The organism is Aeromonas sp. s7(2024) (assembly GCF_040907825.1).
Lineage (GTDB): Bacteria > Pseudomonadota > Gammaproteobacteria > Enterobacterales > Aeromonadaceae > Aeromonas > Aeromonas veronii.
On sequence record NZ_JBFOCM010000031.1, the window covers coordinates 1 to 111,924 of the forward strand.

General features: G+C 59.1%; 90 protein-coding genes and 1 tRNA gene. 57 read left to right on the top strand and 34 right to left on the bottom strand.

Annotated features, from left to right (window positions below):
- Window positions 1–297 precede the first annotated feature (297 nt).
- Both AB5Y73_RS13425 and sstT read right to left on the bottom strand, forming a co-directional pair.
- Window positions 298–1,290, bottom strand: a complete 993-nt coding sequence (locus AB5Y73_RS13425) for a hypothetical protein (protein ID WP_021230165.1) — start codon at window positions 1,288–1,290, stop codon at window positions 298–300.
- 207 nt (window positions 1,291–1,497) lie between these two features.
- A complete protein-coding gene (gene sstT / locus AB5Y73_RS13430) occupies window positions 1,498–2,748 on the bottom strand; it encodes a serine/threonine transporter SstT (RefSeq protein WP_005360370.1) in 1,251 nt (416 codons plus the stop codon).
- A gap of 355 nt (window positions 2,749–3,103) precedes the next feature.
- Here sstT and AB5Y73_RS13435 point away from each other — a divergent pair, with 355 nt between their 5' ends.
- From AB5Y73_RS13435 to AB5Y73_RS13450, 4 genes are all read left to right on the top strand, one after another.
- On the top strand, window positions 3,104–5,017 hold the full coding sequence (locus tag AB5Y73_RS13435; RefSeq protein ID WP_107682924.1) for an ATP-dependent DNA helicase RecQ: 1,914 nt from the start codon (window positions 3,104–3,106) through the stop codon (window positions 5,015–5,017).
- A 594-nt stretch (window positions 5,018–5,611) separates the two neighbouring features.
- Window positions 5,612–7,534, top strand: a complete 1,923-nt coding sequence (locus AB5Y73_RS13440) for a PrkA family serine protein kinase (protein WP_005333223.1) — start codon at window positions 5,612–5,614, stop codon at window positions 7,532–7,534.
- Window positions 7,535–7,557: 23 nt separating this feature from the next.
- The gene (locus AB5Y73_RS13445; RefSeq protein WP_107682923.1) at window positions 7,558–8,829 is read left to right on the top strand and encodes a YeaH/YhbH family protein; all 1,272 of its coding nucleotides are present in this window, start codon (window positions 7,558–7,560) and stop codon (window positions 8,827–8,829) included.
- 9 nt (window positions 8,830–8,838) lie between these two features.
- Window positions 8,839–10,359, top strand: a complete 1,521-nt coding sequence (locus tag AB5Y73_RS13450; protein ID WP_005333227.1) for a SpoVR family protein — start codon at window positions 8,839–8,841, stop codon at window positions 10,357–10,359.
- Window positions 10,360–10,527: 168 nt separating this feature from the next.
- On the opposite strand, the gene fadJ is transcribed toward AB5Y73_RS13450, so the two are convergent.
- Both fadJ and fadI read right to left on the bottom strand, forming a co-directional pair.
- Entirely contained in the window at window positions 10,528–12,675 is a 2,148-nt protein-coding gene (gene fadJ / locus AB5Y73_RS13455; RefSeq protein WP_107683129.1) for a fatty acid oxidation complex subunit alpha FadJ, read from the bottom strand.
- The gene (fadI, locus tag AB5Y73_RS13460; RefSeq protein ID WP_019445115.1) at window positions 12,675–13,985 is read right to left on the bottom strand and encodes an acetyl-CoA C-acyltransferase FadI; all 1,311 of its coding nucleotides are present in this window, start codon (window positions 13,983–13,985) and stop codon (window positions 12,675–12,677) included. Before fadI ends, fadJ begins: the two co-directional genes overlap by 1 nt.
- Before the next feature lie 182 nt (window positions 13,986–14,167).
- On the opposite strand from fadI, the gene AB5Y73_RS13465 reads away from it, so the two are divergent.
- From AB5Y73_RS13465 to AB5Y73_RS13515, 11 genes are all read left to right on the top strand, one after another.
- Window positions 14,168–15,118, top strand: coding sequence for a MoxR family ATPase (locus tag AB5Y73_RS13465; RefSeq protein WP_107682922.1), 951 nt, complete (start codon window positions 14,168–14,170; stop codon window positions 15,116–15,118).
- On the top strand, window positions 15,109–16,011 hold the full coding sequence (locus AB5Y73_RS13470) for a DUF58 domain-containing protein (RefSeq protein WP_107682921.1): 903 nt from the start codon (window positions 15,109–15,111) through the stop codon (window positions 16,009–16,011). The genes AB5Y73_RS13465 and AB5Y73_RS13470 overlap by 10 nt, the downstream gene beginning before the upstream one ends.
- A complete protein-coding gene (locus tag AB5Y73_RS13475) occupies window positions 15,996–16,535 on the top strand; it encodes a DUF4381 family protein (RefSeq protein ID WP_107682920.1) in 540 nt (179 codons plus the stop codon). Before AB5Y73_RS13470 ends, AB5Y73_RS13475 begins: the two co-directional genes overlap by 16 nt.
- Window positions 16,532–17,524, top strand: coding sequence for a VWA domain-containing protein (locus AB5Y73_RS13480; RefSeq protein WP_279499604.1), 993 nt, complete (start codon window positions 16,532–16,534; stop codon window positions 17,522–17,524). The genes AB5Y73_RS13475 and AB5Y73_RS13480 overlap by 4 nt, the downstream gene beginning before the upstream one ends.
- Window positions 17,515–18,966 carry a VWA domain-containing protein gene (locus AB5Y73_RS13485; RefSeq protein ID WP_107682918.1) on the top strand — a complete coding sequence of 484 codons (1,452 nt, stop codon included), beginning with the start codon at window positions 17,515–17,517 and terminating at the stop codon, window positions 18,964–18,966. Before AB5Y73_RS13480 ends, AB5Y73_RS13485 begins: the two co-directional genes overlap by 10 nt.
- Before the next feature lie 20 nt (window positions 18,967–18,986).
- Window positions 18,987–20,498, top strand: a complete 1,512-nt coding sequence (locus AB5Y73_RS13490; RefSeq protein WP_107682917.1) for a BatD family protein — start codon at window positions 18,987–18,989, stop codon at window positions 20,496–20,498.
- Window positions 20,499–20,511: 13 nt separating this feature from the next.
- Complete coding sequence (locus tag AB5Y73_RS13495) at window positions 20,512–21,111, top strand: sigma-70 family RNA polymerase sigma factor (RefSeq protein ID WP_005333245.1); 600 nt, start codon at window positions 20,512–20,514, stop codon at window positions 21,109–21,111.
- Window positions 21,104–21,883, top strand: coding sequence for a DUF3379 domain-containing protein (locus tag AB5Y73_RS13500; RefSeq protein ID WP_107682916.1), 780 nt, complete (start codon window positions 21,104–21,106; stop codon window positions 21,881–21,883). The genes AB5Y73_RS13495 and AB5Y73_RS13500 overlap by 8 nt, the downstream gene beginning before the upstream one ends.
- Window positions 21,884–22,285: 402 nt before the next feature.
- Window positions 22,286–23,572: an outer membrane protein transport protein gene (locus AB5Y73_RS13505; RefSeq protein ID WP_107682915.1), complete on the top strand. Its 1,287-nt coding sequence runs from the start codon at window positions 22,286–22,288 to the stop codon at window positions 23,570–23,572.
- A gap of 252 nt (window positions 23,573–23,824) precedes the next feature.
- Window positions 23,825–25,093, top strand: coding sequence for an OmpP1/FadL family transporter (locus AB5Y73_RS13510; RefSeq protein WP_118853798.1), 1,269 nt, complete (start codon window positions 23,825–23,827; stop codon window positions 25,091–25,093).
- A 115-nt stretch (window positions 25,094–25,208) separates the two neighbouring features.
- Window positions 25,209–26,432 carry an EAL and HDOD domain-containing protein gene (locus AB5Y73_RS13515; RefSeq protein WP_005333249.1) on the top strand — a complete coding sequence of 408 codons (1,224 nt, stop codon included), beginning with the start codon at window positions 25,209–25,211 and terminating at the stop codon, window positions 26,430–26,432.
- Here AB5Y73_RS13515 and AB5Y73_RS13520 read toward each other — a convergent pair.
- Entirely contained in the window at window positions 26,429–27,604 is a 1,176-nt protein-coding gene (locus tag AB5Y73_RS13520) for a thiolase family protein (protein ID WP_107682913.1), read from the bottom strand. The two genes, AB5Y73_RS13515 and AB5Y73_RS13520, sit on opposite strands and share 4 nt — an antisense overlap.
- A 122-nt stretch (window positions 27,605–27,726) precedes the next feature.
- Here AB5Y73_RS13520 and AB5Y73_RS13525 point away from each other — a divergent pair, with 122 nt between their 5' ends.
- A complete protein-coding gene (locus AB5Y73_RS13525; RefSeq protein ID WP_107682912.1) occupies window positions 27,727–28,119 on the top strand; it encodes a MerR family DNA-binding transcriptional regulator in 393 nt (130 codons plus the stop codon).
- Window positions 28,120–28,225: 106 nt separating this feature from the next.
- Here the strand turns inward: AB5Y73_RS13525 and rplY are convergent, their stop codons facing one another.
- From rplY to AB5Y73_RS13550, 5 genes are all read right to left on the bottom strand, one after another.
- On the bottom strand, window positions 28,226–28,513 hold the full coding sequence (gene rplY, locus AB5Y73_RS13530) for a 50S ribosomal protein L25 (RefSeq protein WP_005333252.1): 288 nt from the start codon (window positions 28,511–28,513) through the stop codon (window positions 28,226–28,228).
- A 116-nt stretch (window positions 28,514–28,629) separates the two neighbouring features.
- Complete coding sequence (locus tag AB5Y73_RS13535; RefSeq protein WP_107682911.1) at window positions 28,630–29,517, bottom strand: hypothetical protein; 888 nt, start codon at window positions 29,515–29,517, stop codon at window positions 28,630–28,632.
- Between the two features lie 95 nt (window positions 29,518–29,612).
- Window positions 29,613–33,527: an ATP-dependent RNA helicase HrpA gene (gene hrpA, locus AB5Y73_RS13540; protein ID WP_118853797.1), complete on the bottom strand. Its 3,915-nt coding sequence runs from the start codon at window positions 33,525–33,527 to the stop codon at window positions 29,613–29,615.
- A 241-nt stretch (window positions 33,528–33,768) separates the two neighbouring features.
- Complete coding sequence (locus tag AB5Y73_RS13545; RefSeq protein ID WP_005333273.1) at window positions 33,769–34,191, bottom strand: CBS domain-containing protein; 423 nt, start codon at window positions 34,189–34,191, stop codon at window positions 33,769–33,771.
- A 120-nt stretch (window positions 34,192–34,311) separates the two neighbouring features.
- A complete protein-coding gene (locus tag AB5Y73_RS13550) occupies window positions 34,312–35,589 on the bottom strand; it encodes an HD-GYP domain-containing protein (protein ID WP_107682909.1) in 1,278 nt (425 codons plus the stop codon).
- A gap of 817 nt (window positions 35,590–36,406) precedes the next feature.
- Here AB5Y73_RS13550 and AB5Y73_RS13555 point away from each other — a divergent pair.
- The 3 genes from AB5Y73_RS13555 to AB5Y73_RS13565 all read left to right on the top strand — a co-directional run bounded on the left by AB5Y73_RS13555 (window position 36,407) and on the right by AB5Y73_RS13565 (window position 38,930).
- Window positions 36,407–36,667: a hypothetical protein gene (locus tag AB5Y73_RS13555; RefSeq protein WP_234829651.1), complete on the top strand. Its 261-nt coding sequence runs from the start codon at window positions 36,407–36,409 to the stop codon at window positions 36,665–36,667.
- Window positions 36,668–36,846: 179 nt separating this feature from the next.
- Window positions 36,847–38,274: an exodeoxyribonuclease I gene (gene sbcB, locus AB5Y73_RS13560; RefSeq protein WP_107683128.1), complete on the top strand. Its 1,428-nt coding sequence runs from the start codon at window positions 36,847–36,849 to the stop codon at window positions 38,272–38,274.
- Window positions 38,275–38,429: 155 nt separating this feature from the next.
- On the top strand, window positions 38,430–38,930 hold the full coding sequence (locus AB5Y73_RS13565) for a hypothetical protein (protein ID WP_107683127.1): 501 nt from the start codon (window positions 38,430–38,432) through the stop codon (window positions 38,928–38,930).
- Between the two features lie 78 nt (window positions 38,931–39,008).
- Here AB5Y73_RS13565 and AB5Y73_RS13570 read toward each other — a convergent pair whose 3' ends face one another.
- Window positions 39,009–40,718: an alpha-galactosidase gene (locus AB5Y73_RS13570; RefSeq protein ID WP_107682908.1), complete on the bottom strand. Its 1,710-nt coding sequence runs from the start codon at window positions 40,716–40,718 to the stop codon at window positions 39,009–39,011.
- 165 nt (window positions 40,719–40,883) lie between these two features.
- Between AB5Y73_RS13570 and AB5Y73_RS13575 the strand changes: the two genes are divergently transcribed.
- The 3 genes from AB5Y73_RS13575 (at window position 40,884) to cdd (ending at window position 43,005) form a co-directional block, all read left to right on the top strand.
- Complete coding sequence (locus AB5Y73_RS13575) at window positions 40,884–41,240, top strand: CidA/LrgA family protein (RefSeq protein WP_005333279.1); 357 nt, start codon at window positions 40,884–40,886, stop codon at window positions 41,238–41,240.
- Window positions 41,237–41,923: an LrgB family protein gene (locus AB5Y73_RS13580; protein WP_005333281.1), complete on the top strand. Its 687-nt coding sequence runs from the start codon at window positions 41,237–41,239 to the stop codon at window positions 41,921–41,923. The genes AB5Y73_RS13575 and AB5Y73_RS13580 overlap by 4 nt, the downstream gene beginning before the upstream one ends.
- 197 nt (window positions 41,924–42,120) lie before the next feature.
- Window positions 42,121–43,005 carry a cytidine deaminase gene (gene cdd, locus AB5Y73_RS13585; protein WP_043819876.1) on the top strand — a complete coding sequence of 295 codons (885 nt, stop codon included), beginning with the start codon at window positions 42,121–42,123 and terminating at the stop codon, window positions 43,003–43,005.
- 135 nt (window positions 43,006–43,140) lie between these two features.
- Here the strand turns inward: cdd and AB5Y73_RS13590 are convergent, their stop codons facing one another.
- A complete protein-coding gene (locus AB5Y73_RS13590) occupies window positions 43,141–44,526 on the bottom strand; it encodes a tryptophanase (protein WP_118853795.1) in 1,386 nt (461 codons plus the stop codon).
- Window positions 44,527–44,986: 460 nt separating this feature from the next.
- Between AB5Y73_RS13590 and AB5Y73_RS13595 the strand changes: the two genes are divergently transcribed.
- The 4 genes from AB5Y73_RS13595 (at window position 44,987) to asd (ending at window position 49,595) form a co-directional block, all read left to right on the top strand.
- Window positions 44,987–45,151: a DUF2256 domain-containing protein gene (locus tag AB5Y73_RS13595; protein ID WP_118853794.1), complete on the top strand. Its 165-nt coding sequence runs from the start codon at window positions 44,987–44,989 to the stop codon at window positions 45,149–45,151.
- Window positions 45,151–46,671: a cryptochrome/photolyase family protein gene (locus tag AB5Y73_RS13600; protein WP_118853793.1), complete on the top strand. Its 1,521-nt coding sequence runs from the start codon at window positions 45,151–45,153 to the stop codon at window positions 46,669–46,671. Before AB5Y73_RS13595 ends, AB5Y73_RS13600 begins: the two co-directional genes overlap by 1 nt.
- Before the next feature lie 142 nt (window positions 46,672–46,813).
- Entirely contained in the window at window positions 46,814–48,121 is a 1,308-nt protein-coding gene (locus AB5Y73_RS13605; protein WP_323670585.1) for a D-amino acid dehydrogenase, read from the top strand.
- A 361-nt stretch (window positions 48,122–48,482) separates the two neighbouring features.
- Entirely contained in the window at window positions 48,483–49,595 is a 1,113-nt protein-coding gene (gene asd, locus AB5Y73_RS13610) for an aspartate-semialdehyde dehydrogenase (protein ID WP_005345266.1), read from the top strand.
- 103 nt (window positions 49,596–49,698) lie between these two features.
- Here the strand turns inward: asd and fdhD are convergent, their stop codons facing one another.
- The 5 genes from fdhD to AB5Y73_RS13635 all read right to left on the bottom strand — a co-directional run bounded on the left by fdhD (window position 49,699) and on the right by AB5Y73_RS13635 (window position 56,383).
- Complete coding sequence (gene fdhD / locus AB5Y73_RS13615; RefSeq protein ID WP_162895345.1) at window positions 49,699–50,550, bottom strand: formate dehydrogenase accessory sulfurtransferase FdhD; 852 nt, start codon at window positions 50,548–50,550, stop codon at window positions 49,699–49,701.
- Window positions 50,547–52,679, bottom strand: a complete 2,133-nt coding sequence (locus AB5Y73_RS13620) for a sigma 54-interacting transcriptional regulator (protein WP_181497295.1) — start codon at window positions 52,677–52,679, stop codon at window positions 50,547–50,549. Before AB5Y73_RS13620 ends, fdhD begins: the two co-directional genes overlap by 4 nt.
- 417 nt (window positions 52,680–53,096) lie before the next feature.
- Window positions 53,097–53,396, bottom strand: a complete 300-nt coding sequence (locus AB5Y73_RS13625) for a hypothetical protein (protein WP_279499602.1) — start codon at window positions 53,394–53,396, stop codon at window positions 53,097–53,099.
- 196 nt (window positions 53,397–53,592) lie between these two features.
- On the bottom strand, window positions 53,593–55,737 hold the full coding sequence (gene fdhF / locus AB5Y73_RS13630) for a formate dehydrogenase subunit alpha (protein WP_279499601.1): 2,145 nt from the start codon (window positions 55,735–55,737) through the stop codon (window positions 53,593–53,595).
- A gap of 46 nt (window positions 55,738–55,783) precedes the next feature.
- Window positions 55,784–56,383 carry a 4Fe-4S dicluster domain-containing protein gene (locus AB5Y73_RS13635; protein WP_100653847.1) on the bottom strand — a complete coding sequence of 200 codons (600 nt, stop codon included), beginning with the start codon at window positions 56,381–56,383 and terminating at the stop codon, window positions 55,784–55,786.
- A gap of 157 nt (window positions 56,384–56,540) precedes the next feature.
- On the opposite strand from AB5Y73_RS13635, the gene AB5Y73_RS13640 reads away from it, so the two are divergent.
- The 20 genes from AB5Y73_RS13640 (at window position 56,541) to hypA (ending at window position 79,861) form a co-directional block, all read left to right on the top strand.
- Window positions 56,541–56,873 carry a hypothetical protein gene (locus AB5Y73_RS13640; RefSeq protein WP_279499600.1) on the top strand — a complete coding sequence of 111 codons (333 nt, stop codon included), beginning with the start codon at window positions 56,541–56,543 and terminating at the stop codon, window positions 56,871–56,873.
- Window positions 56,874–57,064: 191 nt separating this feature from the next.
- Window positions 57,065–59,533: a hypothetical protein gene (locus AB5Y73_RS13645; RefSeq protein WP_368147927.1), complete on the top strand. Its 2,469-nt coding sequence runs from the start codon at window positions 57,065–57,067 to the stop codon at window positions 59,531–59,533.
- Window positions 59,534–59,654: 121 nt separating this feature from the next.
- Window positions 59,655–60,077: a GNAT family N-acetyltransferase gene (locus tag AB5Y73_RS13650; protein WP_279499597.1), complete on the top strand. Its 423-nt coding sequence runs from the start codon at window positions 59,655–59,657 to the stop codon at window positions 60,075–60,077.
- 531 nt (window positions 60,078–60,608) lie between these two features.
- Window positions 60,609–62,477: a low affinity potassium transporter Kup gene (gene kup / locus AB5Y73_RS13655; protein ID WP_100645943.1), complete on the top strand. Its 1,869-nt coding sequence runs from the start codon at window positions 60,609–60,611 to the stop codon at window positions 62,475–62,477.
- A gap of 606 nt (window positions 62,478–63,083) precedes the next feature.
- Entirely contained in the window at window positions 63,084–63,749 is a 666-nt protein-coding gene (locus AB5Y73_RS13660; RefSeq protein WP_005333313.1) for a 4Fe-4S dicluster domain-containing protein, read from the top strand.
- Complete coding sequence (gene hyfB / locus AB5Y73_RS13665; RefSeq protein ID WP_279499596.1) at window positions 63,749–65,632, top strand: hydrogenase 4 subunit B; 1,884 nt, start codon at window positions 63,749–63,751, stop codon at window positions 65,630–65,632. The genes AB5Y73_RS13660 and hyfB overlap by 1 nt, the downstream gene beginning before the upstream one ends.
- Before the next feature lies 1 nt (window position 65,633).
- Window positions 65,634–66,587: a respiratory chain complex I subunit 1 family protein gene (locus tag AB5Y73_RS13670; RefSeq protein WP_043170824.1), complete on the top strand. Its 954-nt coding sequence runs from the start codon at window positions 65,634–65,636 to the stop codon at window positions 66,585–66,587.
- 80 nt (window positions 66,588–66,667) lie between these two features.
- Window positions 66,668–68,386 carry a hydrogenase large subunit gene (locus AB5Y73_RS13675; RefSeq protein WP_279499595.1) on the top strand — a complete coding sequence of 573 codons (1,719 nt, stop codon included), beginning with the start codon at window positions 66,668–66,670 and terminating at the stop codon, window positions 68,384–68,386.
- A 9-nt stretch (window positions 68,387–68,395) separates the two neighbouring features.
- On the top strand, window positions 68,396–68,953 hold the full coding sequence (locus tag AB5Y73_RS13680; protein WP_005351513.1) for a formate hydrogenlyase complex iron-sulfur subunit: 558 nt from the start codon (window positions 68,396–68,398) through the stop codon (window positions 68,951–68,953).
- Window positions 68,953–69,768, top strand: coding sequence for an NADH-quinone oxidoreductase subunit B family protein (locus AB5Y73_RS13685; RefSeq protein WP_005301886.1), 816 nt, complete (start codon window positions 68,953–68,955; stop codon window positions 69,766–69,768). The genes AB5Y73_RS13680 and AB5Y73_RS13685 overlap by 1 nt, the downstream gene beginning before the upstream one ends.
- Window positions 69,761–70,174, top strand: a complete 414-nt coding sequence (locus tag AB5Y73_RS13690) for a formate hydrogenlyase maturation HycH family protein (protein WP_181497289.1) — start codon at window positions 69,761–69,763, stop codon at window positions 70,172–70,174. Before AB5Y73_RS13685 ends, AB5Y73_RS13690 begins: the two co-directional genes overlap by 8 nt.
- Window positions 70,174–70,665, top strand: coding sequence for a hydrogenase maturation peptidase HycI (gene hycI / locus AB5Y73_RS13695; protein ID WP_181497288.1), 492 nt, complete (start codon window positions 70,174–70,176; stop codon window positions 70,663–70,665). Before AB5Y73_RS13690 ends, hycI begins: the two co-directional genes overlap by 1 nt.
- A 213-nt stretch (window positions 70,666–70,878) precedes the next feature.
- Window positions 70,879–70,970: transfer RNA gene (locus tag AB5Y73_RS13700), tRNA-Sec, on the top strand.
- A 314-nt stretch (window positions 70,971–71,284) separates the two neighbouring features.
- Window positions 71,285–72,763 carry an L-seryl-tRNA(Sec) selenium transferase gene (gene selA / locus AB5Y73_RS13705; RefSeq protein ID WP_181497287.1) on the top strand — a complete coding sequence of 493 codons (1,479 nt, stop codon included), beginning with the start codon at window positions 71,285–71,287 and terminating at the stop codon, window positions 72,761–72,763.
- A 4-nt stretch (window positions 72,764–72,767) separates the two neighbouring features.
- Window positions 72,768–74,663, top strand: a complete 1,896-nt coding sequence (gene selB / locus AB5Y73_RS13710; RefSeq protein WP_118853784.1) for a selenocysteine-specific translation elongation factor — start codon at window positions 72,768–72,770, stop codon at window positions 74,661–74,663.
- On the top strand, window positions 74,660–77,086 hold the full coding sequence (hypF, locus tag AB5Y73_RS13715) for a carbamoyltransferase HypF (protein ID WP_181497286.1): 2,427 nt from the start codon (window positions 74,660–74,662) through the stop codon (window positions 77,084–77,086). The genes selB and hypF overlap by 4 nt, the downstream gene beginning before the upstream one ends.
- Before the next feature lie 5 nt (window positions 77,087–77,091).
- On the top strand, window positions 77,092–77,343 hold the full coding sequence (locus AB5Y73_RS13720) for a HypC/HybG/HupF family hydrogenase formation chaperone (protein ID WP_043819819.1): 252 nt from the start codon (window positions 77,092–77,094) through the stop codon (window positions 77,341–77,343).
- Window positions 77,337–78,449, top strand: a complete 1,113-nt coding sequence (gene hypD, locus AB5Y73_RS13725; RefSeq protein ID WP_118853783.1) for a hydrogenase formation protein HypD — start codon at window positions 77,337–77,339, stop codon at window positions 78,447–78,449. The genes AB5Y73_RS13720 and hypD overlap by 7 nt, the downstream gene beginning before the upstream one ends.
- Entirely contained in the window at window positions 78,446–79,450 is a 1,005-nt protein-coding gene (gene hypE / locus AB5Y73_RS13730) for a hydrogenase expression/formation protein HypE (RefSeq protein ID WP_181497285.1), read from the top strand. The genes hypD and hypE overlap by 4 nt, the downstream gene beginning before the upstream one ends.
- A 69-nt stretch (window positions 79,451–79,519) precedes the next feature.
- On the top strand, window positions 79,520–79,861 hold the full coding sequence (hypA, locus tag AB5Y73_RS13735) for a hydrogenase maturation nickel metallochaperone HypA (protein WP_118853782.1): 342 nt from the start codon (window positions 79,520–79,522) through the stop codon (window positions 79,859–79,861).
- On the opposite strand, the gene AB5Y73_RS13740 is transcribed toward hypA, so the two are convergent.
- Entirely contained in the window at window positions 79,839–80,195 is a 357-nt protein-coding gene (locus AB5Y73_RS13740) for a hypothetical protein (protein ID WP_234829649.1), read from the bottom strand. The genes hypA and AB5Y73_RS13740 overlap by 23 nt on opposite strands.
- Between AB5Y73_RS13740 and hypB the strand changes: the two genes are divergently transcribed.
- Window positions 80,082–80,954: a hydrogenase nickel incorporation protein HypB gene (gene hypB, locus AB5Y73_RS13745; protein ID WP_205422051.1), complete on the top strand. Its 873-nt coding sequence runs from the start codon at window positions 80,082–80,084 to the stop codon at window positions 80,952–80,954. The genes AB5Y73_RS13740 and hypB overlap by 114 nt on opposite strands.
- A 353-nt stretch (window positions 80,955–81,307) precedes the next feature.
- Here hypB and AB5Y73_RS13750 read toward each other — a convergent pair whose 3' ends face one another.
- From AB5Y73_RS13750 to hybO, 11 genes are all read right to left on the bottom strand, one after another.
- Window positions 81,308–81,949 (bottom strand): ATP-binding cassette domain-containing protein, encoded by a 642-nt coding sequence (locus AB5Y73_RS13750; RefSeq protein WP_118853780.1) that lies wholly within the window; start codon window positions 81,947–81,949, stop codon window positions 81,308–81,310.
- Window positions 81,949–82,737 (bottom strand): ATP-binding cassette domain-containing protein, encoded by a 789-nt coding sequence (locus tag AB5Y73_RS13755; RefSeq protein WP_118853779.1) that lies wholly within the window; start codon window positions 82,735–82,737, stop codon window positions 81,949–81,951. Before AB5Y73_RS13755 ends, AB5Y73_RS13750 begins: the two co-directional genes overlap by 1 nt.
- A complete protein-coding gene (locus AB5Y73_RS13760; protein WP_118853778.1) occupies window positions 82,731–83,546 on the bottom strand; it encodes an ABC transporter permease in 816 nt (271 codons plus the stop codon). The genes AB5Y73_RS13755 and AB5Y73_RS13760 overlap by 7 nt, the downstream gene beginning before the upstream one ends.
- On the bottom strand, window positions 83,536–84,546 hold the full coding sequence (locus AB5Y73_RS13765; protein WP_118853777.1) for an ABC transporter permease: 1,011 nt from the start codon (window positions 84,544–84,546) through the stop codon (window positions 83,536–83,538). Before AB5Y73_RS13765 ends, AB5Y73_RS13760 begins: the two co-directional genes overlap by 11 nt.
- A complete protein-coding gene (locus AB5Y73_RS13770) occupies window positions 84,531–86,141 on the bottom strand; it encodes an ABC transporter substrate-binding protein (RefSeq protein ID WP_279499591.1) in 1,611 nt (536 codons plus the stop codon). The genes AB5Y73_RS13765 and AB5Y73_RS13770 overlap by 16 nt, the downstream gene beginning before the upstream one ends.
- Before the next feature lie 130 nt (window positions 86,142–86,271).
- The gene (gene hybE, locus AB5Y73_RS13775; protein ID WP_159143602.1) at window positions 86,272–86,811 is read right to left on the bottom strand and encodes a hydrogenase-2 assembly chaperone; all 540 of its coding nucleotides are present in this window, start codon (window positions 86,809–86,811) and stop codon (window positions 86,272–86,274) included.
- Complete coding sequence (locus AB5Y73_RS13780) at window positions 86,793–87,323, bottom strand: HyaD/HybD family hydrogenase maturation endopeptidase (protein WP_279499590.1); 531 nt, start codon at window positions 87,321–87,323, stop codon at window positions 86,793–86,795. The genes hybE and AB5Y73_RS13780 overlap by 19 nt, the downstream gene beginning before the upstream one ends.
- Window positions 87,323–89,026 carry a hydrogenase 2 large subunit gene (hybC, locus tag AB5Y73_RS13785; protein ID WP_279499589.1) on the bottom strand — a complete coding sequence of 568 codons (1,704 nt, stop codon included), beginning with the start codon at window positions 89,024–89,026 and terminating at the stop codon, window positions 87,323–87,325. Before hybC ends, AB5Y73_RS13780 begins: the two co-directional genes overlap by 1 nt.
- Window positions 89,023–90,210: a Ni/Fe-hydrogenase cytochrome b subunit gene (gene hybB / locus AB5Y73_RS13790; protein WP_279499588.1), complete on the bottom strand. Its 1,188-nt coding sequence runs from the start codon at window positions 90,208–90,210 to the stop codon at window positions 89,023–89,025. The genes hybC and hybB overlap by 4 nt, the downstream gene beginning before the upstream one ends.
- Window positions 90,203–91,249, bottom strand: a complete 1,047-nt coding sequence (gene hybA, locus AB5Y73_RS13795) for a hydrogenase 2 operon protein HybA (protein ID WP_107682879.1) — start codon at window positions 91,247–91,249, stop codon at window positions 90,203–90,205. The genes hybB and hybA overlap by 8 nt, the downstream gene beginning before the upstream one ends.
- A 2-nt stretch (window positions 91,250–91,251) precedes the next feature.
- Window positions 91,252–92,385, bottom strand: coding sequence for a hydrogenase 2 small subunit (gene hybO, locus AB5Y73_RS13800; RefSeq protein ID WP_005345182.1), 1,134 nt, complete (start codon window positions 92,383–92,385; stop codon window positions 91,252–91,254).
- Between the two features lie 1,264 nt (window positions 92,386–93,649).
- Here hybO and AB5Y73_RS13805 point away from each other — a divergent pair.
- Window positions 93,650–94,681 (top strand): diguanylate cyclase, encoded by a 1,032-nt coding sequence (locus AB5Y73_RS13805; RefSeq protein ID WP_107682877.1) that lies wholly within the window; start codon window positions 93,650–93,652, stop codon window positions 94,679–94,681.
- Window positions 94,682–94,740: 59 nt separating this feature from the next.
- On the opposite strand, the gene AB5Y73_RS13810 is transcribed toward AB5Y73_RS13805, so the two are convergent.
- From AB5Y73_RS13810 to AB5Y73_RS13825, 4 genes are read right to left on the bottom strand one after another with little or no spacing between them, the layout of a single operon-like run.
- Window positions 94,741–95,877, bottom strand: coding sequence for a glycosyltransferase family 4 protein (locus AB5Y73_RS13810; RefSeq protein WP_279499587.1), 1,137 nt, complete (start codon window positions 95,875–95,877; stop codon window positions 94,741–94,743).
- Entirely contained in the window at window positions 95,874–97,148 is a 1,275-nt protein-coding gene (locus AB5Y73_RS13815) for a glycosyltransferase family 4 protein (RefSeq protein ID WP_368147947.1), read from the bottom strand. The genes AB5Y73_RS13810 and AB5Y73_RS13815 overlap by 4 nt, the downstream gene beginning before the upstream one ends.
- The gene (locus tag AB5Y73_RS13820) at window positions 97,145–98,551 is read right to left on the bottom strand and encodes an O-antigen ligase family protein (protein WP_279499585.1); all 1,407 of its coding nucleotides are present in this window, start codon (window positions 98,549–98,551) and stop codon (window positions 97,145–97,147) included. Before AB5Y73_RS13820 ends, AB5Y73_RS13815 begins: the two co-directional genes overlap by 4 nt.
- Window positions 98,539–99,858, bottom strand: a complete 1,320-nt coding sequence (locus AB5Y73_RS13825; protein WP_279499584.1) for a lipopolysaccharide biosynthesis protein — start codon at window positions 99,856–99,858, stop codon at window positions 98,539–98,541. The genes AB5Y73_RS13820 and AB5Y73_RS13825 overlap by 13 nt, the downstream gene beginning before the upstream one ends.
- A gap of 299 nt (window positions 99,859–100,157) precedes the next feature.
- Here AB5Y73_RS13825 and AB5Y73_RS13830 point away from each other — a divergent pair, with 299 nt between their 5' ends.
- The 5 genes from AB5Y73_RS13830 (at window position 100,158) to AB5Y73_RS13850 (ending at window position 106,514) form a co-directional block, all read left to right on the top strand.
- Window positions 100,158–100,913 carry an acyltransferase gene (locus tag AB5Y73_RS13830; protein ID WP_279499583.1) on the top strand — a complete coding sequence of 252 codons (756 nt, stop codon included), beginning with the start codon at window positions 100,158–100,160 and terminating at the stop codon, window positions 100,911–100,913.
- Window positions 100,910–102,109: a glycosyltransferase gene (locus tag AB5Y73_RS13835; RefSeq protein ID WP_279499582.1), complete on the top strand. Its 1,200-nt coding sequence runs from the start codon at window positions 100,910–100,912 to the stop codon at window positions 102,107–102,109. Before AB5Y73_RS13830 ends, AB5Y73_RS13835 begins: the two co-directional genes overlap by 4 nt.
- Window positions 102,106–103,992: a hypothetical protein gene (locus AB5Y73_RS13840; RefSeq protein WP_234829648.1), complete on the top strand. Its 1,887-nt coding sequence runs from the start codon at window positions 102,106–102,108 to the stop codon at window positions 103,990–103,992. Before AB5Y73_RS13835 ends, AB5Y73_RS13840 begins: the two co-directional genes overlap by 4 nt.
- Window positions 103,993–104,187: 195 nt before the next feature.
- Window positions 104,188–104,679, top strand: a complete 492-nt coding sequence (locus AB5Y73_RS13845; protein WP_005351410.1) for a molybdopterin-dependent oxidoreductase — start codon at window positions 104,188–104,190, stop codon at window positions 104,677–104,679.
- 8 nt (window positions 104,680–104,687) lie between these two features.
- On the top strand, window positions 104,688–106,514 hold the full coding sequence (locus AB5Y73_RS13850; RefSeq protein WP_107682871.1) for an ATP-binding protein: 1,827 nt from the start codon (window positions 104,688–104,690) through the stop codon (window positions 106,512–106,514).
- A 215-nt stretch (window positions 106,515–106,729) separates the two neighbouring features.
- Here AB5Y73_RS13850 and AB5Y73_RS13855 read toward each other — a convergent pair whose 3' ends face one another.
- Complete coding sequence (locus AB5Y73_RS13855; protein WP_107683126.1) at window positions 106,730–107,614, bottom strand: LysR family transcriptional regulator; 885 nt, start codon at window positions 107,612–107,614, stop codon at window positions 106,730–106,732.
- 209 nt (window positions 107,615–107,823) lie between these two features.
- Here AB5Y73_RS13855 and AB5Y73_RS13860 point away from each other — a divergent pair, with 209 nt between their 5' ends.
- The 4 genes from AB5Y73_RS13860 to AB5Y73_RS13875 all read left to right on the top strand — a co-directional run bounded on the left by AB5Y73_RS13860 (window position 107,824) and on the right by AB5Y73_RS13875 (window position 111,779).
- The gene (locus AB5Y73_RS13860) at window positions 107,824–108,960 is read left to right on the top strand and encodes an alpha/beta hydrolase (RefSeq protein WP_181497282.1); all 1,137 of its coding nucleotides are present in this window, start codon (window positions 107,824–107,826) and stop codon (window positions 108,958–108,960) included.
- Window positions 108,961–109,042: 82 nt separating this feature from the next.
- On the top strand, window positions 109,043–109,492 hold the full coding sequence (locus AB5Y73_RS13865) for a cyclophilin-like fold protein (protein WP_235655508.1): 450 nt from the start codon (window positions 109,043–109,045) through the stop codon (window positions 109,490–109,492).
- 96 nt (window positions 109,493–109,588) lie between these two features.
- The gene (locus AB5Y73_RS13870; RefSeq protein WP_235655507.1) at window positions 109,589–110,713 is read left to right on the top strand and encodes an MFS transporter; all 1,125 of its coding nucleotides are present in this window, start codon (window positions 109,589–109,591) and stop codon (window positions 110,711–110,713) included.
- 85 nt (window positions 110,714–110,798) lie between these two features.
- Window positions 110,799–111,779 carry an IS5-like element IS5 family transposase gene (locus tag AB5Y73_RS13875; RefSeq protein WP_026141915.1) on the top strand — a complete coding sequence of 327 codons (981 nt, stop codon included), beginning with the start codon at window positions 110,799–110,801 and terminating at the stop codon, window positions 111,777–111,779.
- Window positions 111,780–111,924: the final 145 nt, after the last annotated feature.

Consider the following 111,924-nt stretch of genomic DNA (forward strand, 5'->3'; position numbering starts at 1 on the left):
TATCAGTCATTACATGAACGGTACGGGGTGAAATGCTCGATGACGGATGGGTATGACTGTTACCAGAATGCGTTGGCGGAGCGGGTGAACGGGATGTCCCGTCCTGAATAGTCTTGCCACTCATCACGCAGTTATTGCAGCCACAGCACCTGAACTCACACAACAACCAAGGAAACAACCCTTATCCGGCAACCACATCATGATGTTTCAGGGCTTCGCACCGAACCTCGACCAACAAAAATGCCAGTCGGGTAAGCGACTGGCATCTCTTGATAAACACGCACTATCTCTGGCTGATTAGAGTGGTTGCGCTTCCAACAGGAACGGCGTGATACCGGTGATTTCCGGAATACCGAGCACCAGGGTGTCTTTCTGACCATTGCTACCCGGTTTCATGGTCAGATATGCAGTGACACTGGCGTTGCGATCGGCAAATTCGCGCATCCTTTTTTCCCAGAGCCCCTCATAAATTTTTCCCTCTTTGATATCAGCAGGCCCTGTCAAGGTATTGAAACTGCATGACCGATTGTTCCAACCAGTCAACGTCAGCTTGTTCAAACCTTGAGTGTTGGCCTCTGTCTCACCGCTTACAGAACACCCTTCTTTAAACAGGATGGTCAGCTTGATCCCCAAACCATTGTTGCTGCGCTCGGTTTTGAAATCTTGAAACAGTGCACTCTCCCCAAGGTTGTACCAGGAGTCCGCGTTGATAGGCGCAGTGACCATCGGCTGCAATGCCACTTGGCCGCCCCAATTCTGAATAGTGAGTGCAGAATCGATTTTGGCTTTGACGGGTCGATAATCGAGTACCCAGAGTGACTGGCTGCTTCCCGCCGTATCTGGTACAGACGCCACCTTGACCAACCCATCGACATTGGTATTGGACTTTTGCTCAGCCGAGTCGAAGGTACTGGGTTGGCTTTTGTTCACCAGCAACGACAACGTCAGTGGGTAACCCTCACCTTTATTCAGAGAAGAGAAGCCTTGAGGGAAGGTATAAGTGCTGACTGTGGCACTTCTTTTCTCAGCAATGTTCATCGCCCAACCCGTGCCCTCTGTGGACGCCGGATAGACAAGACCGACCGCACGATAACTGTCGTTGACCGGACGGTTGATTAACTGCCCCTGAGCGTCCATCAGGACGGGGAGATAGACGCCAGCCACCGGCAGCGCCCTCGGTTGCGGCTCCGGTGGCGTGGTACCACCACCACCACTATCTCCGCCACCACCACCGCAACCAACCAAACCTAATGCACCAATAATTGCCCACGAAAGCGTAGTTTTTTTCATTATTTAATCTCGTTTTTTAGCCTGAACCTTATTATTCCGCAGCTATTTTAACGGGGCAGCACCCGCACTGTCTGTCGGCTATTTGTAACCAAACATTTCATCAAAATGAATGTTTTCTTGCGCACTCCTCTCCTCAACACATTTAGGCCCGCTGATATAAAAAGCCCCTCACAGAGAGGGGCTGAATCGAAAAATCGAGCTACCGGCTCACGCCTCGCTGCTGGGCAGCGCGGAAGGTTCCAGCAGGGTTTCATCTTCGGCCATGCAAGCTGCAGCGGTGAACAGCACGTCGGTGGAGCTGTTCAGCGCTGTCTCGGCAGAATCCTGCAACACGCCGATGATAAAGCCGACGGCCACCACCTGCATGGCGATGTCGTTGCTGATACCAAACAGGCTGCACGCCAGCGGGATCAGCAGCAAGGAGCCACCGGCTACACCGGACGCGCCACAGGCACTGACGGTAGCTACCACAGAGAGCAGCACGGCCGTTGCCATGTCCACTTCCATCCCCAGGGTATGTACCGCCGCCATGGCGAGCACAGTGATGGTGATGGCCGCACCCGCCATGTTGATGGTGGCACCCAGCGGGATGGAGACAGCGTAGGTATCTTTGGGCAGGCGCAGTTTTTCACACAGCGCCATGTTGACCGGGATGTTGGCGGCAGAGCTGCGGGTAAAGAAGGCGGTCACACCGCTCTCTTTGAGGCAAGTCAGCACCAGCGGATAGGGGTTGCGCTTGATCTTCCAGAAGACGATCAATGGGTTGACCACAAAGGCGATAAACAGCATGCAGCCGATCAGCACCACCAGCAGTTGAGCATAGCCAAACAGGGCATCGAAGCCGGTCTCTGCCAGAGTGGAGGCAACCAGACCCAGGATCCCGAGCGGGGCACAGCGGATCACCGCTTTCACGATGGCGGAGACACCGTGAGACAGGTCAGTGATCAGCGCCTTGGTGCTCTCGTTGGCATGGCGCATGGCGATACCCAGACCGATGGCCCACGCCAAGATCCCGATATAGTTGGCATCCATCAGCGCCTTGACCGGGTTGGTCACCACGTTGAACAGCAGGGTCTGCAGCACCTCGGTGATCCCGCCTGGCGGGGTGATCTCGGCAGTATTGGCCACCAGATGGAGGTTGGAGGGGAACAGGAAGCTGGCAATCACCGCGACCACAGCCGCAGAGAAAGTACCAAAGAGGTAGAGCGCCAGCAGCGGGCGAATATTGGTCTTCTGACCCTGCTTGTGACCAATGATGGCCGCCATCACCAGTACGAATACCAGCAGCGGGGCTACCGCTTTCAGTGCACCAACAAACAGACTGCCGAGCAGACCTGCCGTTTTCGCCCACTCGGGGGCAAACAGAGCCAGCAAGATACCGAATACCAGACCAACCAGGATCTGGCTGACCAGACTGGTGCTATTGACCAGCCGAAGGAGGGGGTGTTGTTGTGTCATCAAAAAAGTCCCTAAGCACCGTAGTGCATGAATCATGAGTCCTGTCTGCAACCACTCATCGGAAGACCCCTGTCGCCCGAATGTGGTGTCTGTGGCCAGCCTTCTGTCGGGCCGATCCGCCAGTCACCGGATTGCATGACGGAATATCCCATTCGCCATCTTTTTTTTCCAGAGACTCACCAAAAAATATCCCGTTTCCATCACAAAAAACCGCAACAAAACCTTAACCACAGCGCAACCACCCATTTTTGTACGTTTTATCGACACTCTCTGCCCTCACCCTCACGACCATTCCTGTGTCATCCATGACCGGAATCGCTGTGCTATCATCCCCCATTTGCTGCGGAGCCTTGCCATGATCACATCCCTGCTCAACCAATATTTTGGTTTCTCCGCACTCAGGCCAGGTCAGGAGGCGGTGATCAGCCGGGTGCTGGCTGGTCAGAGTGCCGCCGCCATCTTTCCCACCGGCTCCGGCAAGTCCCTCTGTTATCAACTGCCTGCCCTCGCCCTGCCTCACCTGACCCTGGTGATCTCGCCGCTGCTGGCGCTGATGCACGATCAACTCGCCTTCCTTAAAAGCAAGGGAATAAGCGCTGCTACCCTCGACTCAAGCCAGAGCCCGGAGGAGAGCCGACGAGTGATGCAGCAGGCGCTGGATGGACAGCTCAAGATCCTGATGATCTCGGTGGAGCGACTCAAGAATGAGCGCTTTCGCCGCTTTATCCAGCAAGTGCCGCTCTCGCTGATGGTCGTCGATGAGGCGCACTGTATCTCGGAGTGGGGCCACAACTTTCGCCCCGACTACCTCAAGCTGCCGAGCTATCGCCATGACCTGAAGATCCCACAGGTGTTGCTGCTGACGGCCACCGCCACACCGGCGGTGATTCAGGATATGCAGACCAAATTCGGCATCGCGCCGGAGGGGGTCGTGGTCACCGGTTTCTATCGCCCCAATCTTGATCTGGCCGTCATTCCCCTGTCGCCCGACGCGCGGGATAGCTGGCTCGCGCAGGAGTTGGCCAACGATCCGACGGCCCCCACCATCGTCTACGTCACCTTGCAACACACCGCCGAAGCCTGTGCCGAGCACCTCATTAGAGAAGGGATCAACGCCCGCGCCTATCATGCCGGACTCGACTCGGCGCTGCGCAGTCAGATCCAGCACGACTTCATGGCGGGCAAGGTGGACTGCATCGTCGCCACCATCGCCTTTGGCATGGGGATCGACAAAGCGGATATCCGGCGGGTCATTCACTACGATCTGCCCAAATCTATCGAGAACTACAGCCAGGAGATTGGCCGCGCCGGACGGGATGGCCAGCCATCGCGCTGTATCGTGCTGGCCAACCAGAGCCAGCTGCCGGTGCTGGAGAACTTCGTCTACGGCGATACGCCGGATTTGAGTGCCATCCTCCAGCTCCTTGCCATCATCAAGCAGAGCGGGAGCGAGTGGGAATTCACCCTGCTGCGCCTCTCCAACGACACCAATATCCGCCAGTTGCCCCTTAAAACCCTGCTGGTCTATCTGGAGATGGCAGGCATCATCACCCCGGCCTACAGCTACTACGCCGACTACCGCTTCAAGTTTGTGCTGGATAAAGGCGAGATAGTGAGCCGCTTCAATACGGATCGCCGCCAGTTTCTGGAGCAGCTGTTCGCCTGCGCTCCACAAGCGCGCAGCTGGTGCACCATGGACTTTGACGCCCTCTGGCAGGGCTATCAGGGGGAGCGGCAGCGGGCCGTTGCGGCGCTCGACTACCTGCAGCAGCAAGGCTGGATCGAGCTTGAAAGCAAACAGATGACCGAGGTCTACCGGATCACCCGTCAGGGGTGGGACAACGAGCAGGAAGCAAAAGTCCTGCACGCCCTGTTCCTGCAAAAAGAACAGAGTGAGCTGGCCAGACTGCAAGCCATGCTCGACTTTTTCACCTCAAGTGAGTGCCTGAGCCACCGCCTCGCCCGCTATTTTGCCGATGAGGTGGCGCCGGTTCATTGTGGCCACTGTTCGGTTTGTCGCGGCGAGGTGGCACATCTTCCTCCCCTACCCTCACTGACCATGCCAAACGAGGCGGGGATCCGCGCCTGGTGCGATCCGCTGATTGCCAAGACAGGTTCGGTGGATGCGCGTGTTCTGGCCCGTTTCCTGTGCGGCATCACCACACCGCTGACCAGCCGGGTCAAGGCCAAATCGCTGGCGGGCGCAGGCCAGTTGGCCGCCCACCCGTTTGCCCGCGTCCTGGCGGCAGTGCAACAAGCCTACCCTTGATAGATGAGTGCTGGTGGCTTCAATAGCCACCAGCAGAAACAAGCGTTTACAGACGCAGAAAAAGAAGACCCTCGCGGTTGCGAGGGTCAAGCCAACGGAAACGTGCTTAAACAGAGCTTGGTGAGGCAACAGTCAACTCTCTTGCTAAAGCATCTTGCTGCTCACACATCGCCAATCTAGGGCACTCAAAATGTAGCGTCAATGTAAAAATTAGAGCCAAAACTCCAAACAAAGTGATTTACGTTAACGTTCACGTAATGACATTCTCATCCATAACCCCGCCAACCCGCAGCCCCATTGCCTTTCGTCAAACCCCTTAATCTTTTCGCAATAAGTTCCCTGTTTCCCATAAACATTTATTTTTTATGTCTTTGACATTTACCTCACTATCGTGGCAAAAATAATTTAACAGTCAGTAACATAGCGGTGTTGTTGACTGACCCTCCCCGCACAAGGATCGGGCAGGTTTCTTCAGAATTTAACCTATCAACCGTGATGGATTACTGGAGTCTGTTGACTAGGCTTTAAAAGCGCACAACACAAAAGCAGTCATCCACTTTTTTCAGGGTAAGCGACTATAACGAGGGCAAAGTTATGGGCATATTCGAGCATTACCAACAGCGATATGAAAAAGCGAGAGAAGAGGAATATACCATCCAGGAGTTCCTGGATATGTGTAAGCAGGACAAAGCCTGCTACGCCTCCGCAGCCGAACGTCTGCTGACCGCCATCGGTGAGCCGGAGATGGTAGACACCTCAGCCAACCCCAGACTGAGCCGACTCTTCTCCAACCGCGTAGTGGCACGCTATCCCGCCTTCAAGGATTTCTACGGGATGGAAGAGGCCATCGAACAGATCGTCTCCTACCTCAAACACTCCGCCCAAGGGCTGGAGGAGAAGAAACAGATCCTCTATCTGCTGGGCCCCGTTGGCGGCGGTAAATCCTCGCTGGCAGAGAAACTCAAATCCCTGATGCAGAAGGTGCCCATCTATCGCATCAAGGGCTCACCGGTCAACGATCACCCCTTCTGCCTGTTCGATATCGAAGAGGATGGGGAGATCCTGGAAAAAGAGTACGGCATCCCGCGCCGCTACTTGCGTCCCATCATGTCCCCCTGGGTGGCCAAACGCCTGCATGAATTTGGCGGCGACATCACCAAGTTCAAGGTGGAGAAGGTCAACCCCTCCATCCTCGATCAGATTGCCATCGCCAAAACGGAACCGGGCGATGACAACAACCAGGATATCTCCTCACTGGTCGGCAAGGTCGACATCCGCATGCTGGAGCACTTCGCCCAGGATGACGCCGATGCTTACTCCTACTCAGGTGCGCTGTGTAAAGCGAACCAGGGGGTGATGGAGTTTGTGGAGATGTTCAAGGCGCCGATCAAGGTGCTGCACCCGCTGCTAACTGCAACTCAGGAGGGTAACTACAACGGTACCGAAGGGCTCTCAGCCCTCCCCTTTGACGGCATCTTGCTCGCTCACTCCAACGAATCCGAGTGGCAGCAGTTCCGCAACAACAAGAACAACGAGGCCTTCCTCGACCGGGTCTACATCGTCAAGGTGCCTTACTGCCTGCGCGTCTCCGAAGAGGTGAAGATCTACGAGAAACTGCTGATCAACAGCGAATTGACCGAGGCCAAATGCGCCCCGGGCACCCTCGAGCTGCTGGGCCAGTTCTCTGTGTTGTCACGGCTGAAAGAGCCGGAAAACTCCAGCATCTACTCCAAGATGCGGGTCTATGATGGCGAAAGTCTGAAGGACACCGATCCGAAGGCGAAGAGCTATCAGGAGTATCGCGACTACGCCGGTGTGGACGAGGGGATGAATGGTCTCTCTACCCGCTTTGCGTTCAAGATCCTCTCCCGCGTCTTCAACTTCGACCACGCGGAAGTGGCCGCCAACCCGGTGCACCTCTTCTATGTGCTGGAGCAGCAGATCGAGCGCGAACAGTTCCCGCAAGAGCTGCACGATCGCTACCTTGAGTTCATCAAGGGCTATCTGACCCCGCGCTATGTGGAGTTCATCGGCAAGGAGATCCAGACCGCCTATCTCGAGTCCTACTCCGAGTACGGTCAGAACATCTTTGATCGCTACGTCACCTACGCCGACTTCTGGATCCAGGATCAGGAGTACCGTGACCCCGAAACCGGCCAGCTGTTTGACAGAGCGTCCCTCAACAGCGAGCTGGAGAAAATTGAAAAACCTGCCGGGATCAGCAACCCGAAAGATTTCCGCAACGAAATCGTCAACTTCGTGCTGCGTGCCCGGGCCAACAATGCAGGCCGTAACCCCAACTGGACCAGTTACGAGAAGCTGCGCACCGTGATCGAGAAGAAGATGTTCTCCAACACGGAAGAGCTGCTGCCGGTTATCTCCTTCAACAGCAAAACCTCGGCCGAGGAGCAGAAGAAGCACGATAACTTTGTCGAACGGATGATGGAGAAAGGCTACACCCGCAAACAGGTGCGACTGCTCTCCGAATGGTATCTCAGGGTACGCAAGTCATCCTGACCCTGACTGTTCAAGGGGGAGTTATGGCGCATTTTATCGACCGCAGGCTCAACGGCAAAAACAAAAGCGCTGTCAATCGGCAGCGCTTTATCCGCCGCTACAAGAAGCAGATAAAACAAGCGGTCTCGGATGCTGTCTCCAAGCGCAGCATTCAGGACGTAGACAAGGGCGAGAGCATCAGCATCCCGACCAAGGATATCGGCGAGCCCCATTTTCATCAGGGGCACGGCGGTAAACGGGAGATGGTGCATCCCGGCAATGATCAGTTCGTCTCCGGCGACAAGATTGACCGCCCCAAAGGAGGGGGCGGTGGACAGGGTTCCGGCGAGGGGCAGGCATCCAATCAGGGTGAAGGGGCCGATGATTTCGTGTTCCAGATCTCCAAGGATGAGTATCTCGATCTGCTGTTTGAAGATCTGGAGTTGCCCAGGCTGCAGAAAACCCAGCTCAATCAGCTGATGGAGGTCAAAACCTATCGGGCGGGCTACACCTCAAACGGGGTGCCCGCCAACATCAACGTGGTGCGTTCCCTGCAAAATTCGCTGGCGCGGCGCATGGCGCTGCAAGCAGGCAAGAAACGCCAACTGCATGAACTGGAAGAGCGGCTGGCTCTGCTGGCCAACGATCCCAACGAGCACTTTGCCGAAATCGCCCTGCTCGAGAAGGAGATCAGGGAGCTGAAACGACGGATCGATGCGGTGCCGTTTATCGACACCTTCGATCTCAAGTTCAACAACTTCGTCAAACGGCCCGTCCCCTCCAGCCAGGCGGTGATGTTCTGCCTGATGGACGTCTCGGGCTCCATGGATCAGGCCACCAAGGAGATGGCCAAGCGTTTCTATATCCTGCTCTATCTGTTCCTGAGCCGGACTTACAAGAACGTAGAAGTGGTCTATATCCGCCACCATACCCAGGCCAAGGAGGTGGACGAGCACGAGTTCTTCTACTCCCAGGAGACTGGCGGCACCATCGTCTCCAGCGCCCTCAAGATGATGAACGACATCATCAACGAGCGTTACCCCGCCAACCAGTGGAACATCTATGCGGCGCAGGCGTCGGATGGTGACAACTGGGCCGATGACTCGCCGCAATGCCGGGAGATCTTGGCGCGGGACATCATGCCAAGGGTGAGGTACTACTCCTACATCGAGATCACCACCCGTGCCCACCAGACCCTGTGGCACGAATATGAATCAGTAGCCAGCCAGTTCCCCCACTTTGCGATGGAGCACATTCGCAAGGTCGAGGATATCTATCCGGTGTTCCGCGAGCTGTTCAAGAAACAAGCGGCGTGAGGAGGTCACATGATCGAAACAGAAAAACGTGTAGCGCCACTGGATGACGGACCAGACTGGAACTTCGATCTGCTGGAGACCTATCACCAGGAGATCGCCCGGGTCGCCCGTTTCTACAAGCTGGATACCTACCCCAACCAGATCGAGGTGATCACCGCCGAACAGATGATGGATGCCTACTCCAGCGTCGGCATGCCCATCGGCTATCAACACTGGTCGTTCGGCAAGCGCTTTATCCATACCGAGCGCAACTACAAGCGCGGCCAGATGGGGCTGGCTTACGAGATCGTCATCAACTCGGATCCCTGCATCGCCTACCTGATGGAGGAGAACACCATGCCGATGCAGGCGCTGGTGATGGCACACGCCTGCTACGGCCACAACTCCTTCTTCAAAAACAACTACCTGTTCAAGGCCTGGACCGATGCCTCCTCCATCATCGACTACCTGCTGTTCGCCAAGAACTACATCACCCAGTGTGAAGAGAAGCATGGCATCGAGGCAGTGGAGCAGCTGCTCGACTCCTGCCATGCCCTGATGAACTTCGGGGTGGATCGCTACAAGCGTCCCCAGAAGATCTCGATGGCCGAGGAGAAGAGGCGTCAGAAGGCGCGGGAAGATTATCTGCAGACTCAGGTCAACGAGCTGTGGCGAACCCTGCCCAAACAGCATAAAGCGGCTGGCGTGGAGGACAGGCGCTACCCCGCAGAGCCCCAGGAGAACATTCTCTACTTCATCGAGAAGAATGCCCCCTTGCTGGAGCCCTGGCAGCGGGAAGTGGTGCGCATCGTGCGCAAGATAAGTCAGTATTTCTATCCACAAAAGCAGACCCAGGTGATGAACGAGGGGTGGGCCACCTTCTGGCACTACACCATCCTCAATCACCTCTATGACGAGGGCAAGTTGAGCGATCGCTTCATGATGGAGGTGCTGCACAGCCACACCAACGTGGTCTATCAACCGGCTTACAACAGCCGCTACTACTCGGGGATCAACCCCTATGCGCTGGGGTTTGCCATGTTTACCGACCTGCGCCGCATCTGCGAGAACCCGACCGAGGAAGATAGATACTGGTTCCCCGACTATGCTGGCAGCAACTGGGTCGAAACCCTCCACTTTGCCATGCAGAACTTCAAGGATGAGAGCTTTATCAGCCAGTTCTTAAGCCCAAAAGTGATGCGGGATATGAAGCTGTTCGCCATTGATGACGACGATCTGAAGAACTATCTGAAGGTCTCCGCTATCCACAATGACGAGGGGTACCGTCAGGTGCGCAATACCCTGTCGGCCCAATACAACCTCAGCAATCTGGAACCCAATATTCAGGTCTACAACGTTGCCGTGAAGGGGGATCGCTCCCTCACCCTGCGCTATGTGCCCCACAACCGCATACCCCTTGGCGACTCACGCCATGAGGTGCTCAAGCACCTGCACCAACTGTGGGGATTTGACGTGGTGCTGGAACAGGATAACGGCGATCTACCTGCAGATATCATCGGCCGCTGCCCGGAGCGCAAACCTGGGATCTGACCCGTGATCAGATATATCTACGGCCCACTTCGGTGGGCCATTTTTTCGGCCTTCGCCTCTGCCTGCATCATCGCAGCACCACCTGAATAACCCGAACAAACCACAATATAGAAAGAGGCCCGCATGGGGTGCGGGCCTCTTTGCCTTGCGGTCACTCTGCAGCGGTTATCAGTAGAAGGTCTGCTGCTCTGCGGCCATCGCCTTGAGACGGGCACAGGGGGCGAACCGGTCGCCGTGGCGCTTCTGGTAATACTCCAGACGGCCAACCAGATGATCGATCCCGAGCGTGTCCATATAACGGAACGGGCCGCCAAGGAAAGGCGGGAAACCGATGCCGAAGATGGCGCCGATATCGCCATCACGGGCCGACGCCACCACACCACTATCCAACGCCATGGCCGCTTCGTTGAGCATCAGCAACACGCAGCGCTCGGCGATCTCCTGACGGGCCAGCTTGGCAGAAGGCTTGATGCCGAGCACGCCATAGACGCTCTCGTCCACCGTCTTCTTGCCCTCTTTGCCAGTCAGCTTGTTGCGCGGTGCCGCCTTGCCATAGAGGTAGAAGCCCTTGCCGTTCTTGCGTCCCTTGCGATCATTTTGCAGCAGTTTGTCGAACGCCTTGGGCGCCTGGAACTGCTCGCCGCCCAGCTCTTTCTCAAGGATGGGGGAGATCTTGGCGCCCACATCGATCCCCACCTCGTCCAGCAAGGTGATGGGGCCAACCGGGAAGCCAAAGTCCAGCAGCGCGCTATCCAGCACCTCCACCGGCTCCCCTTCCAGCACCAGTCGCGCCGCCTCATTCATGTAGGGCGCCAGGATGCGGTTGACGTAGAAACCGGCTTCGTCCTTCACCACGATGGGCGTTTTGCCCTGGGCACGGGCAAAAGCCAGGGTGGTAGCGACCGTCTCGGCACTGGTGCCAGCGTGGGGGATGATCTCCGCCAGCGGCATCTTGTCCACCGGGCTGAAGTAGTGCAGCCCCACGACTCGCTCCGGGTGCGCCGCCTCTGCCGCAATCTGGTTGATGGGCAGGGATGAGGTGTTGGAGGCAAACACTGTGTGCTCACCGCACTCACGCTCCACGTCCTTCACCATCTGGTGTTTGAGATTGAGATCTTCAAACACCGCCTCCACCACCATGTCCACCCGGTGAAAACCGGAGTAGTCGAGGGTGCCGGTCAACAGGCTCATCTGCTTTTCCAGCTCGCTGCGCAGGATGTGACGGCGCTTGAGCTTCTTGGCCAGAATGTCATAGCTATAGCGCATGGCATTACCGATGCCACTACTTGCCACATCCTTGATCCGCACCGGCACTCCCGCCTTGGTAGCGGTGACGAACGCAATGCCGCCCCCCATCAGACCACCGCCCAGCACGGCGGCATGGGCCACCTTGCGCGGCTCGGCCCCCTGATAGGTGACCTCTTTCTTCATCTCAGTGGTGGCAAAGAAGATGGAACGCAGGGCGGCAGACTCAGCAGTCATCACCAGCTCGCCAAAGTGGCGGGATTCAGCGGCCAGACCGGCCTTCATCCCCTCCTCCACGCCGATGCGCACAACATCCAGGATCCGCTCCGGCGCCGGGTAGTTGCCACGGGTCTTGGCTTTCACCCCCTTGCTGGCCTGATCGAACAGCACCTTGCGACCCAACTTGTTGGTCTCCAGCACCTTGCCCTGCAGATCCCGTTTCAACTGATGGCGCGGTTTGCCCTTCTTGGCCAGCTTGATAGCGGCATCCAACAGGATGGAAGGGGGCACCACATCGTCCACCAGCCCCAATTTCTTGGCCTGTTTGGCCCGCACCTGCTTGCCGGTCAGCATCAGATCCAGTGCCTTGGCCACCCCGATGAGACGTGGCAGACGCTGGGTACCGCCAGAGCCCGGCAGCAGACCGAGCTGCACTTCCGGCAATCCCAGCACGGTTTTACCGTGATCGGTCACCACCCGACCATGACAGGCCAGCGCCAGCTCCAGCCCGCCACCGAGGCAGGGGCCGTGAATGGCGGCGATCACCGGAATGGTCAGCCCCTCGATCTCGGCAAAGATCTCCTGCCCTTCTCGTGACAGGGTCTCGGCATCCTTGGCACTGGTGCAGGCGGCCAGCATGGTGATATCAGCACCGGCGATGAAGGAGTCCTTCTTGCCGGAGGTGATCACCAGACCGATCAAATCCTTGTTGCGTTTCACTTCGGCCAGCACGGTGCGGATCTCCTCCACAAAGGCGGCCTTCAGGGTATTCATGCTCTCACCCGGCACATCCATGGTGAGGATGCCGATGCCATCTTTGCGAACATCCAGGGAAAAAGTCTTAGCGCTCATCATTCAACCTCCAACACCATAGCCACGCCCAATCCACCCGCTGCACAAGCGGTGTTGAGCCCCAATCCCCCGCCGCGACGACGCAGCTCGTGCAGGGTCTGGGTGATCATCCGCGCACCGGTCGCGGCAAAGGGGTGGCCATAGGCCAGCGAACCACCGAGGACGTTGAACTTCTCCATGTCCACCTCGCCGATGGCCTGATCGCGGCCCAGCTTGTCACGGGCAAAATCGTGGCTGGCAAACATCTTGAGGTTGGCCAGAGTCTGGGCGGCAAAGGCTTCGTGCATGTCGATCAGGGTCAGATCACCGAGCGTGATACCAGCTCTGTCCAGCGCCAGCGGCGTAGCGTAGGAGGGCCCCATCAGCATGTCTTGCCACACATCGATGGCCGAGAAGGCGAAGCTGCGGATATAGCCAAGCGGTTCGAGGCCAAGCTCTTTCGCCCGACCTTCCCGCATCAGCAGCACGGCGGCGGCGCCATCGGTCAGCGGGGTGGCGTTGGCCGCCGTCACTGTGCCATGAACCCGGTCAAACACCGGCTTGAGCTTGGCGTAGCTCGCCAGATCCGAGCTTTCACGGATATTGTTGTCCCGCTCCAGCGGTGACTTGTAAGGCGGTACATGGGCAGTAAACACCTCGCCGCTCAGCTTGCCATCAGCCCAAGCCTGCGCGGCCAGGGTGTGGGAGCGATGAGCCAGCGCATCTTGCGCCTCGCGGCTGATCTGGTGACTCTTGGCCATCTGCTCAGCGGTCTGTCCCATGGAGAGACCGGTCGAATATTCCGCCACAGCAGGCGGTACCGGCAGCAGATCCTTGACCCGCAACTGACGAAGAATATTGAAGCGCTGCTGCAGATTGCGCGCCTTGTTGAGATCCACCAGGGCGCGGGCCAGCTTCTTGCTCACTCCGATAGGGAGCACGGAGGAGGAATCCGCACCACCGGCGATGGCGATGTCTACCGTACCGGCCATGATGGATTCGGTGACGTTGGCCACCGCCTGAAAGCTGGTGGCGCAGGCGCGGGAGACGCTATAGGCATCGGTATTGACGCTCATGCCGGTACCGAGCACGATCTCGCGGGCAATGTTGGGGGCTTCCGGCATCTGTACCACCTGACCAAACACCAGCTGGTCGATAAGCTTGGGGTCGAGATCGGTACGGGCAAGCATCTCGCTCACCACCAGTTTGCCGAGATCGACTGCAGGCACGCCATGAAAGGCGGTGGCCTGCTTGGCAAAGGGGGTACGCAGCCCCGCCACGACGGCAATCCGTTCGCCCTGGCGAGTCGTCAGTTTCAATGGCTGTTTCATCCTGGCTCCTTGGTTTAAAAGGCAGAGGTCTGACCTCATTGCGCCACATCTTAACAATCCAATCACAAGTTTCATACAGCTGATTGAAACTAAATTAAGCACGGCAAGGCCCCTTTGCTCGCCCTTGGGGAGCAACTGGAGTATAAAAAGATCAACTTCCATAAAAACAACGGGTTTATCACATGGCAGCGGCCGAGTTCAGAGCACTTAGGGACTATCTTGGCAGTCAGATCCTGGGGCAGGAGGAGCTAGTAGAAGGGCTCCTGATTGCCCTGTTATGTGAAGGACATGTGTTAATCGAAGGGGCTCCCGGGCTGGCCAAAACCCGCGCCGTCAAGGCGCTTGCCGGCGCCGTCGAAGGGCGCTTTGCCCGTATCCAGTTTACCCCCGACCTGCTTCCTGCCGATCTCACCGGCAGCGAGGTGTTTCACCCGCAGGATGCCAGTTTTGTTTTCCAGCCAGGCCCCCTCTTCAACCATCTGGTGCTGGCGGACGAGATCAACCGGGCGCCGGCCAAGGTGCAATCAGCGCTGCTGGAGGCCATGGCCGAACACCAGATCACCGTGGGCAAAAAGAGCTGGCGGCTGCCACCCCTCTTTATGGTCGCCGCCACCCAGAACCCCATCGAGCAGGAGGGGACCTATCCCCTGCCGGAGGCCCAGCTCGATCGCTTCTTGCTCAAGCTGCTGGTGGACTACCCGAGCCCCGCCATGGAGCTGGCCATCCTCCAGCTCAACGCCAGCGGTGAACAGCTTGGTGCGGCGCCGGTGACCCTGAGCCAGACCAGCTTGCAACGTGCCCGCAGCGAAGTGCTGGCGGTGACCATGCAAAGCCGACTGGAGCACTATCTGGTGGAGCTGGTCTGCGCCACCCGCCCAGGCAGTGGCCTTTGCCCTGCCCTTGAGCCATTGATTGCCGTGGGGGCCAGCCCCCGCGCAACGTTGGGGCTGGCTCGCTCCGCCCGCGCCCGAGCCTGGCTCGCCGGACGTGATTATGTGCTGCCGGAAGATATCCAGCTGCAAGCCTATCCGGTGCTGCGCCACCGCCTTATTCCCAGCTATCAGGCACTGGCCGACAATCTGGATAACGATATCCTGATCGCCCAACTGCTGGATCAGGTGCCATGTCCCTAGAACCCGGTCTGCATCCCGACATCGCCATGTCACTGCCACGGCTGCTCAATATCCGGCTCTGGGCCAAGGCCAAGAAGCCACCTCACGCAGGCAGAAGCAGCAGCGAACGCGGCAAACCGGGCCGCTCTCCCGGACTCACGTTTCGGGAGCTGCGCGCCTATCAGGCTGGTGACGAGGTACGCCATATCGACTGGCGAGTGACGGCGCGCCTCGGTCGTCCCTATACCCGCCTCTATAGCGAGGAGCTCGATCAGGCGCACTGGCTGCTGCTCGATCTCTCTCCCGCCATGTATTTCGGCTCCACCCTGCAGCTCAAGGCGCGTCTGGGTTGCGAGCTGGCAGCAGCCTTGATCTGGCAAGGGGAGAAGCAGCACAACACCCTGATCTGCCACGGGCTTATCCCCCATCACCAGAGCCAGCGCGGCAGCGTGCTGCCCCTGCTCGAATCCCTCTGCCATCACTATCAGCAAGGGCTGGCCCGTCGGGAGTTTTCTCAATCACTGGCCGATACCTTGTCCGGCGTGAAGCTGCCTCACGGTGCCAAGCTGACGATCATCACCGATCACAGACCCTGCGAGTCGGCGCTCTGTCAGCAATTACAGCTGCTTTCACGGCGCCACGATATTCACTATTGGCAGATCCGTGACCCCCTCGAGGCTGCCCTTCCCTCTGATGGCCAACTGCCAGTGGCCATTGATCGGCCAGGGCAACACTATCAGGGCTGGCTGGATGGGGGCCATGCCGGTTTCTCCCGCCGCTACCAGCAAGCTGCCGAACAGCAGCTGGCCCACGGCAGGCAGCAGCTGTTGCCATTGGTGCAGCGCCTCTATCTGCTCGATAACAGCCAGACGCTGCAACAGCAGTGGCAGGAGGGGTTATGTCATCAGGGATGAGCTCGCCCGCCGAACTCGACAGCGCCAGTCCCACCTCCGAGGCTATCACCCCGCCGCTGGCCGCCCTGATGCGAGACATCCACCCGGGGCCGGATCTGATTGAACAGAGTCTTGATCCCAGAGTGCTGGCGCTATTGTGGCTATTGATCACAGGGTTATTGCTGCTGCTGATCGTCCTGATTGCCCGCAGGGTGATACGTTACCGCCGCTGGTGTCGTCAGCTGGAGGGAGATCCCGCACTGTTGGTGGCACGCATACAGGAGGCCCTGCGTCATGAAACACTGCAACGCTGGTCCGAGGCGCGCCAGCTGCAGGGAGAGGCGTGGCTCGCCTTCGTCGATCGTCACGGCGGCAGCGATTTCAACCAGTTTTCGTCTCACTGGAGCAGTTGGCTCTATGGCAACCAGAACCCGACTCGCGAGCAGAGCGAACAGCTTCGGCAACATTATCGCCGCTGGGGTCAGACCCTCTTCTTGCAACGCTCTCCCCGCTCGAAGCGTAAAGCCGCGCGGAGGCATCCATGATCCTGGCCTGGCCCTGGTTTGCGCTGGCGCTGGTGCTGCCCTTGCTGGTGCGCTTCGGCTTGCCGCCCCTGCGCCGCGGCTATCTGGCTCACCCCGGGTTTGCGCTGCTGCGTCCTCAGGCCGGATTGCCGCTCTGGCGCGCCATGCTGCTCTGGTGCGCCCTTATCCTCGCCCTCTGCCGCCCCCAGTGGTGGGGGGAACCGGTGATCAAATATGAGGGGAGTCGGGATCTGCTGCTGGCGGTGGATCTGTCAGACAGCATGCGCACCCCTGATATGCTCGATAACGGCGAGCAGCAAGCACGGCTGACGGCGGTGCGCCAGCAGATCAAGGCGCTGATCGCCAAACGGGCCGGAGACAGGGTGGGCCTCATCGTCTTTGCCGATCACGCCTATCTGCTCTCTCCCCTCACTCAGGAGATCCCGGCGCTGTTGACCTTGAGCGACGAGCTCGATTTTGATCTGGTCGGCCGAACCACCGCCCTTGGCGAGGCGATCCAGCTGGCACGTCAGCATGGGGATCCTGGTCGCCCCACCGCCCTGCTGCTGGTCACTGATGGCCGCAATACCGCAGGCAATGCCGACCCGCTGCAGGAGGCCAAACTCGCCGCAGCGCAGGGAATACGGATCTACACGCTGGGGGTCGGGGCCGATCCCGATACCTTTATCCAACCCTATGATGAGGCAGGCAGCGGTCAGACCGATCCCAGCAGCGAACTTGACGAGCCGCTCCTGAAAGAGCTGGCACAGACAGGCCAAGGGCGTTACTTTCGGGCACGCACCCAGAGCGATCTCGATGCCATCAACGTGACTCTCAATGCCCTTGAACCTGCCCCCATGCCGATTGCCCAGTACCAGCCGGTGATCGAGCTCTACCCCTGGCCGTTGGCACTGCTTTGTGGCTTGCTGCTTCTGCCATCAGGACACGGCAGACTGGAGTTTCGCATGGTGCGTAACTGGCTGGCACGAGGCGCGCGCAGATGGAGCTGATCTTGCTCCGCCCCCTGTGGCTGATCGCACTCATCCCCTGGCTCTGGCAAGGGTGGCACCGTCGTCGCCAGTCCCCGCTGCTCGCACCTGCGATGCAGGCTTATCTGCTGCCAGCATCCCGTCCTCAACGTCCCTGGCTCTGGCTGGCAACCCTGCCCGTCATTTTGGCCCTGAGTGGACCGGCACTGCGCGGTGAGCTGCAACAGCAGCCTGCAGCACCGCTAGATATCTGGCTACTGGACTTGTCACGCTCGATGACCGCCACCGATCTCAAACCGGATCGGGCAACCCGGGTCAGATGGCAATTACAGCAGCTGCTGAGCCGCGCCAAGGGCGAGCGCATTGCGCTGATCCTCTACGCAGGTGACGCCTACCTCGCCATGCCGCCCACCCGAGATCATCAAGCCCTTTCGCTGCTACTGCCCGACTTGCGCCCCGATATCATGCCGTTGCAGGGCAGCAACCCGGCACGGGCGGTGGAACTTGCCATGAAGCAGCTGGCCCCTGGAGAACAAGCGCGTCTGCTGCTGGTCACCGACGACCTCACCCGGAATCAGATGACCCAAATCGCCGCCCTGTGGCCCTGCCAGCAACGCCTTCTTTGCCGCGACACCCAGTCGGCACGCCTCGATATTCTGCTTGCCAGCAGCGGTCAACCGGCCCCCATGCCCGCCATTCCGGCCAATGAGTTGGGGTTTGCCACCCGTATGCCCGCGCAGTTGCCCGCCCCCGATAGTCAGGCTATTGCCGCCCTGGCCAATCGCCTCGGTGGTGAGCTGCAGTGGCTTGGCAACGACGTCCCCCGCTTTGCCCCCCTCCCCACCACGACCTCGGCCCTCACCCCGGCACCACTGGATCTTGGCCCCTGGTTGCTGATCCCCTTGTTACCACTGGCCTTGCTGGCCAGAGTCGGCGCCCGGTTGATGATAGCGCTGATGGTGGGAGCTCAGCTGCTTGCGCCGCAAGATCTGCAAGCCGCAGAGAAGGGAGATCTGCAAGCGATGCAGGCTTATCAAGAAGGGGATTTTCAGCGGGCTGCCCATACCTTCAACGATCCAGTCTGGCGCGGCAACGCCTGGTATCGGGCCGGAGCCTACCGGCAAGCCATCGCAGCCTATCAGGAAGTGGCGAGCGCCACCGCCCACTACAACCGCGGCAATGCCCTGCTGCAACTGGGGGAGTTTGCGGCCGCCAAAGAGGCCTATCTGGCCGCTCTGGCACTTGAACCCGGCCATGAAGATGCGCTCTATAACCTCTCTCTGTTACAGGGCGCAGCGGCGGCTGCTCCCGATACCAGCAACAGCAAGCAACCCGAACCATCGGCTGCTCAGCAGGCGACGGCAATGCCCCTGCCTCCCTCGCCACCCGTATTGCTGCTGGAACAGCGGCTGCGCAAAGAGGCGCTGCGCCGGGACCTGATCAAAGTGGAGGAGCCCTGGTGACGCGGGCAGGATGGGGACTGTTGCTCGCACTCGCGAGTCCACTTTGCTGGGCCTTGCCCCCTCGGGCAGAGCTGCTACCCGGGGCCGAACCCAGCGATTGGCTGCTGATCATCGAAGCGGATGGTGAGCGCCAGAGCAGCGAGCTGGAGATCACCCCCCTACTGCGCCAGTTTGCAGTGGGCAGAGTGACCATGAGCCGGGTCACCACCCCGGTACAACAACTGACTCGCTGGCAGATCCCGCTGCACCAGAGCGACTCACCCGCTAATACAAAGGTGGTGATTGCCCCGCTCAAGCTCGGAAATGAGTTCACTCCCTCGCTCACCCTGCCATTGAGAGAGGTGAAAACAGCGGCGCTGCCGCAACCCGCAGCCCCCTCGCCCCTCGAGATGCAGGCCCGCCTTGAGCATCAGGGCCCGCTCTATCCCGGCCAGCCGGTGATCTACCGCCTGACACTGTGGCTGCCCACCAGTATGCAAAACCCGGCCCTGAGCGAGCTTAGCTCTGCCCACTTCACCATCCGTCGCCTCGGTAGCGACGAGTGGATCGCCCCCGTTCAGGCAGGTCTGCCTGGCCGGCTCACCCGCAGCTGGCTTATTCAGGCAAAAGCGCCTGGGCTCTGGCATCTCGACTCACCCCGCTTGCAGGGGCAGCTCACGCAGCAAGGGGGAAAAGCGCAAAAACTCTCGGCCCGCGCGGCACCACTCGAGGTTCGGGTCGACAAAGCCCCCGCCACGCCGGTGGCCACCCGGCTGACCCTGAGTCAACGGCTTGAACCGGCCTCCACGGGGGAAGTGGGTGAACCACTGATCCGTATCCTCACCCTGACCATGGAAAATGGTGACAGCGGCCAGATACAGCTTGCCCCCCTGATGGCCCATCAACTGCCAAACGGCATACAGGCACATCCGGATGGCGAGCAACAGCAGGAGCGTTACCGTGATGGCAAGCTGCTGTTTGAGCGACAGTGGCGCCAGACTCTGGTCGCGGAGCAGAGCGGCGACTATCAGCTCCCCCCCATTGATCTGCCCTGGTTTAATACCCAAAGTGGCCGGATTGAGCAGGCCAGCCTGCCTGCCATCACGCTGACGTTTCAGGCAACGACAAATCGGCAACCTGATCAGCAGACATCACAGATGGCACTGCGAGATAGCCTTTGGTGGGTCGTGCTGGCCGTGGCGCTGCGTACGCTATGGCGCCACTGGCCCCGCTGGCGAGCCTTCTATCAACTGCAACGTGCCCTTGCCCAACACCAGCCGGATGCCAGTCGCAAGGCACTGATCCGATGGGCGACCTTGCGCTGGCAGGTCTCCTATTATCAATTAGGCCAGTTGCCCGACGCTGGGCATAATCGGCTCGGCAACGCGCTCGCCGCACTCGAGCGAGCCTGTTTTGCACGGCCCTCTTCTGGCCCGCCCATCGAGTGGCGCGCTCTGGCGCGTACCCTCAGGTCTGATGAAACGGCCGGTATTGCGCATCTGATTTACCTGCTGGCGCACGGGAGTTCCCGCTCCCGCCGCTACGCGCCCTGACAAGGATTGCCCTATGGCACTGCTGTTTTTTAGAAAAAAACGTGCTCAGCAGCATATTGGTGGAAATGATCCGGCCACTTCGCCGGTCTCTGATCCCATGGCTGACAAACAAACCAAATTTGAAGCACTGGTTCATGCGCTGCATGGCGATCTCTACCGGTATGCCTACTGGCTGACCCGGGATCCCAACGTGGCGGAAGATCTGGTGCAAGAGACCTTCCTGCGTGCCTGGAAGGCTATCGACACCCTGCAGGATGACAAGGCGGCCAAAGGGTGGCTGATCACCATCCTCAGACGGGAGAACGCCCGCCGCTTTGAACGCAAACAGCTGGAGCTGGTGGATCTCGACGATCACCCTCAGCCCCAGCACGATGCGCTGCACAGCGAACAGGAGATGGAGAACGAGTGGTTGCACCGTCACATCGCCCGGTTGCCCGAGGAGTACCAGGAGCCACTGCTGCTGCAAGTCGTGGGAGGATTCAGTGGTGAGGAGATTGCCGAGATGCTCGGCCTCAACAAGAACACCGTCATGACCCGACTGTTTCGCGCCCGCAACCAGATCAAGGAGGCGATGGAGCAGAAGAACCAAGCAAGAGGACACGGACATGGATGAACTCGAATTTCGCCGCAATGCCATGATCCAGCCCCACGATCAACTGCCGGATTTTCTCAAAGCTGCTGAAGCCAGCCAGGCCAATCGGAACTATCTCGACGAGATGAAGCAGCTCGACAGAACCCTCAAGCGCACCATGCAGGTAGAGGTCCCCGCCGGACTGGCCGAGCGGATCCTGCTCAGGCAAGCCATGCTGCATGACAGTGACGCGCCAGATGATATGCCGCCATCCCGCCCCCTTGGCACGGCGCCAGTCAAGCTCCGGACATCGACATCCTGGCGCCAGATCGCCCTGGCTGCATCGGTCGCCTTCCTGCTGGGAATGAGCACCCGCTGGATCACGCTGCCAGAAACGGCTCCTGCGGCCCTCTCCCTCGCACAGGTGGCGATGGCTCATGTCTATGGCGAAGAACCCTTTATTGAAGGTGTCGATGAGCAGGTCAATCTGCATAACATCAATGCCAAGATGGAGAAGTATGGCGCCACCTTAAGCGGGATGGATGGGCTCAAGGTGACCTATGTCAATCACTGCTCGTTTTATCAGGGACCAGCCTTGCACATGGTGATCCAAGGAAAGATGGGGCCAGTCACTCTCTTTTTAGTGCCTAAACATGTGCCATTAACCCTGCAACAGGCCACCTTTGAAGATGGCACCCTCAAAGGGGAGATTGTCCAGCTCAAAGGCGCCAACATGGTACTGATTGGCGAGATGAAAGAGCCACTTGCCCCCGTTGCCAACGCCCTGCAGTCACGTCTGCAGTGGGACATTTAACATCGCTGGTTAACAACCTCAGAGCCATCCTCAATAGCAGGCGGCGGTCACGAGCCGCTGCCTGTTCCCTCCCTGTTTACTCCCCTTTGTCACTCATTTGCCTCAAGATTTCGAAAAATCGACAAAATTATTTTTGTGACGGAGATCGGCAATCCAGGTCAATATTCCGCCTTTAGACCCTGAAAATGATGAATTAAACAGCAAGTTAAAACAAATGATTAACACATCGATCACTTTTATGTATTCTGCTGTCACTGGTCTGATTTCTTACCTCCTACCAGATCCATAGAATCACGCCAGAATTGATTGGGAAGAAGCTGAAATAAAAACGGATTTTGTCGAGGTTTGCATTGAACGTGCAGCCAATATCGGCAAAAAAATCTGCCTACAAGAGAGAACACCATGACGACAACTATTTTCAAGAAGAGCCTGATTGCCGCCACCATCGCGCTGGCCACCGGTCAAGTCCATGCCGCGGCATTCCAGTTGAATGAGCACTCGGCCTCCGGTCTGGGTCGCGCCTATGCCGGTGAAGCGGCTATCGCCGACAACGCCTCCGTGCTGGCCCGTAACCCGGCCGCCATGACCACCTTCGACAAGATGGCAGTTTCTGTCTCTGGCACCTACATCAAACCGGATGTGGATGTAGATGGTGCTGTTTACGCTGGCGCGAACAAAATGGCTCCAGCCAGCGAAAGTGGCATTGCTCCGGCAGCCTTCGTTCCCGCCTCCTACTTTATTCAGCCGCTGAATGACCAGTGGGCTTGGGGTATTGGCATCTTCTCCAACTACGGTCTCTCCACCGAATACTCCAAAACCTTCCCGGCTGGTGCCGGTGCAGGTGATACCGAGTTGATGACCTTCAATATCAACCCGAACATTGCCTATCGTATCAACGAACACTTCAGTGTCGGTGCCGGTATCAACGCCGTTTACGGTGCCGCCGAACTCAACCGCTATGCCGGTCTGCTGGGTCCGCTGAACCCACCTAGCCAAGGTGGCCCGCTGCCGACAGATACTCGCCTGGCTCACCTGAAAGGCGACACCTGGGGCTTTGGCTGGAACGTTGGCACTCTGTACGAAGTCAATGAGAACCATCGCTTTGCTCTGACCTACCGTTCACAGGTCGATATGAGCTTTGATGGTGACTTCCAGGGGCTCACTTCAGGGAACCGCACTGTTGATGGCAATCTGAAACTGGATCTGCCTGCACAAGCCGAGTTCGCCGGTTACCATCGCCTGAGCCCGCAGTTTGCTGTTCATTACTCTGTAAACTGGACTGACTGGAGTGCCTTCCAGGAGCTGAAAGCAACCAGCGGCCAATGCGCTGGCGGCGTATGTCTGCAAAAAGATGAGAAGTTTAAAGACTCTACTCGCTACTCCATCGGCGGTACCTGGTATATCAACCCGGCATGGGAAGCTCGCATGGGCTTTGCCTATGACAACACCCCGATCGAAGCTGACTACCGCAGCCTGAGCATTCCCGACTCAGACCGTATCTGGTACAGCGCCGGTGCCACCTACCATATCAACACCGATATGAGCGTTGACTTTGGTATGGCTTATCTGGACGGTAAAGAAGTTGACGTCAACGAAGGTCTGCGTAGCCACTCCGACAGCCTCCGTTGGAAAGGTACTTCCCACGGCAACGCCTTCCTGGCTTCTGCCCAGTTCAACATGAAGTTCTGATTATTGATAGAACGGAAAGAGCGCCGGCAGGCGCTCTTTTTTTATCCGAAAAAACCATCTCAGCGCACACATGTAGCACACACGTGTATATTTTTCTTTTCTAATCAATCTATTAGAGTGCATCATCCCAGCATTTAATCTCGTTTTATCCAGATACTGGCCATTATCGTTGCCTTACTGGTCATACCATATAAAATCCTGCCTCCATTCATATGACCGATTGAACCTTCGGGTAACAGCAAGGATTTTGCCATGCATCCCATCATCAAACCGTCCGCCATCGCCCTGCTGGTGATCGCGGGTCAGACTCATGCCGCCGGGTTCCAGCTGGCTGAACAGTCCGCTACAGGCCTGGGACGCGCCTTTGCCGGTGAGGCCGCCATCGCGGATAACGCCAGTGTGCTCTCCCGCAATGCAGCAGCCATGACCCGCTTCGATCAGATGGCGCTCTCTGGCGGAGTCATCTATGTCAGTCCTGACGTCAATATTGAAGGTAACACCCGCTTGCCGACCAAAGCCGGTATCGTCACCTCCGATGCCAGTGCACACGATATCGCCGCCGCAGCCTGGGTACCCAACGCCTATCTCATCATTCCACTCAACGAGCAGTGGCGACTCGGCTTCTCGGCAACCTCTTACTACGGCCTTGGCGTCAAGATGCCGGATAACTACAGCGCGGGACACTTTGGCAATGTCTCCGATATCAAGACCATGGATCTGGGTACCTCACTCGCCTATCGCATCAATGAGATGTGGTCAATTGGTGCCGGGATCTCTGCTATTCAGGGCGAAGGCGAAGTCGGTGGCACCTTCCCTTCTCGCAATCTGATCGCAAAACATTTGCAAGGGGATGGCTGGGCATGGGGCTGGAATGTCGGCACCTTGCTGGAGTTGTCCAAACAAACCCGAATTGGCCTATCCTACCGTCACGATGTCAATTTGACCCTCTCGGGAGATGCTATCGTGGGCCGACCCAATGCAGATGGCTCTGTTACCGAGATCAGAGATACCGGCAGTCTGGATCTGCCGTTGCCAGCGACGGCAGAGTTGGCGGCATTCCATCAGCTGACTGACAAGCTGGCTATCCACGGCAGCCTGAACTGGACCAACTGGAGCAAATTCGTTCAATTGGAAGCTGATCTCAACAATTTGCAGAACATGCACATCAAGGACGAGCACTGGGAAGATAGCTGGCGCTACGCCATCGGTATGACCTATCAGGTCACTCCCAAGTGGCAACTGCGCTCCGGTGTGGCCTATGACGCCAGCCCGGTGCCAGCCGATCGTCGTACCATCTCCATCCCGGATGCCGATCGGCTCTGGTACAGCCTGGGAATGGGGTATCAGTTCACGCCCAACCTGACCGTGGATCTGGGGCTGACCCTGATCGATGGCAAAAAGGTGGATGTCACTGAAAAAATGGAGCTGCAACCGGGTAATCTGATGACGACCTCCACCTTCCAGGGCACTTCCGAAGGGGATGCCTGGCTGGCTGGTGCACAATTGAGCTATCTCTTCTAAATTCCTTCCCTGCAAAAAACGCTATGCCAATTATTGCCTTACTCAATAAGGTGAACACTGGCATAGTGTTCTGCAACACCATAAAATCAACCCAGTACCTTTACTGGAGCAAGGCATGTATTCCTACGTAGCAAGACAGCCGATCCTCGACAGAGACCTCAAAACTCATGCCTATGAGCTGCTCTTTCGCGATAGTCTGAATAATGTCTTCCCGAGCATCTCCTCCCAACAGGCGACGTCACGCCTGGTGGTCGAACAGTTCCTGCAACAAAATATCGATCAGCTCTTGGGCGGCCGCCCCTGCTTTATCAACTTCCCCCACTCACTGCTGCTGGAGGGATTGGCAGAGTGCCTGCCGCCCGAAAAAGTGGTGATTGAGATCCTGGAAGATTCCCCACCGGATGATGCCCTGCTGGAAAAGGTGAAACAGTTGCACAAGCTGGGATATCAACTGGCACTCGATGACTTCACCATGTCACCGGATTGGGAGCGCTTCCTCCCCTTTATCCACATCATCAAGTTTGATCTTCGTGCCACCCCCCTGATGCAGATCAAAGTGTTTATCCAGCGGCATCAGACGCTGGGGCTCACCTATCTGGCGGAAAAAGTAGAGGACAAGGCGGAGTTCGAGCGGGTCAAACAGCTGGGGATCCAGCTGTTCCAGGGCTTTTTCTTCAGCAGACCCGAGATGGTCAAGCAAGCCACCATGGAGCCAGCGCAAGTCGTGGTGATGCAGTTACTCAACGTGGTCAACGAGGCAGAGCCTGATATCAACAAGATTGAGCAGCTACTCGGTCAGGATATCTCCCTCTCCCTCAAGCTGCTGCGCTATGTCAACCATCTCAAAGGTCACACCAACCCTATTTCGTCATTTCGCCAGGCTGCCATCTATCTGGGCAACACCCAGCTAAAGCGCTTTGTTTCGCTGGTAGCCGCGACCAGCGCCGGCAAGGGCAAGAGCGCCGAACTCTACCAGATGTCGATGATCCGTGCCCGATTCTGTGAACTGCTGGCCCACGCCCACGCTCCGAGCCAGCAGGCACAACAAGCCTTTATCACCGGCCTCTTCTCCTTGCTGGATGTACTGATGGAGCAGCCGATGGACAAGCTGCTCGGCACTATCCCTCTTATCGACGATATTCGGCTGGCGCTGCTGGAGCGAAAAGGCAATCTCGGTTTCTACCTCGCGTTTTGTGAAGATTACGAGAGCGCCAACTGGTCACGGGTAACGGCCAGAACAGCCCGCCTGGGGCTGAGCGAGGATAAGGTGAGTCACCTCTATCTGGCCGCCACCACCTGGGTCACGGAACAACTGCTGGCGATGGAAGCCACCAATTAATTCGCCTCATCATTCACTTCGACCGCGATAGCGGTCGCCTCCCCGCCCCCGATACAGAGCGCGGCTACGCCTCGCCGCAGACCCCGTTGCCGCAGCGCGGCGATCAGCGTCACCAGAATGCGCGCGCCACTCGCCCCCAACGGATGACCGAGTGCACAGGCCCCACCATGCACATTGACCTTGTGATGAGGGATGCCGACCCCGCTCATGGCCAGCATGATGACCATGGCGAAGGCCTCGTTGATCTCGAATAGATCCACCTCTTCCACCGACCATGCAAGACGCGCCAGCAAGCGTGAAATGGCGCCAATGGGCGCAGAGGTAAACTCGGCGGGCAATGCTGCATGGCTCTGATAACCGACGATCCGTGCCAGCACTGGTACCTGCCAGGCTTGCGCCGTGGCGCCATCCATCAATATCAGCGCCGCCGCACCGTCCGAGATAGAGCTCGAATTGGCTGCCGTAATGGTGCCCTCCTTGCCAAACGCTGGCTTCAGGGTCGGGATCTTCTCCGGTCTGCCCTTGCCGGGCTGCTCGTCTTCGGCCAGCAACAAGCGCTCACCGCGATAGACGCTTGTCAGTTCGGACACAAACGCACCGGCTTGCTGCGCATCGCGGGCACGCTGCAACGACGCAAGAGCAAACTCATCCATGGCAGTGCGGGTCAAACCGGCCAGATCGGCGCTGCGCTGGGCATGCACCCCCATCAGCTGGCCATCATAGGCATCTTGCAAACCGTCGAGGAATAGGTGGTCCAGCACCTTTTGATGCCCCATCCGAAAGCCGCTGCGGGCATTATCCAGCAGATAGGGGGCACGGCTCATACTCTCCATCCCCCCCGCGACCACTACCCTGTTGTCCCCAAGGCGGATGGTATCCGCCGCCAGCATCACTGCTTTCATGCCGGATCCGCACACCTTGTTGACCGTGGTAGCAGGCACACTATCTGGCAACCCTGCTTTCAACAACGCTTGCCGGGCTGGCGCTTGCCCCACGCCCGCCGCCAGCACATTGCCCATAAACACTTCATCGACCTGCTCCGGACTCAGCCCACTTTGCTGCAGTGCCGCCTCAATGGCATAGGCACCCAACTCAGGCGCAGTTACCTCTGCCAATGCCCCCTGAAACGCCCCCATCGGAGTCCGTTTTGCCGCCACAATTGCAATATCCATTTGCCTGCCTCTGTTTGTTACATGGCCATAACATAGGGGTTCTGACGCGATGGAACAAGAGTTGCAGTGCAGTTTACGTTTAGGTAAGGTGCAGACAGGATTTAGTTCGCCAAGAAGTCTGTATGAACAACAAGGATGAAGGACGGCGCTTCAGCATCAGTGAGCTGGCCCGGGAATTTGATATTACGACGCGCAGTATCCGTTTCTACGAGGATCAGGGGTTGCTCAATCCCGCCCGAGAGGGACAAACCCGCATTTACAGCAAGCAGGATCGGGTTCGCCTCAAGCTCACCCTGCGCGGCAAGCGGCTCGGATTCAGCCTCGCCGAGATCCGCGAGCTGTTTGATCTCTATGATGCCGACAAGAGCAGCCGCACCCAGTTACAGACCATGCTGGGACTGGTTGAGGAGAAACGGGAGACACTGCAACAGCAGATGGAAGATATCAGGATGGTACTGCTGGAGCTTGATGCCGCCGAGCAGCGTTGCCAACGAGCCCTTAGCCAGCTGGGATAACCGCCTTGCTGGCTTATCAGGCAAGTCCCTTCAGCCTGCTCACAAGATGCCAGATAGCAAAAAGCCACTCCTGAGAGTGGCTTTTCTTCGACCTGACGGTTCGCTATTAAACGCGAACGAAGTCCAGGTGGATCAGCTTGTAACGTACCGGGTGACGCTGGATAGCTTTCACTTTTACGTTAACTTCTTCACCGTTGATAACCAGAGTCAGTACAGACTCATAGAATTCCGGCTTCTCTTGAGCCAGGATCATTTTCTTGTGGTCAACAGTGATGGACAGGGCTTCTTTGCCTGCACCGTAAACGATGGCAGGAACTTGGTCAGCTTGACGCAGGCGGCGGCTCGCACCTTTCCCCAGGTCAGAACGGACTTCAGCTTGGAATACGAAAGACATAGTATGTATCTCTTTTGGATGAATTTATGGTGCTAACTGCGACCGGTCAGCACCTCGCAAAACGAGCGCGAATACTACCACGGGCCAAATTCGGATACAAGGTACCGACTCTGCATTTAGCGCCCCTGCTCCAACCGGGCGAATTGCTGCTGACGCTGGGCCGGGCTCAGGGCATCAAACCGCGCCAGGGTCTCGGCGCGCGGGCAGTAGAGACCCTCCCCCGTTCTGACTCGAATGCTCTTGCCAAGCCGCGGCTGATTCTCCGCCACCAGCGCCAGCAAATAGCTGTAGGTATCTGCTCCCTGGGCGCTGGATAACTGGTTCGCTATACGCCACAGGGTCTCCCCTGCGGCGACCAGATGACACACGGTTTGTGGACCGCCGGCCGCAGGAGCCGAGAGGGTAAGCATGGCGTCACTGCCTGCGGATAAGCTAGCCGTGTGGCTGGCGAGCGCCATATCGGCGCTCGCTACTCCCTCATATCCTTTGGCACCACTCAACCCCGCGGTGCGAAAGGTCACCCCCAGCTGAGCCAGTAGAGGTTCGCTCTCGTCGGGGTCGCTGGGCATATCAACACCACCGAACGCGTCTTGGGGTGTGCGGAACTCGGCAATAAAGGGCGCGACAGGTTGCGCGTGATAAGCAGGGGACCCACTCCCCTGCTGCACGATTGCACCAGCCGCAACAGCCTGCCCGGGGACAACCCCGTAAGCCATCTCGTCGATGCGCCGCAGCCTTGCCAGATAGGTTTTGGAGAGCTGCGCCTCACCCTCGAACAGATCGAAGGGGGGCACCAGCCTGGCTGGAAAGAGGATCTGCCAGCGACCCTGCTTCTGCTTTTGGGCCAGCGGCGGAAACTGATTGCCACGCCAGGCCACAAACATCGCAGGCGGCGTGCGCGCCAGCGGGTAATATTCCGGGTTCAACTGCACCCAGGTTTGTTCCGCGATGGGTTGATAACCGCTGATCACCACCTGCGCCACACTCAACCAGATCCCCAGCATCCTTGCCTCCCTGACTTGCGGTTTGAAGGGGCTACCTGACCGGCAACCCCTTCTCAGCACCCGCTATCATGCTGTTAAAACAGTTGGATAGCAGCTTAGCACTGAGCGATGGCGTTAAGCACCCGTTTATCGGAGACCGGATAAGGGGTCCCCAGATTCTGGGCAAAGAACGACACCCGCAGCTCTTCGATCATCCAGCGGATATTGGCCACCTCGGTGGGAATAAGCTGGGATTTGGGGATCTTGGCCAGCAGCGCCTTGTACTCCGACTCCACACTGTGCACCTTGAGCATGTAGACCCGATCCCGGTTGGGATCGATAGCCAGCTTCTCCAAGCGACGCTCGATGGCCTGCAGATAGCGCAGCAAATCAGGCAACCGCTGCCAGCCGGTCTCGGTGACAAAGCCCTTGTGAATGAGGTTACCCAACTGCTGCTGGATGTCCGACATGGCAAAAGCGGTGTCGAGCTGCATCTTGCCCTTGAGCCGTTTCTTGATCTCATGGGAAAGGGTCAGCACGGCTTCCACCTGCTTGGCCACCTCCACCACCGCATCGTTGAGCTCGGCGCGGACATATTCCTTGAGCGCCTCGAAACCGGCCTCGTCCCAGGCCATGCCGCCATGCTGCTCAATGAGCTTGTCACAACCGCAGGAAATGCAGTCATCGATAAGCTCGGCCACCTTGCCAAACGGGTTGAAATAGAGGCCCAGCTTGGCCTTGTTGGGCAGCTTCTCCTGCAGGTACTTGATAGGTGATGGTACGTTGAGCAGTACCAGCCGACGCTGACCGGCCCACATCAGCTGCTGCTGCACCACCGGGCTCTCCACCAGCTGGATGGCAACCGAATCCTTCTGATCCACCAGGGCCGGATAGGCCTTCACCTCGAACCCGCCCCGCTTCTGACTGTACTCCTGGGGCAACTCGCCAAAGCTCCACAGAGTGAGGCCGGACTGCTCGATGTCATCGTCCGCCACTTGCGACAGTGTCTCCTGTACCTTGCCACGCAGCGACTCTTTCAATGCCTCCAGATCTTTGCCTTCCGCCACCTTCTTGTGTTTGTCGTCCACCACCCGGAAGGTGAGTTTCAGGTGATCGGGCACCGCAGACCAGTCCCAGGATTCACGGGGCACGGTCACGCCGGTCATCCGGCGCAGCTGGCGCTCCATCTCGTCAAGCAGCGGCCCCTGTTCGGGGTTGATACTGGCGAGTAGTGCATCGGCATAGTTCGGCGCCGGCACGAAGTTCTTGCGCATCGGCTTTGGCATCGACTTGATGAGGGCCACCAGCAGCTCATGACGCAGACCCGGGATCAGCCACTCGAACCCCTTCACCTCTACCTGATTCAGGAGCGGCAGCGGAATATGCAGGGTCACGCCATCGGCGGCCTCCCCCGGCTCGAACTGATAGGTCAGCTTGAGCTTGAGGCGCCCCTGCTGCCAGAAGTTGGGGTAGTCGAGCTCGCTGATGTGGGCCGTATCTCCCTTCATCAGCATCTCTTTTTCGAAGTTGAGCAGCTCGGGATCCCGCTTTTGCGCCTCTTTCCACCACTTGTCGAAGTGACGGCTTGATATCACATCCTCCGGCAAGCGGGCATCGTAGAAGCGGAACAGATCCTCGTCATCCACCAGAATGTCGCGACGACGGGATTTGTGCTCCAGCGCCTCTACCTCGGCCAGGAGCTTGCGGTTGTCGCTGAAGAAACGGTGACGGGTCTCGAAATCCCCCTCCACCAAGGCGCGGCGGATAAACAGCTCGCGGCACAACGCCGGATCGATACGGCTGAAGTTGATGGTGCGCTCGTTGACCAGGGTCAGGCCATAAAGGGTCACCTTCTCCTTGGCCATCACGGCGCCGTTTTTCTTCGACCAGTGGGGGTCGCTGTGGTGCAGCTTGATAAGGTGCCCCGCCAACGGCTCCACCCACTCGGGTTCAATCCTGGCGTTGATGCGGGCGTAGAGGCGCGAGGTTTCCACCAATTCTGCGGCCATCACCCACTTGGGTGGCTTTTTAAACAAGCCCGAAGCCGGGAAGAGGTGGAAACGGCCATTGCGAGCACCGAGGAACTCCGGCTTTTCCAGATCCTTGTTGCCGATATGGCTCAAGAGGCCGGTCAACAGGGCGCAGTGCACCGTCTTGAAATCCGCCGGTTCATGGTTGGCTTTAAAACCAAGCTCTTTCACCGTCTGGCGCAGCTGGAAATGGATGTCCTGCCACTCCCGAACCCGCAGGTAGGAGAGAAACTCCTTCTGGCACATGCGGCGGAACGGGTTGCTGCCAAGGGCGTCCTGCTGCTCTTTCAGGTAATTCCACAGATTGACGAAGGCGAGGAAGTCGGAATCCTTGTCCTCAAAACGTCTGTGCTGCTCATCGGCGGCCTGCTTCTTCTCCATGGGCCGCTCGCGGGGATCCTGAATGCTGAGGGCCGCGGTGATCACCATCACCTCGCTCAGACAGCCGGTCTGCGCTGCGCTGATCACCATCTTCGCCAGACGCGGATCAAGGGGGATGCGCGAGAGCTGGCGTCCGGTCTCGGTCAGCTGGAGTTTTGCCTCGCGATCGCCCGTGGCGGGCAGCTCGCGCACCGCCTCCAACTCTTTCAAGAGGGTCAGGCCATCCTTGATATGGCGTGACTCGGGTGGCTCGACGAAGGGGAACGCCTCCATATTGCCAAGGCCGAGCGCCAGCATCTGCAGGATGACGGAGGCCAGGTTGGTGCGCAGGATCTCGGGGTCGGTAAAGGCGGGACGGCTATTGAAATCCTCCTCCGAGTAGAGGCGGATACAGATACCGTCTGCCACCCGACCGCAGCGCCCTTTACGCTGGTTGGCGCTGGCCTGGGAGACCGGCTCGATGGGCAGGCGCTGCACCTTGGTGCGCCAGGAGTAACGGCTGATGCGGGCGGTACCCGGATCGATGACGTAGCGAATGCCCGGCACCGTCAGCGAGGTCTCCGCCACGTTGGTTGCGAGCACGATGCGCCGTCCGGTGTGTTGCTGGAATACCTTGTTCTGCTCGGCGTTGGAGAGGCGGGCGTAGAGCGGCAGCACCTCGGTATTGCGCAGGTTGAGCTTGCGCAGGGCATCGGCGGTATCGCGGATCTCCCGCTCGCCGTTCATGAAGATGAGGATATCCCCCAACCCTTCGCGGGCCAGCTCTTCCACCGCGTCGAAGATCCCCTGCAGTTCGTCGCGCTCTTCCAGCCCTTCGCTCTTGTCACTGCTTTTTTTATCAACAAATAGCGGACGGTAGCGCACCTCCACCGGATAAGTGCGGCCGGAAACCTCGATCACCGGCGCCTTGTTGAAATGGTGAGAGAAACGCTGCGGGTCGATGGTGGCCGAGGTGATGATCACCTTGAGATCCGGGCGCTTGGGCAGCAGTTGCTTGAGATAGCCCAGGATGAAGTCGATATTGAGGCTGCGCTCGTGGGCCTCATCGATGATGATGGTGTCGTACTGGGTCAGCATCCGGTCATTCTGGATCTCTGCCAGCAGGATACCGTCGGTCATCAGCTTGATGTGGGTCTGCTCGCTCACCTGATCGGTAAAGCGCACCTTGTAACCCACGTAGTGGCCAAGCTCGGACTCCATCTCCTCGGCAATACGGGCCGCCACGGTGCGGGCCGCCAGACGGCGCGGCTGGGTGTGGCCGATGAAGCCCTTCACTCCGCGCCCGAGCGCCAGACAAATCTTGGGGATCTGGGTGGTTTTGCCCGAGCCTGTTTCCCCTGCAATGATCACCACTTGATGTTCTTGAATGGCCTTGGCGATCTCAGCCTGCTTCTGGCTGACCGGCAGGTTGTCCGGATAAGTCACCTTGGGTACTCCGGCCAGACGGGTTTGATAGCGCGCTTGCGCGGCATCCAGATCGGCAGCGATGGTCTCCAGCACGGCGGCCTGTTTGCCTTCAGGCAGCTTCTTGACCCCGTGCAGACGGCTGGAAAGGCGGCGGGCGTCGAGATTCATGCAGGCAGAGAGACGGCGGCGCAGCGCCTCGATAGAGAGAGACAAGGTACGAATTCCTTAAATAGGTGCCCAAAGGGGCCATATCGATTAGCTGCGAGCGATCCTAAAGAGCCAGCGGGAACGGTGCAAGCCTTAACGTAGCGTTATATATGGGAAGGCAGATAGATTGGCCGATCCTCAAACATGACAAAACAATCATTGTAAGATGGCATAACATGAATAAATGGCTGCATATGAAATATGCCAAGGCAAGCCGAAGCTTGCCTTGGGAGAGAGAAAAACAGGGTTAACCGTGGGTGTGATGGACAAAACAGGTGGTGAGCTGAGCGTGAATGGCCTGCATGACGTTGTGGCGATTGATGACACCGAGCAGACGTCCCTCCTCCACCACCGGATAGATCTTCGGCTTTTGTCCCATCATCATCTCCGCCAGACTCAAAATGCTGGTATCTGGCCCCACCGACAACACCTCCTTGCGCATCACATCCTTGACCTGCGCCACCTGTTCGCAGTGATAGGCCTCCTTAAGCAGCACTGCGATGCAATCCTGCTCGGAGATCCAGCCAATCAGATGGCCCTGGCCATCCACCACAGGTCCACCGAGCTGATGACTGTTCAGAAATTTCTCGACCGCAGCTTGCACCATCATGTCGGCAGTGAAGGTGATGGGTCTGCTCTGCATATAATCCTTGGCTTTTAGCGATTCCATATCTGCTCCCCTACGGTAGTCCATCAAGCTGGCGTCTTGTGCGCCGGTACCGGCACCATGCTCGGCTTGTTCCAAGCATAGCTGGCTCGCGGCAGTATGAGTCAGCGGCCAGCCTCTCCCTCAATTGGTGGCATGATCCGGCTCGCGATCCGGAATGGCTGCCATCATCATCTGCGGCAGGTGATCGGCCAGCACCGCCACCACAGCGGGATCGACCCGCCCCTGATCCGCCAGTTGCTGCATAAAGGTCAATGCGTCACGGGCAGGCAGGCCGCGGCGATAAGGTCTGTCCTGCACCATTGCCTGAAAAATATCGGCAACCCGCAGGATCCGCGCTTCGAGCGCCATGGCGGATGCCGGCAGGTGGAACGGATAACCCTCCCCATCAGGCTCCTCATGGTGATAGGCCGCCCAACAGGCGATCTCCTCAAACCCTTCGATATGACGCAGGATCTGGTAAGTCTCGAAGCTGTGGGTATTGATGATGGCCCGCTCCTCTTTCGTCAGGCTGGCAGGCTTGTCGAGGATCTCGTCCGGCACCCTGAGCTTGCCCAGATCATGCAGCAAACCGGCGATCTCCAGCATGTCACAATGGATGGCACTGACTCCCATCTGCTCGGCCAATGCCCGAGACAACCTGCTCACACCGAGTGAATGCGTCATCGTGAATGGGCTTTTGGCGTCAACAATGCCGGAGAAGATCTGCGCCAGCGCTTTAAGCTCCCCGTTGAAGGTCAGGCAAGGCTCCCGCACCTGCAGCATCTCCAGCATGTAATCATTGATGGAGCGGGCTTCCAGCTGCAGCCAGAATGCCTCAGAGCGAGACGCCTTGAGGAAGGCATCCACCAGCTCGGGGGCAAAGAACTCGTCACGGAAATCCTGCAGGCGTGCGCGGATCTCGTGGGTATGCATCAACAATGAACCATCGCCATAGTAGGGCGCCGCCAACGCATCGCAGCGATCCACCAGAAAGATAAGGTTGGCCTGACGGGCCACATTGGGGTCCACATCGGCCATCTCACGCAACAGATGCCAGTGGGTGTGGTGATAACGGATAGGCAAGGCCAGTGGGGCCAGCAAACGGAAATCCTTGAGCAGCTGATATCCCACCTCGCAGTGGCGCTGGGAGGACTCCCAATCGAACTCGCTGACCAGATGATGATGGGTGATGGTCGAGGAGACACCGATATCATGCAGCACTCCGAGCTCGAACAGCAGACAGCGTTCGGCCTCACTCATCCCCAGCTCCCGGCTGCACTCGGCAGCCATAATCCCGACCCGTTTACCGTGGGCCACATCGCCAATGCCCACCAGATCCAGCGAGGCTGACAGGGCATACACCACCTGCCTTAGATCCACTTGCAACGAAAAGGGGGCTGTGCCCTGCGCTCTGTCCATGATCCGGGTCCCATGCGATGTTGTCGTATCAAACTGGCGCTGTTTTATGCTTCGCCTTCTATCAACTTAGTCAATAGCCGAGCCTTTTACCTTGTTTTTATAGGCATTTATGAACCTGCGCACCTTGAAAAGACAAAGATCACAGCTGGATTTATTTGTCCACTCCCATTCAAGTCATATTTATCCATTCAAAAATATGCAAGTAGACTTTTTAAATCTCGCGTAGAGATTGTGAGCAATTTTAAAACTCATATCTGAACGAAACAATCAACACCTCCACTTTACTTAATTATGACTTAATCAGAATTAAAGAGTGCTCGGTTTGCCAGTAAGAATTTTGAATAAAGGCACACCACAACCCTCATAACTGCCACCATCCCCAAATTAATTAACCAAACTGTGAACTCCATCACCCATTTATTCGCCTTGTCGCCATCGATAGCGGTAGACACCTCACGCTTTCTGGATACAGCTTCCCATGCTCGCTCGAGCCCACCCGATAGCCTGCGACCGAAAGGTTGGAGAAGAAATATCGGATAACCAGCGGTTATATTCGCTATAAGGCGACAAGGATAAACGGGATTTATAGAGTGAAACTGTTGAAAGCTGATTTCCAAGCGGCGGTTAACTCGGGCTATTCAGGTCATATCACTCTTTGCTGGTCATAACGACAGCGATAAAGGGGAATGTGCCCATCCGGGTATTCCATCCCCTCCAACAGCCTGCATGGGATGATATTTCCACCGCGTTAAACGCACGCTGCTTTCATCGCCCATTTTGTGTACTAATTCACATCAGATTAGGAGTGGAGCCAATAATGGCCATTCAAATAAACAAAATAGCCATGAGCCTTGCCTTAATGGCCACCGCTGGTAGTGCCACAGCAGCCGCCAAGCCCAATATTCTTGCCATCATGGGCGATGACATCGGCTACTGGAACATCAGTGCCTACAACCAGGGGATGATGGGCTACCAGACCCCGAACCTGGACAGGATCGCCAATGAGGGTCCTCTTAACCGGTCACTACAGATATCACTAAACAATCATCATATCCTGAGAGATAGATTGGCCTTATAGTCCCGGTGTGCCAGACAGAAGTGCATAAGATATCGGAAGCAACCGCCCAATAAACCACCACCTGCACGGCTCGCCCTTCGTTCTGCCTGCGCTATGGTTTACCATGCACACAATTGTGGTGCCTGGCACCGCCCACCCAGGCGCTAGCCGCCGTCATCGGATACCTCATCTCGAGCAACATGAGCAAAACAGCACACGCGGGCAACGAGCCAACATTCTATTTCCACGACTACGAAACCTTCGGCATCAGCCCCGCCAAGGACAGGCCGTCGCAGTTTGCCGGTATTCGTACCGATGCGGATTTCAACCTCATTGGCGAGCCGCTGGTCATCTACTGCAAGCCACCGGCGGACTATCTGCCGGATCCGGAGGCGTGCCTGATTACCGGTATCACGCCGCAAAAGGCGATGAAGGATGGGCTGTGCGAGGCGGATTTCATTCGCCAGATCCACGAGCAATTCGCCACGCCGAATACCTGTGTGCTGGGCTACAACAGCATCCGCTTCGATGATGAAGTAACCCGCTACACCCTCTATCGCAACTTCTATGACCCCTATGCCTACAGCTGGCAGAACGGCAACTCCCGATGGGATATTCTCGACATGCTGCGGGCCTGCTATGCCCTGCGCCCGGAGGGGATCGAGTGGGCCTTTGACGATGAGGGCAAGCCGAGTTTCCGGCTGGAGAAGCTGACGGTTGCCAACGGCGTCGCCCACGCCAATGCTCACGATGCACTCTCGGACGTGCTGGCCACCATCGAGATGGCCAAGCTGGTGAAAAAAGCCCAACCCAAGCTGTTTGGTTATCTCTTTGATCTGCGTAACAAAAACAAGGTGAAGGCGCTGATTGACGTGGTGACCATGAAGCCGCTGGTGCACGTCTCCGGCATGTTCTCCCCCTGGCAGGGTTGTGCAAGCTGGGTCTCGCCACTTGCCTGGCACCCCACCAACCAGAACGCGGTAATCATGGTGGATCTGACCCGTGACCCCACCCCGCTTATCGAGCTCACGAGCGAGGAGATCCGCGAGCGCCTCTACACCAAGAAAGAGGAGCTGGGGGATCTGGCGGGCATTCCGGTCAAACTGGTACACATCAACAAGTGCCCGGTACTGGCGCCGGCCGCCACCCTGACCGCGGAGCGCGCCAACGAGCTCGGCATCAATCGGGAGCAGTGCCGCAAGAGCCTGGATCTGCTGCGCGCCCACCCCGAGGTGCGGGAAAAACTGGTGGAAGTGTTCAATCAGGAGTTCGCCGGCAGCAATGAGAGCGACCCCGATACCCAGCTCTACGCCGGATTCTTTGGCCATGGCGACAAATCCACCATGGATCTGGTGCGTGCCACCCCCGCGGACCTGCTGGGTGAACGGGAGTTCGCCTTTACCGACTCCCGGCTGCCGGAAATGCTGTTCCGCTACCGCGCCCGCAACTGGCCGCACACATTGAGCGAAGCAGAGCAGAAACGCTGGCGCCTGCACTGCAGCGACTACTTCAGCCGCCGTCTGCCGGACTACGTGCCCCGTCTCGAGGCACTGGCCGAGCAGAACCAGAGTAACGAACGGAACTTTGCGATTCTAAAGAGTCTCTACCACTATCTGGAAGATTTATGAGTTGTGAGTAGTTTCACAATAAATCCTTCCCGCCCATCCCCTTCTTCAGGTCATAATGACGAAGGGGATTTCCCCAAAAACCAATATCTTGCAACATCCTGAGCGGATGTCTCCCAAGCAAGAGTTCTCTTTGGCCGAACGGAAGCCATTTGCTGATGCCTCGTCACCACGCACTGCTCGGATTACTGGCCCTGCTGCCGCTGGCAGCCAACGCCGCATACCGGTTCGATGTGCCGGATTATCTTGCTCGCCTGCCCGAGCAGACCTATCGCATCGTAGAACAGAACTTCAATACCCTTTATCAGCAGACTGATTTCACTCCCCTGATCACCAACAGCTACTTCAACGGCTCCCATCTCTACAAGTTTGTCGGGGTACCGCTGGCCATCAGCGCCCAGTCAGGTTTCCAGCTGGAGGTGTTTGGTCAGCTCTATAACCGCGCTTCGCAAGCCTATATGCACCTGAGCGAGGATATGTCCCTTTATCGAGTGATGCGGGTCGATCTGATGGGGAACCCCAATGATCAACTGGCCATCGGTTTTGGTCTGGGGGTGCCCATCACCCCGTTGCTGACCCTCAAGGCGATCGCCTCCGGCAGTGATATCCCGGGCTATGGCTCCGCCAAATACGCTGTCGGTTTTGAGTGGCGTTACTGAAAAACGTGACTGATAACCGCTGATTGAAACAATTCAGGCTCCGTGATGGAGCCTGAATTGTATGTGGTGATGCGGTGATCAGGTGTAGCGGATCACCCGCCCCTCGCCCCCTTGCAGGGTCACGGTTGTGCCGACTGCCTGCCCCTGCCAAAAATCGGTTCCCCCTTCTGGCAGCAGAAACTCCTGTGGTTGCCCCTCCCAGTTGAACAGGCAGAGCAGAGTGCCCCCCTCGGGCAGGCTTACTTCGCCGCAGGCAAAATCCATCGACTCGAAGCGGGCAGAGGGTGCCCGGGCCGCACAGAGCTCAAGCAGCTTGCGCAGTTGCGCAGCCTGCTCCTCATCGAGATCCTGCAGCCGATCACCGGCCAGCATCATGCCGCCGCTCGCCACCAGTGCAGCCAGATGGAAACTGTAATCCGCCTTGCTGGCCTGTTGGGTCGGCAGATCCCGCAGGCAGATACAGTCGGGATCGAGGGCCCAGAGCTTGTCATTTTGCCAAGCACGGCAGAAGGCTTCGCGAGCGATCTGGCGATAGCGGTGGCCGTTGCGCTCCACGTCATCGCTCACCCGCATGCCGTGCACCAGGCCAATGCTTGGCCAGATGGGCGCGTTGCAACCGAGCAGGAAAGCGCCATCGCCAGCACCGCGCAGGATGGCGGCCATGCCGCGCCGATAGGCTTCAACCCGTGTGGCTGCCGGATCGTGGAAACGGCCACCGTGGATGGCGCCCCAGAAGTTGGCATCGAGCTTGAAGTAGTGGATGCCCCACTGTTCGCGCAGGGTGCGGAACACCTGCTCAAGGTGCGCCTGCACCTCGGGGTGGGTACCATCCAGCACATACCAAGGGGTACAACGCCAACCACCATAGGTGACCCGCTCGGAGGGCAACGGCAGACCGTCATCCCCCTTCACAAACCAGTCGGGGTGATCCTGAAACACCTGCGAAGTGGGTTCGGCAATAAAGGGAGCGACCCAGAGGGCAGGCTCGCAGCCAGCCTGTTTGATCTCGGCAGCCAGTGAGGCTACACCTTGCTCGAACTTGGCCGACGGAGTGAGCCAGTCACCCATTTTGGCCTGATAGCCGTCGTCGATTTGCACATAGCGCAACGCAGGGAAACGCTCGGCACGCACCTGCAGATTCTCGCGAATATCGGCGGCACTTACCTCGGCGTAGTAGTGATACCAGGAGCACCAACCGCTCGGGCGATCACTTACCTTGCCGATCAGCGAGCCGTGCTCGACCTCGATCATCCGCGCCAGCTCGGCCAGCAGATCCTCGCGCTCCGCTCCTTCGAGGCAGATCAGCGCCTCGCTCTGCCAGTGCTCACCGGCCGCAAGTTTTCGCCCTTCGCAGTTCATCAGGATCTGCAAGCGACCATCAGGGTAGAGACGAAACTCCCCGCCAAAACGGTGACAGCTGGCAAAGGCGAGCAGCAGCCACCCCTTGTTATGCTCTACCAGCAACAGGTTGTGAATGGTGTGATAGCCATTGTCATCGGTGATGCGATAGACGCTGGCATCGGGACAACGGCCGACATGTTGCGGTGATTGCCAGCTACCCATGGTCTGGGCCAGCATCTGGAATCCTTCGCCATAGATGGCGCTCTCCACCGGCAGGCCAAGCTTGCCGTCAAAAAGCACCCAGCGCTCAACCGGAGTGGCATCAGCGCCGGTGTTGTCGAGTCTCACCCGGCATAGAGGCCCGTCCCACTGACGGGTTTGCAGCAGCTGGGGTGGCAACGCATTATCGTTCGCCAGCTGGCGAACTCGGGACAAGAGGGATGTCATCACTACTCCTTGTAGTTCGAAAAAGGGTTCTATCAGACGATGTTCAACAGATAATCTGCATACAAATCAGCTTCAAACGAACTGATTTCAGTTGTTATTGTTTTAATGCCGCGACCCGGCCTCTCTGGTAAACTGCGATTTTGCTTCCCAGTCGATGAGGTTCACGTGATCGCGCAACGCGCCTTGCTGTACTTTCGTGACTTTATGGTCATCGTCGCCTGCCTGCTGGCAGGTAAATCCGTGGCAGCCATCCTGCCGTTCGCCTTTCCCGGCAGCATCATCGGCATGCTGCTGCTCTTCGTGCTGCTCTCCCTGCAACTGATCAAGCTGCACTGGGTCGAGCTTGGCGCAGGTTTGCTGCTGCGCCACATGGGCGTGCTGTTCGTGCCGGTCGCGGTCGGGCTGGTGGCCTGGCTTGAGCCCCTGCGCCAATCCTTCGGCGTCATCATGCTCTGCATCGTGCTCGGGATCGTGCTGATCCTCGCCACCGTCGGCCGGCTCTACCAGAGGATGAACAAATGATCTTCTGGCTAGCCATTCCCCTGACCCTGGCGCTCTATTTCGCCACCCGTGCCCTCTATCGCCGCCTGCCCTGGCCCATCATCAATCCGGTGCTGGTGCCGACCGCGGTGATCATCGGCCTGCTGCTCTGGTTTGATCTGCCCCTTGAGCAGTACGAGCGCGGCAGCAGCCCCATTACCATGCTGCTGGAGCCCGCAGTAGTGGCGCTGGCGCTGCCGCTCTATCAACAGGCGCGCCAGATCCAGGCCAAGCTCAAGCCCATCCTAATCTGTACCCTCGCCTCCGTCTTGATCTCGGTGTGCACAACCCTGCTGATCGGTCATTTTATGGGCACAGATCCGGCGCTGCTCGCCTCCCTTGCCACCAAATCCATCACCACCCCGCTCGCCATGAGCGTCAGCCAGTCCATCGGCGGCATTCCCGCCATCGCGGCCGCCGTGGTGGTGGTGGTGGGGATTGTCGGTGCCCTGATCGGCTACCCGTTACTCAAACTGCTCAAAGTGACCGATCCGGAAGCGCAAGGGCTCGCCATGGGGGCCTGTGCCCACGCCATCGGCACCGCCACCTCCGCCGAGAAGGGGATCACCCAGGGGGCATTTGCGTCGCTGGCCATGGTAGTGTGCGGGATCCTCACCGCTGCCGTCGCCCCGCTGCTGTTTGCCATCTATCACTGGCTGATCTGATCACCCCATTGACCACCTGTTGACCATTCCGGGGGGCCTGCTGGCCTCTCGGGGTGCGACCTGCCGCACAATTTGCACAAGACAAACGTTTCCATTACCATCCCCCTCCGTTTGCCCGTCAGGGTGTGAGCCTGCTCACACATTTACCCGAGCTTGCTCCCTACAATGGCCGCCCAATTGGCCTTTGAGGACACACTATGCATCCCCGTTTTGCCAAGCCATTCGATACCCTCTCTGCCCCGCTCAAAGCAGCCGTGCAGCCCATGCTGGATAGTGCCGACTTCAACGCCCGCTTCACGCCGGAGCAAGTCGCCACCCTGAAAGCCGCCACAGGTCTCGATGATCGCGCCCTGCGCCTCGCCCTGTTGCCGCTGGCCGCCGCCTGTTCTGTGGCACCCATCTCCAAGTTTTATGTCGGTGCCATCGCCTGCGGCCTGAGCGGCACCTGGTACTTCGGTGCCAACATGGAGTTTGCAGGGCAAGGGTTGTTCCACTCGGTCCACGCCGAGCAGTCCGCCATCTCCAACGCCTGGTTGGGTGGCGAGACCGGGATCTCTGAAATCACCGTCAACTACACCCCTTGCGGCCACTGCCGTCAGTTCATGAACGAGCTGAGTACCGCCAAGATCCTGAAAGTCTCTCTGCCCGATGACCTGAGCGCCCTGCAATCCTTCCTGCCCCACTCGTTTGGCCCGGCTGATCTCGACATCACGGATGCGCTGATGAGCCCGCAGGATCACGCAGAGCTTGAGCTTCAAAGCGAAGACCCGCTGTGGCAAGCCGCGCTGGCCGCCGCCCGTCAAAGCTACGCCCCCTACAGTCAGGGCTATGCCGCGGTGGCGCTGCAGTTTGCCGATGGCCGCATCTTCTCTGGCCGCTACGCCGAGAACGCCGCCTTCAACCCCAGCCTGCCGCCGATGCAGATGGCCTGCGCCCATGCAGTGCTTAATGGCGAAGATCTCGCCACCATCCGCCGCGCCGTACTGCTGGAGAACAAAAACGGCCAGATCAGCCAGCGTGACTCCGCCCAGTCCACCCTCAAGGCACTGGGCTCCATCGAGCTGGAGTATCAGGCGGTCTGACCCCCGCTTCGCTTCGATAAACGAAAGCCCCCGCACCAAGGTGCGGGGGCTTTTTTACTGGGCCGTTTAACCGGGAGCGACTGGTGATCTGCACAGTTTGTGCGCGGTTGATCACCCCATCTGACCGGTTGCTGATCAGACAGGTTTCAGCCGCGCGGTGAAGTGGCGCAGCAACGGCGGCTCGTAGTCAAAGGTGAGCCCGCGAATGTGGCTGGCCCGCGCTTTCACCGCGATCAGGCAGTCGGCCACATAGTCCATGTGATCCCGGGTGTAGACCCGCCGCGGAATGGTGAGCCGCAACAGCTCGAAATCTGCCGCCTCCTGCTTGCCTGTGGCGGGATCACGCCCCAGCAATAGGGAGCCAATCTCCACCCCGCGCACGCCCCCTTCCAGATAGAGCTCGCAGGCGAGCGCATGGGCAGGGAACTGCTCGGCCGGAATATGGGGCAGCAGCTTTTTGGCATCCACAAACACCGCATGGCCGCCGGTGGGGGTCTGGATCGGGATCCCCGCCTCGGCCAGCCGCTCGCCGAGATAGGCCACCTGACTGATGCGATAGGTGAGATACTCCTCATCCATCCCCTCGCGTAGGCCGATGGCGAGCGCCGCCATGTCCCGTCCCGCAAGCCCGCCATAAGTGACAAAACCCTCCATCGCTACGCAGCGCACCTGCACCGCGCGGAACAGGTCGAGATCCTCTTTAAAGCAACACAACCCGCCGATATTGACCAGTCCGTCCTTTTTGGCCGACATGGTGAAGATGTCCCCCAACGCGAACATCTCGCGCACTATCTCCTTGATGCTGCACTTGGCATAAGCCGGATCCCGCTCCTTGATAAACCAGGCGTTCTCGGCGAAACGGGCGGCGTCGATCACCACCGGAATATGGTGGCGACGGGCCAGTTCGGAAACCGCCTCCATATTGGCCATGGAGACCGGCTGACCACCGGCGCTGTTGCAGGTGACCGTGATGATGATACCGGCCACGTTGTCGCCTCCCAGCGTCTCGATGGTGTCGGTCAGGCGGGGAAGATCAAAATCCCCTTTCCAGGCGTAGGGGGCCGTGGTGTCGAGGGCTTTCGGGGTGAGCAGATTGATAGCCCGCGCGCCAGCCAACTCCACATGGGCCTTGGTGGTGTCGAAATGGTAGTTGGAGATAAAGACCGGCGCCTTGCCCTTGCAGCGCTTGACCAGCTCGGGGAAGAGGATCTGCTCGGCCCCGCGCCCCTGGTGGGTGGGCATCACATGCTGGTAGCCAAAAATCTCGCGCACCGTGCGCTCCAGCTCGACGAAGTTGCGGCTGCCCGCATAGGCCTCATCCCCCATCATGATGCCGGCCCACTGGCGGTCGGACATGGCACCGGTGCCGCTGTCGGTCAGCAGATCGATATAGACATCCTCGGCCAACAGCAGGAAGGGGTTCCAGCCAGCGGCCTCGAGGGCGGCACGACGCTCGGCGCCAGTGGTCTGTTTGATGGGCTCGACCATCTTGATACGAAACGGCTCGGGTATACGACGCATAAAAGACTCCTCACCGGCGCGGGGCCAGTGTGTTTGAAATCAGGATTGGCAAAGAGGCCGGGGCGATCAGGGTCGTCCGGCTGACAAATTCAAACGGCGGGTGCCGCCAATCAGCGGTGAGGAAAGTCGAAGGTGAGAATGGGATCCCGGGTATACCAGTGGGCGAGCAGGCAAGCTGCCCGGGGCGTAGCTGTCATGATTGGCATCACTCCCCTCCATATTGGTTGTAGACAGTCGGTGGCCAACAAGATCCATTGATGGGTGCTGCCAGCGGGCAGCCTCGCCACGTTAACGGTTGGTTAATTGGCAAACAAGGGGCGCACCGACGGGCTGTGCGCCCGCTCACAAAGTGCGCATCTGAGCGGCAAACTGGCAGTGAGGTTGATCCGCTCGCGCCCCCGCTTCGTTATTCTCCCTACCCACAAGCCACATACCCCATCAGCCAAGGCCGGAAGCCATCATGCATCGCAAACCCCATCTCCCCGAGAAGATCTGCCCCGTCTGCCAACGCCCCTTCAGCTGGCGGCGCAAGTGGGCACGCAGCTGGGAGGAGGTTCGCTACTGCAGCGAGCGCTGTCGCCACGCTCGTCACCGCAGCCAGCAACCTGAGGGGGATCGAGTCTGATGGAGCTGCGCCTGATTCTCGGCGATCAGCTGAACGCCGGTCACAGCTGGTTTCGCACACCGGATCCAGCAATCTGCTATCTGATGGCGGAGCTGCGCCAGGAGACCGACTACTGCCGCCACCATCGCCAGAAGGTGCTGGCCTTCTTTGCCGCCATGCGCGCCTTCGCGGCAGCCCTCACCCAAGCGGGCCACCGCGTCTGTTACCTGACCCTTGATGAGAGCGCCCGCTGGCACGATTTGCCCGGCTTGCTGGAGGCTCAGCTCGAAGCACATCAGGCCAGCAGCTTTGCCTGGCAGAGCCCGGACGAGTGGCGCCTCGCCAACCAGTTGAAAAGCTGGGCGGCGGGCCTTGCCATCCCTGTCACCGAGGTGGAGAGCGAACATTTTCTCACCCCCCGCGATGGCTGGCAGCGCTATCCTCACAGCCGGATGGAGTTCTTCTACCGCGCCCTGCGAAAGCAATACCAAGTGCTGCTCGATGAGCGCGGCCAACCCCTTGGCGGGCGCTGGAATTTTGATGACGAGAACCGCGCCAAGCTGCCGGCGAGCCAGCCCATCCCGGCGCCCCTCACCTTTGCCAACGAGGTGAGCGAGATTGATGCCATGCTGACCCGCCACGGGGTCAGCACCATCGGCGAGGCGGATGCCAGCGCCCTACCGTGGCCTATCACCCGGCGCCAGAGTCGCGAGCTGCTGGCCCATTTTCTCACCCACTGCCTGCCTCATTTTGGCCGCTATCAGGATGCCCTGAGCGAGCGGGGCTGGAGCCTGTTTCACAGCCGTTTGTCGTTTTCCCTCAACAGCAAGATGCTTCATCCGCTTGAGGTGATTCGGGCCGCCGAGACCCACTGGCAGGCCAATCAGGCAACCATCACGTTGGCGCAGGTGGAGGGCTTTATTCGCCAGATCCTCGGCTGGCGCGAGTTTGTTCGCTCCCTCTACTGGGAGAAGATGCCCGACTACAAGCAGACCAATTTTCTCGGGGCCGACCGGCCGCTGCCCGGCTTTTTCTGGAGCGGCGAAACCAGAATGGCTTGCGTGCGCCACGCCATTGGCCAGTCTCTGGAGCACGGTTACGCCCACCATATCCAGCGGCTGATGGTGACCGGCAACTTTGCCCTGCTGGCGGGGCTCGATCCTGACGAGGTGGATCAGTGGTATCTCGGCATCTATGTGGATGCCATCGAGTGGGTGGAGCTGCCCAACACCCGCGGCATGAGCCAGTTTGCCGATGGCGGCCTGATGGGCAGCAAGCCCTACGCCAGCAGCGGCGCCTATCTCGAGCGGATGGGCCACTACTGCAAGGGGTGCCACTATCAGGTGAAAGCGCGCCACGGCGACGGAAGTTGCCCCTTCAACAGCCTCTACTGGCACTTTCTTTGGCGCAATCGGGACAAACTTGGCAGCAACCCTCGCCTCGCCCTCCCCTATGCCAACTGGGATGGCCAAGCCGCAGAACAACAGCAGGCCATTCTGGCGACGGCGGAGCACTACCTGATCAAGCTGGAGCAGTTGTAAGCGGGCCATGTCCCTCACAACAGCGCAGCGCTTTGCGCTGGCAATCAGGCTCACCATCGCACCAAACACCAGCTTGTGACAGGCAAGCAGACGGAGATCCCAATCCTGCGCAGAGCGGTTGAATATCCTGTGGCGGCTGATTATGGTGGTGGCCACATCAGGAGATCAGTCAAGGAAAGACGATATGGAGATAGTGGTTCTCGGTGGCGGCGTGATAGGGGTAACCAGCGCCTGGTATCTGGCCAAAGCAGGTCACAAAGTAACCCTGCTGGAGCGACAAGGTGGCGTCGCCCTTGAAACCAGCCATGCCAACGCCGGGCAGATATCCCCGGGTTATGCAGCCCCCTGGGCGGCCCCCGGCATTCCCCTCAAGGCCGCCAAGTGGATGCTGCAAAAGCATGCCCCCTTCACCGTGCGCCCCACTGCCGACCCCTTCCAGCTACGCTGGATGCTCAGAATGCTCGCCAACTGCACCCCGACCGCCTATGCCACCAACAAGGGGCGCATGGTGCGTCTGGCCGAATACAGCCGCGACTGCATGAAGCTGCTGCGTGACGAGCTGAACATCGATTACGAAGGGCGCCAGCTCGGCACCCTGCAGCTGTTTCGCAGCCAGTCCCAGCTCGATGCCAGTCAGCGCGATATCGAGGTGCTGGAGGAGTATGGCGTCCCTTACCAGTCGCTGGATGCCAGCGGCTGCGAGGCGGCAGAGCCTGCGCTAGCGCGGGTGCGCGGCAAAATCGTCGGCGGCTTGCGTCTGCCCGGCGACGAGACCGGCGACTGCTTCCGCTTCACCAAGGCCCTTGCCCTTGAAGCCGAGAAGCTCGGGGTCAAGTTCGTCTTCAACTGCGACATCGACGAGATTGAGCAAGCCCGCGGCCGCGCCGTGGCGGTACGGGCGGGCGAGCAGCGCTATCGTGCCGATGCCATCGTCTGTGCGCTCGGCAGCTATGCCACCGGTTTTCTACGGCCGCTGCTGCGCCCGCTCGGGCTCGAACTGCCGGTCTATCCGGTCAAGGGCTACTCCCTCACCCTGCCGATGATCAATGCCGAGGCCGCGCCGCGCAGTACCGTGCTCGATGAGACCTACAAGGTGGCCATCACCCGTTTTGACGAGCGGATCCGGGTCGGCGGCATGGCGGAGCTGTCGGGCTACAACCTCGCCCTTAATCCGAGGCGCCACGACACCCTGGCGATGGTGGTGGGCGATCTCTTCCCCGAGGGGGGCGATATCAGCCAAGCCGAGTTCTGGACCGGCCTGCGCCCCATGACGCCGGATGGCACCCCGCTGGTGGGGCCGAGCCCCATTCCCGGCCTCTGGCTCAATACCGGCCACGGCACCCTGGGCTGGACCATGGCGGCCGGTTCGGGTCAGCTGTTGTGCGATCTTATCAGCGGCAGCGAGCCCGCCATCAGCGATGAGGGGCTCACCCTGGCCCGTTACGGCTAAGCGCCCAAGCTGTCGGGCTGTTTCACTCGCCAACTAAGCCCTCAGACAACAGCAGAGGACGTACTCAACCGCTTTATTGACAGGCCACCGCCAATAACGGTGGCCTTTTCGTCTGATGTTGACCTTCTCCCTCCCCGTCTGCCTGAGCGGTAGTCTGGCTGCCGGTTAATGCAGCAAACGGCACAGAATATTGCGCAATTCGACTTGCGCAAGCCGTCACAATCCGTAATGTGGATAGACGCATTTTTCGCAGCGCATATTTTTTAAATGGCCTGTAAACCGCTTGTAAACAGGCGTCGCCAGACAAGGGGTTACGGGTGTCACCACGAGTTTCTTTAGCAGCAATCCAGGGTAGGACAATATGAAAAAAGTAGGTTTGGTCGGTTGGCGTGGCATGGTGGGATCGGTTCTGATGAGCCGGATGCAGGAAGAGCAGGATTTCGCCCATATTCAACCCACATTCTTCACCACCTCCCAGGCCGGTGAGGCCGCTCCCAACTTCGGCGTCGATGCCGGTACTCTGCAAGACGCCTTCGATATCGAAGCGCTGGCCAAGCAGGATATCATCATCACCGCCCAGGGCGGCGACTACACCAAGGATGTCTATCCGCGCCTGAAAGCCGCTGGCTGGCAGGGTTACTGGATTGACGCCGCCTCCTCCCTGCGGATGGAGAAAGACGCCGTCATCATTCTGGATCCGGTCAACGGCGACGTCATCGAGCAGGCCCTGAACGATGGCATCAAGACCTTCGTCGGCGGCAACTGCACCGTCAGCCTGATGCTGCTGGCCCTCGGCGGCCTGTTCAAGGCCGATCTGGTGGAGTGGGTGAGCGTTGCTACCTATCAGGCGGCCTCCGGTGGCGGTGCCCGCCATATGCGCGAGCTGGTCACCCAGATGGGGATGCTGCGCGACGAAGTGGCGGTCGAGCTGGCAGACCCTGCCTCCGCCATCCTCGACATCGAGCGCAAGATCACCGAGAAGACCCGCTCCGGCACCCTGCCGGTAGACAACTTCGGCGTGCCGCTGGCCGGTGGCCTTATCCCCTGGATTGACACCAAGCTCGACAACGGCCAGAGCCGTGAAGAGTGGAAGGGGCAGGCCGAGACCAACAAGATTTTGGGTATCGAGAACGCCGTCATTCCGGTGGATGGTCTGTGCGTGCGGATCGGTGCCCTGCGCTGCCACAGCCAGGCCTTCACCATCAAGCTGAAAAAAGATGTGCCGCTGGCAGAGATCGAAGCGCTGCTGGCTGCCCACAACGACTGGGTAAAAGTGATCCCCAACGATCGCGATATCACCGCCCGCGAGCTGACCCCTGCGGCCGTTACCGGCACCCTCAGCATTCCGGTGGGCCGTCTGCGCAAACTCAATATGGGCCCTGAGTATCTGGCCGCCTTTACCGTTGGTGACCAACTGCTGTGGGGCGCCGCCGAGCCGCTGCGCCGCATGCTGCGTATCTTGCTGGCGCGCTAATCCGCAAGCTATAGGCAGATACAACAAGGGCGGGGAGTCACACTCCCCGCCCTTTTTGATTGCCTGTTTTTATGACCCGTTTAACGGGTTCACGGCCTTGCCATTACTTGAGCAGGATTCGCTGGCAGCCGCTGTAGATCTCGGCCCGCCCGGGGCGACAAAAACCGACCAGGGTGAGCCCGGTCTGCTCGGCCCGCTCGACCGCAAGCTCGGTGGCGGCGGAGATGGCGAGCAGGATCTCCACCCCGGCGCTGGCGCACTTTTGTACCATCTCGAAACTGGCGCGGCTGGTCACCAGAATGGCGCCGTCGCGCCGACCCGTGCGGCACAGATGGCCCACCAGCTTGTCCAGCGCAATATGGCGCCCCACATCCTCGCGGATGGCGAGAATATTGCCCTCACCATCCAGATGCACTGCCGCATGGGTAGCGCCGGTGCGCTGACCCAGCAACTGGAGCGGGCGCAGCGCGCTCAATACCTTGTCGATATGGCCCACCGCCAGACGCTGACTGTCGGGCAAGCTTGGCTGGGTGCGGATCACCTGCTCCAGACTCTCGCTGCCGCAGATGCCGCAACCGGTGCGCCCCGCGAGCGTGCGCCGCTTCTCTTTGAGGCGATAAACGCAGCGATTGGCCAACGTGATATGCAGCTCAATCCCCTGACAGCCGTCATGCTGCTCGATGTCGTGGATATCGAGCAGGCTGTCGATGATCCCCTCGGATAGCGAAAAACCGATGGCGAAATCCTCCAGATCGGAGGCCGAACACATCATCACGCTGTGGGCGATGCCGTTGTAGACCAGCACCACCGGCGTCTCGGAGGGGAGCGCCATTTCGCTGTCGCAGGTCAAGGTATCGGCGCGGTAGTGCAGCACCTCGCGATGGATGGCGCAGCGGGCCAGCTCGCTCTGCTCAGGTTTCAACTCCGGCAGAGCCGCATCTGCTCCTCCCCTCATGGTGCGACCCCGTCAATGATCTCGGGATCTCGGGCTGAAATGCCGAGCCGCTTCATTTTGGAGAGCAAGGTGGTGCGCTTCATGCCGAGACGGTTGGCCGCCCCCCGCTCGCCAGCGACGATGCCGTTGCAGTCACGCAGGGCGGTGATGATCGCCTCGCGCTCATCAATCGGACCCTCCTCGGCAAAGAGCGGCGTGGCGGGCTCGTCATAAACCAGAGTCTCAATCTTGTGGTAACCCTTGAGGGGCATCAGCTCATCAGGCGAGAGGTTGAGCACATGGCCGCGGGTCATCACCACGGCGCGCTCGATGACGTTCTCCAGCTCGCGGATATTGCCGTACCAGGGCAGCGACACCAGCATTTTCATGGCATCGGCGGGGATCGAGGTGATGGTGCGGCGCATCCGCTTGGCGATCTTCTTGATAAAGAAATTGACCAAGAGTGGAATGTCCTCGCGCCGCTCGCGCAGGGGCGGCAGCTCGATGGGAAAGACGTTGAGGCGGTAGTAGAGATCGCTTCTGAAACGCTTGTTCTTGACCATGGAGAGCAGATCACAGTTGGTGGCGGCCACCAGCCGCACATCCACCGCGATGGGGTTGCTGTTGCCCACCCGCTCCAGCTCGTGCTCCTGCAATACCCGCAACAGTTTGGGCTGCAAGTCCAGCGGCATATCCCCCACTTCGTCGAGGAACAGGGTCCCCTTATGGGCCCGCTCGAAACGGCCGATCCGCTGGGTCAAGGCGCCGGTAAAGGCCCCCTTCTCGTGGCCAAAGAGATCGCTCTCGATAAGGCCGGTGGGAATGGCGGCGCAGTTCACCTTCACCATCTCGTGGTCGTGGCGGGCACTCAGGGCGTGAATGGCCTGGGCGATCAGCTCCTTGCCGGTGCCGGTCTCGCCGAGGATCAGCACGGTGCTGTCGCTCTCGGCCACCAGCCGCACCTTCTCCAGCACGCTCTCCATCACCGCGCTCTGGTAGATGATGTGGGGGAACTCCCCCTGCATCTGCGGCTCGTTGATGCGAATGGTCTTCTCGCGGGCCCCCGTGGTGTTGGAGATCTCCTGCTGCGCCTGCACGTTGTTCATGGCAATCGCCGTGCGCGCCGCTACCTGCTCCAGCAAGGAGATATCGATATCGGCAAAAAAGTCGGCGTTGGGGTGCGAGAGGATCAACACCCCCAGCAGGTTGCCCCGATAGCGCAGCGGCAAAATGCAGGAGCTGTCAGCCTCGGGCGGCAGGATCTGGGAGGTAAAGCGGCAGCGATTGCTGCAGCAGTGGCCGTGTTCGCGATAGACAAAAAACGGCTCGCTATGACCAAGGGCCCCCTGCAGACACTTCTTTTCAAAACAGGAGTGATCGATGATGCCCGGCTGATCGCTCTGGTGCTGATTGACCAGATAGCTCTTGAAGCTGTCGGAGGTGGCGTTGTACTCCGCCAGACACAAGCTGCTGATGCCAAAGTGGTGGTGCAGGATGGCAAACAGGCTCTTGGGCAGCTCGGCGATGCGCACCAGTTTGATTACCGCGTTGGTCACATCCACCAGAATTTTGCAGCTGTCGCGCTCAAGACGCAGGGAGTTGGCCTGCTCCAGAGTGCGCTCCTTGTCGAGCACGTTCTCCAGCGCAATGGCGATAATGGCCGCCAGCTGGGTCAGCTTGGCGAGTGTCTCCATGGTGAAGCTGTCGAGCTGGGTGTTGATAAACTCGACCCCGCCCAGATGGCTGCGGGCGGTGGTAATGGGGAGCTGGCAGTAGGAGCGCAGCCCCCCGTAGACCCCTTCGCGATCCAGCGCCGGGCAGCGATTCTCAAAGCGGGCGGCAGCGAGAATGATGGCCTGTTCCGGGGTCTCTTTGGTAGGACGGGGGGAGAGGTGCAGCTCTGCCTTGGGGCAGACCAGATGCTTTGGGCCGGAATGTCCCATGAAGTAGAAGATGGCCTCCTCGTCCGCACCCATGTTGAGGATCAGGTTGACCCGGGTCACGCCGCCGAAGCTGGCATCTATCTTGTTGAGTTTGTGGATAAAATCATCGAGCGTCACGGCCGACAGGAGGGATTTGGAGAGCAGGAGAAAACCGTCGTCCCAGATGGGAGAGATCTCGTCCAGGGGGATGGCACTCACATTTAGCATTGCGGCCTCACGTTATATCGATTTAGTCACCAGTCAGGCTGTCCATGCCATCGCATCACGACAAGCACTCGTCACCAAAATAAATAGCCGCAGCCCGTAAAAGCGGCTGCCAATAAGAAAAGCGGTGACGAAAATTGTCGCATGTTGCAATTCCAGAGTTGTTATTAACGAACGACAACAAAAAGTAACATCGTTATCGGGGGATATATTGGAATGGCGACTCATCATAGATGAGCTCAAATTTCATTACAATCCGATTTAATATATCTGATGGCCATATTTAACCGGTTATTTCATCAGTTCTTGATCTCAATTAAGGCGCCTGAAAAGTGGGCCGCCGTCAACTGTCAGATCTGCCCTTTCCTCTTCGCTGGCTGCGGGTTTCAAGATGGCGTTTGCTGCCCATCCATCGGCAATTTACGAGGTGATGATCCGGCTGTGGCAGCACTTCAGGCCACCGAAGATAAAGAGGGCCGACAAGCTCTGGAAGGCCATCAGCAGCCAGCTGGCGTTGTCGGCAAGCTCGGCGGTGACGCTCTGGTGCGTGAGGTAGATCAGCAGGGTGATCACCCCCAGCAGCAGGCCGTTGATCAAGGTGGTGGAGATAAACCCGATCAGCCAGGCACTGGAAATACTCAAGGCAGAAAATACGCTGCTCATGGCGAGCCGCGCTGCCATAAAACAGCCGAAAAAGCCGAAGCCGAGCAGAAATGTCATCTCGTCGCGCCAAATATAGCAACCTATTCCCAGCAATATCGCCGCCAGATAGGTACCAATATAGAAAATTCCGAATAAGCGACCAATTTCATGTTGCATCATTTATCCCCTATTTTTGGGTAATAAAAGGGTGCCCGACTCGATAAATCCGAGTCGGGTTCCCTTATTTGTGCAGAACGTCCTTTTTTAGGGCGGGTCAGCCTTTGGCTGCGCTGCGCAATTTCGCCTTGAGCGCGCTGTATTCAGTCTGGACGTACACTTCCGCCTCAGGCTGATTGTCGATACGCTCGATCTTCACCGCGCAGTACTTGTACTCCGGCGTGTGGGAGACGGGATCGACGTGCTCGATGGTGAGCTCGTTGCAGGCCCCGATCCACCACTGGTAGGTCATGTAGACCACCCCGGCGTTGACCCGGTCGTTGTAATTGGCCCGGGTGATCACCTTGCCACGGCGCGACGAGATCCAGACCAGCGCCTGATCCTTCACCCCGAGCTTTTTGGCATCGCTCGGGTGGATCTGCACATAGCCAGGCTCATCGGCCAGGGTCTGCAGCGCCGAGCAGTTGCCGGTCATGGAGCGGCAGGAGTAGTGACCCACCTCGCGCACGGTGGAGAGCACCAGCGGGTACTCGGCACAGGGCTGCTCCAGCGGCGGCCGCCACTCGGAGGCAATCAGCTGACCCTTGCCGCTCGGGGTGGTGAACACGTTCCCCTCGAACAGAGTGCTGGTGCCCGGGTGACCCTCGGTCGGACAGGGCCACTGCACACTCTTGAGGTCGGCCATCTTGTCGTAGCTGACCCCGGCATAGAGCGGGCAGAGCGCACGCATCTCGTCCCAGATCTCTTCGGTGTTATGGTACTCCATGGGATAACCCATGGCGGTCGCCATCAACGAGAAGATGGCCCAGTCCGGCTTCACGTTCTCGGGGGGCGTCACCGCCTTGTAGAAGCGCTGGAAGCCGCGATCCGCCGAGCTGTAGACCCCTTCATGCTCGCCCCAACTGGTGGCGGGCAGAATGACGTCGGCCATCTCGGCGGTCTGGGTCATGAAGATATCCTGCACGATCACCAGCTCCATCCCCGCCAGAGTGCGACGGAACTGACCGAGATCTGCCTCGGTCTGGGCCGGGTCTTCACCGAAGATGTAGAAGGCCTTGCACTTGCCCTCCTCCACCTTGTGGCCAAGCTCGGTCAGGCGGTATCCCGGTTTCTGGGACAGCGACTCCACGCCCCACGCCTTGGCGAACTTGGCGCTGATCTCGGGATCGGCCACCGACTGATAACCCGGGAACTGGTGGGGCAGCATCCCCATGTCACAGGTGCCCTGCACGTTGTTCTGACCACGAACAGGCCCGCAACCGGTACCGCGACGACCAAAGTTGCCGGTCAGCAGCGCCAGACCCGCCAGCCCCTTGACCACGTCCACCGCCTGACCGTACTGGGTCACCCCCATGCCCCACAGGATCATGGACGCAGGCGACTCGGCATAGGTGCGAATGGCGGCGCGGATATCGGCGGCTTTGAGGCCGGTGATCCCCTCGACATATTCCGGGGTGTACTTGGCCACCGTCGCCTTGAAGGTCTCGAACCCTTCGGTGTAGTTGGCGACAAAGGCCTTGTTGTAGAGCCCTTCGTTAATCAACACGTTGGCGAAGGCGTTAACCAGCGCCATGTTGGAACCGTTTTTGAGCGGCAACCACTGATCGGCGATGCGGGCGGTCTCCACCATGCGGGGATCACACACAATCACCTTGGCCCCGTTTGCCTTCGCCTTGAGGATATGGCGGGCGACGATGGGGTGAGAGTCAGCAGCGTTGTAACCAAACACCAGCAGGCACTTGGTCTCTTGAATTTCGGGAATGGCGTTGCTCATGGCGCCGTTGCCTACAGTTGTCTCCAGACCGGAGACTGAGGGTGCGTGTCACACCCTCGCGCAGTGGTCGACGTTGTTCGTCCCAATCACCGCACGGGCAAATTTCTGCATCACATAGTTGGCTTCATTGCCGGGGCCACGGGCAGAGCCGGTGGTCATGATGGCGTCCGGGCCATATTTCGCCTTGATGGCAACCAGACGGCTGCTGGCGAACTCGATCGCTTCATCCCAGGAGACCGCCTCGAACTTGCCACCGCGCTCGCGGCGGATCATCGGGCTCTTGAGACGGGGGGTCAGCAGGTTGGTGTCGTTCAAGAAATCCCAACCGTAATAGCCCTTGAGGCAGAGCTGCCCCTCGTTGGTCCGGCCGTTGGCGCCTTCGGCCCCCACCACCTTGTCGTTTTCAACCAGCAGGTTGATTTTGCAACCGGTGCCGCAATAGGGGCACACGGTAATGACTTTTTTCATGACTCACACTCTTGTTTGTTAACGAAAAACGGCTCGGCAAGCCCGCTCACACCCGCGCCGGCATCGCCAGCAGTGCCTCGGCACTGGCCAGCTGCTTCTGCCGGTTCAGGTTTTCAAGATGCTCCGGCGTGACCAGCCGCAGCGCCTGGGTCGGACACACCTCGACACAGGCCGGGCCCGCCTCGCGGTGACGGCAGAGATCGCACTTGAGCGCCTGCGCCTTGGTCTGCGGCCGCTTGAAGAGCGAATCGGCAGTCGGGGGCACCTCTTTGAGCACCACCGCCATGGCGCCGTAAGGACAGGCCACCACGCAGGACTTGCAGCCGATGCAGCGCTCCTGCAACACCTTGACGCAACCATCTTCGCTGACGATGGCATTGTTCGGGCAGGCCATGGCGCACGGCTTGTCTTCACACTGGCGGCAGAGTACCGGTGTGGTCACCTTGCTGCCCACGATCACCTTCAGGCGCGGCTGAAAGTAGCTGTCCCTGGAGACCAGATGTCCATCCTCGATGGCAAGATGCAGGCCGCCCTCCCGCTCAAGGGTCCCGCTGCAAGACCCTGACTGGTGTGAAACGGCGCAGGCCACCTCACAGGTACGACACCCAATACAGAGACTGGGATCTGCAATCACGAAGCTGTTCATAGAGAGGGATCCTAAATGGTTCGTTACACCGGGCCGCCCGCCGACAGGCAAAGAGGCGGCCAGCCCCCCACAAAGCATTTATCAGACCAAAACGGGCAAATGGCGCGATAAAAATTTACAAGCAATTGAAAATAAAGGAGTAATCAGAAAGAAGATCGTGCTGATTGCCACCCCTGACGAGGGTGACGACGGGGTGGGAAGTGTGATCGACACGACAAAAGTGACGAGCTCGACACCGGCTGACCAGCCCCTGCCCCAGCCGTGTGGCGGAGACGTTCAGAGGCGTTTGCAGACAGGATCGGCCGCCCCAAACCGGACAAGCGGAGCAACGAAATCCGGGGAGAAAAGCCATACCAAGGGCCAAAAATGGGCTGTGCAGCACGCCAAAGCCGCTTGGGGCGATGGCAAGTTGTTTGGTTTTGCTATCGAGCTGGCAGGTCATCATCAAGCCAAAGCCAAATCGAACAAAAATAAGCCGATTATTGACTGATTTATTGAGCCAGAGCCGGTTTTAGGCCCCTGCCCCTTCAGTTTTCTATCCCTCCGGTTAATATGTGCCACTTGGAGACTGGTTCCGAAGGGACTCCTCAGTGAATCACGAGTTCAGTCAACATAAGTTCAATGCTGCAAACTAAATGTAAGAACTCTAGATTTCAGTATTAGAAGACATAGGGAGATATAATGAAAACCATGCATGAATGTGAACAATTTTTAAGAAAAATAATTGAAGAAAATTCAGATCTTGAAAAAATAAGAAATGAAGCACAAACAAGACACCACATCATAAACAAGATAATTACAGATGTTTTTGCATGGCCAGATGATCAAATAGAAGTAGAGGAATATGAACAAAATACGTTTACGGACTATGAGCTAGGCTCTCCAAGGCAAGTAATTATCGAAGCCAAACGAGAAGGTAGAGTTTTTGAAATACCTGCAGGATTATCCAAGAAAAATATTATAGACTTACCCACTCTATTAAAAGCCAACGACGATTTAGGTAACGCAATTAGGCAGGTTCAACATTACTGCGCTTCTAGAGGAACACCTATTGCCGTTGCTACAAATGGTCACCAATATATATCTTTCATTGCAAGCAATCAAAATGGCTGTTCTCCTCTTGATGGAAAAGCACTAGTCTTTGATAGTTTATCTGATATGCTTGATAATTTTACTCTAGCATGGAATATGCTTTCTTATTTTGGAGTAAAAGAACAGCGCTTAATAAAGTATTTGGCTTCCGATGTGAAAGGAATACCTAATAAATTATCATCATACCTTACAATGTATCCTAAAGTTAGATATGCAAGTGAAATTCAAACATCTCTACGCCAAATATCGGAGTTGATAATACAAGATGCACTAGAAAGCACAGAAAACGAGGAGATTTTTTATAAAAAATGTTATTGCGAAAGTGGTGCCCTTTCAAAATATGCTTTATTAAGTAAAGAAATGATCCAAGCTCGTTATGCTGCCTTATTTAGTGATAGTGAGGCGTCACCTAAACTCACATCCGTAAAACCAGATAAACGAGAACACGGGTTAGATCCTAGCATAATGGCAGAGGCTTTATCCAAAAGGCCAATTGTACTGATTGGTGATGTGGGCGTAGGCAAAACATCTTTTGTAAAAAATCTTATTTACTCTAGCGCGTTTAAAGAATTCAATGAAGCGATATACATTTATATTGATTTAGGTGCAAAAGCCACATTAGCTACAAATCTTCAGCAATTTATTCTGAATGAGATTGAAGAGCAATTGCTCTGCAAATATAACACCGACACATCAGAATTAAAATTTGTAAGAGGCGTATACTCAAGAGACATACAGCGATTTGCCAGTGGTATTTGGGGGGGGCTCAGAGAGACGAACAGAGAAAAATATGAAGAGAAGCAATTAGAAATGCTATCATCAAAAATAAACAATAAAGATGAGCATTTAAAAAACTCTATTGCACATTTATCCAAACAAAGCAAAAAACAAGTAATAATCTGTATTGATAATGCAGACCAAAGAGACTTTGACACACAACAACAAGCTTTCGTCATTTCTCAAGAGTTGGCTAAAGAATGGTGCTCACTAGTCTTCATATCTGTACGACCACAAACGTTCTTCAAATCAAAATCCTCAGGTGCCCTGACGGCTTATCCTCATAAAGTATTTACTATTTCTCCCCCAAGAATTGATCAAGTTTTAGATAAAAGGCTTCAGTTTGCTCTTGAAATGTCCGAGGGTAAGATCCCATTGGAAAAAGCCGAATTCGTAAGAATAAACATCGACAACTTATCTATTTTTATAAAGGTTTTACTCGAATCATTGAGAAGAAATAAATCACTTGGTGAATTTATAGAAAACATCACGGGGGGAAATGTAAGACAAGCTCTCACTTTCATAACTGGATTTATTGGAAGCCCTAATGTGGAAGCAGAGAAAATAATTAGAACATATGAACACGAAGGTAGATATATCATTCCTGTACATGAGTTTTCAAAACAGGCACTGTTAGGTGAATTTTCTCATTTTGATCCAAACACATCTTTAGCAATGAACATTTTTGATATATCAATAGCTGATGAATCTGAGCATTTCCTTGTCCCGTTTATTCTAGCTATTTTATCAGATAAAAGTGAACTACAAGACCGAGATGGATTTTGTAATACAAAAGAAATAATTTCAGAAATGCAAGGTACTGGATACATACCTGCACAAACAGAGCATGCGTTAAGAAGAGCTACCAACAAGAAACTAATTGAAACCTCGCAACGTTTTACTTTTGATGAAGACGAAACAGGTTTGATTGGTGAAATGCCCGTGAAGTTTAGAATTACATCGACAGGGCAATATCATCTTAAACGCTGGATTAGTGACTTTGCATATTTGGATGCAATGTTATTTGACACTCCTATATTCAATCCTGAAATAGTAAATAAGATGCGTGCAGGATGCGAGTCATTCAACATTGAAGATAGATATAATAGAACTGTAGCATTTAGAGAGTACTTGCTGAGTGCTTGGAATCGACTTGTTATCAAGCCTAGTTACTTCGACCTTGTTGAGGCTTTAAAAATGGGAGAGTCATCGTTTGATAATGTGGAAAGGGTGGTTGAAACAAATATGTTTAAATCACATGATTATCCGTTGAAAGCATAATTTTGTAGTGCCGTAGGGTGCAATAAGCGCAGCGCATTGCACCTCTAGCCTCTTTTAATACTTGGTGCAATTCACTTCGTTCATTGCACCCTACGATTACATTTTAATGGAGTAAGATTTGATGAATATAAAAATCCATAATGAAAACCAAGATGAAGCATTCAATTTACTTGTTGATAACCTTAGACAATTTAACTTTGATAAAATGGGTGAGGAACGCTCCCAACCTTTAATTGTTGCCATTCATGATGATAATGACGAAGTTGTCGGTGGCATTGCCGGACGTACTATTTATCATCAACTGTTGATCGAAGTACTTTGGGTACACAATGACAAGAGAGGACAGGGGCTTGGCATTCAATTAATGGAGATTGCTGAACGCGAGGCAAAAAAACGGGGATGTATTGCTGCTCAAGTCGACACCCTTTCATTTCAGGCTCCCAAATTTTATGAAAAAATGGGATTTAAAATAGTCGGTAAAGTAAGCGGCTTTAAAAATAGTCCTGATCGCTACTTTTTATTGAAGCACTATCATGGAGAGTAATAATTACCGTAGGGTGCAATAAGCGCAGCGCATTACACCTCTTGCCTCTTTAAATACTTGGTACAATTCACTTCGTTCATTGCACCCTACCTTCCCCTCTGGCGAATAAAGACGACATCGCGGCCCAACTGCATCCCATTAGCCATCCTGCCAGCAATTAATTAGTGATTACTTTATCGTCTATTTATTATCCGTTTTGGTAAAAGAGAGTAGCCAAAACACTTCACTAGATAAAACAAACAGTTGCCTGCATTATCGCTGCCAATTTCAATCGCCGGATAATTAATTCTCTTACTCAAATTGAACTTTTGATTATTTATAACTGAGCATAGTCCCGCAGAGTGTGTGTCATTATAAGCTTAATGACAGATGAACAGACTGTGTTCCATGACAAGCAGATCACTATTCCGTTAGCGCCCTTTCCCATCGCAATCCATTAATTCTCTCCCGATTAAATATCACGACTCTCTTGGTAGGTCGGGCAACTGTGCGTTGGCAAACGTGTAAACATCAAACTGACAAGATGAACTCATGAACTGTGATAAACAACAAGCTATGTCCGGCGTCATGCTGGCGGCGATTGGCGTAGTCTATGGCGATATCGGCACCAGCCCGCTCTATACCTTGCGCGAGTGCCTGTCAGGTCAATTCGGGTTCGGCGTCGAGCCGACCTCCATTCTCGGCTTTCTCTCGCTGATCTTCTGGCTGCTGATCCTGGTGGTGTCGGTCAAGTACCTCTCCTTTGTGATGCGGGCCGACAACGCCGGTGAGGGTGGCATTCTCACCCTGATGTCGCTGGCGACCCGCAACGCCTCCACCCGCTGGACGCCGCTGCTGATCATCCTCGGCCTGATTGGCGGCAGCTTCTTCTATGGCGAGGTGGTGATCACCCCGGCGATGTCGGTGATGTCGGCCATCGAGGGTCTGAGCATTCTCACCCCCGCCCTCGACCCCTATATCGTCACCCTTTCGGTGCTGGTGCTGACCCTGCTGTTCGCCATCCAGAAACATGGCACCGCCATGGTGGGCAAGCTGTTTGCCCCCATCATGCTGATCTGGTTTATGACGCTGGCGGTGCTGGGGCTGCGCGGCATCATCCACAACCCCGAGGTGCTGGGTGCGCTCAACCCCATCTGGGCGGTGCGCTTCTTTATCCAGTACCAGACCACCTCCTTCTTTGCCCTCGGCGCCGTGGTGCTGGCCATCACCGGGGTGGAGGCGCTCTACGCGGATATGGGCCACTTCGGCAAGAATCCCATTCGCCTCGCCTGGTTTATCGTGGTGCTGCCCTCCCTGGTGCTCAACTACTTCGGTCAGGGTGCGCTGCTGCTGAGTAACCCCGCCGCCATTGCCAACCCCTTCTTCCTGCTCGCGCCGAAATGGGCGCTGGTACCGCTGCTGCTGCTGGCAACCATGGCGACGGTGATCGCCTCGCAGGCGGTGATCTCCGGGGTCTTTTCGCTGACCCGGCAGGCGGTGCGCCTCGGTTATCTCTCCCCCATTCGCATCGTCCACACCTCCGAGCAGGAGTCCGGCCAGATCTATATTCCGGTCATCAACTGGATGCTCTATATCTCGGTGGTGATCGTCATCATGAGCTTCGAGCACTCCAGCAATCTGGCGGCGGCCTACGGCATCGCGGTGACCGGCACCATGGTGCTCACCTCCATCCTCTCCTGCTCGGTGGCCAAGAACAGCTGGCACTGGAACAAGTATCTGGTGGCCATCCTGTTTGCCGCGCTGCTCTGTATCGACGTGCCGCTCTTTGCCGCCAACCTCGCCAAGATCTTCTCCGGTGGCTGGCTGCCGCTCACCCTGGGCGCGGTGATGTTTACCGTGATGACCAGCTGGAAGAGCGAGCGTTTCCAGCTTATTCGTCGCCTGAACGAGCACGGCAACTCCCTTGAGCCGATGATCGCCTCGCTGGAGAAATCCCCGCCGACCCGGGTGGCCGGCACTGCGGTCTATATGTCGCGGGTGGTCAATGTGATCCCCCATGCGCTGCTGCACAACCTCAAGCACAACAAGGTGCTGCACGAGCGGATCATCCTGCTCACCCTGCGGGTGGAGGATGTGCCCTACGTCCACAATGTGCGCCGGGTCTGCATCGAGCAGCTCTCCCCCACCTTCTGGCGGGTGGTGGCAAGCTACGGCTGGCGCGAGACCCCGAACGTGGAGGAGATCTTCCACCGCTGCAACGCCGAGGGGCTCAGTTGCCGGATGATGGAGACCTCGTTCTTTATGGCCCACGAGTCGCTCATCATGAAAGACCGCCCCTGGTATCTCTATCTGCGCGGCAAGCTCTTTATGCTGCTGCAGCGCAACGCCCTGCGCGCCCCGGATCAGTTCGAGATCCCGCCCAACCGGGTTATCGAGCTGGGTTCGCAGGTGGATATCTGATGGCGAGTTGATGGCCTTTTGATGGCATAGAAAACATCAGAAAATAGAGAGGGAGGCATTGGCCTCCCTCATCTTTTCCGTTAACCCCAATGACCGACCCCCTCATCCCCAGCCCTTCTCCCGCAAGGGGAGAAGGGAGCAAACCACGGCGACCATATGCTGCAAACGGTGCTATTCACGTCGTTCATTGCCCCTGTTCCCGGCATGCTGCCGATATATTTGCGTTCTCGTGCGTCCGATTACGCTTCGCTAATCGAACCTACGGTTTCAACACAGACGGCCTCTATCCGAACAGACCACCGCCGTAGGGTGCAACAAGCGCAGCGCCGTGCACCGCGAACATATGTCGGAGAGGTGCAATTCACTTCGTTCTTTGCACTCTACTCATGCTGCGTTTTCCAAGGTGACGAACCCTCCCGATGGCTTCGTCACAAGTGACGAACGTCACAGTTCGACAGCCACATCAGTGCGTTCACTCAACCACATGAAGATTTTTATTCATTTAAAAACAGCCACTTAAAACCAATTCATCTGTAAAAACCATTCTGGCCCGTATCTTGCCAACCTGCCCCTACTTTCTCCGTTCGCGACACGACAAGGTAGGCTATGAACCGCTTCGTTATCGCTGACCCCAAGCTTTGTATCGGCTGTGGCACCTGTATGGCGGCCTGCAGCGAGGTACACAAGGCGCAAGGTTTGCAGCAAGCCCCCCGTTTAACCGTTATGCGACACGAGCAGGCGACCATGCCGGTTCAGTGCCGTCACTGTGACGATGCCCCCTGCATCAAGGTGTGCCCGGTCGAGGCAATTCGCCAGACCGGCGATTGCGTGCAACTCAATGAGTCGCTCTGCATCGGCTGCAATCTCTGCGCCGTGGCCTGCCCCTTTGGCGCCATCCAGAGCGGCGGCAGCCGTCCGGTGGCCGTGGCCACCAGTTACGACACCTATATCCCCTGCTCCATCCGCTCCAGCAACCCCTCCACCTCCGCTGGCCTGCGCTGCTTTGGCGAGGATCTGCTGAGCTGGGAGCCGGGCGTGCGCAGCATCGCCGTCAAGTGCGACCTGTGCGAGTTTCGCGCCGATGGCCCGGCCTGTGTCGGTGCCTGCCCCTCCCAGGCACTGAAGCTGGTCAATGACGGCGACACCGAACGCGCCGCCCGTATCCGTCGCCAGCAAGCAGCTGACACCAACCCGCAAGGGGCCTCTGCCTTCTCGGCGCCTGCCACGGCGATCCCTGCCTCCGATTTATCCACCACAGAGGGAGTTCGCTGATGTTGTCCCCCCTTGTTATGGCCACGCTCCTGCTCTTTTTGCTGGGCGCTGCCGCCGGTTTGCTCCTGCAAAAGCTGCCCGCACTGGCCAACCGTCTCAACAGCGGCTTTGCCCTGCTGGGCTCGCTCGCGGGTCTGGTCGCCGCCATCCAGATCTTTGCCCAAGGCACCCCCGTCGACGGCCAGCTCTGGCTGCTGGGCTCGGTGCACCTCGACATGCTGGCCGCACTGATGCTGCTGGTGATTAGCACCGTCGGCGTCGCCGTCGCCCTCTACTCCTTTGCCTATATCCGCGAATATCAGGGCAAGGGCGATGTGGCCATCGGTGCGCTGATGAACCTCTTCCTCTTTGCCATGGTGGGCATGGTGCTGGCCGACAACGCGCTCGGTTTCTTGCTCTGCTACGAGCTGGTGACCCTCACCACCTACTGGCTGGTCAAGACCAACCCCGAGGCCGCCAAACAGAGCCGGCTTTACTTGGTGATGAACCATATCGGCATGGCGCTGGTGCTGATCGCCTTCTGGCTGCTCTGCCGTGAATCTGGCTCGCTGGAGTTCGCCGCGCTGCGCGAGCACCATCTGGCGGGCGCATTGGCCTCTCTGGTGTTCCTGCTCAGCTTCTGCGGCTTTGGCCTGCGCGCCGGTTTCGTGCCGCTGCACGGCTGGCTGCCAGTGGCCGAGCCCGTTGCGCCGTCCCATATCTCGGCGCTGATGTCCGGCGTCATGGTCAAGCTGGGTCTGTTTGGCATCTTGCGAGTCAGCATCGATTTTCTCGGCGTCAGCCAGCTCTGGTGGGGCTATGTGGTGCTGATCTTCGGTGCCTGCTCGGCGGTGCTCGGGGTGCTGTTTGCGCTGGCCGAGCATGACCTCAAGCGGCTGCTCGCCTACCACACGGTGGAGAACATCGGCATCATCCTGATGGGGATGGGCATCGGCATGATCGGCATCGCCAACCAGCAGCCGGCGCTGGTGGTGCTGGGGCTGCTCGGCGCCCTCTATCACCTGCTCAACCACGCCATCTTCAAGAGCCTGCTCTTTATGGGTACCGGCTCTGTGATGTTCCGCCTGCACACTCGTGACATGGACAAGATGGGGGGGCTGGCCAAGCTGATGCCCTGGACTGCGCTGGCGTTCCTCATCGGCGCCATGGCCATCTCGGCGCTGCCGCCGCTCAACGGCTTTGTCAGCGAGTGGTTTATCTATCAGTCGCTGCTCTCCATGACCAAGCTCGGCACCTCCGTTGTCGCGCCGCTCGCGGTAGTGATGCTGGCGGTAACCGGCGCCATGGCGGTGATGTGCTTCGTCAAGGTGTACGGCATCTGCTTCTGCGGCGCCCCGCGCAGCGAGAAAGCGAGTCACGCCCGCGAAGTGCCGGGCGCCATGGTGGCAGGCACCCTGCTGCTGGCCGCGGTCTGTCTGGTGTTGGGTCTGGGCGCCCCCTGGATTGCCCCCCATATCGCCAGCTATGGCCAAGCCTTGGTAAGCGGCCAAATGAACGTGGCCACTGGCGCCACCCTGCTGCCGCTGGATAGCAGTCAGGCGATCCTCTCCCCGCCCGTTATTGCCATCACATTGCTGGGGCTGTTCCTCATTCCGCTGCTGGTACTGGCCATCTTCAAGGGCCCCAAGCTGGGTCGTCGTCACGCTGGCACCCCGTGGGCTTGTGGTTACGCCTATGAGGAGCGCATGAGCCTCACCTGTGGCGGTGTCACCCACACCTTGCGCCAACTCTGCGCGCCACTCTATCGCAAACAGCCGCAGCTCGACCTGGCCAGCGCCCTGCACGGGGTGAGCGATACCAGCGGCAACACCGGCAAGCTGCTGCTCTCTTTAATAAATGGCGTGGTGCTGGCGCTCTTTATCCTGATGGCTGTAGGAGTCTGATATGCCTGTTCTTGAAATGCCGAGCTGGGGCATGGTTGCCCTCGCCCTGACCCAGGCCATCGCCATGCTGGCGCTGGCGCCGCTCGCCACCGGTTTCAACCGGGTGCTGCGGGCCAAGATGCACTCCCGTCAGGGGCCGGGCCTGCTGCAGGATTACCGGGATATCGCCAAGCTCCTGCGCCGTCAGGAGGTAACCCCCGAGCCTGCCGGCATCATCTTCAACCTGATGCCTGCACTGCTCATCGCCGCCTTGCTGCTGGTGGGGATGGCGCTACCGACCCTGACTCACGAGTCCCCCTTCCCCATCGCCGGGGATCTCATCACCGACATCTATCTGTTCGCCATCTTCCGCTTCTTCTTCTCCCTCTCGGGGCTCGACAGCGGCAGCATGTTTGCAGGGATCGGCGCCCGCCGCGAGCTGACCCTCGGCATTCTGGTGGAGCCCATTCTGGTGCTCGCCTGCTTCATCATGGCGATGATGGTGGGTAGCTCGGATCTGGGCAATATCAGCAGCTATGTAGCGACCCAGCCACTGGCCGCGCCGGTTGCCACCCTGCTGGCTGGTGCCGCCTGCGCCTTCGCGGTGTTTGTCGAGATGGGCAAGCTGCCCTTTGACTGCGCCGAAGCCGAGCAGGAGCTGCAGGAGGGGCCGCTCACCGAGTACTCCGGTGCGGGCCTGGCCCTGCTCAAGCTCTCCATCGGCCTCAAGCAACTGGTGGTGGTGCAGCTCTTTCTGGTGATTTTCCTGCCCTTCGGCAAGGCGGCCAACTGGAGTCTGCCTGCGCTCATCGGCGCGGCGCTGATCCTCGCCTGCAAGCTGCTGGTGGCCTTTTTGCTGGCTGGCATCATCGAAAACGCCATGGCCCGTACCCAGTTCGTGCGCACCCACAAGCTCACCCGCTACGGCTTGGGGCTGGCCCTGCTGGCGCTGCTCGCCTATCTGGTCGGGGTCTGAGCCATGCCCGCCAGCACAGCAACTTTTTCCGATTTCATCATTTGTGAATGCTCATTCCCGAACATTAAAGTGAGAACTGCATGACCATCGCCATTTCGGATCGCATCGGCTGCGACTACATCCAGCAGGTGCGAGCCCAACTGCCCCACGCCATCGTCGACGAGGAGTGGCAAACCGCCGATCAGGCCACCATTACCGTCAAGCCCACCAGTCTGGTCGAGACCGCCAGCCTGATCTTCCATCAGCTGGGGGGCTGGCTTCCGCTCTCCTTTGCCAATGACGAGCGCAGCCTCAACGGCCACTTCGCCGTCTACCACGTCTTCTCCATGGAGGGCGACACCAGGTGCTGGATCACCGTCAAGGTGCTGGTGGATGCCGATAGCCAGGAGTACCCCTCCATCACCCCGACCATTCCGGCGGCGGTGTGGGGCGAGCGGGAGATCCGCGACATGTACGGCCTGCGCGCCATCGGTCTGCCAGACGAACGTCGTCTGGTGCTGCCTGACGACTGGCCGGAGGATATCCACCCGCTGCGCAAGGACGCCATGGATTACCGCCAGCGCCCGATGCCCACCACCGACACCGAGACCTACCCCTTCGTCAACGAGCTGGGCAGTGATGCCAACCGCATCGTGCCGGTCGGCCCGCTGCACATCACCTCCGACGAACCGGGGCACTTTCGTCTGTTCGTCGATGGTGAAGACATCATCGATGCCGACTACCGCCTCTTCTATGTCCATCGTGGCATGGAGAAGCTGGCGGAAACCCGCATGGGCTACAACGAAGTGGCGTTTCTGACCGACCGGGTCTGCGGCATCTGCGGCTTTACCCACAGCGTCGCCTATACCACCTCGGTGGAGAACGCCATGGGCATTCCGGTGCCGGAGCGGGCCAAGATGATCCGCGCCGTGCTGCTGGAGGTGGAGCGCCTGCACAGCCATATCCTCAACATCGGCCTGTCGAGCCACTTCACCGGTTTCGACACCGGCTTTATGCAATTCTTCCGGGTACGGGAGAAATCCATGACCCTGGCCGAGCTGCTGACCGGTGCCCGCAAGACCTATGGCCTCAACCTGATTGGCGGGGTACGCCGCGATATCTTCAAGGAAGATCGCATCAAGGGTGCCCAGCTGGTGCGCGAGCTCCGTGATGAGCTCAACCCCCTGGTGGCCATGCTGCTGGATACCGCCAATATCTCCTCCCGCCTCATCGGTATCGGCAAGCTCGAGCCGCAGATTGCCCGCGATTTCAGCTGCGTCGGCCCCATGGTGCGGGCGAGCGGCTTCAAGCGCGACGTGCGCCGGGTTCACGACTTTGCCGGTTACCGCGAGCTGCCGATGGAGATCCAGACCAAGGCGGGTTGCGATGTGCAATCCCGGGTGCTGGTGCGCATCCACGAGCTCTACGACTCCCTCGACATGATTGAGTTCGGCCTGGAGCACCTGCCGGAAGGGCCGCTGTTGACCGAAGGCTTCACCTATCAGCCGGGCAAGTTTGCGCTGGGCTTTACCGAAGCGCCCCGCGGCGAGAACGTCCACTGGAGCATGACCGGGGACAACCAGAAGCTGTTCCGCTGGCGCTGCCGCGCCGCCACCTACGCCAACTGGCCAGCTCTGCGCTACATGCTGCGTGGCAATACCGTGGCGGATGCGCCGCTCATCATCGGCAGTCTGGATCCCTGCTACTCCTGTACCGACCGGGTCACCCTGGTCGACCCCAAGAAGGGCAAATCCACCGTGGTCTCCTACAAGGAGATCGAGCGCTACGGCATCGATCGCAAAAACTCTTCGCTTAAATAAGGGGTCATCATGATCAAGCTGTTCAAGACCATCCTCAAGGCTGGCACCCCGACCGCCAAGTACCCCTTCGCACCTATTGATGTGAACCGGGATTTTCGCGGCAAACCCAAATATCAGGCGGATCAGTGCATCGCCTGCGCCGCCTGCACCAAGGCCTGCCCGGCCAACGCGCTGGTGATGGAAGTGGACATGGAGACCGGCGAACGGCGCTGGGAGATCTCCATGGCGCGCTGCATCTTCTGCGGCCGCTGCGAGGAGGTCTGCCCGACCCGCGCCATCGCCCTCTCCCCCGAGTTCGAGCTGGCGGTGACCAACAAGGCGGATCTCTATGAGGAGGCCCGCTTCGCGCTGGCCCCCTGCACCCTGTGCGGCACCTACTTTGCCCCGAGCAAGCTGGTGGCGCTGGTGGAGGACACCCTCAAGCAGGCAGGCACGCCGCTGGCGACCCCGGAGCGGCTGCATCACTGCCCCGACTGCAAACGAAAACAGAGCATGCTGAGCCAGCCTGACTCGGCCCTGATCACACCGATAGCCACACCGATGGCCGCACAAAAGGAGTGGATGTGATGAGCAAGATCAAAGGCATAGAACCGGTTGTCGGCCATGCCCATACCCGCGCCGTGCCGCTGGCACAGGATCCCGAGATCACCAAACTCAAGAAGACCCTGCTCAAGGACATTCGCCGCTCGGCCTATGTCTACCGGGTCGATTGCGGCGGCTGCAACGCCTGCGAAATCGAGATCTTCGCCACCATCACCCCGCTGTTCGATGCCGAGCGTTTCGGCATCAAGGTGGTCGCCTCCCCCCGCCACGCCGACATCCTGCTCTTTACCGGCGCGGTGACCCGGGCGATGCGGGTGCCAGCCCTGCGCGCCTACGAGGCGGCGCCCGATCCCAAGATCTGCATCGCCTACGGCGCCTGCGGCTGTGACGGCGGCATCTTCCACGACCTCTACTGCGTCTGGGGCGGCACCGACAAGATCGTGCCGGTGGATGTCTATATCCCCGGCTGCCCCCCCACACCGGCGGCTACCATTTATGGCTTTGCCGTGGCGCTCGGCCTGCTTGAGCAGAAACTCAAAGCCACCAGCCACGAGGTGCAACCGGGTGAGCGGGTCGAACTGCGCCACACCGGCATCCCCAATGAAATTCGGGTGATGATCGAGCGCGAAGCGCGCCGCATGGCCGGTTATCGTCAGGGGCGGATCATCGCCGACGAGTTTATGGCCCTGCTCGAAGGGGCGACCCAGCAGGATGTGGATCTGCGTATCCAGAGCTACCTCGATCAGCACGACGATCCGCGCCTGGCGGAGATCGTCAACAACCTCGCAAATGCCTGCCTCAACCGGGCGGCCGGCAAGGGAGAGGCGGTGCATGGCTGACGAGGTTTTCTTCTATCGACTCTCGCGCAAGTTCGTCGACGAGCAGTTCGACGTACCGGAAGAGGCCAGGGAGGTGATGTACTACAGCCTCGCCATCGGCCACCACCTCGGTATCGTCGATTGCCTGCGAGCAGACCTGGTCTGCTCGCTGATCGGTTATCGCGACTGGGTAGCCAAGCTGCCAGAGGGAAGTGAAGCGCGCCGCAAGATGGAGGGATTTCTCACCTTTGGCGAGATCACCATCTATCGCGAGCACTGCCATATGCTGGCCTGCGCCTTCGACCGACTGCGCAAAGCCGACAATCTGCTCGATGAGCAGGAGCTGGGCTGGACCAACACCTTTATGGATCAGCTCACCTCCCTCTTTAACGACCCCCATATGTACCTGATGGTAAGGAGCCGCTGATGGGCTGCAATCTCGTGTTGACCGTGGGCAATGCCATGATGGGGGACGACGGTGCCGGCCCCTATCTCGCCGACAAGCTGCAAGCCGCCCCCCTGCCCGGCTGGATCCATATCGATGGCGGCATCGCGCCGGAAAATGTGGTCTACAAGGTGCGGGAGTTGCAACCGGAGCGGGTGGTGCTGGTGGATGCCGCCGAGATCGGCGAGAAGGCGGGAACCCTGCAAGTGATCCCCCCCGAGACCATCGCCGAGATGTTTATCTTCTCAACCCACAATATGCCGCTCAATTTCCTGATCGACGAGCTCAAGACCTTTGTCCCAGAGGTGATCTTTGTCGGGGTACAACCGGCCATCGTGGCGTTCTCCTTCCCGATGACCGAGATGGTGAGCGAGGCGATGGATTATCTTTATCAGCACCTTGATGTCACCAAGGATACCGACTTGTTAATAGAGAAACTGGATCAGTGGAATATTGCCAACGCCAAGCGGTGATTATTTATCGAGTTGTTAAAGACCGTTATTGACTGACGCTTTTGGCAATGTGACCGAGGCCCGATGTTAAATTAAAAACATCGGGCTAATTGTGCTGAACTTGATATAAAACAAGGTTCTTTGATTTTTTCAAAAAATCGCTAACCCTCGCTTTTTTATGACAAAAAAAGCGTTGCCAGTCACAGAAATTTGCCACAAAATGGCGACCGTTACGGAAGTTGATGGGGTCTGGTGGCCTCCTCGGTCTTCAAAACCGATGTGAGCCGAGAAGGCTTTGGCAGGTTCGATTCCTGCCTCTTCCGCCAAATTTATCTATTGAACAAATACTCTCCCGCTGAATTTTTCGGCCTGGATGTTATTTCCATTGTTTGTTCAATATGTTTGAAGCAATACCTTAAAAAAGGTGCTTGCCGCTTGCCAATATAATCCGAACTCAGGTTATCTCGCTGGCCAAAAATTAATTTATCAGCATCGATGCAGCATTAATTTATACCCGCTCATTGATGCACCCAGTTTGCACTCATCCGCAAATCGCCAGCAGTGCCATAACCCGTCAGCTCGGCCTCTCTATCGGCAAACCGGTGCGCATCCCGAACCCACGCACTGCACTGGTAATCCCATGCCGAACTCGTCTCACGCGTCAGCTATCCCCCACCGCCAGCCCGCATCAGGTACGGCTGCCGACGATTCACAGCCAGATTCACAGCAACTGCCCAGCCAGCAACAAACGCGACGTTTGCCGCAAGTGGAGCAACTGCTGCAGCAACCCTTTCTCGCCGGGTTTATCGAGACGCTGAGCCGCCCGCTGGTGACCCAGGCGGTGCGCGACACCCTCAGCGAGCTGCGCCAGAGCGAAGATTTTCGCCAGCATGGCGTTGCCCCCGGGCAGATCGAGGCGCTGATTGCCAAGCGCTGCCGGCAGCAGTTGCGCCAGCGCCAGACCCGGGTGATCAACGCCACCGGCACCCTGGTGCACACCAATCTGGGGCGCTCACCGCTAAGTGCCGAGCTGTGGGACGAGGTGCGTGACCTCAACACCGGCTACAACAATCTGGAGCTGGATCTCGCCACCGGCAAGCGCGGCGGGCGCAAGGGGCTGATCGCCCCCCTGCTCCGTTGCCTCACCCAGGCCGAGGATTCGCTGGTGGTCAACAACAACGCCGCCTCGCTCTTTTTGCTGCTGCAGGAGGTGGCCAAGGGGCGCGAGGTGATCGTCTCGCGCGGCGAGCAGATCCAGATTGGCGGCGGCTTTCGCATCCCCGATATTCTGACCCTCTCCGGCGCCAAACTGGTGGAGGTGGGCACCACCAATATCACTACCGCCAAGGATTACCTCGATGCCATCACCGATCAGACCGCGCTGGTGCTGATGGTGCACAGATCCAATTTCGCCATTCGCGGCTTTACCGAATCCCCCGACATCGGCGAGGTGGCCCGCGCCCTGCCCGAACATGTAGTGCTGGCGGTGGATCAGGGCTCCGGCTTGACCACCGAAGAGTTTGCGCCGGATGAAACCTCGGTACGGCAGTACATCAAGGCGGGGGCAGATCTGGTCTGCTACTCCGGTGACAAGCTCTTGGGGGGCCCGCAATCGGGCATCATCAGCGGCCGCAGCGACCTTATCAAGCGGCTGGAAAAACACCCCATGATGCGCACCTTCCGCCCGAGCCGCATCGTCTACTCCCTGCTCGAACGTCTGCTCATCCACAAGCTCAACAAATCTCCCATCGGTGAGGGCATTGCCCAACGCACCTTGAGCAACCCCGCCGCCATGCAGGCGAGAGCCTCCCAGCTGATGGAAGCCCTGCCCGGCTGTTTTGTGCCGGTCCCCGCCCAGCTGGTGGTGGGCGGCGGCACCTTGCCGGACGAGTTCTACCCGGCCCCTGCGCTGGAGTGCACCGACCCGCGCCCGGCCCAGCAGCTGCTCGATGCGCTGCGCGAACTGCCGGTGCCGGTCATCGCCACCGTGCGCCAACAGAAGGTGCTGCTCAATATGGCCACCCTGCTGCCGACCGAGATGGAACTGCTGATCGCCCAACTCAGGGAGTTGCTACTGCCCGCCCCGTTCAATGCAACAAATGCGACCGAGGAGCCTTGATCCCATGACCCCCTATCGCGCCGTTATCGGTCTTGCCGGCCACGTGGATCACGGCAAGACCCTGCTGATCAAGGCCCTCACCGGCATCACCACCGCCCGCGCCCACGAGCAGGCCATCGGCATGACCCAAGATCTCGGCTTTGCCCACTTCGACGACGGTCAGGGCAACACCATAGGCGTCATCGATGTACCCGGCCACGAGCGCTATATCCGCAATATGGTGGCGGGGCTCTGGAGTCTGGATCTGGTGCTGCTGGTGATTGCCGCCGACGAGGGGTGGATGCCAATGACCGGCGATCACCTGCGCCTGCTCAAGGCGATGGGGGTGCCGCGCCTCTTGGTCTGCATCAACAAGTGCGATCTGGTCTCCCCTGACGAGCTTTTGCTGTTGGAGGAGAGCCTGCTGGAGCGGGTGATGGACGAGAGCGGCATGGTGCCCGATATCGTCAGCGTCAGCGCCAAAACCGGCGAGAATATGGCTGCCCTGCACACCGCTATCGTGCGCCAGTTGGGGGATATGGCCGAGCATCATGCTCTCCGCAAACAGGCCGCCCCGCGCCTCTATGTAGACCGGGTCTTTACCGCCAACGGCACCGGTACCGTGCTTACCGGCACCTTGCAGCAGGGCAGCCTCAAGGTGGGGGACAAGCTGCGCCTCTACCCTGCCGATCGGGAGGTGCAGGTGCGCTCCCTGCAGGCCTATCACCAGAGCGTCGACGAGATCGGCTCCGTCTGCCGGGTAGCGGTGGGCCTTAAAAAAGTGCCCCACAAGGAGGTGGCCCGCGGTCACTGCCTCACCAACGCCGCTGGCCAGTGCGAGGCGGCAACCCACCTTATCGTGCGACTCAACGCCGAGAGCCTGAGAGACAAGGCGCTACGCCCCTCTCTGCACAACAAGGAGGTCGAGGTGGCCCTCGGCAGCTGGCATGGGCGGGCCCGTTTTGTGCCGATCAAGGATACTCGGCTGGCGCGGCTGATCTTTGCCAGCCCCATTCCCTGCTTCTTTGGCCAGCCGCTCGCCATCATTCGCCACGGCAGCAGCGAACTGCTGCACGGCGCCCGCATCGTCTGGTGCGGCGACATCCATCCCGTCAGACGCAAGACGCTACACACCCTGCTGGGTGAGCTGCCAGATGAGCTCGAGCACTACAACCCGGCCACTCTGCAGCTGGGGCTCAATGGCTATGTGCTGGCCAGCCGCTTTGACCAGCAGCCAGAGCAGGTCACCCCCCTCGGTGAGTGGCTGCTGGATAACTGCTGGCTGGCCCAGAGCCGCGACCAGCTGCTCGCCACGCTGGCCAGCGAACCGCTGAGTGCCGCCGAGCTGGCAACCCGCTTTGGCATCGCCCTACCGGTCACTCAGGCCCTGCTCCAGCAGCTCAAGAGCGAGCAGCTGATCCGCCTGCACCATGACAAGTGGCAACCGGGCAGCGGCGAGTCGGAAGATGATCTGGGGGAAGAGGCACAGCTGGTGCTCAAGGTGGTGCGAGATCAAGGCAAGGAGGGTTACGAGCCCGGTAAACTGGGCCCCGGCGGCGTGGAGCTGGATCCCTTTATCACCCGCAAGCTGCCCGCCGCCCTGCAGCAGGGCTTGCAGCAAAAAGGCGCCCTGCAAAAGCAGCTGCGCAATCTGGCGCGACTCAAGTATCTGGTGCAGCTCGATGGCCCCATCTACTACGACGTCGCCCTTTACAACCAGATGGTTGCCGCCGTGCTGGCGGGCCAGCAGGTGGGAGATCTGATCGACATGGCATCCCTCAAGGAGATCACCGGCTTGTCGCGTAAATACGCCATTCCGTTCTGCCTGCGCATGGAGATGGATGGCTGGGTGCGGCGCGAGGAGAACGAGCGCCGGGTGCTGCGTCTGCCAGTCACTCAAGATGAGATGGAGCCGGCATGAGCGCCACCATCGCCCCCTCTGGCTCTGCCAATCCTGTGGCCAACCGGCTGCGCCGCGAATTTCATATGGACGGCATCGTACAGGGGGTCGGCTTTCGCCCCTTCGTCTATGGGCTGGCGCTGCGCCACGGCCTGGCCGGTTATGTGTTGAACGATGCCAACGGCGTCACCATTGGCGCCGAAGGATCGCCCGAGCAGCTCGCCAGCTTTGCCCGCGAACTGCGGGAACTGGCGCCGCCCTTAAGCCGCATCGATCATTTCAGCGAGCGGGAGCTTCCCCAAGAAGATAATCCCGATTACGACGGCGCCTTTCATATCAAGGCAAGCCAGCAGCAGAGCGCTGCCACGGTCGCCATATCGCCGGATCAGGGGATGTGCGAGGCATGCGCCCGGGATGTGGCCAACCCCAACGATCGCCACCATCGCTACCCCTTTACCAACTGCACCCACTGCGGCCCGCGCTACACCATCATCCGCCGCCTCCCCTACGACCGCCCTCACACCGCCATGGCGGGCTTTGCCATGTGCCCGCGCTGTGCGGCGGCCTATGAAAACCCGCTGGACAGACGCTACCATGCCCAGCCGGTGAGCTGCCCCGAGTGCGGGCCGCATCTGACCTGGCGCAGCGGCCTCGGCGATGCCCTGGCCGAGCGCGAGGATGCGCTGCAAGCGGCTGCTCGCGCACTGCAAGCGGGGGCGCTGATTGCGGTCAAGGGGATGGGGGGTTATCACCTGATGTGTGATGCCCGCAATGAACAGAGTGCTGCCAGATTGCGAATGCTCAAGCGGCGCGCGCGCAAGCCGCTGGCGGTGATGATGGGCTCCCTTGCCGAGGCCAAATTGCATGTCACCGGCAGCGAAGACGAGTGGCAACTGCTCACCTCTCAGGCCAGACCCATCACCTTGCTGCGCAAGCGCAAAAATGATGATCGGCTCTCAGAATCCCGACTGTCGGCCATACCGCTGGCCGAAGGGATTGCCCCCGGCATCCCCTACCTTGGCATCATGCTCCCCTACACTCCGCTCCATCAGCTGCTGCTAGATGCCTGCGCCATGCCGCTGGTGGCCACCAGCGCCAATGGTCGCGGCAGCCCAATCCTCATCGAGTGCGAGGCTGTGGTCAAGGAACTCGGCAGCGAGATTGACGGCATTCTGGATCACAACCGCCCCATCCTGCACCCCTGCGACGACAGTCTGGTGCAGTGGGCAGGCGGGCGACGCCAGACATTGCGGCTGGCCCGGGGCTATGCCCCCTGCACTCCCAGCCTGCAAGAGGCGGTCAAGGCGCCGCTGCTGGCGGTCGGGGCGCAACAGAAGAACCAGCTGGCGCTCGCCTTCGGCCGCCAGCGCATCTACAGCCCCTATATCGGCGATCTGCACAGCCTGCCAATGCAGGAGCACTTCGAGCAGACCCTGGCCACCTTTCGCGATCTCTACGACCTCAAGCCAGAACTGCTGGTCTCGGATCGCCACCCCGGCTACCTCAGCCACCTGTGGGCCAAAAGCTATTGCCAGGATCAGGGTGCAACCCACCTCGAGGTGCAGCACCATCACGCCCACCTGCTGGGGGTGATGGCCGAGCACGACATCACGGGCCCGGTGCTGGGTGTTGCCTTCGATGGCACCGGCCTTGGCGATGACGGCACCCTCTGGGGCGGCGAGCTGCTGATCGCAGACATTCAGGGATTTGAGCGGGTTGCCCACCTCAAACACTTCAAGCTGATCGGCGGCGAGGCGGCCATCCGCGAGCCGGTGCGCCAGCTGCTGGGGCTGCTGTTTGAATCGCACACTCCTGAGCAGATCAGCGCCCTCGATATTCCTTTGATCAAGCAACTGCCCGCTGAGCGGATCAGCAATCTGCACCAGCTCTGGCAGCTGGGTCGCAACACCCCCTACACCAGCTCCATCGGTCGGCTGTTCGATGCGGTGGCGGCGCTGCTGGGGCTGATCGACACCCCGGATTACGAGGGCGAAGCCGGGCTATTGCTGGAGGCGGCTGCCTTGCAGCTCACCCCCGACGAACAACCCTTCCCCCTCGCCTTTGATCTCAGCCAATCAACAGAGGGGCCACTGCAGATCGAGTGGGCCGAACTGATCAATACCCTTGTCAGCGAGCGGCGCAAAGGCACCTCCACCGCCAGCCTGGCCGCCGGTTTTATCCGCGCCATCAGCAATCTGGTGGTTGCCCTGGCCGAGCGCTTCCCCGGCTATCCGGTGGCACTCGGGGGCGGCGTCTTTCAAAACCGGGTGCTGATGGACCAGTTGGTGCACGCTCTCGAAGCCGCTGGCCGGCAGGTATTGACCAGCGAAACCCTGCCGCTCAATGACGGTGGCATCGCCGCCGGTCAGCTCTGGTTTGCCATCCACCATCTTGCCACGCACCAGCCTGCCACAGCCGGTTGTGCCACCTTGTCGGAGTCCTGAAATTCATGTGTCTATCCATCCCCTCTCAGGTGGTGCAACTGCACCCCGAAGATAACTGCGTCACCGTCGACACCCTTGGGGTGCAGCGGCGAGTCAGCTGCATGCTGCTCGAAGAGCCTCTCAACATTGGCGACTATGTGCTGCTCCACATCGGCTTTGTGATGAGCAAGATTGATGAAGAGGAGGCGCAGGCCAGCCTCGAGAGCTTCCGCCAGATGGTGGCCCTGATGCCCAAACAGGATATCTTGCCATGCTGACCCTCAATGATCTCTTTCAGGGCTTTCGCCAGCCCGAGGTGATCCGCGCCCTCGCCGCCCAAATTACAGAACTGGCCAAAGACCTGCCCGAGCCGCTGCGGGTGATGGAGGTGTGCGGCGGCCATACCCACACCATCATGAAGTACGGCCTGCACCAGCTGCTGCCAGCCAGCATCGAGTTCGTTCACGGCCCCGGCTGCCCGGTCTGCATCATGCCCAAAGAGCGCATCGATCAGGCCATTGAGCTGGCCCGCCAGCCCAACGTCATTCTGGTCACTCTGGGGGACATGATCCGGGTGCCGGGCTCCAAAGGCACGCTGGCCCAGCAGCGGGCCAAGGGGAGCGATATCCGCCCGGTCTATGACCCCCTCGATGCCCTGCGTATCGCCCGTGAGAACCCTGAGAAAACCGTGGTCTTCTTCGCCATCGGTTTCGAGACATCCACCCCGATGACCGCCGCCTTGCTGGCAGCGGCTGAAGCTGAGGGGATTGAGAATCTGCTGTTTCATATCAACCATGTGCTGGTGCCCCCCGCCATTCATGCGGTGATGGCCGACGGGGTGGCCAAGGTGAACGCCTTTATCGGCCCCTCTCACGTCAGCGTCATCACAGGCGCCGATATCTACCTGCCTATCGTCGAACGCTATCAGGTGCCGGTGGTGGTGAGCGGCTTCGAGCCGGTGGATGTGATGGAGGCGCTCTTGATGATGGTGCGCCAGAAGGTGGAGGGTCGCTACGCCCTGGAGGTGCAGTACAGCCGAGCCGTCACCGCCAGCGGCAATAAAGCCGCCCAGCGGCTGGTCGAGCGCTTTTTCGAGACCCGCGAGCACTTTCGCTGGCGAGGTCTGGGGGATATCAACGCCTCCGCCCTGCGCCTGCGCGATGCCTTCGCCAAGCGCGATGCGGAGCGCCACTTCGCGCTCAATCAGACTCCCATCGATGACCACAAGGCGTGCCAGTGCGCCGATATCCTGCGCGGCCTCGCCAAGCCGAACCAGTGCAAAGTCTTTGGCCGGGGCTGCACCCCGACCCAGCCCATGGGCAGCTGCATGGTCAGTTCCGAGGGGGCCTGCAATGCCTACTACCGATATATGGGGATCCAATGAGAGAAATTCAGTTAAGCCACGGCGGCGGCGGTGTAGAAATGAACCAGCTGATCAATCAGCTCTTCTTTCGCCACTTTGGCAACGAGATCCTGCTGCGCGGTGAAGATGCCGCCCTGCTGCCGGTGAGCGGCCCCGTTGCCTTCACCACCGACAGCTTTACCGTCTCGCCGCTCTTCTTCGAGGGGGGGGATATCGGCAAGCTGGCCATCGCCGGCACGGTCAACGATCTCGCCATGATGGGGGCCAAGCCCGAGTATCTGAGCTGCAGCTTTATCATCGAGGAGGGCTTCCCCTACGCCGATCTGGCCCGCATCGTCGAGTCGATGGCAGCAGAGCTTGCTAAGAGCGGCGCCCGCATCGTCTGCGGCGACACCAAGGTGGTGCCCAAGGGGGCAGCCGACAAGATCTTTATCAACACCAGCGGGGTCGGTACCTTCCCGCAGCCTGAGCAGAGCCGGGGCATCTCGGTACGCAACCTCAAGGCCGGTGATGCCATTCTGGTGTCGCGGGATATCGGCAGCCACGGCGCCTGCATCCTGATGGCCCGTGACGCCCTGCAACTGGGTTCCGATCTCAAGAGCGACTGCACCACCCTCTGGCCGCAGGTAGAAGCGCTGCTAAAAGCTGGCATTGCCCCTCACGCCCTGCGCGATGCCACTCGCGGTGGCCTTGCCGCCGTGCTGAATGAATGGAGCATTGCCTCCCAAGTGGCCATCGAGCTGGAGGAGTCCGCCATTCCGGTGTGCGATCCGGTGCGTGGCCTCTGCGAGCTCTACGGTTTCGAGCCCCATGATCTCGCCAACGAGGGAACCATGGTGCTGGCCCTGCCTGCCGAGCAGGCGCAGGACGCGCTGGGCATCTTGCGGCAATTCAACCCCGCAGCCAGTCAGATCGGCGTGGTGCAGGAGAGCGATCGCCACAAGGTGATCCTCAATAACCCCTGGGGCAGTCGCCGTTATCTGGAGCTGCCGCAAGGGGAGCTGCTGCCACGGATCTGTTGATCGGCCATGCCGTTCCGTCAATTACAGGGAGGAGTCACTGCTCCTCCCCATATCGGTTAAGGAGCCACCATGCACGAAATGTCTCTGGCCATGGCCGCCATCGATCTGGCGGCCGAACAGGCCACCCAGCGGGGCTTTAACAAAGTGACCGCTCTCTGGCTCGAGGTCGGCAGCTTCTCCTGCGTCGACCCGGACACCATTGCCTTCTGTTTCGAGGCTGCCGCCAAGGGCACTGCCGTCGAAGGGGCCCAGCTTCACTTTCAACATCAGGCGGCAGAGGCCTGGTGTTACGACTGCAACAAGACGGTCACCCTGCAAGAACGCGGGCAAGCCTGCCCCGAGTGTGGCGGATACAAATTACGAGTCGCGCAGGGTGATAGCCTGCGCATCACCGACATCGAGGTAAGTTGATATGTGTAGCGTATGCGGATGCGGCCAGGCGCGGATTGCCGGCCATGAGCACGATCATGAGCATCATCACGAACATGATCATAAGCACGACCATCATCATGCTCATGACGCCCATCACCATCATGATCACGAGCAGAGTGCGCCACGCACCCTGATCATTCACCACCACTATCACCATCAGGGAGATGTCCATCACCACTACCACGGGGTGCGGGCTCCCATAAGCCATGAGGGGCATGATCACCCCCATGAGCACCACCATGATCACCCCCACGACCATCATCATGAACATGCCCACTCTCATGACCACGGCCATTCCCACGCGCATCCCCATGATCACAGCCATGACCATGACCATGACCATGACCATGACCATGACCATGACCATCAGCAGGGTGACCTGCACTATGGCAAAGGGGAAGCGGGACTGTCGGTGCCCGGCATGGGGCAGCGCCAGCTGATCGCCATCGAGATGGACGTGCTGGCCAAGAACAATGCCTTGGCGGCCCACAACCGCGAGCACTTCGACGAAGCGGCCCAGCTGGTGCTCAATCTGGTGTCGAGCCCGGGTTCAGGCAAGACCACCCTGCTGTGCGAAACCCTGCGCCAGCTGGCCGACAAACGCCCCTGCGCCGTGATTGAAGGGGATCAGCAGACCAGTGCCGATGCGGATCGCATTCGCGCCACCGGCGTCCCTGCCGTGCAGATCAACACCGGCAAGGGCTGCCATCTGGATGCCAAAATGGTCCACGACGCCTGCCACCAGCTGCCCGCCAATGAAGGGGGCATCCTCTTTATCGAGAACGTGGGCAATCTGGTCTGCCCTGCCAGCTTCGATCTTGGCGAGAAGTACAAGGTGGCGATCCTCTCCGTCACCGAGGGGGAAGAGAAGCCGCTGAAATACCCGGACATGTTCGCAGCTGCCCAGCTGATGGTGATCAACAAGATCGATCTGCTGCCCTACGTCAGCTTTGACGTGGCCCGCTGCATCGAGAACGCCAAACGGGTCAACCCCTATATCCAGGTGATCCAGGTCAGCGCCACCACAGGCGAAGGGATGGATGCCTGGCTTAACTGGCTAGCCAGTGCCTGAACCAGAACCGGTTAAATGCCGTTACCAGTGGCGGATAACAAGAGAGGGAGGCTGATGCCTCCCTCTCTTTTATCTGCGCGCCTTGCCAACGGTTCTCTCTGTACAGAATGGCCAGCGACTCATACTCACGTCCCCTCACCCTGGCCCTCTCCCCAGGGAGAGGGAATCGGTTTGTGGATGCCGCGACTATACGACGCCCTCAAACCCCTCAGGGGAGCTTCGAGCATAACAACCAGCCATATTTTCAAACCCCGAGATTTTCCAAACCCTAAACCCTGAGCGTGGTGAGATGGCACCTTCAACTCCCTTCTCCCCTTGCGGGAGAAGGGCTGGGGATGAGGGGGAACTAACTATCAGGCCGCATTTTCAGCCAATACACCAGTCACGGGCTGCACCTCCCCAAAGCGCAGCACCCGATGGCAGATCTGGCGCAGCAGCGCCTGCTGGTGACTGAAGATCACCATGCCAAGCCCGCTCTGTTCGCACTCGCGCATCAACTCCCGCCAGAGCTGACGCTGTATTTGCGGATCCAGCTGGGCAGTCACCTCATCGGCAATCAGCAGACGAGTGCGAGGATCGAGGGCGCGCAGCAGCGCGATGCGGGCCAGCTCACCACCGGAGAGCTGACCGGGTTTACGACCAAGCCATTCAGGCTTGACCATAAAGCGGGCCATCATGGCGTCATCGGGGCGCCACACATCCCACAGCGCCTGCCCTGTGGTGCGATAGGGATTGAAGGTCAGTTCCGGGTGCTGGGGCACCAGCTGGATGGGGTTATAACCTTTTACCTGTTCAGGCACAGGCTGCCCATCCAGCAGGATCTGCCCGCCGGCCCCAACCGGTTGCCAACTCGCCAATACCCGCCCCAGCGTGGTCTTGCCATGGCCGCTCGGTGCGGAGATGCCGAGCCGCTCGCCCGCTTTCACCGTCAGCGATAACCCCTGCCAGAGGGGACGTTCCCCCTGGGCGATGGTGAGATTTCGTACTTCCAACATCAGGAAACCTCCGGCACAGAGAAGAGCGCGTTGAACTCCGGCAGCGCCTGCCAGTGGGCTCTGAGCATCTCGCTCCCCTGCCCCTGACGCAGATGGTGGCAGCTCAAGGTATCGCTCACCAGCCCTTGATGCAGCGCCACGATGCGATCGGCGAAGCGGGCCGCCAGCGCCAGATCGTGGGTCACCCAGAGGATACCGCTGCCCTGATTGGCCAATTCACGCAACTGGCCGAGCAGCAGACAAGCCAGCCCCTCGTCGAGCCAGGCGGTGATCTCGTCCGCCAGAATGTAGCGGGCGCCGCCAAGGGCCGCGGTGCAGGCCAGAATGCGCTTGGCCATGCCGCCGGAGAGCTGGCGCGGATAGCTATCCAAGGTGGTCGCGGGCAACTGGTAGCGCAGCAGCTGCTCGCCGAGCCGCTCGCGAGAACCGCTCTGGCCACACAGACGCGCCGCACGCCCCAGCTGGCGCTCCACCGTCAGCAGCGGATTGAGGGCGCTTACCCCCTGTGGCACATAGCAGAGGGTGTGGCCGCGCAGACGGGCCCGACTGGCATCGCACAGAGGCACGCCATCAAGGGAGATGCTGCCGCGCATCCGCAGGTTGTCCGGCAGCAATGTCAGGGCGCTTTGCAGCAGCAGGCTCTTGCCCTCGCCGCTCCCCCCCACCAGCGCCACTATCTCCCCCGGCGCCAGTTGCAGGCTGATATCGGTCAGCAATGGCTGCCAGCTGCGCCGCCCCAGCCAGGAGTAGTGGGCCGCCTCTATGGTCACATGATCAAAACTCAGCATGGTTCACTCCTGTGCCACAGCAGCTGTTGCAGGGCGCGGGTAGCCTGATCAAACAGCAACACCAGCAGCAGCAACATCAGGCCGGGGAAGAGGGCCAGCCACCAACCGCCACCGGCCAGATAACGCAGGGCATCGGCCAGCAGCAGACCCAGCGAGGCCTCGTGGGCCGCCAGACCAAAGCCGAGAAAGCTCAAGGCGGCGCTGTGCAACACCGCATGGGGAAACATCAACAGGGTGCCGATAAACCACTGGGGCAACAGGCCCGGTAGCAGGTGGGTGCGCCAGCGACGCAGCGCCCCCATCCCCTGACAGCGGGCCAGCACCACATAGTCGCTGCAGACGGTCCGCCGCGCTTCTGCGCAAAGGATCAGCGCCAACTTGGGCCAGTGGGTGAGTGCCACCGCCAGGATCACCCCGCGCATGCCGCCCCCCACGGTAAAGCAGATGAGGATCAGCAGCAGCATATGGGGCAGCGCCAGCATGGCGTCGATCACCATTCGTACCGCTGCATCACATCTGGGGTGAATGAGCGACACGCTTGCCGCCACCATGGCCAGCAGGCCACTGCAGAGAGCCGTGCTGATGCCAAGCTCCAGACTGGTGAGGGTGCCCTGAAAGGCGCGCAACCAGAGATCCCGCCCCATCTGATCGGTGCCGAACCAGTGGGTCAGCGAGGGAGGCTGCTGGCGCGCCAGCAGATCCATCGGCACATCCTGATGAGAGAGGCTCCAGCCGTAAGTGGCCAGCAGCGCCAATCCGAGCAGGGCAAAAACCAGCCGCAGTATGGAGGGAAGCGGATTAAACAGCATGCTCGTCCTCCCAACCCCGATTGATGCGGGCCAGCAGCAAACTGGCCACCGTGTTGCCAATAAAGACCAGCAGGGTGCAGAAGAGCACGATTCCCATCAGCAGGGGAATATCCCCCCTGAGCCCCGCATCAACGGTGGCCTGGCCGAGCCCCGGGTAGGAGAAGACCTTCTCGGCCAAGAGCGATCCGCCAATCAGCTCGCCAAGGGAGGCAAACTGCAGGCAAAGCGCTGGGGTCAGGGCATGGCGCAGCACATGAAAACGCAGCATGGGCCAGCCGCCATCCCCCTGAGCCCGGGCGTAGCGGATAAAGTCGCTCTCCAGCACCTCGGCCACCCGCGCCCGGGTATGCAGGGCAATGTTGCCCACCCCGAGCAGCGCCAGGGTGGTGACCGGCAGCAACAGATGGCGTGCTCGCATAGCCCAATCAGCCTCATCTGCGGAGAGGCCCGGCGTCCAGGCGCAGCAGACTGGCAGTAGCGGCCAGTGCACCGCAAACAGGGCGAGCAGCAACAGGCCGACCCAGAAGGTGGGCAAGGAGGCGAGCAGGTAGGCAAAACGACAAATCAGGCGATCGGGCCAGAGATTGAGATAGCGACCGGCGCAGAGGCCCAGCAGGATGCCGAAAAAGCCGGAGAGCAGCCAGGCGCCAGCCAGCAGCAGGAAGGAGGCGGCAAAGCGCTGGCCTATGACTTCACCCACCGGTGCGTTATAGAGCATGGAGTAACCGAGATCCCCCCGCAGCACCTGGGTAAACCAGTGCCAGTAGCGCAGCCAGAGCGGTTGATCCAGCCCCCAGCGAGCGGCGATGCGGGCGTACTGCTCCGGCGGCACATGGAGCAGATCGTTGCCGATATAGGCCTTGATGGGGTCGATGGGGGAGTAACTCAGCAGCACAAAGGTGGCGACCGAGACCAGACATAACAGCCCTGCCAGACGCAGCAGGGCTTTTAGCAACAGATAACCTGAATGACTCAAGGGCGAACTTAGCGGCACGTCCACCGCCAATCCTGCAGGTTGTTGAGCAGGGACCAGCTACCGTGAATTTCCGGCGCCCCCTTGCCAAGGTCGATGCAGCGGTTGGCGAGATAGGTATGCTGCACGTTGAGCAGCCAGGCCCAGGCGGCATCCCCCTGTACCCCGGCGCCGGTCTTGCCATCCCACTCCACCTGCTGCCAGAACGGCAACGCCGCCTGCCAGTTCGGAGCATCCAGCGCCTGCTTGAGGTGGCCATCCACCACAGGATTGCTGTAGTAGCCCGGGTTGTAGAACTCTACACCACCGGAGCCGCTCTGGTAGTGGTGATAGAGCTCCATGGGATCCAGACTCCCCCACCCCATCAGCACCGGGTTGGCGTGCATCTCCCGCTCCACCTGCTCCCAGCTGCCGGACTTGAGGCTCACCTCAAGGCCAATGGGCCCCAGCATGGCGCGCACCGCTTCCGCCAAATCCCGGCGGGTGCTGTCGCCGCTGGTGTACCAGAGGGTAAAGGCGGCGCGCAGAGAGCCCTTGTGGCGAATGCCATCGCTGCCCATCTTCCAGCCCGCCTCGTCGAGCAGGGCATTGGCGTGGGCGACATCCCCATCCTTGAAGGCGGTGGCTTTGTTCAGCCAGGGCAAGCCTTCCACCGCACTGTAGGCGGGGATGGCGTGCCCTTCCAGTAGCTGATCGGCCAGTAGCTTGCGGTCGATGGCGTAGTTGATGGCGCGGCGCACCGCCACGTCCGAGGTCACGTCGTTGCCGATGGGATAACCCTTGGCATCTTTTTTACCCGCTGCAGGAATGGGGAAGACGATGCCGCGGTTCTCCACGCTCGGCCGCACCCACAGCTTGAGGGAGGCAGGCACGGTGGGCGCCAGCGACGGGGCAATGCGCACCACATCGAGCTGGCTGCTCTGGGCCGCGGCATAGGCGCTCTCTTCGTCGATAAAGACAAACACCAGCCGTTTGAAGTCATTGTTGCCACCGGCGTAATAGGGGTTCGCCTCCACCACCAGCTGTTGACCGGGCAGGAAGCTCACCAGCCGGTAGGGGCCGGCACCGACCGGTTTTTGGGCATACGCTTTTGCGTCGTAATCCCGCTTCGACACTATCCCCAAGGATCCCAGCACGTTGACGAAGGTGCTCTGGGGGGCACTCAGGGTGATGGCAACTTCGGTGGGTGAGAGCACCTTGGCCGAGACAAAGTTGCCCATGTCGATCTTGCCACCACCCTTGGCTGCGCTGTTGTAGGTAAAGGCCACATCCTCGGCGGTGAGCGGCGCGCCGTTGGAGAATTTCAGGTCAGGCTTGAGGGTAATGAGCCACCCCTTGCCATCCTTGTTCGGGGTCACCGATTGGGTGAGCACATTCTGCCAGCTGAGATCGGCGTTTTGTTTGAGCAGCGGACTGTGCAGCAACAGGTAGCTGCCGTGACTCCAGCCAAGCAGAGGGTCAAACCCTTCGGTGGGTTCGGCGCCGATGGCGAGCTTGAGCTCGGCAGGCACAGGTTGAGCAGCGGCCAGCGCCGCGTGAGAAGCGGTGCCCAGCAGCAAAGTCAACAGGGCGGCAGCACTGGTGCCACAGTAATGGCGAAGGGAATTGCGTGGAACAGTCATGGGGATCCTTCTTGTTTTGTACCACTCACGGATCATCACTCAAAAAAGAGGTGGAATGCGTGTCTGAACATGGGAGTGAGGGGCCAAAATGCCCCCTATTCTAAACTTGATTTCGCGTGAAACCTAGCGACTATGCCGGTTGACCGCGCCGTGCACCGAATAGCCGTCTGCGACCCAGATCCACGCTGCCAGCCCCTTGCTGCACCGGCAAGGAGAGCAGCATCTTGAGGGTGCTGCTCACCAGTGCTCGCCCCTCCCCGGCCCCGAGATGAGGATCGAGCGGCGACATCAGGGAGCAAGCCAGCAACTGTCCCGTCTCGGGCAATTCACCCACCATAAAGGTCATGTTGCCGCAGGGGAGTTGCAGGGCGATCCGATCGCTGCTGCTGCGCACCGGCCAGAGTTGATCCGGCCCCGGCAGCACCACCACGCTCAGCATCCAGGGGGTGAGCACGCAGCCGAGCCACTGTCCTTCAAACAGCACGCACTCGGCCACGATGGGCATGCTGGCGTGATAGAAGGGCAGCACCTGCATCTCTTCGCGAGCGATCCGCTCGTACTGGGCTACCAGCAAGGGTGCTGGATTGGTGGCAAAACCGGCAAACTCCTGCGCTGTCTCCGGTACTCTCTCCAGCACTCTCTCAGCCTCGCTTAAATGGGACTGCGCCATAGGCCCTCCCGTGCTTGTTCAGCTTTCTCCTGCTCAGAGAGCGGAATGGCGGGCGCGCCAACGGCGGCCAGCAGGGTCAAAATCCGATCCGTCGCCTCCCCCATGGCAGCCACCACCACAGGGGTGAGGCCGATGCGGGGCTCGAGGGATTCGGGCTCGACCCCGATCAGGGTGAGCCGCTTTGGCGACTCCCCCGTCATGTGCAGCGCCGAGAGCACATCCGCCAGCCCCAGCTGGTGCGGGGAGATCTTGCGGCCAAACAGGGTCGGGATCTCCTCATCTTTCAGAGTCACGACGGTGCCCGGCGGATTACCGCTGCGCACCGCATCCGCCAGAATGATGTGATCGCGACTGGCCATCGCTTCGAGCAACTCCATGCCGGCGGTACCGCCATCGAGCAGCTCGATGCCGGGGGCGAAACAGTAGTTGCGCCCCAGCGCCTCGACGATGCGAACCCCCACCGCCTCATCGCTCAAGAGCAGGTTGCCGACGCCCAGGATCAGGGTGTTCATCACAGCACCTTCACCTGAGTCGTTTCACCATTTTGGGTATCCACCACATGCACAGCGCAGGACATGCAGGGGTCGAACGAGTGGACGGTGCGCACCACTTCCAGCGGCTTGGCGGGATCCGCCACCGGGGTGCCCACCAGCGCCTGCTCGTAGGGGCCGGGCTCATCATTGAAGTTGCGCGGGCCCGAGTTCCAGGTCGATGGCACCACCGCCTGATAGTTCTCGATCTTGCCGCCCTTGATGACGATCCAGTGGGAGAGCATGCCGCGCGGTGCCTCTTCAAAGCCCACTCCGCGAAACTCCTTGTCCGCCGGGATCTCGGTCTTGATGTATGCGCTGAAATCCCCCTTGCCGATGTTGTCCACCAGCGCCTTCCACTGGTGCGCCAGGGTATCTTTGAGCACACAGCAGCGCACCGCGCGACCGATGATGCGGCCCATGGTGGAGTGCAGCTGTTCAGTCTTGATGGCTGAGCCGGTCAGCGCCTTGTAGATGCCGTTCAACTGATCGAAATGCGCCACCGTCTCCGGGTGTTTGGCGGCGAGCTTCACCAGCAAGTCGGCAAGCGGCCCCACCTCCACCACCTTGCCGTAGAAGGTGGGGGATTTGACCCAGGAGTATTTGCCGTCATCCTGCCAACCGGTGTAGTTCGGCTCGGTCTTGCCCTCCCACGGCTTGAGCGGCTCGTCATCCTTGTACCAGGCGTGCTTGTTGCTCTCGGCGATGCCCTCCATCAGCCAGCCATCCTGATGACTCTCGATGGGGCGATAACCCGCCAGATTGCCATTCTCGATATAGCCGCCCGGCATCAGGAAGCTGCCACCGTTGGCGTCGGTGGGGAGCTCCGGCACGCTCAGGTAGTGCTTGGCCCCCTGCCCCAGACTCAGCCACTCGGGGTAGTGGGCAGCGATGATGGCGGCATCCACCTTGTAGACCTGCTCGATAAACTCGCCGAGCCGGTCGATAAAGCTCTTCACATAGAGCAGTCGCTCTAGGTTGAGCACGCTCGGTGCATCCAGATTGATGGGGTTGGCCACGCCGCCCACCGCCAGATTCTGGATGTGCGGGCTCTTGCCCCCCAGAATGGCGACAATGCGGTTGGCATCGCGCTGGCACTCCAGTGCCTGCAGGTAGTGGGCCACGGCGATGAGGTTCACCTCCGGGCTCAGCTTCATCTCCTTGTGACCCCAGTAGCCGTTGGCAAAGATGCCGAGCTGACCGCTCGCCACCAGCGCGCGGATCTTGTCCTGCACCTTGGTCAGTTCATCGGCACTGTTGAGGGACCAGGTTGATACTCCTTTGAGCATGTCCGCCGCTTTTTGCGGATTGGCCTCAAGGGCCGCGGTGATGTCCACCCAGTCCAGCGCGGAGAGCTGGTAGAAGTGGACGATGTGATCGTGGATGTTGTGGGCCGCGATGATGAGGTTGCGGATGTACTGGGCGTTGACCGGCACCTTGGCGCCGATGGCGTTCTCCACCGCCCGCACCGAGGCGATGGCGTGAATGGAGGTACATACCCCGCAGATGCGCTGCACTATCATCCAGGCATCGCGCGGGTCGTTGCCCTTGACGATCTCCTCCATCCCGCGCCACATGGTGCCGGACGACCAGGCTTTGGTCACTTTACCGCCTTCGATTTCGCAGTCGATACGCAGGTGCCCCTCAATGCGGGTGATGGGGTCTATGGTGATACGTTGGCTCATACGTTGGCTTTCCCTCGGGCCTGATAATCTTGGTGAACACGTTCAAGTGATGGCAGTACCGGCAAGAGCCGGATCAACAGCAAATAGGCACACACCTCGATGGCAACAAAGCCCAGAGAGATCAGCACCTCCTCCGCAGAGGGAAAGTAGTGGTAGCCATTGCCGGGGTTGAAGGCGAGCAGGGAGTAATCCAGCCGCCAGAGGGCGGCGCCCAGCAGCATGCTGAGGGCCCCCAGGAACAACATGCGCGAATCCCGGCGGCTCTTGTCCCAGTGGAACACCAGCAGCGGGAAGATCATCAGCGCAATCTCGCTCCAGAACATGATGGAGAAGTGATTGAACTCAGAGAGATACTCCGACTTGTCGTGGATGACGATCTCGGCAAAGCGCAGCGCCACAAACAGGATCAGGAAGATATCGATCACCTGGGTCAGCTTGTAAAAGAGCGACTTCTCGTTGGGGCCCCGTCCCGCCAATCCGGCCTGCACCAAAGAGCCCTCAAATACCACGATGGAAAAACCCATGATGAAGGCGGTCAGCAGCGAAAAGACCGGCAGCAGCTCGTAGCTTTGCCAGAGCGGATGGATCTTCTCCCCCGCCACTATCATCAAGGATCCCATGGAGGATTGGTGCATGGTGGGCAACAGAGCCCCCAGCGCCAGCACGAAGAACATGATCTTGTTGAGGCGAATGAGCGACGCCTTCCAGCCGAACTTCTCCAGCAGCACGGGAGCGAACTCCAGCGCCATCACCCCGATATAGATGGTCATGCAGACCGCCGTCTCGAACAGCACCGAGGAGGTGTTGAAGTGACCGGGCAGGTAGAAGTACGGAAGGTTCCAGTAACGCCCCACGTCGATGGTGATGGAGAGGCCGCCCAGCGAGTAGCCGAACAGGCTCGCCAACAGGGCCGGTCGCACCAGCGGGTGGTACTCGCCACGGTTGAACACATAAACCGCCCAAGCCAGTGCCCAGCCGCCGCAGGCGAAACCGGTGCCGATCAGCAGATCGAACGAGATCCAGAGCCCCCAGGGGTAGCCGCCATTCAGATCGGTGACCGAGCCCAGCCCGAATACGAGGCGTTTTAAAATCAACATGCCGCACAGCACGGCAAAGGGGGCCAGCACCAGCACAGGCCAGCTGACCAGCTTGCCGCCGAGGGGATGTGCCTTGTGGTTACTCATGATCCTTGCCTCCCTTTGTGGTGCCCTGATCCTTGATCTGCACACTCCCCTGATCATGGCCATCATCGTGATGATGATCGTGACCATTCTTGGTGTTGCGGCGGATCAGCACCGAAAGGCCGGTCAGCACCACCATGGGCAGCACCATCCCCTTGTAGAGGGTGTGCTGGATATGCTCGGAGCGGGCACCGGAGGAGAGCTCCGGCAAGTCGGGCATGTCGAGCCTGGTGTAGGGCACTCCGGCCAGCACCAGCACCTGGGTGCCGCCCCCCTCCTTCTCGCCATAGACGTAAGGCTGGTAGTTGGGCACCTCGTGCAGGTAGGGGTCGCTGGCCTTGAGGGTCTGGCGCGGATAGGCATATTCGCTGCCCGGAGTCGCCAGCATGCGACGCTTGGCCTCGGCCATCAGCTCCTCGCGGGTGCCGAAGATGACGGCGCCGGTCGGGCACACCTCGACGCAGCCGGGCAATTTGCCCTGATCGATCCGTTCAAGCCCCTTCTGGTTGCAGAGCTCGCACTTGTGGATCGCCCCCAGCGGATTGTCGTAGTCATATTTGGGCACATCGAACGGGCAGCCCACCATGCAGTAGCGACAGCCGGTGCAGACGCTCGGGTCGTAGTGAACGATGCCGGTCTTGGGATCTTTTTTAAGAGCCTGCACCGGGCAGACGGAGACGCAGTTGGGATCGACGCAGTGCATGCACTGCTTCTTGATGTAGGCGTAGCCATCCACCAGCTGATCCTTGTGCTCGCCAGTGCCGCTCTTCCACACCTGAATGATGTTGTTGGTGTAGGGGGTCAGCTTGTCGTTGTTGGACCAGGTTTGCGCCCCGGCTGGATTGGCCGGATTGCCGTTAAGGCGCTGACACTCCGCCACACAGGCCTGACAGCCAACGCAGAGGGTGGAGTCGTAGAGCATGCCGAGTGCGCCGGGAATGGGCGGCTTGTTCTTGGCCGCCGCCATTGCGGTGCCGGGTACGGCTGTGCCCGCCGCCAGCGCACCGACGGAGGCGAATTTGAGGAAGTTGCGTCTGTTCACGGTTACTCCTCCCGTGATGGGTGCTGCCCGGCTTCGTGGCGTTTCTGCTGGCGACCGAGTTCACGCACCGTCATCAGACTCACCCCCACCAACACCCCGAGGGCGCCACCGATAAGGCCGGTCGCGGTGGGCGAGGTATAGCCCCCCTCCTGAATTTTCACGTCGGGTTTATCCACCCGCGGGGTCGGGTTCTCGACCTTGGCGAGCTGGAAGATCCCCTTACTAAAACCGACCCCCTGCTCGTTGCAGCCATAACAGGGGTGACCGATGCCGACCGGCCAGATGCCGCCGCCCACATCGCAGAACTCCAGAGTTGAACAGTTGCCATAGGTCTCCGGCCCCTTGCAGCCCAGATGGTATAGGCACCAGCCCTGACGGTGGCCCTCGTCGCCAAACTCCTTGGCAAAACGCCCCGCGTCGAAGTGCGGACGACGCTCGCAGTTCTCGTGGATCAGCCGCTCATAGGCAAACAGCGGGCGCTTTTTGCTATCCAGCGCTGGCAGCTTGCCGTAGGTGATGTAGTAGGCAACCGTGGTGAGGAAGTTGTGGGGATTGGGCGGGCAGCCCGGGATATTGATGATGGGAGTACCGATATTGCCGAGGGCCTCTTCGAGGCTGACCGCGCCGGTCGGGTTGCCGCCGCTGGCAGGCACTCCGCCCCAGGCGGCACAGGAGCCGATGGCAATCACCGCAGCCGCGTCGGCGGCAGCACGGCGAATATGGTCGACAATAGGCTCACCGGCCACCATGCAGTAGACGCCGCCATCCTTGAGCGGAATGGAGCCATCCACCACCAGCACATATTTGCCTTTATAACGCTTGATGGCGTTGTGCTTGTTCTCTTCAGCCTGATGACCAAAGGCCGCCGAGAGTACCTCGTGGTACTCCAGCGAAATGGTGTTGAGGATCAGGTTCTCGATGGTGGGGTGGGTGGCGCGCAGCAGCGATTCGGTACAGCCGGTGCACTCCTGCGCCCCAATCCAGATCACCGGCGGCCGTTCGGGGCTGGTGAGCGCAGTGGCCATCTTGGCGACGGCATGCTGACTTAATCCCAGGGTTGCGGCCATCCCGGCACACAATTTCATAAAATCACGGCGATTAATCCCATGAGCCGATAAAAAATTATCCTCGACCATTCTACTTATTCCCGTAGTGAGCACTTGTTTGATAAATGCTTAATAGCGGAAATGCTAAGGACTCACCCACCCTGCAGTATTGATCTCTATCAATTTCGACCGGCTTACCCCTATTTTCATAGCGAGCCACATCACAAATGAAATTAATTACCCCCTAAGGGATATTTAGCGACACCGTAAATTTTATGAACTTAATTGGATATTAAATAATTAATCACCGCATATCCTCTCTTTCACTGTGAGCCAAATTAACATGATTGAAATCTTGGCTATACCGCTCATTTCACAATACTGATGCCCACCAATAAATGATCCGTTGAATATATCTTTACTCATCTCATTGCATATTTCATGCAGTCATCCACGGGACAACCTCCTGACTTGCCTCCCCACACCAGAACTGTCTCACGGCCAGCTGCCACCGGTAGCAAGCACGGCCTGCACGGCACGATTTACCTGCATGTAGCTTGGTTTCAGTTTGCATTTTACCTGCGCTTCAGTGCGACACGTTCTACTGCGAGCCCACACAGCACAACCCCGCTTGGCCTCCCTGCCGTTTAACACCGCTTAATGAAAAGATGCCGCCGAGGTATGCATATCAATACGCTCCCCCCACTCTTTATTGTCTTGGATGCTGGTGAGTAAAATATCGCACTCACGGATATGTTTACGCATCATCGTGAATCTGCATTCAAATTAATGGTGAGAGAAAAGGCAAGGTGGAAGGCTGCCTTCAGCATAGTTGATCATATTTAACTTGCGATACATTCGCTCATCCGGTTACAGATGTTACCGCACGCATTCACACTATTTACCTTCACGTCACCCTGCGTAATTAACCAGAGCGTAAATATCCATCTCTATCGATATAGATGATAATTGTTCTTGTTCAATGGCAACCCTAAAAAATGAGTTGGGATAACGATGAACATGACAAGCGATAAGGGTGTTAATCATCAGCCGAGCAGTGGCTCCAGCCACTACCTTGCCTGATCGAACTCGAACTCGTTGACAGCCCTGCTCACCTCGTGAAATGCAGCCCGCAGCAGTTGCAGTTGCAGAGAGAATGCCTCCCCCCCTGAATGCCTCTGATAACCACGCCATGGAGCCTTGTTTCTGGCTGGCCCTACGGACACTTGCCAAGTGCGGGAATTGAACAAAAAACCGAGAAAAATCAAGATAGATAGCCAATTAAAATGACATAATTGACTATAGTTCAATCGAACGTTTGAAAAACGTGACCACTTCACATGGGCCCAGCGCAATGACCACTGAACGGGAACAGTTGATCCGCTCACTGTTTGATGAGTACATCGAGATGTATTCATCACGGGATGATCGGCTCACCACGCGGTTTAGCGACAATTTCAGCGGCTTTGCCGGCAGCAGTGATGTTCTGGTTACCGATAAAGATGAGTGGATCCGGATAACCCGCCGCGATTTTGCCCAGATCCCGGGCAGGATCCGCCTGGAAATACTCGATATGACCCTGCAAGATCTGGCCGCTGATGTGGTAGCAGTCACCGCCTTCTTTCATATCCATCTACCGAAATCAGAACCTATCCTCTCCCGCAGAACCGCCAGGCTGGTGCTGATTTTTCGACACGAAGCCATGGCGTGGAAAATTGCTCACAGCAGTATCTCCATCCCTTACAGTGCGGCTCGGGAAAGCGAAATTTACCCGATGACCAGTCTGGAGGAGCGCCAACATGAGCTGGAGCTCATTATCGAGCTCAGAACCAAGGAGCTGGCGGAAGCGAACCGGAAACTGGAAGCGCTCAGCAATACCGACGGGCTCACCAACATCGGCAACCGTCGTCTGTTCGACAACTCATTGAACCAGGCCTGGGAGCACTGTATTCAGACAGAGATGCCGATTGCGCTCATCATGCTCGACATCGATCATTTCAAGCAGTTCAACGACCTCTATGGCCACGTTGCCGGTGACGAGTGCCTTCGATTGCTGGCCCATACCCTGGCGCAATCCGGGCGCCGCTCGGGGGAGTTGGTGGCTCGCTACGGCGGAGAGGAATTTGTCATCCTGCTGCCACATGTCGAGCGTCAATCCGCCTATGAAATTGCCCAACATATCCAGCGACTGATTTTTGCACTCGCGCAGCCACACGCACAAAATACCACCGGTCTGGTGACCGTTAGCATGGGTGTTGCCTGCCTCAGACCATCGAGTCACTGGCAGCCGTCTGAACTGGTCAAACTGGCTGATGCTGCGCTCTACACCGCCAAATCATCCGGCCGTAACTGCATCAGACTGGCGGAGTCACCCAGCCTCCCGTAGCACCTCTGCCCATAAAACCCTCATACGCGACCATCCTCCCCATGGGGAACCACTGCGCGCTAACCATGCACGGCAAGGCTCAACGCATCCCATCGCAACATACCTTCCCACTGATCCAGTGTGCTTTGATAGGTATCCGCCGCGTTGTAATGGGCCATGGCATGCAGGCGGGCATGATGGCCAAGTCGCTTGACCACATCGGGCATGGTGTTGAGGCTGGCCAGCACCTGCGCCAGATCGCCGGGATCGTTTGGCTGATATTTGCGGCAATTCACGTCATCGGTGAGGTGTCGATCCCACCAGGCGCCATCGGCCGGGATCACTACACATAATCCTGCCGCCATGGCCTCCAGAATGGAGAGACCAAAGGGTTCCTGATGGCTGGTGGAGACAAAAATGCCGCATTGAGATCGGATCTCGTCAAGATTGGCGGGGTTGGCATACCAATAGGTGTCTGGCAGTTGTGGCTGGGGCTGGCTGCAGGGTTGCAGCGTGCCCTTGGGCTGCAGATAGCACACCATCAGCTCGGGGCGAGCGTCAGGGATCAGTTGATGGGCGGCCAGCATGGTCTCCAGCCCCTTCCAGCGCAGCAACGAGGCCGCCCACAAAATACGAGGCCCCCCCAGAGTCGCTTTGGGCCAATCAATCTCGCTCAAGCCGTTGGTAAATGGCTGCCAGTGTGACGGGAACTCGGTCTCGCCAAGCCGGGCCAGCAATGCCGCCAGGGAGCTGCGGGTTGATTCCAGATAAAAGACAAAACTCGCCCGTTGCAAGGCTCTGGCAGAGAGGCCCGAGCATCCCACAGGGCCATGGATCAGCTGAACCACCCGGCACCTCAACCAGCGGGCCGCCCAGTAACAGCAGAGATCCACCCCCGGCCCGGACGCCGCCACCAGGCACTTCACCTGCCCCAGGCGCAACACCAGCCAGAGGATGAGCAGGGTCTGCCACCCCTGTTTGAGCAGATAGCCGATGCCGGACTCCCGCCCCTTCAATATGTGGGGCAGCCAAAGGGGATGATGCTGGCAACGGGGCCAGGAGTCGGGATCCTGGGTCAGCACATGGCATGTGAGCCCGGGCATCCGTTTGGCCAACTCATCGAGCAGCACTTCGGTCGCAACCTTGGAGCCCCCGCGAAACGGGATAGGATCCACAACGATTATCTTTCCAAACACCGGCTCAGTTTGCATGCTCATCTTGCTGCTCCCTTACGGCGGCCAAACCCCAGTTGCACTTTTTGCGCCACTTTTGCCATCCCACTCGCCAGCATATTGCGCCCTCTGGCAAGGAGTCGTAGCCCCGCCCAATGAATGAGTGGTCGGAAGGGTGTGGGGGCCGTGGCGTGCCAACGACCAGCCAGCGCGGCGTCCCACACCGCCGTGACCCCGTCGACATAGCGCGCCACCGTGAACAGCTGTGCGGCACGCAACTGAGCGGCCCGCCCCATTTCACATCGGCGCTGCGGATTGCTCAATTGCCGCCAGTGATCAGCCATCTCGGCCCAATCCCCCGGGGTTGCTAGCAAACCGGTCACCCCCTCCTCCACCACTTCGGGGATGCCGCCCACCCGATAGGCACTGACCGGAAGCCCCAACATGCCCGCCTCCGCCAACGTCAGACCAAACACCTCCTCACGGGCTCCGGAGACCAGCAGATCCACCCCGCCCCGCAAGATAGCGGCACTGTCCGGCCGCTCGCCGAGAAAGTGGACACGCTCGGCCACCCCGAGCTCGACAGCCAACGCCATCAATGCTTCCCGCTCCGGACCGCTGCCAATGATCAGCAACTGAGCCTCCTCCCCCGATGCCATCAGGGCAGCCAGCGAGCGGATCAGCAGATCAATCCCCTTGCGTTTGATCAATGAGCCGACGGTGGCGATGATCATATCCCCCGGTGGCAAGCCCAGCATGCCGACGACCGGCCAGTGAGCACCGCCATTCAGGCGAGCGGCATCGACCCCGTTGGGTACCCGGATCAACCGATCGGCCGCGCAGCCATCCTGGCGCCAACCGGTCAACACCGGCTCGCTCACCCCAATCAGCACGCTTGCCTGATGGACCCGCAGGCTGAATCTGTCTCTGGGCTGGTAACGGGCATGGAGGTGGCACACCAGCGGTACCTGCAACGCCCGACAGACCCCCACCAGCCACTGACAAGGGGCCGCGCTGTTGGCGTGCACCAGCCCAATCTGCCGCTCGGTGATGAGCTCTCTGGCTCGCCGGGAGAGGCGCCGATGGGCTGCAAGATCAAAACGGGGCGCCTGCCATCCCAGCAGCAGGCTGAACGGCTCGACCATGGTTTCTACCCCGAGGGTGGCCGCCTCTGCCGCCAGAGCCGGGCTATTGCACCAGAGCAGGGGCGTAAACCGGCTGCGATCGAGGTGGGCCAGCAGATCCAGCAGGCAGCGTTCGCTGCCGCGGATCCAGTCCTCTCCGTAGTGAACCAGCAAAACAGGGGTTGCGTTCATCCTCTTGCTCCCTTTGGTGGCACTGCCGGCAACCGGGTTGCCTCCTGATGATCCTTAGCGGTGGCCTTCACCTCTGTGGCCGCCTGCTGCACGTACTTGATGGCGGCGACGGCCAGCGCCAACTCCAGATAGATGGGCCAGGTAAACCCTTGGGTCAGGAAGGATCCCGAAATCACAAACCCCACCATGCTGGCCATCACCCCCTGCATCGCCGTGATCACTGCAGGAGGCATGCCAGCAAGCTGGCAACGCCAGCCACTGCGCAGGGTCACCGTCACCATGCCGATAAACAGCGCCAACCCGACAAAGCCGGTTTCAGCCAGCACCCCGAACCAGGTGGAGTGCACCGCATGATTCAGTCCATCCCAATGGGGGCTGTAGAAGAAATAGTTGTAATAGAAATTGGACAAGCCCACCCCTACCAGCGGATGGCCCAGCGCCATGCCCCAGGCCGCTTGCCAGGCGTAGATCCGCCCCATGGCCGAGGCATCGACCCCGCTCTCGGCGGCGCCGCCAGATGCCCGGTCACTGATCCCGGCGGCGGAAAACAGCACCACCAGCGCGACCATCCCCATCGAGATCAACAGGGTTTTCGACTTCACCCGCTGCCAGGCAAACAGGCCGCTGACCGCACACACGCCAAGCAAGCCGCCGCGGCTCTGGGTGGCGATAATGGCGGCGGCGGTCAGCGCAAAGCCGAGCCCACCCAGTAAACGCCCCCCTACCCCATTGCCCTGATTGAGCAGCAAGCTCAGCGAAAAACCGGCAGGAAAGAGCAGCACCAGCGCCAGATCGTTGGGATCCCCCAGCACAGAGCCCAGCTCGCGCCCTATGGTCACCCGGGTCCCCTCCACCAGCCCGATCCCGCTCGCCTTGTTGTAGAGGGCCACCAGCGCCACCAGACAACCCGCCACCACGAAGGTGCGCACCGCCAGCGCAAAATCCCCCGGGGTGCGCACCAGCCAGGCGGTGGCCAGGGTCATCAGATAGATCTTGCTGTAGCTGCCGGTCCAGGTGGCGATCGCCTCGCCCCGGTTGCTGGCAAACAGCACACCGATGGAGACCATCGCAAAGAAGGCCGTCAGCCAGCTCAGTGCTGGACTCCAGTAGGGCTTGATCCGGCCGGTCAGCAAAATGTGCCAGACCAACGCGCCGATGGCTGCCAGCGAGAAGAGCAGCGGGATCTTGAGGGGATAGAGCTGGGGGAATACCTCATGCAGCCGAAAAAAGGAGAAAGTGACAAACCCCAGCACCATCAAGAAGGGCCAGCGCAGGGCAAACCAGATGGCGGGAATGGCAAGGCCGAGCACCGGCAGCAGCAAGGGATGGGGCAGCCGCCACCAGAGCAGAGCCAGCACCAGACAGATGGTGCTGGCCCAGATGGCCGGCGTTAGACGAGCCATGATCCTGCCCACCATTGGCCGAGCCAGACCATCGCCAGCGCCCCGAGCGAACTGGCCCAGAGGGTGGAGAGGCGATACGGCAGCGGCAGCAACCGCTGGCTCACCAGATAAAAGGCCAGCGCCCGCCCCAGATAGACCAGCAGCAGGGTCCAGATCACCCCGGCGACCCCGAAGGGGGGGATGGCGAGCAGAAAGCCTGCCACCCCAAGGGCGCTGCAGCCCAGATTGATCACCATCTGGGCATTGCTCTTCTCGCCGCTAAAGCAGCCGACATTGAGCAAGTCCGAAACATTGCGCACCGCCATACCCAGCACCAGCAGCGGAATATAGGCGATCGCCCCGTGATAGCTCTCCGGGGTCAGCCAGCGAATGAGCAAGGGGGCGGTAAGCCCGACAATCCCCGCGGTAACAAACCCCAGTACCGACCCCATCACGCTGTAGTGGGCATTGAGCCGCAGTCCATCCGGCTCGCGCAGCAGCATGAAACGGCGGGGATACCACCAGAGGGCAAAGGGTTGCAGCAACAACCCCACCGCCAGCGCGAGCTTGCCCGCCACCGCGTAGTAGGCAAGCAGCGCCTCACCCACCACATCGGCCAGCAACCAGCGATCCAGTCCGCTCAGGGCAAAGCCTGCCAGCCCGCTCACCACCAGGGGCAATCCATAGCGCAGCAGCGGCCGATAGTGCTGCCAGTCAAAGCGGATCCCGCTATCTCGCCACTGCCAGAGGCTCAGCAGCAGCGCCAGTGCAACGCAGGTCAGGGTGCCGGAGGCCAGCACCCCGCTCACGCCCCAGCCGAGCCAGAGCCACCAGCCGGTCAGCACCGACTGGATCACCGCCTTGCCTGCGGTCGCCACGAAAAAGAGCCGCGCCTGATTGCGCATCCGCAGCCATGCCAGTGGCACGCCGATCACCCCTTCAAACGGCAGGGCGCAGAGCACCCAGCGCACATCCGCAAGGCGGGTTTCAACCGGCAGCCAGGCTTGCACCACTGGTGCCAGCAGCCAGAGCAGCACCAGACTGGCCAGGGCGATCAGCCAAACCAGCCCAAACATGCGGGCCACCACCTGCTGGCGCTCCTGCTCATCTTTCGCCAATCCGGCAAAGCGGTAGAGGGCATCCACCAGCCCGAAGCCAAGGATCAGGGAGCCCAGATTGATGAGGGTCAGCAGCACCTCCAGCTGGCCGTATTCACGAGGCAGCAGCTGATGGGTCAACACCGGCAGCATCAGCAGGGAGATCCCCTTCATCAGGAGCAAGCCGCCGGCGTAATAGAGCATGGCAATCTGGTTCACACCAAGTTTCATAGGGCCTCCCAGCCACCCGAAGCATCCCGCTCCGGGTCAGCTACCGCTAATGCAAAGCCCACGCCACTCACTCCCGCCCAGAGACGATAGCTTCTCTGTGCGGTTTAACCGGCCTAAGCAAGCCCAGAATGAGACTGGCATTTGCGTTTTGCACAACGCGGGCTGCAAATTGCACCGACCAGCGCAATCTGCCCCTCCTCTTAGCCCCATTTGGCCCGATCACACTGGGGTCGTCCTGTTGGCCCGATCCCTGCTTTCTGCTTAGCGAGCAACGGACTGCACCAGAGGGAGAGGTCGCCATGAACACCATCAACCTACACCGGATGAAAAGCTGGGCCAAACAGGGGGAAACGCCACTGGCTCGCCGGGTATGGCGACTGGCCAAAAGCGCCCGCCACTGGTCATGCCCCGTGATCCCTCCCCTGCATCGGCTGCTTTATCGGCTCTATCTGCTGGGCAGCAACGCGCTGGCGACCCTGACCCGCACCCTTTGGTGGACCCCCTTGTTTCAATCTCGCCTGACGGCCCCCGCTCCGCGCCTCTACCTCTATGGCGGCATCCCCTATATCAGCGGTCCGGTCACCATCGAGATCGGTGCCGACTGCCGCCTCAGCGCCGCCATGACCATCAGCGGCCGGGCATCGAGCCAGACACCAAGGCTGGTGATTGGCCGCAATGTCGGGATTGGCTGGCAGACCACCCTGGCGGTGGGCAGCAAGATAGTGCTGGGGGATAACGTCAGAATTGCAGGCCGTGCCTTTCTGGCGGGCTACCCGGGGCACCCGATCAACGCCCGCGATCGCGCTCTTGGCAAACCGGATCGCGATGAACAGGTGGGGGCCATTGTGCTTGAGCAGGATGTCTGGCTCGGCACCGGGGTGATGGTGATGGCCGGTGTCACCATAGGCGCCGGTACCATTGTCGCCGCAGGCAGCGTCGTCACCCGGGATCTGCCCGCAGGTGTGCTGGCAGCGGGTGTCCCGGCCACCGTACTGCGTCCCTTGCAGCCACAGGATCACAGCGACCCCGCACACGCTTCGGAGACCTTTGCATGAAACCACACACACTGCCGCAACTGGTGGTATTGGGAGAGGATTGGGGCCAGCACCCCTCCAGCACCCAACACCTGATCAAGCGTCTGTTGCCCGATTATCAAGTGCTCTGGGTCAACTCCATCGGCATGCGCTGTCCCCGCTTTACCCTTCATGATCTCACCCGCATCGTCCGCAAACTGGGGGCCGTGCTGCGCGGCGCGCGCCATGCTGGCGGCCAGTCGGTTGCGCCATCAGAGGTCAGCAGCCCTCGGGTACTGCCGCCGCTCGCCTTGCCACTGCCGGGCAGTCGGCTGGCGGGCAAGATCAATGGCCACTGGCTGGCGGCGCAGATCCGGCGTCAGCTGCCCGAGCTGGATCGCCCCTTGCTCTGGATCTCCCTGCCCAGCGCCGTCGATCTGATTGGCAAGCTCGAAGAGCGGGCGGTGATCTACTACTGCGGCGATGACTTCTCGGCGCTGGCTGGGGTGGATCATCAGGCTATCGCTCACTGCGAGGCCCGACTGGTGGAAAAAGCCGATCTCATTCTGGCCGCCAGCCCCGCGCTGGCCAGCCGCTTTCCCCCCCATAAAACCCGGCTCCTCAGCCACGGCGTGGATCTCGACCTGTTTATGCCCCCCAGAGAGCGTCCGGCGGATCTCCCCTCCGGCCGCCCCATTGCCGGATTTTACGGCAGCCTGAGCGACTGGATTGATATCCCCCTGCTGGCAGAGACGGCCGCCGCCCTGCCCCACTGGGATCTGGTGCTGATTGGCCCGGTCCAGACCGATATCTCCCCCCTCAAGGGGCTCCCCAATATCCATCTGCTGGGGCCCCGTCCCCATCACACGCTGGCGGCCTATGCCCAGCACTGGCAGGTGAGTCTGCTGCCCTTTGTCGACAACGCCCAGATCCGTGCTTGCAATCCGTTGAAATTGCGCGAGTATCTGGCCGTAGGGCGCCCCATCGTCAGCACCGATTTTCCGGCTCTCGATGGCTATCGGGATCAGATCCAGCTCCCCCAGGATGGGGAGAGCCTGGCCCAGGCCATCAACCGGGCCGCCTTTGATCAATCCAATCCGGGCTGGTTTCAGGAGAGTGGCTGGGAGGGGCTAACCCGCAGCGAAGGGCGCCACACTCGCCAACAACAGGTGGCCCTGCAAAGCTGGGATCACAAGGCTGCCGAGCTGAACAACTGGTTGAAGGGGCTGCCCGGATGAGCAGAGGGCTCTGGCTGGTTATCCTGCTCTGCTGCCATGCAGCAATGGCCGCGACCCGACTGGAGGGGCAGACCCCGCTGTCCCTGACGGGCAACCAGACACCCCAGCGGCTCGATCTGAGCCCCCACAGCTGGCCGGTGAGCAGCGATGATGAACTGGTGATCGAGGGCCATAACCCCAGCGCCCACCCGCAAACCCTGATCCTGCGTATCGACGATGAGGCCTCGGTCAACTACCGCAGCCGGGTCAATCTGGAGCGGATTGTCGCCCCCGGCCCCTTCACCCAGCGCTTTGCCTTGAGCGAGTGGCGCACCAGCCAACCCAGAGCGCTGGCGCTGGACAAACTCACCAAGCTCTATCTTTTTATGGCCGATAACGCCCCCTCAATGACCATTCACCGCTGGTACTGGGAGCCCGGTTTGACCTTGCCAGCGGGCACCATTGCGCTGGATCTGGGGGCGGCCGCCGCGCCCCGCTTTACCGGCTTTGAGGCCCTGAGCCCGGGGGATCCCCGGCTGATTGGCCATCCCACCCCCATCTTGCGCCCCTCAGGCGATGCCCTGGTGCGCGATGGGCTGCGCAATCTCGACGGGGTGCGGCTGGAGGTCGCCAAGGGACGCTACCAGCTCACCCTCTGGCTCGATGACCCCGGCGAGTGGGAGTACCTCCCCCACCCCTTCGAGCGCAGCGTGCTGGTCAATGGTGAGCCCATCTGGGCCGAGCAGTGGCAACCGCAGGAGTGGCTAACGCAGCGCTATCTGGCGGGGCAATCTCGCGAGGCACTGCCAAACCCGGATCCCTGGCAGCTGTTCGGGGCACGACAGGGCGGCCCCGTTCATGTCACTCTGAACCACCGCGGCGGCCCGCTCACTATCACATTGGTGGGCCACTCACCGGATGCCAAATACCTGGCAGGGCTACTGCTTGCCCCCTATCCGGCCCCCACCAGCAAAGAGGCTCTCCCAAATAGTGGAAAAGATCACGCCGTATTGGCCGACGCTACCGCCATCGTGCTGACCAAGCAGCGCCAGCTGTTTTTGGAAAAGTGGACCCTGGCCCCCTATTCCCCAACCCCAGCCCCTGCTTCGCAGCAGCTGAGCCTCACGCCGATTAAGGATGCCGCCCCAACCCTGCAGATCGCCCCGCTATCTGCGGCCGATGCGTTGCAGCAAGCTTCGCAACCGGTGCTGGCCGCCCGTGGCAGCCAGCTGCTGCTGGAATTTGCCATCCACGCCGCCACCGACGATCCGGCCCCCTTGCTGGTGATCCAGCCCCCTGAGCAGGCAGGATCGCCGCTGGCGCTGACCCCCTATTACGGCAAGTGGCATCTGGTTCGCCCGCAGGCGAGCGGCACCCTGCTGGCTCCCTCGGATCAGGAGCTGGTCGAGGGGATCGCCGGGCTCACCCTGCTGGCAGACGCACCTCGGCGTCTGGTGCTGCAAATGACCGTCCCCAGAGACGCCCCGGCGGGGCGCTATCAGGGCAATATTCAGCTGCTGAGCCAACAGCAACTGGTGCAATTGCCGCTAACCATCGAGGTGCTGCCGCTGACCCTGCCCGCGGCCAGCAAGCCGGTCGGCATCTATGTCGAAGCGCCCCCCTATCTGAATTGGCTGAGCCCCAATCCCGAGGCACTAAAAGAGCAGGTCGCCGCGGCCAGTCGCTGCGATCTGCAGCGGCTCGCCAAACTCGGGATCAGCGGCCTCTCGCCCGCTCTGCCACAGGATGAAGCGGGGATGCGGGAGATTCCTTGTCGATTCTCAGACTATTTGCTGTCACGGCATTCAGCACGCTGCAAATGTTATGCCGGGCAGTGCCACGGCACTTGTTCTCCAAATGCTACTCTTTGCACCTTATTCACCGACACCCACTCCTCGTTTTGATTGCCAAATTGCAATTAACCTCCCCCGCACGTTGCAAACTGCAATTCACCTTGGCCGAGATCGTCCGATAACAGGCTAAATGGCTGATAATTCAAGCCCATTAGACTGGGCCCGATTATTGCTTGCCTTTGGACACACTTCGCAAGCCAACGTTGGCTCGGCCCCCATGCCGCCATTTTCCAGGAAGGAGAGATCATGAAAGCAGGCCTTTACATCGCACCACTGTTGGCAGCCCTTTGCGGCACCGCATACGCGGCCCCCTCCCCTGACAGCGCCGTGTTGAAGGTTGAAGGCGCCATCAGCAGCCCCACTCATCAGGCTCTGGCCCTGTGGGACAGCGCCATGCTGGATCAACTGCCGGTACACGAAATCAAAACCCATACCCCATGGTATGACGAAGCCAAGACCTTTCGCGGCCCGCTGCTGCAAGATGTATTGGCCAAGGTCGGGGCAACCGGCAAACAGCTCACCATTACCGCGCTCAATGACTACTCGGTACAGGTGCCGACAAGCGATGCCGAGCAGTATCGGGTCATCCTCGCCCGCACGATCAATGGCAAGCCACTGTCAGTGCGTGACAAAGGGCCGCTGTTCCTTGTCTATCCGTTCGATCAATATCCCGAACTGCAAAACAAGCTCTATTACGGTCGGGCTATCTGGCAGATCAGCGCGATAAAAGTGGAGTAGATCCCATCATGCGTTCCATGGCAGCCAGTCAACGTTTCTTGTTTGTGGTGCTTTGTGTGCTGCTCCTTGCCTTTGCCGGTATTGGTACCATCCAGTACCGGCAATTTCAGGATCTGCAGCGCAGTACCAGCCAAGGCGAAGACAACGTGATGTGGAACTATTTCCAGCTCTATAACGAAGCGCTGCGTTTTCAAAGCTCGCTGCTCCATGAGTCGCAACCGACCTTCCAGCTCAGATACGATATTCTGGTCAGCCGCATGGATCTGGTGCTGGAGAGCAAGGATCGCAGCCTGCTTCAGCAAACAGAGATCTACCAGCAGGCAAGCAAAGCCATTCGATCCTACATCTCTCTGGCGGATATCTGGCTCGGCCCTGAAGCCACCAAGCCGCTCGACAATCTTGCCCATCAGGAGCTGCGCCAACAGCTTACCTCCCTGCTCCCCCTGCTCCATCAGCTGACTCTGGAGGTGAACCAGCAGGCGACCCTGTTTGATGTGGCGCGTCGCGACAGCGTGAGGGAGCAGATCATCACGACGACACTCATCGCGACCCTGCAATTTGCGCTGCTCTTTGTGCTCGCCCTGCTGATCTGGCGGCAAATGAATATCTCGTTTCTGCAACACAAACTGATGCAGCAGCTCAATGACAAACTGCTGCGGGCAAATCAGGCGGCAGAGGCAGGCACAAGAGCCAAAAGCAGCTTTTTGGCCAACATGAGCCATGAAATTCGCACCCCCATGAATGGCATTCTCGGCATGCTCTCACTGCTGGCCGACCGGGATATGGATCCGAGGGAGCGAGACTATCTGGAAACGGCGCGGGAATCGGCAAACCATCTGCTCGGTCTGCTCAACGACATTCTGGATGTATCCAAGCTGGAAGAGGGCAAGATCGAGCTGCAACTGGCCCCCCATCACTTGCCCCAGCTGCTGGAGGATATCCGGGCCCTGATGCAGAGCAACTGCGATGCAAAAGGGATCAAACTGACCCTGACTGTTGCCCCCGATACGCCGGAGTGGTTGATGATCGACCCGCTGAGGGTGCGCCAGATCCTCTTCAATCTGGTGAGCAATGCCATCAAGTTCACCCATCAGGGGGAAGTAAAGATCCACGTTGATAGCACCCTGTTGGAGCAGGATCGCCACTCGATACGCATCTCGATCCAGGACACAGGGATCGGCATGAGCAAAAGTCAGCTAAAGAACCTGTTTCAACGTTTCGCCCAGGCGGATGTCTCGATCACCCGCCAATATGGCGGATCGGGCCTGGGACTTGAAATATCCCGTAACCTCGCACGCCTGATGGGCGGCGATATCTCGGTAGAGAGCAGCGAGGGACATGGCAGTACTTTTACCTACATCTGGCCCGCCAGAGCCACGACCCCCTCGATTGTTTGCCTGCCGTCCAAGCCACTGGATCAGGAGAGCTATCGCATCTTGCTGGTTGATGACAATGCCACCAACCGCAAGGTGATCGGCGCCATGCTCGACTCCGTGGGCCATCAGGTCACACTGGCCGTTCAGGGAGAAGAGGCGCTGGAGAAACTGGGTCACACCGAATTTGATCTGGTGTTGATGGATGTCCAGATGCCAGTGATGGATGGCCTGGTGGCCACCACCCGGATCCGCACCTCCCAGATGCCTTGGGCAGATATCCCCATCATCGCCCTGACGGCTGATGCGATGCCAGAATCCAAGCAATACTATCTTTCCCATGGCATGAACGGGTATATCACCAAGCCCATCAATAAAGAGACGCTACTGAGCGAGATAAACAGACATATTTCCCATGGGCGGCTCAAATACAACGCCACCCTGCGTGTCACCAAGCAATAACCCCCCCCTGATTCCGAGCTACTGATTGCTCATGTGGGGCAACATTGACCTCTGCAGGCAACTGAATGGGCTTGGGTCTGGAACCCACGCAGGCAAGCCGCTTCGCAACAGCAGCACGGGCCGTAGGCTTGTCTCGGGTATGCAGGGATTTTTTGATCTGTACAGATCTAGTAATCCCCTCCCTACAACGTCCAGACCAGAGTGAATGACTATATTTATGTTTTTAATGCATCAATAACCACTCTTAATGCGGGTGAAACATTCCGGTGGGGATAATAGAGGTACAGACCAGCCAAACGGTGGCTATAGGGTTTCAATACCTGGATTAAGATGCCGCGCTCAAGTTCATCGCTCACCAATTCCTCTGGCACATAGGCCAGTCCCAGCCCCATTTTGGCAGCAGCCGCCTCCATATAACTGTCAGAGAAGACCCACTGCCCCTGTGGTCGATGCTTAATCGCCTTCCCCTCTTGCCACAGTTCCCATTGATAGAGGCTGCCATCGGCAAATTGGTAAGCGATACAGGGATGTCTCGCCAGATCGGCAGGCGCCTGGGGAAATCCGTATTGAAGAAAATGATCTGGTGTGGCTACCATCACCATCTCCAGATCGGGCGTAATGCGCACGGCCACCATCCCCTCATCCACCTCGTCACCCAGCCGCACGCCAGCATCAAAGCGCTCATCGATGATGTTCACGAAGCGGCTTTCACTGATGAGTTCCAGCCGAATATCGGGATAACGCTGCCTGAAGATAGTCAGCTTGGGAAGCAGCACCTTGTCGATGGCATGTTGGCTGGCGTTGATCCGTACCGTGCCTGAAGGGGTATCACGATAGTGGGCGAGCGTGGCCAGACCCGCATCAAGGGACTGAAAACAGCCCTGCGCCGTGCGGTACAACTGCTCACCCGCTTGGGTTAAGGAGAGGCTGCGGGTGGTGCGCATCAGAAGCTGCACCCCGAGCCGGGCCTCGAGATCCCGAATCGTTCGGCTGACCCCGGACTGGGCAAGCCCCAACCTAGCTGCGGCCTTGGTAAAACTCCCTTCCCGAGCGACCAGCATAAAGACGTGGAGATCGTTGTAATTCTCGCGGCCTGTCATTTTGTTCACCCCCTATGTTCCTGTCCGCCACGACCTGAGTCAGGTGCGCGTCAGACGTCTTAATTTAGAACAAATAAGCATTAATGTTATCAAAAAACCGCCTCTAATCATCACTATTAGTTCTAACTAGACTGTGTGTCGTGGTTCACAAAACCAGCCCTCCACCACCAGGACCACGCATCAGAAATCCGATTTCGAGGAACTTTGCCATGAATGTTCTCCCCAAGAAACTGACAGCTATCGCGTCTACCCTGCTGCTGGGCGCCGCATTAACCGGAGTCTCTACATTGAGTCATGCCCAAACAACCAATCCCACTGAACCTGTCTCCATGGTCACCCAATGGGACAAGACCTTCGCCCAAAGCGACAAGGTCGATCATCGCAAGGTCACCTTCAAGAACCGTTACGGCATCACTCTCGTGGCTGACCTCTATCTGCCGAAAAACCGGGGAGACGCCAAGCTGGCGGCCATTGCTCTGAGCGGCCCATTTGGTGCCGTAAAAGAGCAGTCGAGCGGCCTCTATGCCCAGACCCTGGCTGAGCGTGGTTTTGTCACGCTGGCGTTTGACCCCTCTTACACCGGTGAGAGTGGCGGCCAGCCGCGTGATGTGGCCTCGCCAGACATTAACACCGAAGATTTCAGCGCCGCCGTCGATTTTCTCGGCCTGCAAAAAGAGGTCGACCGCAACCGTATCGGTCTACTGGGGATTTGCGGCTGGGGTGGCATGGCCCTCAATGCCGCCGCTGGCGACACCCGCATCAAGGCGGTGGCAACCAGCGTGATGTATGACATGAGCCGGGCCATGGGGCATGGGGTGGGCGATGGCAAGGATCGATTTTCCACCGCCGATCGCCACGCCGTGCTGGCATACCTGAATGAACAACGCTGGGAAGATGCGGAAAGTGGCACCTATGCCCATAGCAATCACGACCTCTATGTCGATGACAAGGGAAATGTCACCGCTGCCGCCCGCACCCTGCCAGAGGTTCTGCCGGAAAACCCGCACCCGGTACTCAAGGAGTTCTTCGATTACTACCGTGTACCGCGTGGTTTCCATGCCCGTTCTGTCAACTCCAACGGGGCCTGGACCACTACCATGCCGCTGTCATTCATGAATATGCCGCTGCTGAGTTATGCAAGCGAAATATCCATTCCCACTCTGATCGTGACCGGTGAGCAGGCTCACTCTCGTTACTTTGCCGAAGATGCCTTCAAGGCCATTGGCAGCAAGCAGAAAGAGCTGGTCGTTGTGCCTGGCGTCAATCATGTCGACCTGTATGACAACCAGGCTGGTAAGATCCCGTTCGCCAAGTTCGAGCAGTTCTTCAACACCAACCTGAAGTAAGCGTCGAAAATGCGGCGGCCTCTTCGCCGCATTTTCTCACTGGTTTCGACGCCACCATTCACGTCACATAGGGAGAAGCTCAATGATCAGAGGAGTGTTTGTTGGCGCGATGGCTCTGTTGCTGGGGGTGACCAGCACAGCAACCGCTACAAGTGCTAAGGCTCAGAACAAGGCAGATAGTATGAACATCAAGATGACGATAGCCAGCCAGATCATCACGGCCACCCTGGAAGATAGTCACAGCGCCCGGGACTTTTTTGCCATGCTCCCCCTGACACTGCCCCTCGAGGATTACGCCGACACCGAGAAGATTGCTTATCTGCCCCGCAAATTGACCACACAGGGCGCCCCAAAAGGCATTGACCCGAACGTGGGGGATCTCACCTATTACACCCCGTGGGGCAATCTGGCGATCTTCTATCGGGACTTTGGCTATTCGACCGGACTGATTAAGTTAGGGCGCATTGAATCGGGTCTCTCCCACCTGAGCACAACCTCGGCCGCCAGCATCACGATCGAAGCAATCGAATAAGCCCATATTTCACTTTCAGGTCATTCCATGAACGTAACATCGTTATCATCACATACACCCGCTGTCGTCAACGAACACTGGTCTGCGGTTGCCGTCATGTCCCTGTGTGTGGCACTGCTCATTGCCGCCGAGTTTATGCCGGTCAGCCTGCTGACGCCGATCGCCACCGATCTAGGTGCCAGCAATGGCATGGCCGGTCTTGCTATTGCCATCTCCGGCCTGTTTGCCGTCCCGACCAGTTTGCTGATCGCACCTCTATCTCACAGGCTGGACCGACGTCATGTGCTCATGGGGCTAGCCGTCGTGATGCTGACCTCTTTAATCGTGATCGCCTTAAGCCCCAACTTTACCGTGCTGATGGTGGCACGCGCTCTGCTCGGGATCGTTATCGGCGGTTTTTGGGCGCTGGCAACCGCCACCATCATGCGGTTGGTCTCCAGCCAATCCGTCCCCAAAGCGTTGGGCATCCTGTATACCGGCAATGCGGTCGCGACCGCCTTTGCGGCCCCCATTGGCAGTTACTTGGGTGGACTGATCGGCTGGCGAGGCGTGTTCTGGCTGCTGGTACCGTTGGTAGTGATCAACCTGCTGTGGATGGTACTTTGCCTGCCTTCCATGCACTCCCAAGCACGCCCGCACAGCGCATTTCGCCTTATGCGCAGACCCAACGTCGCCATTGCCATCATGGGCGTGACGCTGACCTTTGCCGGCGCCTTCAGTGCCTTTACCTATTTTCGCCCCTTCCTGGAGACACGCACCCAGGTCGACCTGCCACAACTCTCGGCGCTGCTGCTGGCTTTGGGGCTGGCCGGTTTTGTCGGCACCACAGCGGTAAGCATGCTGCTGCGCCGTCATCTTTACCGGATGCTGCGCTGGTTGCCACTGGTGCTAGGCGTTATCACCCTGGCGCTGCTGGCGGTGGAGCATCACTTCTGGAGTGTGGCCCTGATGCTGATCCTCTGGGGCGCCCTTAACTCCGCCATTCCGGTCGCCTGGTCAGCCTGGATCACCCAGGGCATCTCAGATTCACCCGAGAGCGGTGGAGGCCTGATGGTGGCAGCTATTCAGCTGGCGATCACGTTGGGGGCTGCCGTGGGGGGGTGGTTACTGGATTCCCTCTCTATCAGGGCCACCTTTATGTGCAGTGCCCTGTTACTGACCGCCGCCTCCATGGTGGTCGGCAATGGCAGCCGACTAAGGCCCGTCACGCTTGACCAGTAAGTTGACCCATCCGTTAGGGAAGGTGCGAACAAGTCCCTGATATGAGATCATGCATGTCATCTGGAGCCATGGAACAGGGTTCATCATGAGTCATCAACTTACCTTCGCCGACAGTGAATTCAGCAGTAAGCGCCGTCAGACCAGAAAAGAGATTTTCTTGTCCCGCATGGAGCAGATTCTGCCATGGCAAAACATGGTGGAAGTCATCGAGCCGTTTTACCCCAAGGCTGGTAATGGCCGGCGACCTTATCCGCTGGAAACCATGCTACGCATTCACTGCATGCAGCATTGGTACAACCTGAGCGATGGCGCGATGGAAGATGCTCTGTACGAAATCGCCTCCATGCGTCTGTTTGCCCGGTTATCCCTGGATAGCGCCTTGCCGGACCGCACCACCATCATGAATTTCCGCCACCTGCTGGAGCAGCATCAACTGGCCCGCCAATTGTTCAAGACCATCAATCGCTGGCTGGCCGAAGCAGGCGTCATGATGACTCAAGGCACCTTGGTCGATGCCACCATCATTGAGGCTCCCAGCTCGACCAAGAACAAAGAGCAGCAACGCGATCCGCAGATGCATCAGACCAAGAAAGGCAATCAGTGGCACTTTGGCATGAAGGCCCACATTGGTGTCGACGCCAAGAGTGGCCTGACCCACAGCCTAGTCACCACCGCGGCCAACGAGCATGACCTCAATCAGCTGGGTAATCTGCTGCATGGAGAGGAGCAATTTGTCTCAGCCGATGCCGGCTACCAAGGGGCGCCACAGCGCGAGGAGCTGGCCGAGGTGGATGTGGACTGGCTGATCGCCGAGCGCCCCGGCAAGGTAAGAACCTTGAAACAGCATCCACGCAAGAACAAAACGGCCATCAACATCGAATACATGAAAGCCAGCATCCGGGCCAAGGTGGAGCACCCGTTTCGCATCATCAAGCGACAGTTCGGCTTCGTGAAAGCCAGATACAAGGGGTTGCTGAAAAACGATAACCAACTGGCGATGTTATTCACGCTGGCCAACCTGTTTCGGGCGGACCAAATGATACGTCAGTGGGAGAGATCTCACTAAAAACTGGGAATAACGCCTTAAATGGCGAAGAAACGGTCTAAATAGGCTGATTCAAGGCATTTACGGGAGAAAAGATCGGCTCAAACTGAAAAAATGAAATGACTGAGTCAGCCGAGAAGAATTTCCCCGCTTATTCGCACCTTCC

Bases quoted from the DNA above. Each gene is read 5' to 3' on its own strand.
- AB5Y73_RS13780 (WP_279499590.1), bottom strand. From the start codon at position 87,323: ATGAACACCCTGATCCTGGGCGTCGGCAACCTGCTCTTGAGCGATGAG.
- AB5Y73_RS13865 (WP_235655508.1), top strand. From the start codon at position 109,043: ATGATCAGAGGAGTGTTTGTTGGCGCGATGGCTCTGTTGCTGGGGGTG.
- AB5Y73_RS13555 (WP_234829651.1), top strand. From the start codon at position 36,407: ATGGCCATTCAAATAAACAAAATAGCCATGAGCCTTGCCTTAATGGCC.
- AB5Y73_RS13520 (WP_107682913.1), bottom strand. From the start codon at position 27,604: ATGGATATTGCAATTGTGGCGGCAAAACGGACTCCGATGGGGGCGTTT.
- AB5Y73_RS13635 (WP_100653847.1), bottom strand. From the start codon at position 56,383: ATGAACAGCTTCGTGATTGCAGATCCCAGTCTCTGTATTGGGTGTCGT.
- hypD (WP_118853783.1), top strand. From the start codon at position 77,337: ATGCTGACCCTCAATGATCTCTTTCAGGGCTTTCGCCAGCCCGAGGTG.
- AB5Y73_RS13620 (WP_181497295.1), bottom strand. From the start codon at position 52,679: ATGCTAAATGTGAGTGCCATCCCCCTGGACGAGATCTCTCCCATCTGG.
- AB5Y73_RS13485 (WP_107682918.1), top strand. From the start codon at position 17,515: ATGGAGCTGATCTTGCTCCGCCCCCTGTGGCTGATCGCACTCATCCCC.
- AB5Y73_RS13825 (WP_279499584.1), bottom strand. From the start codon at position 99,858: ATGAAACTTGGTGTGAACCAGATTGCCATGCTCTATTACGCCGGCGGC.
- AB5Y73_RS13475 (WP_107682920.1), top strand. From the start codon at position 15,996: ATGTCATCAGGGATGAGCTCGCCCGCCGAACTCGACAGCGCCAGTCCC.
- AB5Y73_RS13480 (WP_279499604.1), top strand. From the start codon at position 16,532: ATGATCCTGGCCTGGCCCTGGTTTGCGCTGGCGCTGGTGCTGCCCTTG.
- AB5Y73_RS13680 (WP_005351513.1), top strand. From the start codon at position 68,396: ATGATCAAGCTGTTCAAGACCATCCTCAAGGCTGGCACCCCGACCGCC.
- AB5Y73_RS13740 (WP_234829649.1), bottom strand. From the start codon at position 80,195: ATGGGGATGCGCGTGGGAATGGCCGTGGTCATGAGAGTGGGCATGTTC.
- hypE (WP_181497285.1), top strand. From the start codon at position 78,446: ATGAGAGAAATTCAGTTAAGCCACGGCGGCGGCGGTGTAGAAATGAAC.
- AB5Y73_RS13805 (WP_107682877.1), top strand. From the start codon at position 93,650: ATGACCACTGAACGGGAACAGTTGATCCGCTCACTGTTTGATGAGTAC.
- AB5Y73_RS13505 (WP_107682915.1), top strand. From the start codon at position 22,286: ATGACGACAACTATTTTCAAGAAGAGCCTGATTGCCGCCACCATCGCG.
- AB5Y73_RS13870 (WP_235655507.1), top strand. From the start codon at position 109,589: ATGTCCCTGTGTGTGGCACTGCTCATTGCCGCCGAGTTTATGCCGGTC.
- hycI (WP_181497288.1), top strand. From the start codon at position 70,174: ATGGGCTGCAATCTCGTGTTGACCGTGGGCAATGCCATGATGGGGGAC.
- AB5Y73_RS13535 (WP_107682911.1), bottom strand. From the start codon at position 29,517: ATGCTGGGGATCTGGTTGAGTGTGGCGCAGGTGGTGATCAGCGGTTAT.
- fadI (WP_019445115.1), bottom strand. From the start codon at position 13,985: ATGAAACAGCCATTGAAACTGACGACTCGCCAGGGCGAACGGATTGCC.
- hyfB (WP_279499596.1), top strand. From the start codon at position 63,749: ATGTTGTCCCCCCTTGTTATGGCCACGCTCCTGCTCTTTTTGCTGGGC.
- rplY (WP_005333252.1), bottom strand. From the start codon at position 28,513: ATGTCTTTCGTATTCCAAGCTGAAGTCCGTTCTGACCTGGGGAAAGGT.
- AB5Y73_RS13690 (WP_181497289.1), top strand. From the start codon at position 69,761: ATGGCTGACGAGGTTTTCTTCTATCGACTCTCGCGCAAGTTCGTCGAC.
- AB5Y73_RS13660 (WP_005333313.1), top strand. From the start codon at position 63,084: ATGAACCGCTTCGTTATCGCTGACCCCAAGCTTTGTATCGGCTGTGGC.
- AB5Y73_RS13845 (WP_005351410.1), top strand. From the start codon at position 104,188: ATGAAAGCAGGCCTTTACATCGCACCACTGTTGGCAGCCCTTTGCGGC.
- hypF (WP_181497286.1), top strand. From the start codon at position 74,660: ATGAGCGCCACCATCGCCCCCTCTGGCTCTGCCAATCCTGTGGCCAAC.
- AB5Y73_RS13770 (WP_279499591.1), bottom strand. From the start codon at position 86,141: ATGACTGTTCCACGCAATTCCCTTCGCCATTACTGTGGCACCAGTGCT.
- AB5Y73_RS13500 (WP_107682916.1), top strand. From the start codon at position 21,104: ATGGATGAACTCGAATTTCGCCGCAATGCCATGATCCAGCCCCACGAT.
- AB5Y73_RS13860 (WP_181497282.1), top strand. From the start codon at position 107,824: ATGAATGTTCTCCCCAAGAAACTGACAGCTATCGCGTCTACCCTGCTG.
- AB5Y73_RS13650 (WP_279499597.1), top strand. From the start codon at position 59,655: ATGAATATAAAAATCCATAATGAAAACCAAGATGAAGCATTCAATTTA.
- AB5Y73_RS13580 (WP_005333281.1), top strand. From the start codon at position 41,237: ATGATCTTCTGGCTAGCCATTCCCCTGACCCTGGCGCTCTATTTCGCC.
- AB5Y73_RS13760 (WP_118853778.1), bottom strand. From the start codon at position 83,546: ATGCTGTTTAATCCGCTTCCCTCCATACTGCGGCTGGTTTTTGCCCTG.
- AB5Y73_RS13435 (WP_107682924.1), top strand. From the start codon at position 3,104: ATGATCACATCCCTGCTCAACCAATATTTTGGTTTCTCCGCACTCAGG.
- AB5Y73_RS13670 (WP_043170824.1), top strand. From the start codon at position 65,634: ATGCCTGTTCTTGAAATGCCGAGCTGGGGCATGGTTGCCCTCGCCCTG.
- AB5Y73_RS13810 (WP_279499587.1), bottom strand. From the start codon at position 95,877: ATGAGCATGCAAACTGAGCCGGTGTTTGGAAAGATAATCGTTGTGGAT.
- selA (WP_181497287.1), top strand. From the start codon at position 71,285: ATGCCGAACTCGTCTCACGCGTCAGCTATCCCCCACCGCCAGCCCGCA.
- fdhD (WP_162895345.1), bottom strand. From the start codon at position 50,550: ATGAGGGGAGGAGCAGATGCGGCTCTGCCGGAGTTGAAACCTGAGCAG.
- sstT (WP_005360370.1), bottom strand. From the start codon at position 2,748: ATGACACAACAACACCCCCTCCTTCGGCTGGTCAATAGCACCAGTCTG.
- AB5Y73_RS13605 (WP_323670585.1), top strand. From the start codon at position 46,814: ATGGTGGTGGCCACATCAGGAGATCAGTCAAGGAAAGACGATATGGAG.
- hybO (WP_005345182.1), bottom strand. From the start codon at position 92,385: ATGGTCGAGGATAATTTTTTATCGGCTCATGGGATTAATCGCCGTGAT.
- fadJ (WP_107683129.1), bottom strand. From the start codon at position 12,675: ATGAGCGCTAAGACTTTTTCCCTGGATGTTCGCAAAGATGGCATCGGC.
- AB5Y73_RS13685 (WP_005301886.1), top strand. From the start codon at position 68,953: ATGAGCAAGATCAAAGGCATAGAACCGGTTGTCGGCCATGCCCATACC.
- AB5Y73_RS13815 (WP_368147947.1), bottom strand. From the start codon at position 97,148: ATGAACGCAACCCCTGTTTTGCTGGTTCACTACGGAGAGGACTGGATC.
- hybB (WP_279499588.1), bottom strand. From the start codon at position 90,210: ATGAGTAACCACAAGGCACATCCCCTCGGCGGCAAGCTGGTCAGCTGG.
- kup (WP_100645943.1), top strand. From the start codon at position 60,609: ATGAACTGTGATAAACAACAAGCTATGTCCGGCGTCATGCTGGCGGCG.
- AB5Y73_RS13625 (WP_279499602.1), bottom strand. From the start codon at position 53,396: ATGACATTTCTGCTCGGCTTCGGCTTTTTCGGCTGTTTTATGGCAGCG.
- AB5Y73_RS13590 (WP_118853795.1), bottom strand. From the start codon at position 44,526: ATGCGTCGTATACCCGAGCCGTTTCGTATCAAGATGGTCGAGCCCATC.
- AB5Y73_RS13755 (WP_118853779.1), bottom strand. From the start codon at position 82,737: ATGCTGAGTTTTGATCATGTGACCATAGAGGCGGCCCACTACTCCTGG.
- AB5Y73_RS13510 (WP_118853798.1), top strand. From the start codon at position 23,825: ATGCATCCCATCATCAAACCGTCCGCCATCGCCCTGCTGGTGATCGCG.
- AB5Y73_RS13720 (WP_043819819.1), top strand. From the start codon at position 77,092: ATGTGTCTATCCATCCCCTCTCAGGTGGTGCAACTGCACCCCGAAGAT.
- AB5Y73_RS13645 (WP_368147927.1), top strand. From the start codon at position 57,065: ATGAAAACCATGCATGAATGTGAACAATTTTTAAGAAAAATAATTGAA.
- AB5Y73_RS13750 (WP_118853780.1), bottom strand. From the start codon at position 81,949: ATGTTGGAAGTACGAAATCTCACCATCGCCCAGGGGGAACGTCCCCTC.
- AB5Y73_RS13830 (WP_279499583.1), top strand. From the start codon at position 100,158: ATGAACACCATCAACCTACACCGGATGAAAAGCTGGGCCAAACAGGGG.
- AB5Y73_RS13835 (WP_279499582.1), top strand. From the start codon at position 100,910: ATGAAACCACACACACTGCCGCAACTGGTGGTATTGGGAGAGGATTGG.
- hypA (WP_118853782.1), top strand. From the start codon at position 79,520: ATGCACGAAATGTCTCTGGCCATGGCCGCCATCGATCTGGCGGCCGAA.
- AB5Y73_RS13840 (WP_234829648.1), top strand. From the start codon at position 102,106: ATGAGCAGAGGGCTCTGGCTGGTTATCCTGCTCTGCTGCCATGCAGCA.
- AB5Y73_RS13465 (WP_107682922.1), top strand. From the start codon at position 14,168: ATGGCAGCGGCCGAGTTCAGAGCACTTAGGGACTATCTTGGCAGTCAG.
- AB5Y73_RS13425 (WP_021230165.1), bottom strand. From the start codon at position 1,290: ATGAAAAAAACTACGCTTTCGTGGGCAATTATTGGTGCATTAGGTTTG.
- cdd (WP_043819876.1), top strand. From the start codon at position 42,121: ATGCATCCCCGTTTTGCCAAGCCATTCGATACCCTCTCTGCCCCGCTC.
- AB5Y73_RS13570 (WP_107682908.1), bottom strand. From the start codon at position 40,718: ATGACATCCCTCTTGTCCCGAGTTCGCCAGCTGGCGAACGATAATGCG.
- AB5Y73_RS13595 (WP_118853794.1), top strand. From the start codon at position 44,987: ATGCATCGCAAACCCCATCTCCCCGAGAAGATCTGCCCCGTCTGCCAA.
- AB5Y73_RS13440 (WP_005333223.1), top strand. From the start codon at position 5,612: ATGGGCATATTCGAGCATTACCAACAGCGATATGAAAAAGCGAGAGAA.
- selB (WP_118853784.1), top strand. From the start codon at position 72,768: ATGACCCCCTATCGCGCCGTTATCGGTCTTGCCGGCCACGTGGATCAC.
- AB5Y73_RS13675 (WP_279499595.1), top strand. From the start codon at position 66,668: ATGACCATCGCCATTTCGGATCGCATCGGCTGCGACTACATCCAGCAG.
- AB5Y73_RS13525 (WP_107682912.1), top strand. From the start codon at position 27,727: ATGAACAACAAGGATGAAGGACGGCGCTTCAGCATCAGTGAGCTGGCC.
- AB5Y73_RS13565 (WP_107683127.1), top strand. From the start codon at position 38,430: ATGCCTCGTCACCACGCACTGCTCGGATTACTGGCCCTGCTGCCGCTG.
- AB5Y73_RS13495 (WP_005333245.1), top strand. From the start codon at position 20,512: ATGGCACTGCTGTTTTTTAGAAAAAAACGTGCTCAGCAGCATATTGGT.
- AB5Y73_RS13875 (WP_026141915.1), top strand. From the start codon at position 110,799: ATGAGTCATCAACTTACCTTCGCCGACAGTGAATTCAGCAGTAAGCGC.
- AB5Y73_RS13550 (WP_107682909.1), bottom strand. From the start codon at position 35,589: ATGGACAGAGCGCAGGGCACAGCCCCCTTTTCGTTGCAAGTGGATCTA.
- AB5Y73_RS13515 (WP_005333249.1), top strand. From the start codon at position 25,209: ATGTATTCCTACGTAGCAAGACAGCCGATCCTCGACAGAGACCTCAAA.
- AB5Y73_RS13545 (WP_005333273.1), bottom strand. From the start codon at position 34,191: ATGGAATCGCTAAAAGCCAAGGATTATATGCAGAGCAGACCCATCACC.
- AB5Y73_RS13600 (WP_118853793.1), top strand. From the start codon at position 45,151: ATGGAGCTGCGCCTGATTCTCGGCGATCAGCTGAACGCCGGTCACAGC.
- AB5Y73_RS13850 (WP_107682871.1), top strand. From the start codon at position 104,688: ATGCGTTCCATGGCAGCCAGTCAACGTTTCTTGTTTGTGGTGCTTTGT.
- AB5Y73_RS13855 (WP_107683126.1), bottom strand. From the start codon at position 107,614: ATGACAGGCCGCGAGAATTACAACGATCTCCACGTCTTTATGCTGGTC.
- AB5Y73_RS13820 (WP_279499585.1), bottom strand. From the start codon at position 98,551: ATGGCTCGTCTAACGCCGGCCATCTGGGCCAGCACCATCTGTCTGGTG.
- asd (WP_005345266.1), top strand. From the start codon at position 48,483: ATGAAAAAAGTAGGTTTGGTCGGTTGGCGTGGCATGGTGGGATCGGTT.
- sbcB (WP_107683128.1), top strand. From the start codon at position 36,847: ATGAGCAAAACAGCACACGCGGGCAACGAGCCAACATTCTATTTCCAC.
- AB5Y73_RS13445 (WP_107682923.1), top strand. From the start codon at position 7,558: ATGGCGCATTTTATCGACCGCAGGCTCAACGGCAAAAACAAAAGCGCT.
- hybC (WP_279499589.1), bottom strand. From the start codon at position 89,026: ATGAGCCAACGTATCACCATAGACCCCATCACCCGCATTGAGGGGCAC.
- AB5Y73_RS13450 (WP_005333227.1), top strand. From the start codon at position 8,839: ATGATCGAAACAGAAAAACGTGTAGCGCCACTGGATGACGGACCAGAC.
- AB5Y73_RS13470 (WP_107682921.1), top strand. From the start codon at position 15,109: ATGTCCCTAGAACCCGGTCTGCATCCCGACATCGCCATGTCACTGCCA.
- hybE (WP_159143602.1), bottom strand. From the start codon at position 86,811: ATGGCGCAGTCCCATTTAAGCGAGGCTGAGAGAGTGCTGGAGAGAGTA.